This window comes from Micromonospora sp. NPDC004551, assembly GCF_040609975.1.
Classification (GTDB): Bacteria; Actinomycetota; Actinomycetes; order Mycobacteriales; family Micromonosporaceae; genus Micromonospora.
On record NZ_JBEXLM010000001.1, the window covers coordinates 680,831 to 792,929 of the forward strand.

General features: G+C 73.4%; 108 protein-coding genes and 1 tRNA gene (2 of these 109 cut by a window edge). 65 read left to right on the forward strand and 44 right to left on the reverse strand.

Annotation, left to right across the window (positions count from 1 at the left end):
* A protein-coding gene (locus tag ABZW14_RS03430; RefSeq protein WP_355338987.1) for a LysR family transcriptional regulator ArgP crosses the window boundary here: on the forward strand, positions 1-100 show its 3' end. 791 nt of this gene lie to the left of the window's left edge; only the last 100 of its 891 coding nucleotides appear in the window; the start codon falls outside the window, past its left edge; it ends in the stop codon at positions 98-100.
* Positions 101-125: 25 nt separating this feature from the next.
* Here ABZW14_RS03430 and ABZW14_RS03435 read toward each other — a convergent pair whose 3' ends face one another.
* Positions 126-1,877 carry a biotin carboxylase N-terminal domain-containing protein gene (locus tag ABZW14_RS03435; protein WP_355338990.1) on the reverse strand — a complete coding sequence of 584 codons (1,752 nt, stop codon included), beginning with the start codon at positions 1,875-1,877 and terminating at the stop codon, positions 126-128.
* Between the two features lie 131 nt (positions 1,878-2,008).
* Here ABZW14_RS03435 and ABZW14_RS03440 point away from each other — a divergent pair, with 131 nt between their 5' ends.
* From ABZW14_RS03440 to ABZW14_RS03455, 4 genes are all read left to right on the forward strand, one after another.
* The gene (locus tag ABZW14_RS03440) at positions 2,009-2,608 is read left to right on the forward strand and encodes a PadR family transcriptional regulator (protein ID WP_355339420.1); all 600 of its coding nucleotides are present in this window, start codon (positions 2,009-2,011) and stop codon (positions 2,606-2,608) included.
* 121 nt (positions 2,609-2,729) lie between these two features.
* Positions 2,730-3,689 carry an ATP-binding cassette domain-containing protein gene (locus ABZW14_RS03445; RefSeq protein ID WP_355338993.1) on the forward strand — a complete coding sequence of 320 codons (960 nt, stop codon included), beginning with the start codon at positions 2,730-2,732 and terminating at the stop codon, positions 3,687-3,689.
* A 17-nt stretch (positions 3,690-3,706) separates the two neighbouring features.
* Positions 3,707-4,462: an ABC transporter permease gene (locus ABZW14_RS03450; protein WP_355338996.1), complete on the forward strand. Its 756-nt coding sequence runs from the start codon at positions 3,707-3,709 to the stop codon at positions 4,460-4,462.
* 63 nt (positions 4,463-4,525) lie between these two features.
* Entirely contained in the window at positions 4,526-5,791 is a 1,266-nt protein-coding gene (locus ABZW14_RS03455) for an MFS transporter (protein WP_355338999.1), read from the forward strand.
* A gap of 94 nt (positions 5,792-5,885) precedes the next feature.
* On the opposite strand, the gene ABZW14_RS03460 is transcribed toward ABZW14_RS03455, so the two are convergent.
* The 5 genes from ABZW14_RS03460 to ABZW14_RS03480 form a co-directional block, all read right to left on the reverse strand.
* Entirely contained in the window at positions 5,886-6,539 is a 654-nt protein-coding gene (locus ABZW14_RS03460; protein WP_355339002.1) for an O-methyltransferase, read from the reverse strand.
* A 9-nt stretch (positions 6,540-6,548) separates the two neighbouring features.
* On the reverse strand, positions 6,549-7,199 hold the full coding sequence (locus ABZW14_RS03465; protein WP_355339005.1) for a Maf family protein: 651 nt from the start codon (positions 7,197-7,199) through the stop codon (positions 6,549-6,551).
* Between the two features lie 10 nt (positions 7,200-7,209).
* Positions 7,210-8,274, reverse strand: coding sequence for a S8 family serine peptidase (locus tag ABZW14_RS03470; protein ID WP_355339008.1), 1,065 nt, complete (start codon positions 8,272-8,274; stop codon positions 7,210-7,212).
* A gap of 1,444 nt (positions 8,275-9,718) precedes the next feature.
* Positions 9,719-10,171 carry a hypothetical protein gene (locus tag ABZW14_RS03475; protein WP_355339011.1) on the reverse strand — a complete coding sequence of 151 codons (453 nt, stop codon included), beginning with the start codon at positions 10,169-10,171 and terminating at the stop codon, positions 9,719-9,721.
* Between the two features lie 101 nt (positions 10,172-10,272).
* Positions 10,273-10,485, reverse strand: a complete 213-nt coding sequence (locus ABZW14_RS03480) for an acyl-CoA carboxylase subunit epsilon (protein ID WP_355339014.1) — start codon at positions 10,483-10,485, stop codon at positions 10,273-10,275.
* A gap of 91 nt (positions 10,486-10,576) precedes the next feature.
* Between ABZW14_RS03480 and ABZW14_RS03485 the strand changes: the two genes are divergently transcribed.
* Both ABZW14_RS03485 and ABZW14_RS03490 read left to right on the forward strand, forming a co-directional pair.
* Positions 10,577-12,559, forward strand: a complete 1,983-nt coding sequence (locus ABZW14_RS03485) for a serine/threonine-protein kinase (RefSeq protein WP_355339017.1) — start codon at positions 10,577-10,579, stop codon at positions 12,557-12,559.
* A gap of 89 nt (positions 12,560-12,648) precedes the next feature.
* A complete protein-coding gene (locus ABZW14_RS03490; RefSeq protein WP_355339020.1) occupies positions 12,649-12,879 on the forward strand; it encodes a hypothetical protein in 231 nt (76 codons plus the stop codon).
* 97 nt (positions 12,880-12,976) lie between these two features.
* On the opposite strand, the gene ABZW14_RS03495 is transcribed toward ABZW14_RS03490, so the two are convergent.
* The gene (locus ABZW14_RS03495; protein WP_355339023.1) at positions 12,977-13,729 is read right to left on the reverse strand and encodes a GH25 family lysozyme; all 753 of its coding nucleotides are present in this window, start codon (positions 13,727-13,729) and stop codon (positions 12,977-12,979) included.
* Between the two features lie 165 nt (positions 13,730-13,894).
* Here ABZW14_RS03495 and ABZW14_RS03500 point away from each other — a divergent pair, with 165 nt between their 5' ends.
* The 4 genes from ABZW14_RS03500 to ABZW14_RS03515 all read left to right on the forward strand — a co-directional run bounded on the left by ABZW14_RS03500 (position 13,895) and on the right by ABZW14_RS03515 (position 17,149).
* Positions 13,895-14,638, forward strand: coding sequence for a M50 family metallopeptidase (locus tag ABZW14_RS03500; protein WP_355339026.1), 744 nt, complete (start codon positions 13,895-13,897; stop codon positions 14,636-14,638).
* Between the two features lie 86 nt (positions 14,639-14,724).
* The gene (locus tag ABZW14_RS03505) at positions 14,725-15,708 is read left to right on the forward strand and encodes a 2-dehydropantoate 2-reductase N-terminal domain-containing protein (protein WP_355339029.1); all 984 of its coding nucleotides are present in this window, start codon (positions 14,725-14,727) and stop codon (positions 15,706-15,708) included.
* Between the two features lie 63 nt (positions 15,709-15,771).
* A complete protein-coding gene (locus tag ABZW14_RS03510; protein WP_355339032.1) occupies positions 15,772-16,272 on the forward strand; it encodes a SigE family RNA polymerase sigma factor in 501 nt (166 codons plus the stop codon).
* On the forward strand, positions 16,265-17,149 hold the full coding sequence (locus ABZW14_RS03515; protein ID WP_355339035.1) for a hypothetical protein: 885 nt from the start codon (positions 16,265-16,267) through the stop codon (positions 17,147-17,149). Before ABZW14_RS03510 ends, ABZW14_RS03515 begins: the two co-directional genes overlap by 8 nt.
* 46 nt (positions 17,150-17,195) lie before the next feature.
* Here the strand turns inward: ABZW14_RS03515 and ABZW14_RS03520 are convergent, their stop codons facing one another.
* Positions 17,196-18,779, reverse strand: coding sequence for an acyl-CoA carboxylase subunit beta (locus ABZW14_RS03520; RefSeq protein ID WP_355339038.1), 1,584 nt, complete (start codon positions 18,777-18,779; stop codon positions 17,196-17,198).
* 96 nt (positions 18,780-18,875) lie between these two features.
* Between ABZW14_RS03520 and ABZW14_RS03525 the strand changes: the two genes are divergently transcribed.
* Together ABZW14_RS03525 and ABZW14_RS03530 are read left to right on the forward strand one after the other, a co-directional pair.
* The gene (locus ABZW14_RS03525; RefSeq protein ID WP_355339041.1) at positions 18,876-19,751 is read left to right on the forward strand and encodes a biotin--[acetyl-CoA-carboxylase] ligase; all 876 of its coding nucleotides are present in this window, start codon (positions 18,876-18,878) and stop codon (positions 19,749-19,751) included.
* Between the two features lie 78 nt (positions 19,752-19,829).
* Positions 19,830-20,402 (forward strand): PH domain-containing protein, encoded by a 573-nt coding sequence (locus tag ABZW14_RS03530; protein WP_355339044.1) that lies wholly within the window; start codon positions 19,830-19,832, stop codon positions 20,400-20,402.
* A gap of 51 nt (positions 20,403-20,453) precedes the next feature.
* Here ABZW14_RS03530 and ABZW14_RS03535 read toward each other — a convergent pair whose 3' ends face one another.
* Together ABZW14_RS03535 and ABZW14_RS03540 are read right to left on the reverse strand one after the other, a co-directional pair.
* The gene (locus ABZW14_RS03535; protein WP_355339047.1) at positions 20,454-21,158 is read right to left on the reverse strand and encodes a GtrA family protein; all 705 of its coding nucleotides are present in this window, start codon (positions 21,156-21,158) and stop codon (positions 20,454-20,456) included.
* A 63-nt stretch (positions 21,159-21,221) separates the two neighbouring features.
* The gene (locus ABZW14_RS03540; RefSeq protein ID WP_355339423.1) at positions 21,222-21,758 is read right to left on the reverse strand and encodes a GtrA family protein; all 537 of its coding nucleotides are present in this window, start codon (positions 21,756-21,758) and stop codon (positions 21,222-21,224) included.
* 447 nt (positions 21,759-22,205) lie between these two features.
* Between ABZW14_RS03540 and ABZW14_RS03545 the strand changes: the two genes are divergently transcribed.
* From ABZW14_RS03545 to ABZW14_RS03560, 4 genes are all read left to right on the forward strand, one after another.
* Positions 22,206-24,047 carry a phosphoenolpyruvate carboxykinase (GTP) gene (locus ABZW14_RS03545; protein WP_355339049.1) on the forward strand — a complete coding sequence of 614 codons (1,842 nt, stop codon included), beginning with the start codon at positions 22,206-22,208 and terminating at the stop codon, positions 24,045-24,047.
* Positions 24,048-24,086: 39 nt separating this feature from the next.
* On the forward strand, positions 24,087-24,953 hold the full coding sequence (locus tag ABZW14_RS03550) for a hypothetical protein (RefSeq protein ID WP_355339052.1): 867 nt from the start codon (positions 24,087-24,089) through the stop codon (positions 24,951-24,953).
* A 90-nt stretch (positions 24,954-25,043) separates the two neighbouring features.
* On the forward strand, positions 25,044-26,180 hold the full coding sequence (locus ABZW14_RS03555; RefSeq protein ID WP_355339055.1) for a geranylgeranyl reductase family protein: 1,137 nt from the start codon (positions 25,044-25,046) through the stop codon (positions 26,178-26,180).
* A gap of 31 nt (positions 26,181-26,211) precedes the next feature.
* Entirely contained in the window at positions 26,212-26,982 is a 771-nt protein-coding gene (locus ABZW14_RS03560; RefSeq protein WP_355339058.1) for an isoprenyl transferase, read from the forward strand.
* Between the two features lie 23 nt (positions 26,983-27,005).
* Here ABZW14_RS03560 and otsB read toward each other — a convergent pair whose 3' ends face one another.
* The 3 genes from otsB to ABZW14_RS03575 form a co-directional block, all read right to left on the reverse strand.
* Entirely contained in the window at positions 27,006-27,830 is an 825-nt protein-coding gene (gene otsB, locus ABZW14_RS03565) for a trehalose-phosphatase (RefSeq protein ID WP_355339061.1), read from the reverse strand.
* Between the two features lie 70 nt (positions 27,831-27,900).
* Positions 27,901-28,254, reverse strand: coding sequence for a hypothetical protein (locus tag ABZW14_RS03570; RefSeq protein ID WP_355339064.1), 354 nt, complete (start codon positions 28,252-28,254; stop codon positions 27,901-27,903).
* Positions 28,255-28,417: 163 nt separating this feature from the next.
* Positions 28,418-28,858 (reverse strand): helix-turn-helix transcriptional regulator, encoded by a 441-nt coding sequence (locus ABZW14_RS03575; RefSeq protein ID WP_355339067.1) that lies wholly within the window; start codon positions 28,856-28,858, stop codon positions 28,418-28,420.
* 264 nt (positions 28,859-29,122) lie between these two features.
* Between ABZW14_RS03575 and ABZW14_RS03580 the strand changes: the two genes are divergently transcribed.
* The 6 genes from ABZW14_RS03580 (at position 29,123) to ABZW14_RS03605 (ending at position 34,442) form a co-directional block, all read left to right on the forward strand.
* Positions 29,123-29,464 carry a hypothetical protein gene (locus ABZW14_RS03580; protein WP_091260344.1) on the forward strand — a complete coding sequence of 114 codons (342 nt, stop codon included), beginning with the start codon at positions 29,123-29,125 and terminating at the stop codon, positions 29,462-29,464.
* Positions 29,461-29,889: a hypothetical protein gene (locus ABZW14_RS03585; protein WP_355339070.1), complete on the forward strand. Its 429-nt coding sequence runs from the start codon at positions 29,461-29,463 to the stop codon at positions 29,887-29,889. The genes ABZW14_RS03580 and ABZW14_RS03585 overlap by 4 nt, the downstream gene beginning before the upstream one ends.
* Positions 29,890-30,234: 345 nt before the next feature.
* Positions 30,235-31,647 (forward strand): PhoH family protein, encoded by a 1,413-nt coding sequence (locus ABZW14_RS03590; protein ID WP_355339073.1) that lies wholly within the window; start codon positions 30,235-30,237, stop codon positions 31,645-31,647.
* A 278-nt stretch (positions 31,648-31,925) separates the two neighbouring features.
* A complete protein-coding gene (locus ABZW14_RS03595; protein ID WP_355339076.1) occupies positions 31,926-32,606 on the forward strand; it encodes a lytic transglycosylase domain-containing protein in 681 nt (226 codons plus the stop codon).
* A gap of 101 nt (positions 32,607-32,707) precedes the next feature.
* Positions 32,708-33,367, forward strand: a complete 660-nt coding sequence (locus ABZW14_RS03600; protein ID WP_355339079.1) for a rhomboid family intramembrane serine protease — start codon at positions 32,708-32,710, stop codon at positions 33,365-33,367.
* 88 nt (positions 33,368-33,455) lie between these two features.
* Positions 33,456-34,442 carry an NAD(P)/FAD-dependent oxidoreductase gene (locus ABZW14_RS03605; RefSeq protein WP_355339082.1) on the forward strand — a complete coding sequence of 329 codons (987 nt, stop codon included), beginning with the start codon at positions 33,456-33,458 and terminating at the stop codon, positions 34,440-34,442.
* 20 nt (positions 34,443-34,462) lie between these two features.
* Here ABZW14_RS03605 and ABZW14_RS03610 read toward each other — a convergent pair whose 3' ends face one another.
* A complete protein-coding gene (locus ABZW14_RS03610) occupies positions 34,463-35,155 on the reverse strand; it encodes a TetR/AcrR family transcriptional regulator (RefSeq protein WP_355339085.1) in 693 nt (230 codons plus the stop codon).
* Positions 35,156-35,291: 136 nt separating this feature from the next.
* Here ABZW14_RS03610 and ABZW14_RS03615 point away from each other — a divergent pair, with 136 nt between their 5' ends.
* Positions 35,292-36,209: an NAD-dependent epimerase/dehydratase family protein gene (locus tag ABZW14_RS03615; RefSeq protein ID WP_355339088.1), complete on the forward strand. Its 918-nt coding sequence runs from the start codon at positions 35,292-35,294 to the stop codon at positions 36,207-36,209.
* Here the strand turns inward: ABZW14_RS03615 and ABZW14_RS03620 are convergent.
* Complete coding sequence (locus ABZW14_RS03620; protein WP_355339426.1) at positions 36,178-37,146, reverse strand: DMT family transporter; 969 nt, start codon at positions 37,144-37,146, stop codon at positions 36,178-36,180. The genes ABZW14_RS03615 and ABZW14_RS03620 overlap by 32 nt on opposite strands.
* Before the next feature lie 29 nt (positions 37,147-37,175).
* The gene (glpX, locus tag ABZW14_RS03625) at positions 37,176-38,207 is read right to left on the reverse strand and encodes a class II fructose-bisphosphatase (RefSeq protein WP_355339091.1); all 1,032 of its coding nucleotides are present in this window, start codon (positions 38,205-38,207) and stop codon (positions 37,176-37,178) included.
* Positions 38,208-38,366: 159 nt separating this feature from the next.
* Between glpX and ABZW14_RS03630 the strand changes: the two genes are divergently transcribed.
* Together ABZW14_RS03630 and ABZW14_RS03635 are read left to right on the forward strand one after the other, a co-directional pair.
* Positions 38,367-39,059: a DUF4245 family protein gene (locus ABZW14_RS03630; protein WP_355339094.1), complete on the forward strand. Its 693-nt coding sequence runs from the start codon at positions 38,367-38,369 to the stop codon at positions 39,057-39,059.
* A gap of 179 nt (positions 39,060-39,238) precedes the next feature.
* Positions 39,239-40,093 carry a hypothetical protein gene (locus ABZW14_RS03635; protein WP_355339097.1) on the forward strand — a complete coding sequence of 285 codons (855 nt, stop codon included), beginning with the start codon at positions 39,239-39,241 and terminating at the stop codon, positions 40,091-40,093.
* A 36-nt stretch (positions 40,094-40,129) separates the two neighbouring features.
* Here the strand turns inward: ABZW14_RS03635 and ABZW14_RS03640 are convergent, their stop codons facing one another.
* Complete coding sequence (locus tag ABZW14_RS03640) at positions 40,130-40,342, reverse strand: exodeoxyribonuclease VII small subunit (protein WP_355339099.1); 213 nt, start codon at positions 40,340-40,342, stop codon at positions 40,130-40,132.
* Between the two features lie 14 nt (positions 40,343-40,356).
* Positions 40,357-41,571, reverse strand: coding sequence for an exodeoxyribonuclease VII large subunit (gene xseA / locus ABZW14_RS03645; protein ID WP_355339102.1), 1,215 nt, complete (start codon positions 41,569-41,571; stop codon positions 40,357-40,359).
* A 96-nt stretch (positions 41,572-41,667) separates the two neighbouring features.
* Between xseA and ABZW14_RS03650 the strand changes: the two genes are divergently transcribed.
* Both ABZW14_RS03650 and ABZW14_RS03655 read left to right on the forward strand, forming a co-directional pair.
* A complete protein-coding gene (locus tag ABZW14_RS03650) occupies positions 41,668-42,654 on the forward strand; it encodes a 4-hydroxy-3-methylbut-2-enyl diphosphate reductase (protein WP_355339105.1) in 987 nt (328 codons plus the stop codon).
* A gap of 42 nt (positions 42,655-42,696) precedes the next feature.
* A complete protein-coding gene (locus ABZW14_RS03655) occupies positions 42,697-43,101 on the forward strand; it encodes a hypothetical protein (RefSeq protein ID WP_355339108.1) in 405 nt (134 codons plus the stop codon).
* Positions 43,102-43,173: 72 nt separating this feature from the next.
* On the opposite strand, the gene ABZW14_RS03660 is transcribed toward ABZW14_RS03655, so the two are convergent.
* Together ABZW14_RS03660 and ABZW14_RS03665 are read right to left on the reverse strand one after the other, a co-directional pair.
* Complete coding sequence (locus ABZW14_RS03660; RefSeq protein ID WP_355339111.1) at positions 43,174-46,476, reverse strand: S8 family serine peptidase; 3,303 nt, start codon at positions 46,474-46,476, stop codon at positions 43,174-43,176.
* A gap of 146 nt (positions 46,477-46,622) precedes the next feature.
* Complete coding sequence (locus tag ABZW14_RS03665; RefSeq protein WP_355339113.1) at positions 46,623-47,801, reverse strand: DNA recombination protein RmuC; 1,179 nt, start codon at positions 47,799-47,801, stop codon at positions 46,623-46,625.
* Between the two features lie 55 nt (positions 47,802-47,856).
* Between ABZW14_RS03665 and ABZW14_RS03670 the strand changes: the two genes are divergently transcribed.
* The gene (locus ABZW14_RS03670; RefSeq protein WP_355339116.1) at positions 47,857-48,681 is read left to right on the forward strand and encodes a hypothetical protein; all 825 of its coding nucleotides are present in this window, start codon (positions 47,857-47,859) and stop codon (positions 48,679-48,681) included.
* A gap of 63 nt (positions 48,682-48,744) precedes the next feature.
* Here the strand turns inward: ABZW14_RS03670 and ppc are convergent, their stop codons facing one another.
* Positions 48,745-51,531: a phosphoenolpyruvate carboxylase gene (gene ppc, locus ABZW14_RS03675; protein WP_355339119.1), complete on the reverse strand. Its 2,787-nt coding sequence runs from the start codon at positions 51,529-51,531 to the stop codon at positions 48,745-48,747.
* Between the two features lie 123 nt (positions 51,532-51,654).
* Positions 51,655-52,701 carry a hypothetical protein gene (locus tag ABZW14_RS03680; protein ID WP_355339122.1) on the reverse strand — a complete coding sequence of 349 codons (1,047 nt, stop codon included), beginning with the start codon at positions 52,699-52,701 and terminating at the stop codon, positions 51,655-51,657.
* Positions 52,702-52,785: 84 nt separating this feature from the next.
* On the opposite strand from ABZW14_RS03680, the gene ABZW14_RS03685 reads away from it, so the two are divergent.
* On the forward strand, positions 52,786-53,826 hold the full coding sequence (locus ABZW14_RS03685; protein ID WP_355339125.1) for a S66 peptidase family protein: 1,041 nt from the start codon (positions 52,786-52,788) through the stop codon (positions 53,824-53,826).
* Here the strand turns inward: ABZW14_RS03685 and ABZW14_RS03690 are convergent.
* Complete coding sequence (locus tag ABZW14_RS03690) at positions 53,820-54,989, reverse strand: FAD-dependent monooxygenase (RefSeq protein ID WP_355339128.1); 1,170 nt, start codon at positions 54,987-54,989, stop codon at positions 53,820-53,822. The two genes, ABZW14_RS03685 and ABZW14_RS03690, sit on opposite strands and share 7 nt — an antisense overlap.
* 91 nt (positions 54,990-55,080) lie before the next feature.
* Here ABZW14_RS03690 and ABZW14_RS03695 point away from each other — a divergent pair, with 91 nt between their 5' ends.
* Complete coding sequence (locus tag ABZW14_RS03695) at positions 55,081-55,668, forward strand: PadR family transcriptional regulator (protein ID WP_355339131.1); 588 nt, start codon at positions 55,081-55,083, stop codon at positions 55,666-55,668.
* A gap of 42 nt (positions 55,669-55,710) precedes the next feature.
* Here the strand turns inward: ABZW14_RS03695 and ABZW14_RS03700 are convergent, their stop codons facing one another.
* Positions 55,711-56,622 carry a cyclase family protein gene (locus ABZW14_RS03700; RefSeq protein ID WP_355339134.1) on the reverse strand — a complete coding sequence of 304 codons (912 nt, stop codon included), beginning with the start codon at positions 56,620-56,622 and terminating at the stop codon, positions 55,711-55,713.
* 164 nt (positions 56,623-56,786) lie between these two features.
* On the opposite strand from ABZW14_RS03700, the gene mfd reads away from it, so the two are divergent.
* From mfd to ABZW14_RS03720, 4 genes are all read left to right on the forward strand, one after another.
* Positions 56,787-60,431 carry a transcription-repair coupling factor gene (gene mfd / locus ABZW14_RS03705; RefSeq protein ID WP_355339137.1) on the forward strand — a complete coding sequence of 1,215 codons (3,645 nt, stop codon included), beginning with the start codon at positions 56,787-56,789 and terminating at the stop codon, positions 60,429-60,431.
* 47 nt (positions 60,432-60,478) lie between these two features.
* Positions 60,479-61,231, forward strand: a complete 753-nt coding sequence (locus tag ABZW14_RS03710) for a hypothetical protein (RefSeq protein ID WP_355339140.1) — start codon at positions 60,479-60,481, stop codon at positions 61,229-61,231.
* A gap of 2 nt (positions 61,232-61,233) precedes the next feature.
* Positions 61,234-62,217, forward strand: a complete 984-nt coding sequence (locus tag ABZW14_RS03715; RefSeq protein WP_355339143.1) for a nucleoside triphosphate pyrophosphohydrolase — start codon at positions 61,234-61,236, stop codon at positions 62,215-62,217.
* 96 nt (positions 62,218-62,313) lie between these two features.
* The gene (locus tag ABZW14_RS03720) at positions 62,314-63,933 is read left to right on the forward strand and encodes a DUF885 domain-containing protein (RefSeq protein ID WP_355339146.1); all 1,620 of its coding nucleotides are present in this window, start codon (positions 62,314-62,316) and stop codon (positions 63,931-63,933) included.
* A gap of 2 nt (positions 63,934-63,935) precedes the next feature.
* Here the strand turns inward: ABZW14_RS03720 and ABZW14_RS03725 are convergent, their stop codons facing one another.
* Both ABZW14_RS03725 and ABZW14_RS03730 read right to left on the reverse strand, forming a co-directional pair.
* Positions 63,936-64,841 (reverse strand): NUDIX domain-containing protein, encoded by a 906-nt coding sequence (locus tag ABZW14_RS03725; RefSeq protein ID WP_355339149.1) that lies wholly within the window; start codon positions 64,839-64,841, stop codon positions 63,936-63,938.
* Complete coding sequence (locus ABZW14_RS03730) at positions 64,838-65,530, reverse strand: hypothetical protein (RefSeq protein ID WP_355339152.1); 693 nt, start codon at positions 65,528-65,530, stop codon at positions 64,838-64,840. The genes ABZW14_RS03725 and ABZW14_RS03730 overlap by 4 nt, the downstream gene beginning before the upstream one ends.
* Positions 65,531-65,742: 212 nt before the next feature.
* On the opposite strand from ABZW14_RS03730, the gene eno reads away from it, so the two are divergent.
* The 6 genes from eno (at position 65,743) to ABZW14_RS03760 (ending at position 70,156) form a co-directional block, all read left to right on the forward strand.
* A complete protein-coding gene (gene eno / locus ABZW14_RS03735) occupies positions 65,743-67,026 on the forward strand; it encodes a phosphopyruvate hydratase (RefSeq protein ID WP_355339155.1) in 1,284 nt (427 codons plus the stop codon).
* Positions 67,027-67,055: 29 nt separating this feature from the next.
* A complete protein-coding gene (locus ABZW14_RS03740; RefSeq protein ID WP_355339158.1) occupies positions 67,056-67,691 on the forward strand; it encodes a septum formation initiator family protein in 636 nt (211 codons plus the stop codon).
* A gap of 23 nt (positions 67,692-67,714) precedes the next feature.
* On the forward strand, positions 67,715-68,272 hold the full coding sequence (locus ABZW14_RS03745; protein ID WP_154230005.1) for a DUF501 domain-containing protein: 558 nt from the start codon (positions 67,715-67,717) through the stop codon (positions 68,270-68,272).
* Between the two features lies 1 nt (position 68,273).
* The gene (locus ABZW14_RS03750; protein WP_355339161.1) at positions 68,274-68,786 is read left to right on the forward strand and encodes an amino-acid N-acetyltransferase; all 513 of its coding nucleotides are present in this window, start codon (positions 68,274-68,276) and stop codon (positions 68,784-68,786) included.
* A 70-nt stretch (positions 68,787-68,856) separates the two neighbouring features.
* Positions 68,857-69,786: a Ppx/GppA phosphatase family protein gene (locus tag ABZW14_RS03755; RefSeq protein ID WP_355339429.1), complete on the forward strand. Its 930-nt coding sequence runs from the start codon at positions 68,857-68,859 to the stop codon at positions 69,784-69,786.
* Between the two features lie 19 nt (positions 69,787-69,805).
* A complete protein-coding gene (locus ABZW14_RS03760) occupies positions 69,806-70,156 on the forward strand; it encodes a VOC family protein (protein ID WP_355339164.1) in 351 nt (116 codons plus the stop codon).
* Positions 70,157-70,164: 8 nt separating this feature from the next.
* On the opposite strand, the gene ABZW14_RS03765 is transcribed toward ABZW14_RS03760, so the two are convergent.
* Complete coding sequence (locus tag ABZW14_RS03765) at positions 70,165-70,857, reverse strand: hypothetical protein (protein ID WP_355339167.1); 693 nt, start codon at positions 70,855-70,857, stop codon at positions 70,165-70,167.
* 84 nt (positions 70,858-70,941) lie between these two features.
* Positions 70,942-71,571: a LysE family translocator gene (locus ABZW14_RS03770; protein WP_355339170.1), complete on the reverse strand. Its 630-nt coding sequence runs from the start codon at positions 71,569-71,571 to the stop codon at positions 70,942-70,944.
* A 61-nt stretch (positions 71,572-71,632) separates the two neighbouring features.
* Here ABZW14_RS03770 and ABZW14_RS03775 point away from each other — a divergent pair, with 61 nt between their 5' ends.
* From ABZW14_RS03775 to ABZW14_RS03820, 10 genes are all read left to right on the forward strand, one after another.
* Positions 71,633-71,965 (forward strand): PadR family transcriptional regulator, encoded by a 333-nt coding sequence (locus ABZW14_RS03775; protein WP_254332588.1) that lies wholly within the window; start codon positions 71,633-71,635, stop codon positions 71,963-71,965.
* Positions 71,962-72,963 carry a hypothetical protein gene (locus ABZW14_RS03780; protein ID WP_355339173.1) on the forward strand — a complete coding sequence of 334 codons (1,002 nt, stop codon included), beginning with the start codon at positions 71,962-71,964 and terminating at the stop codon, positions 72,961-72,963. The genes ABZW14_RS03775 and ABZW14_RS03780 overlap by 4 nt, the downstream gene beginning before the upstream one ends.
* 270 nt (positions 72,964-73,233) lie before the next feature.
* Positions 73,234-73,947: a dienelactone hydrolase family protein gene (locus tag ABZW14_RS03785; protein WP_355339176.1), complete on the forward strand. Its 714-nt coding sequence runs from the start codon at positions 73,234-73,236 to the stop codon at positions 73,945-73,947.
* Positions 73,940-74,680 carry a uracil-DNA glycosylase gene (locus ABZW14_RS03790; protein WP_355339179.1) on the forward strand — a complete coding sequence of 247 codons (741 nt, stop codon included), beginning with the start codon at positions 73,940-73,942 and terminating at the stop codon, positions 74,678-74,680. The genes ABZW14_RS03785 and ABZW14_RS03790 overlap by 8 nt, the downstream gene beginning before the upstream one ends.
* 20 nt (positions 74,681-74,700) lie before the next feature.
* Positions 74,701-75,438: a DUF4129 domain-containing protein gene (locus ABZW14_RS03795; RefSeq protein ID WP_355339182.1), complete on the forward strand. Its 738-nt coding sequence runs from the start codon at positions 74,701-74,703 to the stop codon at positions 75,436-75,438.
* Positions 75,435-76,016 (forward strand): hypothetical protein, encoded by a 582-nt coding sequence (locus ABZW14_RS03800; protein ID WP_355339185.1) that lies wholly within the window; start codon positions 75,435-75,437, stop codon positions 76,014-76,016. The genes ABZW14_RS03795 and ABZW14_RS03800 overlap by 4 nt, the downstream gene beginning before the upstream one ends.
* Positions 76,016-77,023: a MoxR family ATPase gene (locus tag ABZW14_RS03805; protein WP_355339188.1), complete on the forward strand. Its 1,008-nt coding sequence runs from the start codon at positions 76,016-76,018 to the stop codon at positions 77,021-77,023. The genes ABZW14_RS03800 and ABZW14_RS03805 overlap by 1 nt, the downstream gene beginning before the upstream one ends.
* Positions 77,023-78,387, forward strand: a complete 1,365-nt coding sequence (locus ABZW14_RS03810) for a DUF58 domain-containing protein (protein ID WP_355339191.1) — start codon at positions 77,023-77,025, stop codon at positions 78,385-78,387. The genes ABZW14_RS03805 and ABZW14_RS03810 overlap by 1 nt, the downstream gene beginning before the upstream one ends.
* A 55-nt stretch (positions 78,388-78,442) precedes the next feature.
* Positions 78,443-79,015, forward strand: a complete 573-nt coding sequence (locus ABZW14_RS03815) for a hypothetical protein (protein WP_355339194.1) — start codon at positions 78,443-78,445, stop codon at positions 79,013-79,015.
* 102 nt (positions 79,016-79,117) lie between these two features.
* On the forward strand, positions 79,118-80,449 hold the full coding sequence (locus tag ABZW14_RS03820) for an NAD(P)/FAD-dependent oxidoreductase (protein WP_355339197.1): 1,332 nt from the start codon (positions 79,118-79,120) through the stop codon (positions 80,447-80,449).
* A 67-nt stretch (positions 80,450-80,516) separates the two neighbouring features.
* On the opposite strand, the gene ABZW14_RS03825 is transcribed toward ABZW14_RS03820, so the two are convergent.
* Positions 80,517-82,346 (reverse strand): hypothetical protein, encoded by a 1,830-nt coding sequence (locus ABZW14_RS03825; RefSeq protein ID WP_355339200.1) that lies wholly within the window; start codon positions 82,344-82,346, stop codon positions 80,517-80,519.
* 101 nt (positions 82,347-82,447) lie between these two features.
* Here ABZW14_RS03825 and ABZW14_RS03830 point away from each other — a divergent pair.
* The 4 genes from ABZW14_RS03830 to ABZW14_RS03845 all read left to right on the forward strand — a co-directional run bounded on the left by ABZW14_RS03830 (position 82,448) and on the right by ABZW14_RS03845 (position 84,744).
* A tRNA-Leu gene (locus ABZW14_RS03830) sits at positions 82,448-82,531 on the forward strand.
* Between the two features lie 104 nt (positions 82,532-82,635).
* Complete coding sequence (locus ABZW14_RS03835; RefSeq protein ID WP_355339203.1) at positions 82,636-83,478, forward strand: Bax inhibitor-1/YccA family protein; 843 nt, start codon at positions 82,636-82,638, stop codon at positions 83,476-83,478.
* Positions 83,479-83,605: 127 nt separating this feature from the next.
* Positions 83,606-84,364, forward strand: a complete 759-nt coding sequence (locus ABZW14_RS03840; RefSeq protein WP_355339206.1) for a Bax inhibitor-1/YccA family protein — start codon at positions 83,606-83,608, stop codon at positions 84,362-84,364.
* Between the two features lie 59 nt (positions 84,365-84,423).
* Positions 84,424-84,744, forward strand: coding sequence for a hypothetical protein (locus tag ABZW14_RS03845; RefSeq protein ID WP_355339209.1), 321 nt, complete (start codon positions 84,424-84,426; stop codon positions 84,742-84,744).
* A gap of 7 nt (positions 84,745-84,751) precedes the next feature.
* Here the strand turns inward: ABZW14_RS03845 and ABZW14_RS03850 are convergent, their stop codons facing one another.
* From ABZW14_RS03850 to ABZW14_RS03865, 4 genes are all read right to left on the reverse strand, one after another.
* Positions 84,752-86,215 carry a CYTH and CHAD domain-containing protein gene (locus ABZW14_RS03850; protein ID WP_355339212.1) on the reverse strand — a complete coding sequence of 488 codons (1,464 nt, stop codon included), beginning with the start codon at positions 86,213-86,215 and terminating at the stop codon, positions 84,752-84,754.
* 40 nt (positions 86,216-86,255) lie between these two features.
* Positions 86,256-87,518: an acetyl-CoA C-acetyltransferase gene (locus ABZW14_RS03855; RefSeq protein WP_355339215.1), complete on the reverse strand. Its 1,263-nt coding sequence runs from the start codon at positions 87,516-87,518 to the stop codon at positions 86,256-86,258.
* A 74-nt stretch (positions 87,519-87,592) separates the two neighbouring features.
* Entirely contained in the window at positions 87,593-88,393 is an 801-nt protein-coding gene (locus ABZW14_RS03860; protein ID WP_355339218.1) for an SGNH/GDSL hydrolase family protein, read from the reverse strand.
* A gap of 111 nt (positions 88,394-88,504) precedes the next feature.
* Positions 88,505-89,551, reverse strand: a complete 1,047-nt coding sequence (locus ABZW14_RS03865; protein ID WP_355339221.1) for an SGNH/GDSL hydrolase family protein — start codon at positions 89,549-89,551, stop codon at positions 88,505-88,507.
* 140 nt (positions 89,552-89,691) lie between these two features.
* Between ABZW14_RS03865 and ABZW14_RS03870 the strand changes: the two genes are divergently transcribed.
* Together ABZW14_RS03870 and ABZW14_RS03875 are read left to right on the forward strand one after the other, a co-directional pair.
* Positions 89,692-90,048 carry a YkvA family protein gene (locus tag ABZW14_RS03870; protein WP_091260214.1) on the forward strand — a complete coding sequence of 119 codons (357 nt, stop codon included), beginning with the start codon at positions 89,692-89,694 and terminating at the stop codon, positions 90,046-90,048.
* 76 nt (positions 90,049-90,124) lie between these two features.
* Complete coding sequence (locus tag ABZW14_RS03875; protein WP_355339224.1) at positions 90,125-91,495, forward strand: cystathionine beta-synthase; 1,371 nt, start codon at positions 90,125-90,127, stop codon at positions 91,493-91,495.
* A gap of 48 nt (positions 91,496-91,543) precedes the next feature.
* Here ABZW14_RS03875 and ABZW14_RS03880 read toward each other — a convergent pair whose 3' ends face one another.
* The 8 genes from ABZW14_RS03880 to ABZW14_RS03915 all read right to left on the reverse strand — a co-directional run bounded on the left by ABZW14_RS03880 (position 91,544) and on the right by ABZW14_RS03915 (position 100,452).
* Positions 91,544-92,494: a trypsin-like peptidase domain-containing protein gene (locus tag ABZW14_RS03880; RefSeq protein WP_355339227.1), complete on the reverse strand. Its 951-nt coding sequence runs from the start codon at positions 92,492-92,494 to the stop codon at positions 91,544-91,546.
* A gap of 44 nt (positions 92,495-92,538) precedes the next feature.
* Positions 92,539-93,048 carry a GNAT family N-acetyltransferase gene (locus ABZW14_RS03885; RefSeq protein WP_355339232.1) on the reverse strand — a complete coding sequence of 170 codons (510 nt, stop codon included), beginning with the start codon at positions 93,046-93,048 and terminating at the stop codon, positions 92,539-92,541.
* Positions 93,045-93,974, reverse strand: coding sequence for a ribonuclease Z (locus ABZW14_RS03890; RefSeq protein ID WP_355339235.1), 930 nt, complete (start codon positions 93,972-93,974; stop codon positions 93,045-93,047). Before ABZW14_RS03890 ends, ABZW14_RS03885 begins: the two co-directional genes overlap by 4 nt.
* A gap of 336 nt (positions 93,975-94,310) precedes the next feature.
* Positions 94,311-95,486, reverse strand: a complete 1,176-nt coding sequence (locus tag ABZW14_RS03895) for an osmoprotectant NAGGN system M42 family peptidase (RefSeq protein WP_355339242.1) — start codon at positions 95,484-95,486, stop codon at positions 94,311-94,313.
* The gene (gene ngg, locus ABZW14_RS03900; protein WP_355339245.1) at positions 95,483-97,309 is read right to left on the reverse strand and encodes an N-acetylglutaminylglutamine synthetase; all 1,827 of its coding nucleotides are present in this window, start codon (positions 97,307-97,309) and stop codon (positions 95,483-95,485) included. Before ngg ends, ABZW14_RS03895 begins: the two co-directional genes overlap by 4 nt.
* Positions 97,310-97,311: 2 nt before the next feature.
* Positions 97,312-99,096, reverse strand: coding sequence for an N-acetylglutaminylglutamine amidotransferase (locus ABZW14_RS03905; RefSeq protein ID WP_355339248.1), 1,785 nt, complete (start codon positions 99,094-99,096; stop codon positions 97,312-97,314).
* A gap of 203 nt (positions 99,097-99,299) precedes the next feature.
* Positions 99,300-99,962 carry a peptide-methionine (S)-S-oxide reductase MsrA gene (gene msrA / locus ABZW14_RS03910; protein ID WP_355339251.1) on the reverse strand — a complete coding sequence of 221 codons (663 nt, stop codon included), beginning with the start codon at positions 99,960-99,962 and terminating at the stop codon, positions 99,300-99,302.
* 76 nt (positions 99,963-100,038) lie between these two features.
* Complete coding sequence (locus tag ABZW14_RS03915; RefSeq protein WP_355339254.1) at positions 100,039-100,452, reverse strand: HIT family protein; 414 nt, start codon at positions 100,450-100,452, stop codon at positions 100,039-100,041.
* Between the two features lie 132 nt (positions 100,453-100,584).
* On the opposite strand from ABZW14_RS03915, the gene ABZW14_RS03920 reads away from it, so the two are divergent.
* From ABZW14_RS03920 to ilvA, 4 genes are read left to right on the forward strand one after another with little or no spacing between them, the layout of a single operon-like run.
* Positions 100,585-101,727 (forward strand): cystathionine gamma-synthase, encoded by a 1,143-nt coding sequence (locus ABZW14_RS03920; protein WP_355339257.1) that lies wholly within the window; start codon positions 100,585-100,587, stop codon positions 101,725-101,727.
* 16 nt (positions 101,728-101,743) lie between these two features.
* Complete coding sequence (locus ABZW14_RS03925; RefSeq protein ID WP_355339260.1) at positions 101,744-103,156, forward strand: amidase family protein; 1,413 nt, start codon at positions 101,744-101,746, stop codon at positions 103,154-103,156.
* A 48-nt stretch (positions 103,157-103,204) separates the two neighbouring features.
* Positions 103,205-104,065, forward strand: a complete 861-nt coding sequence (locus ABZW14_RS03930; RefSeq protein WP_355339263.1) for a DUF4328 domain-containing protein — start codon at positions 103,205-103,207, stop codon at positions 104,063-104,065.
* Entirely contained in the window at positions 104,062-105,282 is a 1,221-nt protein-coding gene (ilvA, locus tag ABZW14_RS03935) for a threonine ammonia-lyase (RefSeq protein ID WP_355339266.1), read from the forward strand. Before ABZW14_RS03930 ends, ilvA begins: the two co-directional genes overlap by 4 nt.
* A 129-nt stretch (positions 105,283-105,411) precedes the next feature.
* Here ilvA and greA read toward each other — a convergent pair whose 3' ends face one another.
* Positions 105,412-105,912, reverse strand: coding sequence for a transcription elongation factor GreA (gene greA, locus ABZW14_RS03940; RefSeq protein ID WP_091260184.1), 501 nt, complete (start codon positions 105,910-105,912; stop codon positions 105,412-105,414).
* 146 nt (positions 105,913-106,058) lie between these two features.
* Complete coding sequence (locus ABZW14_RS03945; RefSeq protein WP_355339269.1) at positions 106,059-106,493, reverse strand: DUF4307 domain-containing protein; 435 nt, start codon at positions 106,491-106,493, stop codon at positions 106,059-106,061.
* Between the two features lie 213 nt (positions 106,494-106,706).
* Between ABZW14_RS03945 and mca the strand changes: the two genes are divergently transcribed.
* From mca to ABZW14_RS03960, 3 genes are all read left to right on the forward strand, one after another.
* Entirely contained in the window at positions 106,707-107,588 is an 882-nt protein-coding gene (gene mca, locus ABZW14_RS03950; protein ID WP_355339272.1) for a mycothiol conjugate amidase Mca, read from the forward strand.
* Positions 107,589-107,636: 48 nt separating this feature from the next.
* The gene (locus ABZW14_RS03955; RefSeq protein WP_355339275.1) at positions 107,637-107,930 is read left to right on the forward strand and encodes a hypothetical protein; all 294 of its coding nucleotides are present in this window, start codon (positions 107,637-107,639) and stop codon (positions 107,928-107,930) included.
* A gap of 216 nt (positions 107,931-108,146) precedes the next feature.
* On the forward strand, positions 108,147-110,642 hold the full coding sequence (locus tag ABZW14_RS03960) for a bifunctional diguanylate cyclase/phosphodiesterase (RefSeq protein ID WP_355339432.1): 2,496 nt from the start codon (positions 108,147-108,149) through the stop codon (positions 110,640-110,642).
* 57 nt (positions 110,643-110,699) lie between these two features.
* Here the strand turns inward: ABZW14_RS03960 and ABZW14_RS03965 are convergent, their stop codons facing one another.
* Positions 110,700-111,725, reverse strand: a complete 1,026-nt coding sequence (locus ABZW14_RS03965; protein ID WP_355339278.1) for a phosphatidylinositol-specific phospholipase C domain-containing protein — start codon at positions 111,723-111,725, stop codon at positions 110,700-110,702.
* A 212-nt stretch (positions 111,726-111,937) separates the two neighbouring features.
* Between ABZW14_RS03965 and ABZW14_RS03970 the strand changes: the two genes are divergently transcribed.
* On the forward strand, positions 111,938-112,099 hold the 5' portion of the coding sequence (locus ABZW14_RS03970; RefSeq protein ID WP_355339281.1) for a hypothetical protein. 732 nt of this gene lie beyond the right edge of the window; 162 of the gene's 894 nt are visible here — the first part of the coding sequence; the start codon lies at positions 111,938-111,940; its stop codon lies beyond the right edge, outside the window.

Sequence of the window (112,099 nt, forward strand, 5' to 3'; positions counted from 1 at the left end):
CGACGTTCCGCTGTACTGGCAGCACTGGCGCCTGGACTCGACGGTGCTGGCCGCCCTGACGGCGGCGGTCCACGCCACGGCCGGCGAAACCCTGCACTGAGGGCTGCGGGCGGCGGCGGACCTGCTCAGGAGATGGTGCAGATGGCGGCGCCGGCGGTGATCACCGCGCCGACCTCGGCGGCCAGGCCGCTGACCGTGCCCGCCTTGTGGGCGTGCAGGGGCTGCTCCATCTTCATGGCCTCCAGGACCACCACCAGGTCGCCCTCGGCCACGGTGTCCCCGTCCGCCACGGCGATCTTGACGATGGTGCCCTGCATCGGCGAGGTGAGCGCGTCGCCGCTGGCCGCCGCGCCGGCCTTGGCGCCGCCACCCCGGCGGGCCGGCTTCTTCGCGGTGGGCGCGGCGGCCGCCGTACCCGCGCCGAGGCCGGCGGGGAGGGTGACCTCCAGCCGCTTGCCACCCACCTCGACCACGACGGTCTCGCGCTCGGCCGGGCCCTCGACGGCGCCGGCGGGGGCGGTGAACGCCGGGACCGTGTTGTTCCACCCGGTCTCGATCCACCGTGTGTGCACGGTGAACGGCTCGGCGGTGAACGCCTCGTCGCGCACCACCAGGCGGTGGAAGGGCAGTGCGGTGGCCATGCCCTCGACGACCATCTCGTCCAGCGCGCGGCGGGCCCGCTCCAGGGCCTCGGTACGCGTCTCGCCGCTGATGATCACCTTGGCCAGCAGCGAGTCGAAGTTGCCGCCGATCACGTCGCCGGCCGAGATGCCGGTGTCCACCCGCACGCCGGGGCCGGTGGGCAGCCGCAGCGCCGTGATGGTGCCCGGGGCGGGCAGGAAGTTGCGGCCCGGGTCCTCGCCGTTGATCCGGAACTCGATCGAGTGGCCGCGCGGGGTCGGGTCCTCGGTGAACCGCAGCTTCTCACCGTCGGCGATGCGGAACTGCTCGCGGACCAGGTCGATTCCGGCGGTCTCCTCGGTCACCGGGTGCTCCACCTGGAGCCGGGTGTTGACCTCCAGGAAGGAGATGGTGCCGTCGGCACCGACCAGGTATTCCACCGTGCCGGCGCCGTGGTAGCCGGCCTCCCGGCAGATGGCCTTGGCGCTGTCGTGGATCTGCCGGCGCTGCGCGTCGGTGAGGAACGGCGCCGGGGCCTCCTCGACCAGCTTCTGGTGCCGGCGCTGGAGCGAGCAGTCGCGGGTGCCCACCACGATGACGTTGCCGTGCTGGTCGGCCAGCACCTGCGCCTCGACGTGGCGGGGCTGGTCCAGGTAGCGCTCGACGAAGCACTCGCCCCGGCCGAACGCGGCGACCGCCTCGCGGGTGGCCGACTCGAACAGGTGCGGGATCTCCTCCATGGTGCGGGCCACCTTGAGGCCGCGCCCGCCGCCGCCGAAGGCCGCCTTGATGGCGACCGGCAGGCCGTGGTCGACGGCGAAGGCCATCACCTCGTCGGCGTTGCCGACCGGGTCCGGGGTGCCGGGGACCAGCGGCGCGCCGGCCCGCTGGGCGATGTGCCGGGCGGTCACCTTGTCGCCGAGGTCGCGGATCGCCTGCGGGGTCGGGCCGATCCAGGTCAGCCCGGCGTCGATGACGGCCTGGGCGAAGTCAGCGTTCTCGGAGAGGAAGCCGTAGCCGGGGTGCACCGCGTCGGCGCCGGCCTTGGCGGCCACGTCGATCAGCTTGTCGATCCGCAGGTAGCTGTCGGCCGCGGTGTCGCCGCCCAGGGCGTACGCCTCGTCGGCGAGGGTGGCGTGCAGGGCGTCCCGGTCGGAGTCCGCGTAGACGGCGACGCTCGCCAGGCCGGCGTCGCGGCAGGCGCGGATGACGCGGACGGCGATCTCGCCGCGGTTGGCGATGAGTACCTTGCGCACCTTGGTGGCTCCTCCCGAGGTCGTTGCCGGGAGTGTATCGGCCGGGGATTCGGCCCTAACGATCGCTCAGTGTGGGATGCCGCACTGTAGTCAAATTTGGCTATTACGCTTGTCCGGTGTCGGCAACACGGATGATGATTCTGGGCCTGGTGCGGTGGATGCAGCCGGTGCACGGCTACGACGTGCGCCGTGAGCTGCTGAGCTGGAGCGCGGACAAGTGGGCCAACGTGCAGCCCGGTTCGATCTACCACGCCCTGCGCAAGCTCACCGACGAGGGGCTGCTCCGGACGGTCTCCGTCGAGCAGGTCGGCGCCCGTCCCGCCCGCACCACCTACGAGGTGACGGCGAAGGGCGACGAGGAGTTCGAGACCCTGCTGCGGGCCCAGTGGTGGCAGCTCCACGAGCCGCCGGACCCGTTCGTGGCGGCCTTCTCGTTCCTGCCGGCCATGCCGCGCGAGGAGGCGGCGGCCGCGCTGCGCAACCGGGCGAACCTGATCCGCGCCGGCGTCGAGTCGATGCGCGCCTCGTTGGACTCGGACTGGGTTCGCAACCGCAAGCCGGTGCACGTCGGCTGGATGTTCGAACTCTGGCTGGCCCGGGCGGAGGCGGAGATGGGCTGGTGCGAGCGGATCGCCGAGCGGATCGAGTCGGGAGTGTCGTACCTGCCTGCTGGGCTGGAGCAGGCCGAGGGGTGGTCGGGCTGGCCGGACGGCGCTCCCAACGCGGAATAATCAACGTTGACCACAAGAGTTATATCGCGTTAGTCTCTGCGCGAGCCGTGGGGAAGCCGTGTGTCCTCCTCGCGGACCATCGGCGGCCGGCCGTGTCCGGCCCGGAGGACCAGGAGCAGACATGATCGAGACCAGGGGGCTGCGGAAGTCGTTCCGCTCCCGCGCGCGTCGCGAGACGAAGACCGTGGACGCGGTCCGTGGCGTCAACCTGGAGGTGGCCGAGGGGGAGATCTTCGGCTTCCTCGGCCCCAACGGCGCCGGCAAGACCACCACCCTGCGGATGCTCGCCACCCTCATCGAGCCCGACGGCGGCGAGGCCACCATCGCCGGGGCCGACCTGCGCAAGGACCCGGCCGAGGTGCGCCGGCGCATCGGCTACGTGGCCCAGGGCGGCAGCACCTGGGACGAGTCCACCGCCCGCGAGGAGCTGGTGCTCCAGGCCCGGCTCTACGGCATCGGCAAGGCCGAGGCGCACCGCCGCGCCACCCGCGCCCTGGACGCCTTCCAGCTCAGCGAGTACGCCGACCGCAAGTGCAAGACCTACTCCGGCGGCCAGCGCCGGCGGGTCGAGATCGCGCTCGGCATCATCCACGAGCCGAAGATCGTCTTCCTGGACGAGCCGACCACCGGCCTCGACCCGCAGAGCCGGGCGCACATGTGGGACGAGATCCGCCGGCTGCGCAGCGAGGGCATGACCGTCTTCATCACCACGCACTACCTCGACGAGGCCGACGCGCTCTGCGACCGGATCGCGATCATGGATCACGGCGAGGTGGTCGCGGAGGGCACCCCGGCCGAGCTGAAGCGTGAGATCTCCGGCGAGGTGGTGCTGGTCGGCCTCGACGCGGCCACCACCCCGCGCGCCGCCGAACTGCTCGACACCGAGACGTACGTCAGCAAGCTGGAGACCGTCGACGAGGGCGGCCTGCGCCTCTACGTCGACGAGGGCGCGACCGCCATCCCGCAGGTGCTGCGCCGCCTCGACCACGCCGGGCTGGAGCTGCGCTCGATCGAGCTGCACCGCCCCAGCCTCGACGACGTCTTCCTCACCAAGACCGGCCGCTCGCTGCGCGAGTCCTGAGCATCGGGAGCACTGTCATGAAACTCGCCCGCGACACCTGGCTGATCTTCCAGCGCCAGATCCAGCTGCTGCTGCGCAACCCTGTGTGGGTCTTCGTCGGCGTCTTCCAGCCGGTGATGTACCTGCTCCTCTTCGCCCCGCTGCTCAAGCCCGCGCTGAACGCGCCGACCCAGGCCGCCGCGTACAAGATCTTCGTGCCCGGCCTGCTGGTGCTGCTGGCCATCTTCGGCGGCCTGTTCCAGGGCTTCGGCCTGATCGCCGAGCTGCGTGCCGGGGTCATCGAGCGGTCCCGGGTCACCCCGGTCAGCCGCCTCGCCCTGCTGCTCGGCCGCTCCCTGCGCGACGTGGTCTCGCTGATCGCGCAGGCGGTCATCATCACCCTGCTGGCGCTGCTGTTCGACCTGCGCGTCTTCATCGGCTACCTGCTGCTGGCCTACCTGATGCTCGCCCTCATCGCGCTCATGACCTCGGCCGTCTCCTACGGCGTCGCGCTCAAGGTCAAGAGCGAGGACGCGCTGGCCCCGCTCATGAACACCGTGGCCCAGCCGGTGCTGCTGCTCTCCGGCATCCTGCTGCCGCTGACCTTCGCCCCCGGCTGGCTCCAGGGCGTCGCCAAGTGGAACCCGTTCTCCTGGTCGGTCGACGGCGTGCGGGCGCTGTTCGCCGGTGATCTGAGCAACGACAAGGTCTGGCAGGGCCTCACGATCGTCGCGGTGCTCGCCGTCGCCGGAGTGGTCTGGGCCGCCCGGCAGTTCGCCCGCAGCGTCCGCTGATCCGACGAGAGTTGCCTCTCATCAGGGGCGGGGTGCCGGCCGTACGCAAGTAGCGTGAGGCCAGTGCCCCGCCTCACCCGTGACCGGACGACCTGGCTGACCTACGCCCAGCTGGGGTTGTGGGGCTTCTTCCTCTACGGGTTCGGTCCCGTCGTGCCGCTGCTCCGCGACGAACAGGGCACCAGCGCCGCTGTCGCCGGCCTGCACAGCACCGGCATCGCGGTCGGCGCGCTGGCCGGCGGCGCCCTCTTCGCACCGGCCGCCCGCCGCCTCGGCCGCGGCCCGGCCATCTGGCTCGGCCTCGCCGGCGTGGCCGCCGGCGTCACCGCGCTCGGCCTGCTCCACCCGCTGCCCGCCACCATCGCCGCCGTCGCGGTGATCGCCACCTTCGGCATGATGCTGATCAGCGGGGTCAACGTGGTGCTCACCGCCCACCACGGGCGTGGCGCCCCCGCCGCACTGAGCGAGGCCAACGCGGCCTGCGCCGGCATGGGCATCCTCGCGCCGCTGGTCATCGGCGCGACCGTGGACGCCGGCCTCGGCTGGCGACCGGTGATGGCCGTCGAGGTCGGGCTGATCACCCTGGTCGCCCTCGCCGCCGTGACCTTCCGGGTACGCACCCCTCAGGCCCCGACCACCTCCCCGCCCGCCGGCTCCTCCCCGATCTTGGACACTTACCGTTCGCCCCGAACGGAAACTGTCCACGATCTCGGACAGCGCGCCGTGTCGGGGCGGTTGCCCCGGGCGTACTGGATCGCCTGGGTGCTCATGTCGGTCACCGGCTCGATCGAGGTCTGCCTGTCGCTCTGGACCGCCGACGTGCTCCGCACCCACGCCGGACTCAGCGCCGGCGGGGCGTCGGCGGCCGTCGCGGCGATCGTCTGCGGCATGTTCGCCGGCCGGCTGGCCGGCGGCCGGCTCGCGCTGCGCTGGCGGCCGGTGCCGCTGCTGCTCGCCGCGCTGACCGTCTCCCTGGCCGGGTTCGCGCTGTTCTGGTCGGCTCCCGTGGGCTGGCTGGCCGTGACCGGCCTGGTCGTGCTGGGCCTGGGCAACGCCCTGCACTACCCCCTGGCGATCGCCATCGCCCTCGCCGCCGCCGGGCCGGCCGCGGACAAGGCGGCCGGCTGGGCGTCGTACTCGATGGGGGTGGGTTTCGGCATCGCGCCCGTCGCGCTCGGCTGGGTGGCCGACGGCGTCGGCCCGCACCTGGCCTTCCTGCTCCTGCCCGGCTTCATCGCCGCAGCCATGCTGCTCACCGTGCGGCTCGGGCGGGCCCTGCGCGCGCCGGCCCACACCGAGGACCGCACCCCGGTCTCCGCCGCCGCCTGATCGACTCCCGCCGGCACGCTCGATCCGCAGCCGCTCACCGGCTCGACTCCAGACTCGTGGTCGCGGTGTCCGGCACCCCACCTCGGCGCAGTCTTCAGCGCACCCGGGCCAGGGTCACGCCGTCGGCGATGGGGAGCATGACGGCCTCGACGCGGACGTCGGCGAGGATCTCGTCGTTGAAGGCGGCGATCGCGCGGTCGTCGGCGTTCTGCGGGGCGAGCACCCGCCCGCCGCGCAGCGTGTTGTCCACCGCGATCACCGCGCCCGGACGCATCCGGGGCACCAGCTCGTCCCAGTAGACCGGGTAGCCGACCTTGTCGGCGTCGATGAAGGCGAAGTCCAGGTAGCGCTCGCGCGGCAACTCGCGGAGCGTGTCCGCGGCCGGACCGATACGCAGCTCGATGCGGTCCTGCACGCCGGCCCGGGTCCAGTACCGCCGGGCCACCCCGGTGTACTCCTCGGAGATGTCGAAGCAGGTCAGGCGGCCGCCCTCGGCGAGGCCCCGCGCGATGGCGAGCGAGGAGAGCCCGGTGAACGTGCCCACCTCCACGGCCTGCCGGACACCGAGCAGCCGGGTCAGGAAGGTGAGGAACGCGGCCTGCTCGGGCGCGACCTGCATGTCCGCCTGGGCGGGAAGGGCGGCCCGGGTCTCCTCGGCCAGCTCACGGACGATCTCATCCGGGGCGGACCCGTGCGCCACCAGGTACGCGTGCAGTTCCGGGGTCAGCGGCAACGGCTTCGTGCTCATGATCGGACGTTAGCCGAGATGTTCGATCTCCTGGCCCCCGGGCGCGACCTTCGTCCACAGGTCGGTGATGTTCAGCCCCAACTCGGCGAGAAGATTGCGCAGCAGCGGCAGGGAGAGCCCCACCACCGTCCCCGGGTCGCCCTCGATGCCGGTCAGGAACGCCCCGCCCAACCCGTCGATGGTGAACGCCCCGGCAACGGCCAGCGGCTCACCCGTCGCCACGTACGCGGCGATCTCCGCGTCGCTGATGTCGGCGAAGTGCACAGTGGTTGAGGCGACCGCCTCCGCCCGGGATTCGTGCACCACGTCGAGCAGGCAGTGACCGGTGTGCAGCACCCCGCTGCGCCCGCGCATCCGCTGCCAGCGCCGGGTGGCGTCCGCCGCGTCCGCGGGCTTGCCGAGAATCTCCCCGTCGAACGCCAGCACCGAGTCGCAGCCGAGCACGAGCGTCCGCTCGTCCGGGTCGGGACGCAGCCGGCCCAGCACGGCCTGCGCCTTCAACCGGGCCAGTTCCAGGCACAGATCCTCGGCGCGGTCGCTGACCACCTGCGACTCGTCGACGCCGCTGACCAGCACGTCGGGTTCGATCCCGGCGGCTTGGAGCAGCTTGCGGCGGGCGGGACTCTGCGAGGCGAGCACGAGGCGGAGCGGAGTAGACACCCGACCGACGCTACCGGCTGATCCGCGGCGGCGGGTCGCCGCCACGTCGACGCCGGCGCCAGTACAGGTAACCGCCGCCGGCTGCCAGCAGTACGCCCAGCGTCGCCAAGCCGCGTGCGGTGGGGTTGTCGTTGCTGCTGTCGCGGGCCGCCGTCGAGGCGGGTGCGGTGACCGAGGGGGTTTGGAAGCCGAGTGGAGGGACGTCGGCGGTGAGGGCGGCGACCAGGTCGATGACCCCGTAGCCGTACTCGTCGTCGCGGCCGGGCGGGCCCTTGTCGATCGCGGTGGCGGTCAGGCGATGTGCGACCTCCTGGGCGGGGAGGTTGGGATACTTCGAGCGGATCAAGGCAGCAGCACCAGCCACGATCGCGGTCGCGCCGGAGGTGCCGGTTCCCTTCGAGTACTTGCCCCCGTAGCTGGTGCTGTAGATGTCTACCGCTGGCGCGGCCACATCAACCTCAGGTCCGGTCACCGAGATTGCGGCGTGCTCTCCGGTGCGGTCGATTCCTGCGACGGCGACGACGCCGTCTTCTGACGCTGGGTAGCCGACCGAAATTGCTTCGGGTCGGTTGCCCACGCCTGCGACGACGACGATATCTGCAGCCAACGCGACCTTTATTGCTCGAATTAGTCGAACGCTAGCCGTGCCTGAGCTGGAGATGCTAATTACTTCAGCGTGGTGCGAAGTGGCGTATTCGACGGCGGCGGCCAAATCGTCGGCCTCGCCCCGATTATCGGCCGCCGATGAGATGATGGGGAGGATTTTCGCCTCCGGGGCGATGCCAAGGGCCCCGACATCCCCGGTTGTTCCGTGCGCTGCAATTAATCCCGCCATTGCTGTTCCGTGACTGTTGGTGTCTCGGCGGCCATCGCCGTCCTTGCCAGGCATGACGTTCGTTCCTGTAAGGAGGTTCCCGGTCAGATCGGGGTGGGAGTCAACGCCCGTATCTGGGACGGCTACGACGACGCCTGCGCCCCGAGTGATTGTATGTGCCTCGCTTACTTGGAGATAATTCAGATGCCATTGGTCATGGCGGACCCGCTCTGAGTTGTCCCCGGTTCCCCGAGTGGCCACGGCAGCGGGCGTTGGCTGTACAAGAGCGAGGGAAGCTGCGAAAGCGCCGATTGTTCGAGCGAGTCCAGTTCTCACCGGTCCAGGCCAATGGTTGGCCCTGGGTCGGTCGGCCCCGGATCGTCTGGCGGGAGTACTACAGGGCTGACACCTTCAATCGTTTTCCAAGGGTTGTCCGGGTCCCATGGGCGTAGTTCGTCTTCTCGCCTTGGCCCAACGTTGCGGCTTGGACCAACGGCATTGCCTGCATTCAGGGATCCCCCTGCAGTTGGGGAACCTCCGAATGGCGGTACGGCGTGGACGCCGCTCGACTGGCCCCTGCCACCTCCTGGACGCGATCCGGCCGCCCCGCCTGGGGCAGTGCCTGCGCCGCCTCCTCCTATAACGCCACCCACCGGATTGACGCGACGAGGCGGGCTGGCCTTGGAACCCGGCTGACCTAAACCCATTCCCGGCGTGTTACCAATCAACCCGCCTGGTTGCATAGGGCGGGCCAGAGGCGATGGACGACGGCCCTCGCCAGTAATCCTCTGGACCGGGCCGAGCCGCTCATCGATTGGGGGGCTTGCTCTTCCCGGATTCAAAGGTGCGACCGGCGCCTGACCGATCGCACCGCCGGAGGGTGGCGTGGGCGCTAGAGGCGCCGTGACGTTCGGCGGGCTGTTTACGGCGGCAGGGGCTACTACGGAGGGAGCGCTGCCGAGAATTGGGCCGACTCCGGGAGCGGGTGGCGAAGTAGCGGCTCGCTTGGTTGGCGAGTCTGAAGTAAGAGGCCGTGGGGCTCGTGAGGCCACGGGCACTGGCACAACTGGCGGGATGGCGGGCAACTGGGCACCGCCGTAGACGTCGGGATCATTGGTTTCAATACCGGGGCGGCGGACTGCTGGCGGGCGTTGGAGCATGACTTGGGCTTGTTGGAGTTCGCCGCTCAATCCCGTCATCAACCCTCGTGCCCGCACGTTCAGCTCTTCGAGGTCCGCGTCCGTCACCGGCGGCTTCTCCGGCAGCCGGCTTCCCGCCACCGCCTTCGGGTCGGCGAGCACCGTCTCGTACGCCTGCTTCTGCCGCATCTTCTCCGCGTACTCGTCGAAGAGCGGTTCGAGCTCAGCGCGGGTGCTGCCGATGGCGCGGGTGGCGGCGGCGAGCGCGTCGTAGTTCGCGGCGGCGGCGTCGTGGGTGCGTTGCACCTGGTCGATGAGCTGGTCGAGTTCGCCGAGGTACGCCCGGGCGGCGGCGTTGGTCTCCGGTGGCCACGCCTCGGCGAGCCCGCGCCGGTATTCGCGCAGCCGGCTCACGTGGGCCAGGGCCAGGTCGCAGACCTTGCGCCAGCCGGCGACCTGCTTCCACTGGCCGGTGGTGTCCTGGTCCTGGAGGCACGCCCACATGCTGAGCACGTCCATGAGGCGCCAGTCGGTGAGCCCGGAGGTGCGTCCGCTGCCCCGTTCGATCACGGCAGGACCACCTGTCCCGGATCGGCTGCGGTGGGATCGGTCAGCGGCGGCACCGGCCGGGCGGTCGCCACCGACGGTGCGGCCAACGCCCGTTCGACGTCGCCGACCCGGGCCGAGGAGAAGGCGTCGGAGTCGCCGTAGGCCGCCGCGATGTGCCCGGCGGCGCCGGCCAGCCGGCCGGTGGCGGGGGCCAGGTCCCAGACCATCGTGACCGTGGCCTTCTGGGTCTCGTGGTGGGCCTGGAGGAACTGGACCAGCTCGACGAACGCGTCGGCCGGGTTGGGGATCGGGGCCCGCATGTCGTCGGCGATGTAGGACAGGTGGGGGGCGTAGTTGCGGGCGACCTCGTCCTGGAGCCGGTCGGCGAACTCCCGCATCCGTCGGATGTCGGCCTCGATGCCGCCGTAGTCACGCAGCCAGCCGGCCGGCTGGTTGTCCTCCGGGATCATCGACCCTCCCTGCCCGTCACCGCACGGTTTCCCTGAGTGAGGTTAATGGCTCCGCGCGGATCCCGGCAGTCCCGATGCGCGGGCGCGTACCCGGGGAAGGGTCAGCGGGGGAGGCCGGAGGCGCGCCACGCGCCGGGGCCGGCGACGGGCGCCGCGCCCGCCGGACGGGCGCTGCGCGCCCACTGCGACACGGCGGCCGGCGCGGTGGCCGCGGCCGGCCGGGTCCGCACCACGATCGCGCCGACCAGGGCGGCCAGTTCCTCGGCGGTGGGCACGCCGCGGACGACCCGGAACAGCGGCTCTTCGGCAGACATGCCGACAGGGTACGCGTCCAGAACTTGACCTTCACCGCACAGTGGCGTGCCGCCGGTGTAGCCGTCCGTGCTCCCGGGTACGGTTTCCGGGATGTCTGACGCGCTTCCCCAACTCGTCGCCGACCGGTACCGGCTCATCTCGCCGCTCGGCCAGGGCGGCATGGGTCGGGTGTGGAAGGCGCGCGACGAGGTGCTGCACCGCGACGTGGCGATCAAGGAACTCGTCCCGCCGCCCAGCCTCACTCCGGAGGAGCGCCGCGAGATGCGGGAACGCTCGCTGCGGGAGGCCCGGGCCATCGCCCGGCTCAACAACATCAACGTGGTCCGCATCTTCGACGTGCTGCGCACCGACGGCGATCCATGGATCGTCATGGAATACGTGCCGTCGAAGTCGTTGCAGGACACCATCGCCGAGGACGGCCCGGTCTCCCCGGCGAAGGCCGTCGAGATCGGCCTGGGCGTGCTGGGCGCGCTGAAGGCCGCGCACAAGGCCGGCATCATGCACCGCGACGTGAAGCCCGGCAACGTGCTGCTCGGCAATGACGGGCGGGTGGTGCTCACCGACTTCGGCCTGGCCACCATCCCGGGCGACCCCAACGTGACGCGCACCGGCATGGTGCTCGGCTCGCCCGCGTACATCGCGCCGGAGCGGGCGAAGGACGGCACCGCCGGGCCGGAGGCCGACCTCTGGTCGCTGGGCGCCACGCTCTACGCCGCCGTGGAAGGCAAGTCGCCCTACGCGCGGCCGTCGGCGATCGCCACCCTGGCCGCGCTCGCCACCGAGCCGCTGCCGCCGCCGAAGAACGCCGGGCCCCTGAAGCCGGTGCTCCAGGGCCTGCTGCGCAAGGACCCGGAGGACCGGATCACCGCCGAGGTCGCGGAGCGCATGCTCCGCAAGGCCGCGGGGCGGCGGGCCAAGGGCATCTCACTGCTGGACGGCGTACGCCGGCCGGGGCCGAACGGTCCCCGCGGTCCGCGTCCCCCGCTGGTGCCGGCCCCGCGCCCGGCGGACGGCCAGGCCGAGCGGCCGGTGAGCCCGGCGCCGGGCAGGTCCGACGGGGCCGCGTCCGCGGCCGCCGTCGCTGGTGCGACGGCGGCCGCCGCCACCGCGAAGGTGCCGGCCGGGCCCGACGCCGCGCCCACCGCCAAGGTGGCTCCGCCGGTCGCCGAGCCGACCACGAGGCTCGACGCCGCGCCGGCCGTCGACGAGACCCGGGTGGACGGTCCCGATCCGGCGCTCGACGAGACCCGGCTGGACGGCGAGCCCGTGGTGGAGCCGCCGGCTCCGCCGAAGAACCCGACGTCCGTGTTGGCCGAGCCGGTCAGCCCGGCGCCGTCGACCGGCCGCGCGGCGGTGATCCCGGGTACGAAGCCGGAGCGCAACAGGCGCAACCTGCTGATCGGCGCGCTGGTGCTGGTGCTGCTGGTCGGCCTCGCGGTGGCCGTGCCGCTGCTGAACAGCGGTGACGACGCGGACAAGGGCGGGCAGGCCACGGCCACCTCGGCCGCGCCGGCCCCGCCCCCGCCGGCGACCAGCGCCGGGCCTTCCTCGGCCGCGCCGACCAGCGCCGCAGCCAGCCCGACCCCGTCGGCGTCGGTGACTCCCTCGGCATCGGCCGACACCTTGCCCGCCGGCTGGCACTATTACAAGGGCTCGAACGGCTTCCAGGTACCGATTCCCAACGGCTGGCAGGCTCGGGTCCGGTCCGACAACGTCGTGCTGTATGAGAACGGCGGGGCGCGCCGGGTGCTGTTCATCCAGTGGACCGACTCGCCGAAGAAGGATGCCTACGCCGACTGGCAGGCGCAGGAGTCGAGCCGCCGGAACTACGTCGACAACTACAAGCTGGTCGGGATCACCCGCTGCGACGGCTACTTCCGCACCTGCGCCGACTGGGACTGGCTGGAGACGCGGAACGGCGGCACCCGCTTCCACGTGCGCAACCGGGGTGTGGCCACCGCCAGCAACCGGGGCTTCGCCCTGCGCTGGGAGGTCCCGGCGAGCGCCTGGGACGCCAACCTGGCCAACTGGGAGATCATCACCAAGGGCTTCAAGCCCGATCGGGTGAACTGACCCAGGGAATTCCGCCGTTGCGAAACCGACTCGCATGGCCTTCCGTTCTCGGGGGTATTGAGACCCGCGACGACGGAAGGAGGAACGACATGGGTTACCGACACAAGGACACCGGGCCCCGGCTGGCACTGTGGATGCTTGTCGCGCTCGGGGACGTGGTCCTGCTGCTGATCAGCGCCGGCCTCTCCGCCCCGGTCGCGGCGCTCGGTGTCGTCGCCCTCACCGTCGCGGGGGTGGCGACGTGGCGGCTGGCCCGCCGGACCACCCTGGCCGGGCGGGGTGCGGTCCCCGTGCCGGTCGGCTCGCGACGCAGGGCGTGACCCGGGCGGTCAACACGGCAGTGGCGGCAGCCGGACCAGCTATCGACCCCGGGTCGTAGCCGATCCCGCTGCCGCCGACTGGCGGCCGTGGGGCTGGTCAGGTGTTGTTGGCCAGGGCGATCAGCCGGGTCCGGTCACCGTTCCAGTAATTGCGGTCGACGTTGCCGCTGATGCCGGAGACGGCGCCGGTGCTGGTGTACTGCCAGAAGCTCCAGAACGGGGCGCCGGCCGGGAGGGTGCCGGGCGTGCTCGCCCAGCGGGCGAGCCAGAGCGGGTGGTTGGCCCAGGGGCCGGTCCAGCTGCCGGTGCACTGGTTCCACCAGCTGGTGGTCGTGTAGATGACCGCGTACCGGCCGGTGCGGGACCGGTAGGTGTTCAGGAAGTCCTGGATCCAGTTGCGCATGCCGGTGGTGCTCAGGCCGTAGCAGTAGCCGCCGGAGTAGGGGTTGCCCTCGATGTCCAGGGCGGCGGGCAGCGTGCGGCTGTCGGCGGACCAGGCGCCACCGTTGCTGGCCAGGTAGTTGGCCTGGATGGCGCCGGAGGAGATGTTCGGCCGGGCGAAGTGGTAGGCCCCGCGGATCACGCCGGCGTTGTAGGCGGCGACGTAGTTGGTGTTGAACCGCGGGTCCTTGTAGCTGGTGCCCTCGGTGGCCTTGATGAAGGCGAACTGGATGCCGGCGTTCCGGACGCTGGTCCAGTTGATGCTGCCCTGGTAGTTGGAGACGTCGATGCCGGGGGTGGTGGCCGCGGCGGCCGGTCCGGCGGTCGCGAAGAGGGCCGCCGCCGCGGTGGCGGCGACGGTCAGGCCGGCGGCGAGCAACCGGCGCACGGAGAATCTGGTACGGGCCATTGATGCCTCCAGGGACGTTCAACGATTGACGCCCATCTTTGGAGTTAAGTGCCCTAGATCGCAAGGGGACTTAAAGAATTTTTCATTGATGATTGTCGTCGCCCTGGTGGTCCTTTGGGAACGATCTCTCGAACGACACAGCTCGGGCCGGTAGGCTCCCCGCCCATGCCCCTGATCGACGGCCTCACCACCCTCTGGGACAAGCTGCTCGGCGCCCAGCCGGATCCGCCGCCGCTGCTGGTGCTGCTCACCGCCGTCGTCGCGGTGGTGGTGGTCGCCACCCGGCTGCCCTGGCGGATCGCCCGCAACGCGGTGACCATCGCCCACGAGGGCGGCCACGCGCTCATGGCGCTGCTGACCGGTCGGCGGTTGCGCGGCATCCGGCTGCACTCGGACACTTCCGGGCTCACCCTCTCCGCCGGCCGCCCCAGCGGTCCGGGGATGATCCTCACCCTGCTGGCCGGGTACGTCGCCCCGTCCCTGATCGGCCTCGCCGGGGCGTGGCTGCTCGCCGGCAACCGGATCACCCTGCTGCTCTGGGTCGCGGTGGTGCTGCTGCTGGCCATGCTGGTGATGATCCGCAACGTCTTCGGCGTGCTGTCGCTGCTGGTCACCGGCGGCGTGGTGCTCGCCGTCTCCTGGTACACCTCGCCCGAGGTTCAGGCCGCGTTCGCCTGGACCTCGGTCTGGTTTCTGCTGTTCGGCGGCGTCCGCCCGGTGTTCGAGCTGCAACGGCTGCGCAGCCGGGGGCGGATGCCCGAGTCGGACGCGGACCAGCTCGCCCGGCTCACCCCCTTCCCGCCGCTGTTCTGGGTGACCGTGTTCCTGCTGGTCACCCTGGCCGCGCTGGGTGCCGGCGCGCTGCTGCTTGCGGGCCCGATCCTCACCGACGCCGGGTTGACGATCTGAGCGGTCCCCGTCAGGAACACCGCCGGCGCCCCAATGTGGAGTGGATCACCCGGCGCACCGGGGCGGGGGAGGGCAGAATCGGACGGGTGCGATACGTGATCATCGGGGCGGGCGCGGTCGGCGGCACCATCGGCGTACGGCTGGGGGAGGCCGGCCGCGACGTGACGCTGGTGGCCCGCGGCGCGCACCTGGACGCGCTCCGGGAGCGGGGCCTGACCCTGCGCACGCCGGACGGCACGGTGACCAGCCGGCTGCCGGCGGTGGCCGGGCCGGACGGCCGTCCGCTGCCGGCGGACACGGTTCTGGTGCTCACGGTCAAGTCGCAGGACACCGCGGCGGCCCTGGGGACCTGGGTGGACGCCCCGGTCGAGGGCGGCGGGACGGCGGGCGAGCGGCTGCCGATCGTGCTGGCCCAGAACGGCGTCGCCAACGAGCCGGCCGCGCTGCGGCTGTTCGCCCGGGTGCACCCGGTCTGCGTCTGGCTGCCCGCCACCCACCTGGAACCGGGTGTGGTGGTGGCCAACGGGCACCCGCACCCGGGCATGCTGCACATCGGCCGCTACCCGTCCGGTGCGGACGACACCAGCCGCGCGGTCGCCGCCGACCTGACCGACGCCGGGTTCGTCGCCCCGGTCCGGGACGACGTGATGCGCTGGAAGTACGGCAAGCTCCTCGGCAACCTGGGCAACGGCCTCCAGGCGCTGCTCGGCCCGGAGGTGCCCGATCCGCTGGCCGCCCGGGTACGCGCCGAGGGCGAGGCCGCCCTGGCCGCGGCCGGCATCGCGCACACCACCCGCGAGGAGGAGGCGGCCGAGCGGGGCGACCGGGTGCGGCACCGGCCGGTCGACGGCGCGGAGCGGGCCGGCGGCTCCACCTGGCAGAGCCTGGCCCGGGGCGCCGGCTCCGCCGAGGCGGACCACCTCAACGGCGAGATCGTGCTGCTCGGCCGGCTGCACGGGTTGCCCACCCCGGCCAACGCCGCGGTGCAGGCCGCCGTGCGCCGGGCGGTCCGCGAGCGTATCCCGGCCGGCGGCTTCCCCCTGGCCGAGCTGGAGAAAATGGTCGGCTGACCGCGCAACCTGAGCCCCGGCGCCAGGCGTCTCCCCTGCGACCGCCACGGGGGAGGTAGCAGGGTGCCGGACGTCGACGGGTTCGACGAGTTCTACCGGGGCAGCCGACAACGGCTGCTCGGCTTCGTCTACGTGCTCACCGGCAACCTCGCCGAGGCCCAGGACGCCGTGCAGGAGGCGTACATCCGGGCCTGGCAGCGGTGGTCGACGGTGCGCGGGTACGACGACCCGGAGGCGTGGGTGCGCGTGGTGGCCAGCCGGATCGCGGTGAGCCGCTGGCGCAGCCTGCGCAGCCGGGCCCGGGCCTACCTGCGGCACGGTGCCGAGGAGAGCATCCCCGCCCCGAGCACCGACACGGTCGAGGTGGTGGCCGCGCTGCGCCGGCTCCCCGAGGAGCAGCGCACCGCCATCGCGCTCTACTACCTGCTCGGCATGCCGGTCGCCGAGGTGGCCCGGGAGACCGAGGCCCCGGTCGGCACGGTCAAGGCGCGGCTCTCCCGGGGGCGCGCGGCGCTCGCCGGGCTGCTCGCCGTCGTGGATGTGGAGGAGCCCGCCGATGCGTGACGATGACCTGACGTTCGTCGAACTGGTGCAGCGGGAGCTGCACAGCGTCCGGTGGGCGGAGCCGGCCGAGCTCCGGTCCCGCGCCCGGCGCCGCAGCCGGCGCACCGTGGTGGCCGCGGCGCTCGCCGTGCTGGTGGTGGCCTCGGGCACCGCTCTGGTGGAGGCCGGGCGGGCCGCTCCCCACACGGCGCTGCCGGCCGGCGCGCCGGCCTCGGCGTCGCCCACCGCGACCGCCTGGACCGCCACGGAGGTTCCCGCCGAGGTGCTGCTGAAGCCGACGGATCTGCGGACGAAGACGGGGGTCCCGTTGACCGAGACCGGCCTCGGCGAGGCCGTACGGCTCGATGACCTGCTGCTGTTCTGCCGGAAGCACCAGAGTCTGCCGGCGGAATGGGAGGCGTCCCGGTACTCCCGTTCGGTGACGATCCTGCGAGAGCGTCCGGCGGCCGACGAGCAGCGGCCGGGCCAGGTGCTGGCCATGCAGGAGGTCTACCGGGTCACGCCGGAGGTGGCCGACCGGGTCTTCGCCGGTATGGGCGAGCTGCTCGCGCCGTGCCGCGAGTGGCGGTCCAGCGGCCCGACCCAGTGGCAGGGAAAGACGATCAACGCGCAGGTCGTCCACTCCTGGCGGGAGGTTGACAGCGACTTCGCCGGGGACGACTCGGTGCTGCTGCGGCACACGGTCGGCCAGGCCCGGAACCTGGACACCGGCAAGCCGTTGGGTGCCGTGAGCAAGCCGATCAGCAGGGTGGTCGTCCGGGTCGGCGACCTCGTCAGCGTGATCCAGGTCGGTCGGGACGGCACCGAGGCCGACCTGCGGAAGCTGGCCGTCACGGCGGCCGGCCGGATGTGTCCCGCCGCCCACCCGCGCTGCTGACGCGCCGGCCCCCACCGGTTGACGGTGGGGGCCGGCGACAGGACGGTCAGAGCGGGATGTTGCCGTGCTTCTTCGGCGGCAGGGTCTCGCGCTTGGTGCGCAGCACCCGCAGCGCCCGCACGATCTGGGTACGCGTCTCGTGCGGCGGGATCACCCCGTCGACGTACCCGCGCTCGGCGGCGATGTACGGGTTGGCCAGGGTGTCCTCGTACTCGGCGATCTTCTCGGCCCGGACGGCGGCCGGGTCCTCGGCGTTGGCGAGCTCGGAGCGGTAGAGGATGTTCACGGCGCCCTGCGCGCCCATCACCGCGATCTGCGCGGTCGGCCAGGCGAAGTTCAGGTCCGCGCCGAGGTGCTTGGAGCCCATCACGTCGTACGCCCCGCCGTACGCCTTCCGGGTGATGACGGTGACCTTCGGGACGGTGGCCTCGGCGTACGCGTAGATGAGCTTCGCGCCGCGGCGGATGATGCCGTCCCACTCCTGCCCGGTGCCGGGGAGGAAGCCGGGGACGTCCACGAAGGTCAGCACCGGGATGTTGAACGCGTCGCAGGTGCGCACGAACCGGGCCGCCTTTTCCGAGGCGGCGATGTCCAGCGTGCCGGCGAACTGCATCGGCTGGTTGGCGACCACGCCGACCGGGCGGCCCTCGACCCGGCCGAAACCGACCACGATGTTCTGCGCGTAGAGCGGCTGGACCTCGAGGAACTCGCCGTCGTCGAGGACGTGCTCGATGACCCGGTGCATGTCGTACGGCTGGTTGGCCGAGTCGGGGATCAGCGTGTCCAGCTCGCGGTCCTCATCGGTGATGTCGAGGTCCGCGGCGGCGGAGAAGACCACCGGCTCGTCCAGGTTGTTGGACGGCAGGTACGACAGCAGCGCCTTGACGTACTCGATCGCGTCCTCCTCGTCGGTGCCGAGGTAGTGCGCGTTGCCGCTGCGGGCGTTGTGGGTGCGGGCGCCGCCCAGCTCCTCCATGCCCACGTCCTCGCCGGTGACCGTCTTGATGACGTCGGGGCCGGTGATGAACATGTGCGAGGTCTGGTCGACCATCACGGTGAAGTCGGTGACCGCCGGGGAGTAGACCGCGCCGCCCGCGCACGGTCCCATGATCAGCGAGATCTGCGGGATGACACCGCTGGCCCGCACGTTGCGGAAGAAGATCTCGCCGTAGAGGCCCAGCGAGGCGACGCCCTCCTGGATCCGCGCGCCACCCGAGTCGTTGATGCCGACGACCGGGCAGCCGATCTTCATGGCCAGGTCCATCAGCTTGACGATCTTCTCGCCGAAGACCTCACCGAGGGAACCGCCGAAGACGGTGAAGTCCTGCGCGAAGACGCAGACCTGGCGGCCGTCCACCGTGCCGTAGCCGGTCACCACGCCGTCCCCGTACGGGCGGGTCTTCTCCAGCCCGAAGTTGGTCGAGCGGTGCCGGGCGAATTCGTCCAGCTCGACGAAGGAACCCTCGTCGAGGAGCATCTCGATCCGCTCCCGAGCGGTCTTCTTGCCCCGCGCGTGCTGCTTCTCGACCGCGCGCGCCGACCCGGCGTGCACCGCCTCGTCGAGCCGTCGCTCCAGGTCCGCCAGCTTGCCGGCGGTCGTGTGGATGTTGATCCCGGTCTCGGTAGTCACCCAGGGAATATAACGATGGTTCAGGTGGGCGACGCTGTGCAGTGCGCCTCACCGCTTCCCGCGGGCCGGCCGGCGTGCGGGCCGTAGGCTGGCGGGATGCCCGGCTCGCCGTACACCGATCTGGACCGCCCGCCACTGTCCGCGGCCCGGCTGCGACGCGCGCTGGTCGCGCCGCACGGGCCCTGGCGCCGGCTGGAGCTGCGGGCCGAGACCGGCTCGACCAACGCCGACGTGGCCGAGGCCGCCCGGGCCGGCGAACCGGAGGGCCTCGTGGTGGTCGCCGAGCGGCAGAATGCCGGCCGGGGCCGGCGCGGTCGGGTCTGGCAGTCGCCGCCGCGGGCCGGCCTCGCCACCAGCGTCCTGCTCCGGCCGGGCGAGGCCGTCCCGGAGCGCGGCTGGTCGCCCGTGCCACCCCAGGGGTACGGCTGGCTGCCGCTGCTGGCCGGTGTCGCGCTGGTCGAGGCGGTGGCCCTGCTGGCCGAGCTGGACGCCCGGCTCAAGTGGCCGAACGACCTGCTGCTGGACGGCGCGAAGTGCGCCGGCGTGCTCGCCGAGGCGGTGCCCGGCACGGCCCCGGACCAGCCGCCCGCGATCGTGGTCGGCATCGGCCTGAACGTGACCCTGCGCGCCGACGAGCTGCCGGAGAACCCCACCGGGCTGCCGGCCACCTCGCTCCAGCTCGCCGGTGCCGCCGCCACCGACCGGGACCCGCTGCTGCGCGCCCTGCTCCGCTCGCTGGCCGACTGGTACGAGCGCTGGCGGGACGCCGGGGGCGACGCGGTCGCCAGCGGCCTGCGGGACGCCTATCTGGCGGGTTGCGCCACGGTGGGCCGGCAGGTCCGGGTGCTGCTCCCGGACGGCCGGGAGGTGCGCGGCACCGCCACCGGTGTGGACCCGGACGGGCAGTTGCTGGTCGACGGCCCGGAGGGGGAGCTGCGCCTCGCCGCGGGCGACGTGCTGCACCTGCGCTGAGCACCCTCCGCGCGGCCGATCCCGGAGGATGCGCCGACCGGTTACGGTCAGCCCGTCCTGTTCTGCGAGGAGGTTCCCGTGGCGTTCCCCGAAGACGTGCTCACCGAGGACGAGCACGTCGTGCTGCATCTCCACCCGCACTGGAAGGCCCTGATCCGGCCGATCCTGGTGCTGGTGCTCGCCGTCGCGGCGGTGGTCGCGGGCTGGGTCCTGCTGCCCGAGGGCGACGGCGGCACGATCGCGCTCTACGTGATCGCCGCGCTCGGCCTGGTGCTGGTGTTCTGGCTGGGGCTGTGGCCGTTCCTGGTCTGGCGCACCACCCACTACCTCTTCACCAACGAGCGGGTGCTGCTCCAGGAGGGCGTGTTCTCCCGCAACCGGCGGGACCTGCCGCTGACCCGGATCAACGACCACGCCATGCACCAGAAGTTCCTGGAGCGGCTGCTCGGCTGCGGCACGCTGACCATCGAGTCCGCCGGTGAGCGCGGCCAGTCGGTGCTCAGCGACGTGCCACACGTCGACAAGGTCCAGACCAAGCTCTACGAGCTGGTCGAGGCCCACCACGACCGGCACAGCCTGGGCGACGGTGAGATGCGCGAGATCCTGGCCGACATGGCCGAGGGCAAGCCGCTGCGCGACCCCTCCGCCTGACCCCCGGGCCTCCGGCGCCCCTCGTGCGGGCGCCGGAGAGCCGGGCCGGAGTCAGCGGCGCGGAGCGCGGCGCGGGGTGGGCTGGAGTTCGGCGGCCAGCTCGGCGTCGAGGTCGGCGCCGAGGGCGCGGCCCAGGCCGGCGTCCGCCGGTGCGGGGCGGGCCTGCGGTGGTGGGTAGTCGCCGGCGCGGCGCTTGCCGAGCGGCGGTTCGGTCTCCTCCAGCTCGCTGACCGACTCGGCCAGCTCGGCCACCGGATCCATCTCGCCCACGTTGTCCCACTCGTCACGCGGAATGGCGTGCCAGGTCTCCTGGGCGTGCTTCGGCACCGGCTGGAACACGAACGTCCGGTAGGACCAGAAACGGAACAGGGTGGCCAGCAGCACGCCGCCGGTCTTCGCCACGTTCAACGCGAGCAGGCTGTTCACGCCGAGGCCGTACTTCGCCAGCGCCAGGACGCCCAGTTCGATGACGAGGCCGGCGCCGTTGAACAGGAAGAACAGGGCGTATTCGCGGCGAAGGGCCGCCTTCGGCCGATCCCGGTACGTCCAGTGCCGATTCATCAGATACGACGTGATCGTCGCGACGATGGTCGCGATGACGGTCGCCTTGAGCTGGCCGTCGCGGAAAACCGTGAGTGCCAGCGCATTGAACACCGCGTAATTGATGACGGTGTTGATGCCGCCGACGATGCCGAATTTGAGCGCCTCGTGGATGAACTTCTGCCAGCGCTCGGGCAGCAGACGGACAAGAGGCATGCGGAACACCTTAAGACAGTGGGCAGGGCCGGCTGGGCCCGGCAGGACGGGATGGGCGGTGGGTCACGCCCCGGACTCTCGGTCGCGGCTCGTCGCCGGAACGGGGGGAGTTCCCGCCTCGACGAAAACGAACCGTCGGTACGACCAGAACCGGAACAGCGTCCCCAGGCCGGTGCCGACGATGAAGCTGGCGATGTTGTCGGCCAGCGGGGTCTGGAACACCTCGGGCCACACGGCGCCGAGCCCGTAGCGGCTGATGGCGAGGCAGGCCACCGCGATGCCGAGGCCCACCCCGTTGAAGAAGAAGAACAGCGCGTACTCGCGGGCGGGGTGGGAGCGCTGGCGGTGCCGCCAGGTCCAGAACCGGTTGCCGAGGAACGCCAGGGTGGCCGCGATCACGGTGGAGATGGTCTTGGCCGCCACCGGCGGCATGTGCCGCACGCTCGCGAGGTAGTTGAAGAGGGCGAAGTCGACGAGGAAGGCGAAGCCGCCGACGGTGGCGAACTTGCTCATCTCGCGGATCAGGTGACCGAAACGGTCGATCAGGGCCCCGATCAGACCTCGACGGGTCTGCGGAGCCCCCGGTTGGTCCCCGGTCATCGTCGCGGCCACCCGCCGAGAGTACCGGGTACATGCTTCCGGGACCCGCCGCAACGGCGAGTCCGCGACAACCGCCCGCCGGTTCCGGTGTCCGTGAGCGGAGCGTAACCGCGCGTGGCGGAATTGTGGAGCAGATCACGGAATCGTCGTTCGTGTCATGCCGGTCCCCTTCGGCGCATCCGGCACCGTCGCGGGGTTGGTCGCGTACCGGGCCGTCGAAGGTTCTCCGCAAGATTTGCGTGAAACTGCGCGCGAAAGCGGGTAAGAGATCGCGATGCCGCAGCGTGGCCGTACCTTGTGCAGTTCTTCACAACCAGTCCCACTGACTGGGGAGGCAGCCCGGTTTACGCTGAGCCCAATCCCAGGTTTCCACGAAGGCGACGCACCGGCTCGCCAGAACTCGTGCATCCCATACATCGGTCAGCGTCGACCACAAGGAGATGTGACATGGTTGCTCCGGCTACTGTTCGGGGTATCGATCAGGCCCCGACGTCCCACCCCAAACTGCTCGCCTGGGTACGTGAGGTCGCGGAACTGACCACCCCCGACCGGGTGGTCTGGGTGAACGGGTCCGATGAGGAGTGGCGCCGCCTCACCGACGAGCTCGTCGACAAGGGCACCCTGATCCGGCTGAACCCCGAGAAGAAGCCCAACTCGTTCTACGCGCGGACGGACCCGACGGACGTCGCGCGGGTCGAGGAGCGCACCTTCATCTGCTCCGTCGACGAGGCGGACGCCGGCCCCACCAACAACTGGATGGCGCCGGCCGAGATGAAGCGGACGATGACGGAGCTGTACCGCGGGTGCATGCGCGGCCGCACCATGTACGTCATCCCGTTCTGCATGGGGCCGGTCGAGGCGAAGAGCCCGATGTTCGGCGTCGAGATCACCGACAGCCCGTACGTGGTCGCCTCCATGCGCATCATGACCCGGATGGGCGAGAAGATCCTCGAGGCGATGGGCGACGAGGCCGACTTCGTGCACGCGCTGCACTCGATCGGCGCCCCGCTCGAGCCGGGCCAGCAGGACGTGGCCTGGCCGTGCAACGACACCAAGTACATCTCGCACTTCCCGGAGACCCGGGAGATCTGGTCCTTCGGCTCCGGCTACGGCGGCAACTCGCTGCTCGGCAAGAAGTGCTACTCGCTGCGCATCGCCAGCGTCATGGGCCGCGACGAGGGCTGGCTGGCCGAGCACATGCTGATCCTCAAGATCACCTCGCCGGAGGGCAAGGTCTACCACATCGCGGGCGCGTTCCCGTCCGCCTGCGGCAAGACCAACCTGGCCATGCTGGAGCCGACCATCCCGGGCTGGAAGGTCGAGACCATCGGCGACGACATCGCCTGGATGCGGTTCGGCCCGGACGGCCGCCTCTACGCGATCAACCCGGAGTACGGCCTGTTCGGCGTCGCGCCCGGCACCGACTGGAAGACCAACGCCAACGCCATGCGGACGCTGGACCGCGGCAACTCCGTCTTCACCAACGTGGCCCTCACCGACGACGGTGACATCTGGTGGGAGGGCATGGGTGAGCCGCCGGCGCACCTGATTGACTGGAAGGGCAACGACTGGACGCCGGAGAGCGACAGCCTCTCCTCGCACGCGAACAGCCGGTTCTGCACCCCGATCACGCAGTGCCCGATCCTGGCCGACGACTACTACGACCCGAACGGCGTGCCGATCGACGCGATCCTGTTCGGCGGCCGGCGCCGGGACACCGTCCCGCTGATCACCGAGGCCCGCGACTGGGTCCACGGCGTCTACATGGGCGCCACGCTCTCCTCGGAGACCACCGCCGCCGCCTCCGGCGCGGTCGGCGTGGTGCGCCGCGACCCGATGGCCATGCTGCCGTTCATCGGCTACCACGCCGGCGACTACTTCCGGCACTGGATCGAGATGGGCAAGGGCGCCGACGGCGACGAGGCCAAGCTGCCGAAGATCTACTACGTCAACTGGTTCCGCAAGGACGCCGAGGGCAACTTCCTCTGGCCGGGCTTCGGCGAGAACTCCCGGGTGCTCAAGTGGGTCATCGAGCGCCTGGAGGGCCGGGCCGAGGCGGTCGAGACCCCGATCGGCATGGTGCCGGCCCAGGACGCGCTCGACGTCGAGGGCCTGGACATGACCCCGGAGGACGTCCGGATCGCCCTCAAGGTCGACCCGGAGGAGTGGCGCAACGAGCTGCCGCTGGTCACCGAGTGGTTCGAGAAGTTCGGTGACAAGCTCCCCGGCGTCCTCTGGGCCGAGCTGGACGCGCTGCGCGCCCGGCTCGACGCGGAGCCGCAGAAGTAGAGGTGTGACGGAAGCCCGCACCGGGCAACACCGGATGCCATGAGGACGGCCGCCGAACCTGTCGAGGTCCGGCGGCCGTCCGCCGTCCGGGCGCTGACCACCCTGCTCGCCGTCACGGCGGCGGCCACCATCGTGGTCGAGCTGCTCAACTACTGGTACGCCCCGGAGCAGGAGTTCGGGCTCGCCGTGCGTACCGGCTGGGCCATGCTGCGGTCGCTGGGCTTCCTGGTGCTGATCGGGCACGTCAAGCGGGGCCGGGCGGTGGCGAAGCCGTTCGGGCTGATCCTGTCGGTGACCACGGTCTTCGCGGTGGGGCGGCTGGTCGTACCCCGGGCGGGGGTGCCGCCGCTGCCCGGCCTGCTCGGCTTCGCGGTGCTCACGGCGCTCTGCGTCGCGGTGGTGGTGCTGCTCTACCGCTCCGAGTCGGTCGGTGGGCACCTGGTCCGGCACCGCAAGGGCCTGGTCGTCGAGGGCGGGGTGATCTCCTGGCGGGAGGTGGCCCCGAAGCGCCCGCCGGTCACCGGCTGGCTGCTCACCGCCCGGGTCGCCGCGTTCACCTACAGCCCGCTGATGCTGGTCCCGGCCCTGGTCGCGACCGGCTCCATCCTGGACGGGCGGATCAGCGCGGTGCCGGCCGTGCTGTTCTGGTTCGCCGCCGGCATCACGGTCAGCTACGCCGTGCTCTTCTGCACCGCCTTCCTGATGCGCGACCGCCCCTGGGCCCGCAGGTTCCTGATCGCCATCACCCTGGCCACCCTCGCGGTGGACCTGCCCCTGTGTTGGTGGCTCCTGGGCACCGACGGCCTGATCCGAGACGGCGCCCCCCTCCTGACCGCGGCCCTGCTGACCCTCTACTCCCTGCACCGCGCCCGGCACGCCCTCACCCCGCCCCCCTCGTCGCGTTGATCAAGAGGTTTGCGTCAGGGAGCGGCCGATTCCGGACGCAAACTTCTTGATCAACGCCGATGGGCGGGGCGCGGCGGGGAGGATGGGGGTGTGTGGGACGTCATCGTCGTTGGGGCCGGGCCGGCCGGGGCCGCGGCGGCGCTCGGGGCGCGGCGGGCGGGCGCGGAGCGCGTGCTGCTGCTGGACCGGTACGACTTCCCGCGGGACAAGGCGTGCGGGGACGGTATCGCCGCGCACGCGCTGGACGTCCTGGCCGAGCTGGGGGTGAGCGGGGCGGTCGACGGGTACGCGCCGCTGCCCGCGCTGCGCCTGGTCGGCCCCGGTGGCGGCACGGTGGCCCGGGCGTTGCCCCGGCCCGCGTACACGGTGCCCCGGCAGGTGTTCGACGCGCGGCTGGTGGCGGCGGCGACCGCGGCCGGGGCCGAGCTGCGGCGGCACACCGTACGCACCGTGGAGGTGCGCGGGGACCGGGTGGTGCTCGACGGGGACCTGGCCGCCCGGGCGGTGGTCGGGGCCGACGGGGCCGGTTCGGTGCTGCGCCGGACGCTCGGCCACCCGGTGAACCCGGACCGGCACCTCGCGCTCGCCATCCGGGGCTACGCGCCGGCCCGCCCCGGCCCGCCCGAGCAGCTCATCGTCACCTCGTCGCCGCGCTGGCCGGCGTACGCCTGGTCCTTCCCGATCGGCGACGGGCGGGCGAACGTCGGGTACGGGGAGGTGCTGCGCGGCGAGCCGCTGACCCGCGCCCACCTGCTGGACCGGCTGGCCGCCCTGCTGCCCGGTACCGACCCGGCGACGGTGACCGACCTGCGGGCGCACCACCTGCCGCTCTCCACCCACCGGCCGGCGCCCGGACGGGGTCGGGTGGTGCTGGCCGGCGACGCGCTCTCGTTGATCAACCCGTTCACCGGCGAGGGCATCTTCTACGCGCTGCGCTCCGGGGCGCTGGCCGGCGCCGCCGCGGCCGACACACCGGCCCTCGCCGCCCGCCGGTACGCCGACGCGCTGCGCCGCCGGCTCGGCGCCCACCTGCGGCACAGCTCGATGGCGGCCTGGCTGGCCCGGCACCGGCGGGTGGTGGACGCGGCGGTGCGCGCGGCCCGGCGCGACGAGCGGGTCTACCGGACCGTGGTGGAGCTGGGGCTGGGTGACGGGCGTCTCGACGCCCGTACCCTCGCCATGATCGGTTCCGGCCTCGCCTCGCGTGTTACGCCACCGAGACGCTGATCGTCGGCACGGGTCGCTACCCTGCAAGGTGATGACTCTGCGGAAACTCCTCTACTCCGTATACGAGCGCCGGCTCACCGCGAAGCTCGCGGGCAAGCCGGTGCCCCGGCACGTCGGCGTGATGTGCGACGGCAACCGCAGGTGGGCCCGGGAGATGGGCTTCGTCGACCCGAACGACGGCCACCGGATGGGCGCCGAGCGGATCAAGGAGCTGCTGCGCTGGTGCGACGCCGCCGGTGTCGGGCACGTCACCCTCTGGCTGCTGTCCACCGACAATCTGGCCCGGCCGGCCGCCGAGCTGGACCCGCTGCTCCAGATCATCGAGGACCTCACCACCGAGCTGGCCGAGGAGGGCAACCCCTGGCGGCTGCGGATGGTGGGCGCCCTCGACGTGCTGCCCGCGCACCACGCCGCCGCCCTCAAGGCGGCCGAGGAGCGCACCCGGGAGCGCAGCGGCGGCGCCCAGGTCAACATCGCCGTCGGCTACGGCGGCCGGCGCGAGATCGCCGACGCGGTCCGCTCGCTGCTGCTGGAGCACGCCGCTACCGGCGGCACCGTCGAGGAGCTGGCCAACTCGATCGACGTCGACCACATCTCCGAGCACCTCTACACCAAGGGCCTGCCCGACCCGGATCTGATCATCCGGACCAGCGGCGAGCAGCGTCTCTCCGGCTTCATGCTCTGGCAGAGCGCGCACTCGGAGTTCTACTTCTGTGAACTCAACTGGCCCGACTTCCGCCGGGTGGACTTCCTCCGCGCCCTGCGCTCCTACGCCACCCGGCAGCGCCGCTACGGCGCCTGACCCGCCCTCACCAGCCGGCGCGCTCAGCGCAGGTGGGGAAGCGCCTCGGTGAGGAAGTCGCCGAGGGCGGCGGGGGAGTCCAGGGTGAGGTCTGCGGCGTCGGCGACCTCGTGACCGGTCTCCGGGTTCGCCACCGCGACGCAGACGCCGAGGAACTGCGGGTCGGCGGCGGCCCGGGCGCGCAGCGCCGAGAAGGCCTTGATGTCGGAGACGTCGTCGCCGAAGTACCAGGCGCCGCCGGCGTCCCGGACCACCTCGCCGATGACCATGCCCTTGTCCCGGTCGACCGGGGGCTTCAGCTCCAGCACCATGCGCCCGGCCTGGCAGCGCAGCCCCAGGGCCTCGGCCCGGGCGCGCCCCCACTCCTGCACCAGGTCGCCGAGCTGCGGCGCGGTGCGCCAGTGCAGCGCGACGGAGAGCCGCTTGAACTCGACCAGGGCGCCGGGCGGCAGCTCGGTGCGGGCCTGCTCGGCCAGCTCGGCCATGGTGGGCACCCAGGGCAGGGCGGCCGGCTCGGTGACCGTCTCGCCGCCGGAGTGGCTGTGCTCCAGGCCGTAGAGGCCGTAGAGGTCGATGCCGGACAGACCGCCGAGGTGGTCACGGAGGAATTCCACCGGGCGCGCGGAGACGATCGCGATCCGGCGTACGTGCGGCGCGAGCGCCTCCAACGCGGTGAGCACCTTGGGCGCCGGCTGGACCGCGGTGGGGTCGTCGTCGACCGGCGCGAGGGTGCCGTCGAAGTCGAAGAAGAGCACCACGTCGGCGGCGCGGGCGGCGGTGGCGCGCCACGCATGCTCGGCGTCCAACGGGGTTTTCGGCTGCTGGTTGCCCAGATTCAACGGCGGCACGCGCGACAGCGTACCCCGGTCACGGCGGCGTATTCGTGGCCGAGATGTGACGTCGGAACGACGCGGGCGGTCAGCGTTCGGCGGCTCCCCGTCCCCGGCGCCCGAACGGCACCACGGCCGCGTCCTGCCCGTGGCTCAGCAGGTAGCCCTCCACGAAACCGGTGTTCCGGTCGCCGGTGTGCGCCTCGATCTCGTTGAGCCGCGCCACCAGGAACTCGGTGAGCGCGCTGACCCGGTCGTTGAGCCGGTCGTGCAGTTCGGCGACGACGGCGAGGACCACCGCGGTGCCGGCCGTGATGAGCGCGAAAAGGTTGACGACCAGGGGAAGCTGCCCGCCGTTCATTACGCCGACCACCACGTTGCCGGTCACGCACGATGTCACCGACACCACCGCGACCACGACTGCCAACCATTTCAGGGTCATGGACAGACCCCTCCTTCTGTCCCGCAGGGCTGGGTTCGGCTGTGTCCCGTCCCCCCGCCGATGACGAGCCCTTAGCAGTACAAACGTGGACGCTAGCCGTTCCGATCCGGCCCCGAGGCGAAACAATCGGGTCTGACCTTCCGTTCTTTCGCCATCTGAGGAACTACCCGGCCTGTTTACCTCTATTTCGGGCATCGACCGGGAGGGTTGGGCGATAAGCGAGATAGCGAATGGTTTCTCGAATGTGGAACTTCTCCGCCTCGGAGACGTTCGGGTCGACCAGCCGGCGCAGCAGCGCCTCGACGTCCGGGTCCATCGGCGGCGGGGTGGGGGTGGCGCGAGGGGCCGCCGCCCGGTCCCAGCCGAGGGCCGCGAACGCCGCCGCGGGGTTGAGCCCAAGCCCCTCGCAGAAGGCGACCACCCGCTCGGCCTCGGGGTCGCTGGCCCAGTCGCCCCGGACCCAGCGGTTGATGGTCTGCCGGGAGACGCCGGTGCGCCGGGAGACCTCGGTGCCGCTCCAGGCCCGCATGGCGCGCGCGTCCTCCAGCGCGCGGCGGACGAAGGTGGCGAAGGCGATCTTCCGTGCGTTCGCGGTCTCGGTCACCCCGTGACGGTACGACCAGTCGGTCTCCGAGGCACCGCCCGGCACGCTGCTGTCACGCCCACGTGACGATGATCCACGGTTGCCGGTAAACGATCCAGAGCTGTTCCTGAGGGGTGTCACCCGGGCAGAATAGATGGACGCCAGTACGGCGGTAAACGGACGAAAAGCTGATACTGTCACGCTCATGAGACAACTTACGGTGTGTCACGTGCATGAGACGACGAGTGCTCACATGCGTCACTCCGCGGGTGTCGAGGGGGTCTCGTGACCGAGCTCGCGACCCGTGCGCAGGCCTTCGGCCTGATCGCCGAGGGGGTGACCGCCGGCCTGAGCGCCCCCTGGCGCCTCTACCTGGCGCGGGGCTGCCGCTATCTCTCCCTCAGCGTGGGTGACCGGGACGAGTGGGACGCCTGGCGGACCCATCTCGGCTGTCCCGAGCTGAGCGTCCGGGTCTACGAGGCCGGCGGGGAGATCCGCCGGGCCTCGGTGGCCGAGGTGATCGTCGACGGCTGCCGGATCAGCGTCGAGCTGGTCGAGGAGGTCAGCACCGCCGATCTGGAGCGGCTGCTGGTCGTCGACCCCCTGCCCGGGGCGGACGAGCGATGAGCCCTTTTCTCGCCGTCGTACTGGTCCTCGTGCTCGGTTCGACCTGCTACGCGGCCGGTCGGCTGCACGGCCAGCTCAGTTACCGGATCGGCTACCGGTTCGGTTACCGCCAGGGCTACTTCGACGGCGACCGGGGCGCCTGGAACCGGCGGCGCCGGGACGCCCAGGCCGCGATCGCCTCGGCGTTCACCGGCCCGGCCCCGGCCGTGGTGACCGCCCCGGCCGGGCGCACCACGCCGTTCGCGGGCACCGCCGTCCCCGCCGCGGTCACCGCCCGCACCTCCTCCGGCCCGGCACTGCGGGCCACCGCCACCGCCCAGTTCGGTGGGCTGGCCACCCGGCAGGGCACCACCTACACCGGCTCCTCGTTCGGCGCGGCCGGCGGCGGGCCGCGGACCGGGACCCTGGTCCGGCGGCAGGGCTGACGCCCGCCCAGACGCGGTGTGCCGTCCGCGGCGGACGCGCACCGTCGGAGCCGCCCTCAGACCGGTGACGGCGGCTCCGCCGGCCGGGATGCGCGCAGGGGGCATGCATCCCGGCCGGTTCCGCCGCGCGCCGTTCATCTCCCGCTCGTGTGTGATCCACTCGCACCACTAGCCGACCGGGCGTCCGGCGATTAGCGTCTAGGCATGGCACGGGGTTTTCCCGAGCCAGCCGGACAGCCCGGACCTGCGACCTCGCGCACGGGGCCCGCATCCGACCCCGTGTCCCACCGGGCACCGGAAGAGGCGGAACTCGGGTGGCCGGGTGCCCATCCGCGGAGCAGGCCTGTGACCACTCGCCGTACGCCCGCCGGTGCCGACCAGACCCCGGCCGCGACCGCCACGACCCGCCGGACCACCCGCAGCCGCCGCGCGGCCTCCGCGCCCGCCGGCACCGAGGAGCCCCGACCAGCCGGCCAGGCCTTCGTCCTGGACACCTCGGTCCTCCTCTCCGATCCGGCCGCGTTCCACCGCTTCGCCGAGCACGAGGTGGTGTTGCCGCTGGTGGTGATCTCCGAACTGGAGGGCAAGCGCCACCATCCCGAGCTGGGCTGGTTCGCCCGGCAGTCGCTGCGCATGCTGGACGAGCTGCGGGTGAAGCACGGCCGGCTGGACCGGCCGGTGCCCGCGAACGACCAGGGCGGCACCCTCCGGGTGGAGCTGAACCACACCGACGACGGCGTGCTGCCGCCCGGGTTCCGGAACGAGTCGAACGACGCGCGGATCCTCTCGGTGGCGCTCAACCTGGCCGCTGAGGGGCGCGAGGTCACGCTCGTCAGCAAGGACATGCCGCTGCGGGTGAAGGCGGCCTCGGTCGGCCTGCGGGCCGACGAGTATCGGCACGGCCAGGCCAGCGATCCGACCTGGACCGGGATGGCCGAGCTGGAGCTGGCCGAGGAGGAGATCGGCCAGCTCTACGCGGGCGAGACGCTCGACCTCGACGCGGCGGCCGGCCTGCCCTGCCACACCGGCCTGGTGCTGCACTCGGCGCGGGGCTCGGCGCTCGGCCGGGTGCTGCCCGACAAGACGGTCCGGCTGGTGCGTGGCGATCGGGAGGCGTTCGGCGTCCACGGCCGCTCGGCCGAGCAACGGGTGGCGCTCGACCTGCTGCTGGACGAGTCGATCGGCATCGTCTCGCTCGGCGGCCGGGCGGGCACCGGCAAGTCCGCGCTGGCCCTCTGCGCCGGCCTGGAGGCGGTGATGGAACGCCGCCGGCACAAGAAGGTCGTCGTGTTCCGCCCGCTGTACGCCGTCGGCGGCCAGGAGCTGGGCTACCTGCCGGGCTCGGAGTCGGAGAAGATGTCGCCCTGGGCGCAGGCCGTCTTCGACACGCTCGGCTCGGTGGTGCACGAGAACGTGCTGGAGGAGGTCACCTCGCGGGGCCTGCTGGAGGTCCTGCCGCTGACCCACATCCGCGGCCGGAGCCTGCACGACGCCTTCGTCATCGTCGACGAGGCGCAGTCGCTGGAGCGGGGGGTCCTGCTCACCGTGCTGTCCCGGATCGGCCAGGGGTCCCGGGTGGTGCTCACCCACGACGTGGCCCAGCGGGACAATCTGCGGGTCGGCCGGCACGACGGGGTGACCGCGGTGATCGAGGCGCTGAAGGGCCATCAGCTCTTCGCGCACGTCACTCTCAGCCGTTCGGAGCGATCTCCCATCGCCGCGATGGTCACCGATCTGCTGGAGGACATTCCGCTCTGAGGCTTACCTTTGCCCTGGTTTGAGGACATTCTCTTTGTGGCGCAGATCACAATTCGCGTCCTTGGTTTCCCATCGGCCTCACTGTGCGCAATGGTGTCCATCGAGCGCCTCAGCACCACCGAGATCGTCGAGCATCGTTCGCCACGAGACGGCGGGGGAGTCACGAGCACCGGTGGAGTCGGCTGCGACCGCGAGGGTCGGGGCGCTCACGGCGCCGTCGTGGCCGCTCCAGGGCCGCACGTCGCGCCGTGTCCTTGCCCCCGACGAAGGGACACTTCGTGAGTCGGCTGTGGAGCCGGTTCGGTGCCCGTACGGCCGCCGTCGCACTGCTCTCCGTGGGCGTTGCCGGCGGCTTCTATCTGGGCGAAGACCGACAGACCCAGCAACAGGGCCTGACCGCGCAGGTCGGCCTGCAGGTCGACCGGACGGAGTACGCGTACCAGCGCGACCGTCAGGCCGACCACCGCATGGCGTCGGCCAAGCAGCGGGCCGCCGAGTACCAGGCGAAGCTGCGCGCCGCTGCGGCGGCCAAGGAGGCCGCCGAGCGGGCCAAGGAGGCCGAGGCGGCGGCCGCGTCCCGCAAGAAGGAGCGGGAGGCCGCGGAGAAGGCGGCGTCCAAGCCGTACGACGGGCCGATCCCGGCCTCCTGCGAGGAGTTCAGCGGCAACCGCAAGATCGGTTGCGCGATCATGCTCGACGAGGGCTTCGGCATCGACCAGTTCCCCTGTCTGGACAAGCTCTGGACCAAGGAGAGCGGCTGGAACCACAAGGCCTACAACGAGGGGTCCGGCGCGTACGGGATTCCGCAGGCCCTGCCGGGCAGCAAGATGGGCTCGGTGGCGGACGACTGGAAGACCAACCCGGCCACCCAGATCAAGTGGGGCCTCGGCTACATCGAGGGCCGCTACGACAACCCCTGCGGTGCCTGGGCGCACTCGCAGAGCTCCGGCTGGTACTGAGCGGACACCGACGGCGGGGCGTGCGACGATTCGCACGCCCCGCCGTCGTCGTGTCGCCGCTCGGGTGGCGGTACGCCCCGATAGCTGATAGCACTTGACGGATGACCTGGCGAGACGGCCCGACGGGCGGCGACCCTCACCGGTTCGGCACCGAGGCGTTCTACGCCTCGCTCGGCCGGGCCTTCGTCGCCATGTGCGCGGTCGTGCCGGTGCTGTTCCTCATCGAGGCCGTCGACGTCGGCCTGCGCGCCGACCTCGACGTCACCGCCGGCATCATCCCGCACCGCATCCAGGGGCTCGACGGCGTGTTCTTCTCGCCGTTCCTGCACGCCGGCTGGAACCACCTCTACAGCAACAGCATTCCGCTGATCCTGCTCGGCACCTTCGTGCTGGCCGCCGGCACCCGCCGGTTCCTCTGGTCCACGCTGGTCATCATCCTGGTCAGCGGCCTGGGCGTCTGGTTCACCGGCTCGCCCAACTCGGTGGTGGTCGGCGCGAGCGGGGTGATCTTCGGCTACCTCGGCATCCTGCTCACCCGCGGCATCGTCGAGCGGAGCTGGTGGAACTTCGCCGTGGTGCTCCTCGTCGGCCTGCTCTACGGCTGGCAGCTGCTCGGCATCCTCCCCACCGACGAGCGCATCTCGTGGCAGGGGCACCTGTTCGGGCTGCTCGGCGGGGCCGTCGCGGCGGTGCTGTTCCGCCGCCGGCCGGAGACGGCGGACCGGGACCGGCTCGGGTCACCGCCGGTCACGCTGCCCTGACGGCACGTCCACCCGCCGGCGGGACGTGCTTGCCCACGGCCACCGCCCCGCCTACCGTCGGGATCAGCACGCGTTGATCCCCTGGCGAGTGACGGGATGGTACGCCATGCGCGAGGTCGATGTCGCCGTGATCGGAGCCGGCCCCGCCGGGCTGTTCGCCGCCTACTATGCCGGGTTCCGCGGGCTCTCCGTGGCCGTGATCGACGCGCTGCCCGAGCCGGGTGGCCAGGTCACCGCCATGTACCCGGAGAAGCTGATCCTCGACGTCGCCGGGTTCCCCGCCATCAAGGGGCGCGAGCTGGTGGCCAACCTGGTCGCCCAGGCCGCGCCCTTCCGCCCGGAGTACCTGCTCGGCGTACGCGCCGAGAAGCTGTCGTACCTGGACGGGCGGCCGGTGCTCGGGCTGGCCGGCGGTGACCAGCTGCACTGCGGCGCGGTGCTGGTCACCGGCGGGCTGGGCAGCTTCACGCCCCGGCCGCTGCCGGTGGCGGACAGCTTCGTGGGCGCCGGGATCGTCTACTTCGTACCGCAGCCGACCGAGCTGACCGGCCGGGACGTGCTCATCGTGGGCGGCGGCGACTCGGCGTTCGACTGGGCCGTGACGCTGGCCCCGATCGCCCGCTCGGTGACCCTGGTGCACCGGCGGGACCGGTTCCGCGCGCACGCCTCGACCGTCGACCGGGTGCGGGCCCTGCCGGTACGGATCGTGGTCAACGCCGAGGTGAGCCGGCTGCACGGGGAGGACCGGGTCACCGGCGCCGAGCTAACGGTGCGCGGCGGCGCGGTGGAGACCCTGCCGGTGGACACCGTGGTCGCCGCGCTCGGGTTCACCGCCGACCTGGGTCCGCTCGCCGAGTGGGGACTGCGCCTGGACCGGCGGCACATCGTGGTCGACAGCGCCATGGCCACGAACCTGCCCCGCATCTTCGCGGCCGGCGACATCACCGACTACCCGGGCAAGGTCCGGCTGATCGCCACCGGCTTCGGTGAGGCGGCGACGGCCGTCAACAACGCGGCCGTCGTCATCGACCCGACCGCGCACCTCTTCCCCGGCCACTCGTCCGACGGCACCTGAGCCCGGACGGCCCGCCGGGCTCAGGTCGCGGGCAGACCGATCAGGTCGGCCATCAGCCCGGTCTGGTGGTCGAAGTACTCGTCGCGGTGCGGCAGCGTGCGGTTGATCCGGCCGAACAGCTCGAAGCTGATCAGCCCGAAGAGCTGCGTCCAGCCGGCCATGCCCCGGGCCAGCAGGGCGGGTGGCAGGTCGACGGCGAGCAGCGCCGCCAGCTCGGCCACGTCGGACCGCAACGGCTCGGGCAGATCCTCACCGGGCGGGTCGATCCGGCCGGCGGCCACCCCGTCGCGGAGGATGCCCACCAGGGTCTCCGGGGGGCGCTGGGCGGGCGCCACGGTGTCGTCCGGTGCCGCGTAGCCGGGAACGGGGCTGCCGTAGAGCAGGGCGTACTCGGCGGGGTGGGCCAGTGCCCAGGTCCGGGCGGCCCGGCATGCGGCGTGCCACCGGCCGCGCAGGTCGGCCTGGTCGACGCCGGCGTCGGCGGCCTCGACCGCGTCACCGAGCGCGTTGTAGGCCTCCAGGATCAGCGCGGTGAGCAGGTCGTCGCGGCTGGGGAAGTAGCGGTAGATCGCCGACGAGACCATGCCCATGTCGCGGGCGACCGCCCGGAGCGAGAGGTTCGCGCCGTCGGTGGCCAGGTGGCGGCGGGCGACCGCCTTGATCTCTTCGATCATGCCGGCGCGGACCCGGGCGCGGAGCGAGGGAGCGAGCATGCCCCCACTCTGCCACGGATGAGAGCGGCATTCAAAACCGAGAGCACTGCTCTTGACGAAGCGGTCCCGCGTCGGTCATGCTCTGTAGCGAGAGCGCTGCTCTCGGATCGGACCCCTGCTTCGAAGGATGGCCCCCATGGCCCTGCACGTGATCGTCGGCGCCGGACCCGTCGGCACCGCCACCGCCCGACTCCTCGCCGAGCGCGGGGACCGGGTGCGGGTGGTGACCCGCCGCGGCACCGGCCCCGACCACCCCGCTGTCGAGCGGATCGCCGCCGACGCCGCCGACGCGGACCGGCTGACTGCGCTGACCGAAGGCGCCGTGGCGCTGCACAACTGCGCCAACCCGGCGTACCACCGCTGGCCGCTGGACTGGCCGCCGCTGGCCGCCGCGCTGCTCACCACCGCCGAGCGGACCGGCGCGGTGCTCGCCACGGTCGGCAACCTCTACGGGTACGGCCCGGTCGACGCCCCGATGACCGAGGCGACCCCGCTCGCCTCGACGGGCACCAAGGGCCGGGTCCGCAACCGGATGTGGGCCGACGCGCTGGCCGCGCACCGGGCCGGCCGGGCGCGGATCACCGAGGTACGCGGCTCCGACTACCTCGGCGCCGACGGTACCTCGCTGGCCATGATGGTGCTGCCGCGGGTACTCGCCGGCCAGCGCGTTTTCCTGCCGGTCGACTGGGACGCCCCGCACACCTGGACGTACATTCCGGACGTCGCCCGTACCCTGGTCGCTGCCGCGACCGACGAGCGGGCCTGGGGACGGGCCTGGCACGTGCCCAGCGCGCCCGCCGTCTCGATGCGGGACCTGGCCGTCCGCGCGGCGGCCCTGGTCGGTGCGCCCGCGCCGCGACTGACCCGGATGCCGTACCCGGTGCTCTGGCTCGGCGGGGTGGCCAACCCGTTCGTCCGGGAACTGCGGGAGACCGCCTACCAGTTCGCCCGCCCGTACGTGCTGGACTCGACCGCCGCCACCGCCACACTCGGCGTCGAGGCGACGCCGCTGGACCGGGCGGTCAAGGAGACGGTGGCGGCGCTGCGCGGATGACCGGCCGCGGCGGCGGCCCGAGCGCGGCGACCAGCACCGCGACCAGGGTCAGCGCCGCACCCAGCAGGGTGGTCGCCGTGGGGTGCGAGGCGGCGGTGGGCAGCAGCAGGTCCAGCAGGACAGCGCCGACGACCTGCCCGGCGATGGTCGCCAGGCCGAGCAGCAGCACCCCGGTGAACCGGACGATGGCGGCGGCCAGCGCGATGAAAACGATGCCGATGGGGCCGCCCAGGTAGAGCCACGGCTCGGCCGGGAAACCGCCGGCCGGGCGGCCCCGGACCGCCACCTCCACCGCGAAGGTGGCGAGCAGCGCCACCGTGCCGACGGTGAAGTTGACCAGCGTGGCGGTCATGGCGCTGCCGGTGGCCCCCCGGACCCGGCCGTTCACCGCCTGCTGCCAGGCGATGCCCACCCCGGCGGCGAGCGGCAGCAGCGCCAGCGCCAGGGCGCCCGGGTCGCCGAGCCGGTCGCCCACCGCCAGCAGCACGGCCACCACCGTGAGCACCGCGCCGACCAGCCGGTTCGGGGTGACCGGCTGCCGACCGGTCGGGCCGATCCCGGCCCGGTCGACCAGCAGGCTGCTGCCGGACTGCCCGGCCACCACGGCGACGGTGAACACGGCCACGCCGAGGGTGCCGATGGTCAGCCCCTGGGTGGCCACCAGGAAGGCGCCGCAGACGCCGCCGAGGCACTGCCACGGCCGCAGCGAGCCGTCCCGGAGCGCGGCCCGCAGGGCGGCCAACCCCCGTCGGCCGCCAGGGGAGGCGGGGACCAGCACCAGCAGGATCAGCAGGCCGAAGCCGAACGAGACCACCGCGGCGGCGATCCCGTCGGCCAGCCGTACGCCGAGTTCGCCGTTGATCCGGGACTGGACGGCCACCGCAACCCCCGAGGCGGTGGCCAGCCCGGTGCCGGCGATCCGCCGCGTGGTCGACAGCGTCGGGGGCGCCGCCGTCCCGGTCGCGGTCACTCCTGCTCGGCCAGGGGGCGCCCGTCGAAGTCGACCGCCGAGTAGAGAGCCAGCTTCTCCAGCCGGTGGTAGGAGTCGATCACCCGGATCGTGCCGCTCTTGGAGCGCATCACGATCGACTGGGTGTACGCCCCGCCCGCCCGGTAGCGCACCCCGCGCAGCAGGTCGCCCGAGGTGACGCCGGTGGCCACGAAGAAGCAGTTGTCGCCGGTCACCAGGTCGTCGGTGAACAGCACCCGGTCCAGGTCGTGCCCGGCGGCCAGCGCCTTCTCCCGCTCCTGCGCGTCCTTGGGCCAGAGCTTGGCCTGCATCATGCCGCCCATGCACTTCAGGGCGCACGCCGCGGTGATGCCCTCCGGGGTGCCGCCGATGCCCATGAGCACGTCGACGTCCGACTCGCCCCGGGCCGCCGCGATGGCGCCGGCGATGTCGCCGTCGGAGATGAACCGGATGCCGGCCCCGGTACGCCGGATCTGCTTCACCAGGTCGTCGTGACGCGACCGGTCCAGCACGCAGACCGTCACCTCGGCGGCGTCGGTGCCCTTCACCTTGGCGATCCGGCGGATGTTCTCGGCCACCCCGGCGTTGATGTCGACCACGTCGGCGTACATCGGGCCGACCGCGAGCTTCTCCATGTAGAAGACCGCGCTCGGGTCGAACATCGCGCCCCGCTCGGCCACCGCGAGCACGGCCAGCGCGTTCGGCATGCCCTTGCTCATCAGCGTGGTGCCGTCGATCGGGTCGACCGCCACGTCCACCTCGGGCCCGGTCCCGTCACCGACCTCCTCGCCGTTGAAGAGCATCGGGGCGTTGTCCTTCTCGCCCTCGCCGATCACCACGACACCGCGCATCGGGATCGAGTTGATGAGCTTGCGCATGGCGTCGACGGCGGCTCCGTCGCCGCCCTCCTTGTCGCCCCGGCCGACCCAGCGGCCGGCGGCCATGGCCGCGGCCTCGGTCACCCGGACCAGGTCGAGGGCGAGGTTACGGTCGAGATCCTGGGGCGTCCGCGTCCTGGTGGTTGTCATGACGGCTTCCTCCTCGCGACGTTGCGGGGTGGACCGGCGGGATGCGGCCGTCGCCGCCGCCGGTTTTGTCGCTGATCCTCACACGATCTCAGGTTCGACGCCGGAGCGGGGCGGAGGAGGCCAGGATCACGTCACCCGGACGGCTGCGAGAATGGCCGGGTGGAACCCGCACAGCCTGCCGACCGCGCACCGACCGACACCCCGCCCGACGGTCAGCCGCCGGTGCGTCCGACCGCCGGCGCGACCCCGCCGGCCGGGGAACCGGCCCTGGTCGAGTCGACCGGCCCGACGCCGCCGGCCGCCGCCGGGGAGTATTCCGCGCCGCCCCCGCGGAAGGAGAAGGCCCGGTCCGAGCGGTCGCCGAAGGACATGGCGCTGTCGCTGCTGGTGCTGCTGGTCCCCATCGCCCTGCTGCTCGCGTTCTACCGGGGGTTTCTCGGCGGCGACGAGCCGGTCAAAGTCGACCCGGCGCCCGCCGTCGAGCAGGCCCGCGCGGCCAACGCCTTCCCCGTCGCCGAGCCGCAGGGGCTGGGCTCCGACTGGCGTACGGTCAGCGCCCGCTACCAGACCGAGTCGGGTAGCGGGACGCTGCGCATCGGTTATGTGACCCCGGAGGGCCGGGGCGCGCAACTGGTCGAGAGCAACGTGCCGGCCGAGAGGCTGCTGCCGGCCGAGCTGAGCGGCGGCCAGCCGCAGGGCCCGGCCGACCTGCCCGGCGGGACGAGTTGGCAGCGGTACACCGCCCGGGGCAACGAGCAGGCCTTCGTCCTGCTGGAGCCCAACCGCACGGTGATCGTGGTCGGCGACGCGGGGGAGGCGGAACTGCGCGAGCTGGCCACCGCGCTGCGCTGACCGTCCCGCACCCGGACAGGGATTGCGGAACACCGCTTCAGGGAACAGAAGGGGGCACGAGCCCGCCGGAGCCGACCACACCGGCCGGACCGGGCTCGTGCGCCGGAGCCGGCGTCCGGGCTGCGGCGCCCCGACTCCGGCACCTCCGTGGGCCGGACGACCCACCTGGAGAGGTTGACGTGAAGATTCGACGCTTCAGCGCCACCGCGTTCGCCGCGGCGCTGCTCATCCCCGGCCTGGCCGCGTGCAACGACAACGGGACCGTCGGCGCGGGTGCCTCCGCGACCCCGGCCGCCTCCGGCAGCGCCGCCTCCGGCAGCATCGCGCCGAGCGGCACGCCCGGCGGCGACGCCAAGCAGGCACTGCTCGACTCCACCAACGCGATCCGCGACGGGAACTTCCGGTTCACCATGTCCGGCGCGGGCTCCACCGCCGAGGGCCAGGTGCACGAGCCCACCCAGAGCGCCGAGATGCGCATGACGATCGGCGACCCGTCGTCGGACCTGATGATGAAGCTGGACCTGGTCCACTACAAGCCGGACAGCTGGGTCAAGCTGGAGCTGGGCGGCAAGGCCGCCGCCAGCGTGCCCGGCCTGAAGAACCTCAACCTGGGCAAGTACCAGCACCTCGACCAGACCCGGATCCAGGGCAACCGGGCGCTCGGGTTCGACTTCGACAAGCTCGACCCGGCCGGCAGCGCCGTGCTGACCCAGGGCGTCACCGAGGTCCGGCAGACCGGCGAGGGCGCGTACGCGGGCACCGTCGACGTGTCGAAGGCGGCCGAGGCGGGCTCGCTCGACCCGGCCGTGATCACCGCGCTCGGCGCGCAGGCCCAGTCCGTGCCGTTCACCGCCAAGGTCGACCCGCAGGGCCGGCTCAGCGAACTGGTGCTCCAGATCCCGGCCGCCGGGCAGAGCGCCGCGCAGGACGTGAAGATCACCTACACGGACTACGGCAATGCCGCCGCCGCGCAGAAGCCGCCGGCCGACCAGGTCGTCGAGGCGCCGGCGGAGTTCTACAACCTGTTCAAGTGACCCGTTGCGGCGGGACGGCTCCGGCCGTCCCGCCGCTCAGTCCTCGGCGCGTTGCCGGGCCGCGTCGATGCGCTCCCGGGCGCCGTCCAGCCAGCGCTGGCAGATGCCGGCGAGCTGCTCGCCGCGCTCCCAGAGCGCCAGCGACTCCTCCAGCGAGGTGCCGCCCGCCTCCAGCCGCTCCACCACCGAGGCCAGCTCGGCGCGGGCCTGCTCGTAGCTGAGCCGCTCGTCCTTCGTCGTGTCAGTCATCGCGTCCCATTCCATCAGCCGTCCACGGTGGCGGTCAGCTCGCCCTCGGCGAGGCGGACCCGCAGCGGGTCGCCCTTGGTCACCTCGGACGCGGCGCGGACCACGTGCCCGTCGCCGCGCTGGACGATGGCGTAGCCCCGGTCGAGGGTGGCCGCGGGGGAGAGGGCGCGCAGCCGCGCCAGGGTGTGCCGCAGGTCGTCGCCGGCGGCGCCAAGCCGGTGATCCAGGCAGCGGCCGGCCCGGTCCCGCAGCGCCGTGACGTCGGTGGCCCGCTGGTCGACCATCACCTGCGGGCGCGCCAGCACCGGCCGGGACCGCAGTAGGTCGAGCCGGTGCTGCTCCCGGTCGACCAGGTTGCGCACCGCCCGCTCCAGCCGGGACCGGGCCTGGCCGATGAGGCGGACCTCCTCGGCCAGGTCGGGCACGATGCGCTTGGCCGCGTCGGTCGGCGTGGAGGCGCGTACGTCGGCCACGTAGTCGAGCAGCGGCGTGTCGGTCTCGTGGCCGATCGCGCTGACCACCGGCGTGCGGCAGGCGAAGACCGCCCGGCAGAGCGCCTCGTCGGAGAAGGGGAGCAGGTCCTCGATGCCGCCGCCGCCCCGGGCGATGATGATCACGTCGACCGCCGGGTCGGCGTCGAGCACCTTGAGCGCGCCGATGATGTCGGGCACCGCGCTCGGCCCCTGCACGGCCACGTTGACCGTGCGGAACTCCACGGCCGGCCAGCGGCGGCGGGCGTTGGTCAGCACGTCCCGCTCGGCGGCCGAGGCGCGGCCGGTGATCAGCCCGATCCGGCCGGGCAGGAACGGCGGCCGGCGCTTGCGGGCCCGGTCGAAGAGCCCCTCGGCGGCCAGCAGCTTCTTGAGCTTCTCCAGCCGGGCCAGCAGCTCGCCCAGCCCGACCTGGCGGATCTCGTCGGCGCGCAGGCTGAGCGTGCCCCGGGCGGCGTAGAACTCGGGCTTGGCGTGCAGCACCACCCGGGCGCCCTCGCGCAGCTCCGGTGCGCCCGCGTCGAGCACGTCGCGGTTGGTGGTGACGGTCAGGCTGAGATCCGCCGACGGGTCACGCAGGGTGAGGAAGACCGTGCTCGCCCCGGGCCGCCGGCTGATCTGCGCGACCTGCCCGTCGACCCACACCCACCCCAGGCGGGCGATCCAGGCGCCGATCTTCTGGCTCACCACCCGGACCGGCCACGGCTCCTCGGACGTGCTCCGCTCCACCTCGCTCACCCGCCCACCCTACGGCCCACCTCCGACGATCCCGTGCCCCGGACGTGGTACCGCTCGCCGTCCGGCCGGGAAGGAGAGGGCACGTACGATGGTCGGGTGACTGATGCTGAGACGACTCCCCGGACCGGCAAGCGCGTGCTCCTGGCCAAGCCCCGCGGCTACTGCGCGGGCGTGGACCGGGCGGTGCAGACCGTCGAGGAGGCGCTGAAGCTCTACGGCGCGCCGATCTACGTCCGCAAGCAGATTGTGCACAACAAGCACGTGGTGCAGACGCTGGAGGCCAAGGGCGCGATCTTCGTGGAGGAGAACGAGGAGGTGCCGGAGGGCGCCACCGTCATCTTCTCCGCGCACGGCGTGGCCCCCGAGGTCTACGAGCAGGCCCGGACCCGCTCGCTCAAGGCCATCGACGCGACCTGCCCGCTGGTCACCAAGGTGCACCAGGAGGCCCGGCGGTTCGCCGCCGAGGACTACGACATCCTGCTGATCGGCCACGAGGGGCACGAGGAGGTCGTCGGCACCGCCGGTGAGGCCCCCGCCCACATCCAGCTGGTGGACGGCCCGGACGGCGTCGACAAGGTCACCGTGCGCGACCCGAACAAGGTCGTCTGGCTCTCCCAGACCACCCTGTCGGTCGACGAGACCCTGGAGACCGTGGCCCGGCTCAAGCAGCGGCTGCCGCTGCTCCAGTCGCCGCCCAGCGACGACATCTGCTATGCCACCTCCAACCGCCAGCACGTGGTGAAGGAGATCGCCCCGGACTGCGACGTGGTGATCGTCGTGGGCTCGCGGAACTCCTCCAACTCCGTCCGCCTCGTCGAGGTGGCGGTGGACGCCGGCGCCCGGGCCGGGCACCTGGTCGACTTCGCGCACGAGATCGACGACGCCTGGCTGGAGGGGGCCCGCACCGTGGGGCTCACCTCGGGGGCCAGCGTGCCGGACGAGCTGGTCCAGCAGGTGCTCGCGCACCTGGCCGAGCGGGGCTTCGCCGACGTCGAGGAGATCACGACCGCCAACGAGCGGCTGACCTTCTCGCTGCCGCAGGAGCTCAAGCGGGACCTGAAGGCCGCGGCGGCCCGCGGCTGACGCGGCCGGAACGAAAGCCGTGCCGGCCGCGTCCAATCCGTCATGAAGACTCCTCGGACGGTTCTCGTCGCCCTGCTGGCCGGCGCGGCGCTGACCGCCTGCGCCGGCCCGGGCAGCGAGCCCGCCGGCCCCAGCCCGACGGGAGCCGCCCCGGTGACCAGCCAGCCCGACCCCGGACCCAGCGTCGGCCCCAGCCGCCCGGATCCCACCTGGAAGGGCGGCCCGTCGAAGCCGCCCGGCCCCGGCGCCACCACGCTCAGCGGGACGATCCGCGCCGGTGTCGAGCCGAACTGCCTGCTGCTCGACGACCACCTGCTGATCGGCGGCCCGCGCGACCTGCTCAAGCCCGGCGCCCGCGTGGAGGTCACCGGCCGCTCGGAGCCGGGCATGATGACCACCTGCCAGCAGGGCACCCCCTTCGTCGTCGAATCCGCCCGCCGCGCCTGACCGGGCCCGGCGCCCGGAAACGGCAGGAGCCCCGCCCCCACTGTGGGGGCGGGGCTCCTGGTTCTCAGCGGGTCAGTTGACCGCGCCGACCTCCACCGAGCCGCGGCCGACGACCGCGCCCTCGACGGTGGTGACGGCGAGGTCACCGTAGAGCTCCCGGCCGGCGGCCGGGGTGGACTTGGCGGTCACCGTGCCGGTCAGGGTGGCGGTGGCGCCGTTGGCCAGGGCCAGCGGGGTGCTGGGGGCGGTGAGCGAACCCAGCGCCGGGGCGGCGAAGGAGTCGCGGTAGTCGTACGCGGTGGTCGGGTCGCTCATCGCGTAGCCGTCGACGACCACCCGGTAGGTGCCGGCGGCCGGGTTGGTCAGCGTGACGGCCTCCTCCGAGTCACCGTCGGCCGACTGGCCCACCCGGGTCGCGCCGAGGAAGACCGACAGGTCCAGGTCGGCGCTCAGGTCGGACGGGTTGCCGATCCGGGCGGTGAACGAGGTGGCCCCGGCCGGGACGTCCACCGTGTATTCCTGGCGAGCGCCCTGGGCGATGCTCGGCCGCTCGGCGTGGACGCTGGCCAGCGGGCCGCCGACGCCGGTCACCTGGACCGGGCCGAAGGTGTTGGTCAGGCCCCAGCTCACCTCGGTCGGGGTGCCGGCGGTCACCGACGGCAGCTCGACCACGGCCGGCTCGACCTTGACGCCCTGCACCCGCGCCTGGAGCTGGAACGGGTTGTCCAGCGCCGGCGAGGTACGCCGGGCCTCGACCTCGATCTCCCAGACGCCCGGGATCGGGTTCTGGTAGTCCCGCTCCTGCGGCTTACAGGCGGCGGCGTCGGAGAAGTTGGTGTAGCAGGCGGTGCTCGCCGTGCTCTCGACCGGCACGCCGTACGGGTTGAAGGCGAGGAACCGGGTCTGCGAGCCGGTGGCGATGCCGGAGAGGTTGACCTGGAGCGCGCCCGCGCCCTCCGGAACCGTCACGAAGTAGGAGGTGAAGTCGTTGCGCTCGACCGAGCCACCCGCGGAGAACGAGTAGGCCGGCGCGGCGACCGCGGTCGGTGCGACGACGACGGTGGCGACCTCGAAATCGATCACCGAGGTCGCCGGGTCGTCGACGGTCATGATCGCGCCGTGCGCACCGGCGGTCAGCGGCTTGGCCTTCACCTTGACCGTGACGGTCTTGTTCAGCGGCAGCCACACGACCGCGGGGGCCGAGAAGGTGCCGTCGTTGCCGCGGAACGCGACGGTGTGCTTGAGACCCTTGTTCGGGCCGCTGGTGCGGGTCAGCTTGACCTCGTAGTAGCGGCTCTCCTTGACCTTCTGCCCGCCCTTGCCGGCCGCGCAGCGGTTGTAGATGCCGGTGCCCACGTTCGGGTTCGGCTCGAACACGCCGCTGTCCCTGTTGTACTTCGTCAGGTTGCCCGACAGCTCCGTGCAGACCGGGGCCGCGGAGGTGTAGGTCCGGGTCTGCACGCCGCCGGCGAGCAGGTCCCACGCGCCCGCCACGTTGAACATGCCGTAGCCCTGCGCGTACGTCGGGACGCCCGCGATCGGCTTGGCGGAGGTGTAGATGGCCCGGCGCAGCGCGGCCGGGGTGACGCCCTTGTCGGTCGCCTTGGCCGCCGAGAGCAGCAGCGCCGCGGCGCCGGTGGCCTGCGGCGAGGCCATCGAGGTGCCGTTCAGCATCTGGTAGCCCGGGGGCAGCGGGTAGCCGGCCTCGGGGACCGGGTTGCCGGGCTGCCAGGTCGGCGCGGTGGAGATGGCCGAGCCGGGGGCGGTGACGTTGGGCTTGAAGCCGCCGTCCTCACGCGGGCCGCGGGAGGAGAAGTTGAACAGCCAGTTGTCCTTGCGGACCACTGAGCCGTAGTTGGCCAGCCAGGTGTCCTTGCTGACGTTCGCGGCCACGCTGACCACGTTGCTGGCGACGGAGGGGTCGCCGACGGTGTTCAGGCCCGGGCCGGAGTTGCCGGCCGAGATGAACATCTGCACGCCGTAGGTGGTGATCAGCTCGTCGTAGAGGTTGGCGCGCGCGTTGGCGCCGTCGTTGAGCGCCGGCAGGCCGCCGATCGACATGTTGACCACGTCGACCTTGCGGTTGACCACGAGGTCGACCATGCCGGTGGTGAGCGCCGCGGCCGTGCAGCCACCGCCCCACGAGCAGGCCCGGGCGGAGACCAGCTTGGCGCCCGGGGCGGCGCCGTCGAAGGCGCTGTTGCCGAGCATGTCGTTGGCGGCGGTGATGCCGGCGACGTGGGTGCCGTGGGTCGCCTCGATGATGCCGATGTTGACGTAGTCGTAGTACGGGCCGGCCTGGCCGTCGGCCGGCGTGATGTCCACGTTCCGGCGGTACTCGACGACGAACGGGATCTGCTCGCGCACCGCGGTGGCCGGGTTGTCCGTGCCGAAGTGGCCGACCTGGAACTTCTCCTTGTACGGCCGCATGATCTCGTCGTCGGTGAAGTCGTTGTTCTGGTTGGCGTCGACCCGGATGTCGCCGTTCACCGGGTTGTAGAGGATGCCCCAGAAGTCGGTGGTGTCACCGTCGCGGTTGACGTCGCCCCGCGCGTCGTCCAGCGCGGTGATGTTCTCCCGGAAGACGTTGAACTTGTAGGAGCCGGCCGGCGCGGTCCAGGTGCCCAGCGTGTTGGTGAACGAGGGGCCCGTCACGTCGCTGGCCATGGCGCGCCAGGAGGCGTCCTCGAGCGGGTCGGTCGCGGTGACCCAGTCGACGATCTTGCGCTCGCCCGTGGTGGTCTTCTGCAGCGCCGGCTGGTCCAGGTCGACCCCGGAGTCCATGATGCCGATGGTGACGCCGCGGCCGTCCCAGGTCGGGTGCGCGGCCTTGAAGGCCTCCGCGCCGGTCTCGTTGGTCGGCATGTACGGGTTGACCGCGCCGGTGTCGGCGCCCGGGCCGGCCAGGGTCTCGCCCTGTTCGGCGGTCTTCGCGCCCGTGGGGGCGGCCTCGGGGGCCGGGTTCGGGAGCTTGATGGTCTCGTCGAGGTCGACGGCGGAGACGCCGGGGAGCGTCGCGGCCTTGAGGACCTTCGCGGTCGGGACCTTGGCCAGCACGTAGCCGACCTGGTCGTAGCGCTGGCTCACCGAGGCGCCCAGGCCGGCCAGACCGTCGGCGACCTTCTTGGCCGAGCCCTTCTTGGCGGCGATGATCAGGGTGACGGTCGGAGCGTGCTTCGCCTCCGCCTCGTCCAGCAGCTTGGCGTCGTGGGCGCCCAGGGTCTCGGCGGCGGTCGGCTGCGAGGCGTCGGGGGCGGCGGCGGGGGCTGCGCTCGCGGTCGCGGCGCCACCCCCGACGGTCATGGCGCCGGCCGCCAGGACCGAGGCGAAGAGCGCGGCGGAGGTACGCCGGCTCCGGTTGCGGGGTTGACTCACGTTCTCTTCCTCCAGAGAACAGGGCCCTACAGGAACAGGGCACACGTGACCGTGATCCTTCGGCCTGGCCCTGCCGGTGTCACTACTCCGAAGTGGGTTGTGACCACTCCGTGACGAGATGGGTCGTCATCGTCACGGCCGATGTGTCAACCGTCGATGCCTGCCGGCCGATCGGCCGATGTGGACACGCCCTCCACCAGCTCCGGGGCCTGCGGCTGGCGGGGGGCCAGCTCGACCTGTGCCGGGGCGGCCAGCTCCTGGTCGGACACGCCCAGCTCGGCCAGCTTGCGGGCGCTGACCAGCACCCGCGCCTCCAGCGAGCCGACCGCCCGGTTGTAGGCGGTGACCGCCCCGCTCAGCGCGCCGCCGAGCTTGCCCACGTGATCGCCCAGGGTGGACAGCCGCCCGTAGAGCTCGCGGGCCAGCGAGTGCACGGTCGCCGCGTTGCGGGCCAGCGCCTCCTGCCGCCACGAGTAGGCCACCGTGCGCAGCAGCGCCACGAGGGTGGCCGGGGTGGCCAGCACCACGTTGCGGGCGAACGCGTGCTCCAGCAGCGACGGGTCGCGCTGCAGGGCCACGTCGAGGAACGGGTCGGCCGGCACGAACAGCACCACGAACTCCGGCGTCTGGTCGAACGCCGCCCAGTAGGTCTTGGCGGCCAGCCCGTCGACGTGTGCCCGCAGGTGCCGGGCGTGCGCGTCGAGGTGGGTGTCCCGCCCTCGCTCGTCGCGCGCCTCCATGGCGGTCAGGTAGGCCTCGAAGGGCGCCTTGGCGTCGACCACCACGGTGCGGCCGCCGTGCAGCCGGACCACCAGGTCGGGGCGGACGCCCTGGTGGTCGGTGGCTGCCGTGACCTGCTCGTTGAAGTCGCAGTGCTCCAGCATGCCGGCCGCCTCGACGATCCGCCGGAGCTGGTGCTCGCCCCAGCGGCCGCGCACCTGCGGGGCGCGCAGCGCCGCGACGAGCTGCTTGGTCTCGGTGCGCAGCTCGCCGGAGACCGTGCTCATCGACCGCACCTGTTCGCGCAGCTCGGCGTAGGCGTCGACCCGGTCGCGCTCCAGCTCGGCGACCCGCTGCTCGTAGCGGCGGAGGGTGTCGTGCAGCGGCGCCACCGCCCGGGCCACCGCCTCCTGGGACTGCGCGGTCGCCTCGTAGCTGAGCGCCCGCATGGACTGCTCCAGCCGCCCCTCGCCCTCGCGGGTGGCGGCCAGGGTCGCCTCCAGCCGGGCGATCTCGGTGGCCGAGCGGGACCGGGCGGCCAGCCACCCCACGGCACCGCCCGCGGCGAGGCAGAGCACCACCACGGCCAGCGTCGAGAAGCTCATGCCGAAGAGCTTGCCAAACGGGTACGACGTGCGCCCGCTGGGTACGTTCGAGGTCATGGAGGTTGCCCTGTGGGTGGTCCTGATCCTGATGCTCGGAGGTGCCCTGGTGTTCTGGCGGTGGGGAAGCAGGTCCCGGCGGGCCACCGAGCTGGCCGACGCCCGCGCCGAGGCGCAGCGCTGGTACGAGCGGCTCGGCGGGCAGCTGATGAACCTGCACGGTGACGCCCCCGCGGTCCGCCAGGCGCTGGCCGACGCGGGCGAGCGCTACAACGCGGCCGGCTCCCAGCTCGAGCAGGCGGGCACCACGCACCAGTTCGCGCTGGCCCGGGAGACCGCGCTGGAGGGGCTGGCGTACATCCGGGCGGCCCGGACCGCCATGGGCATCGACCCGGGTCCGGAGCTGCCGCCGCTGGCCGCCGCGCGCGGCGCGGGCATGCTCACCAAGGAGCGCGAGGTCAACGTGCAGGGGCAGACCTACCGGGCCGGCCCCCAGCCGGGAAACCGGACGCCCTACTACTACCCGGGCGGAAACTGGCAGGGCCGCCCGGTGCCGGCCGGCTGGTACTCGACGCCCTGGTGGAAGACCGCGCTGGGCACCGGCGCCGGCGTGCTCGGCGGCATCCTGATCGCCGACGCGCTCTTCTCGCCCGCGTTCGCCGACCCGGGCTACGGCTACGAGGCCGGCTACCAGGAGGGCTTCAACGACGGCTTCGACGACGGCCAGGGCCAGGGCGGCGACTTCGGGGACCAGGGCCAGGACTACGGCGACCAGGGCCAGGACTTCGCCGGCCAGGGTGACTACGCGGGCGGGGACTTCGGCGGCGGTGACTTCGGCGGGGGCGACTTCGGCGGCGGTGACTTCGGCGGCGGCGACTGGTAGGCGCGCCGCACGGACGAGGAAGGCCCCGGTCGGCGGGACCGGGGCCTTCCTCGTCGTCCGGAGTCAGCCGGTGTTGCGCATGCCGGCGGCGATGCCGTTGACCGTGGTGAGCAGCGCCCGCTCCAGCGCCGTGCCGTCGTTGGGAGCCCGGCGCCCGCCCGGCGCGGTGGCCACCGCCCGGCCCGCGGCGCCGGAGTCCCGGTACTGCCGCAGCAGCGCCACCTGGAGGTGGTGCAGCGGCTCCAGGTAGGTGTCCCGCACGGCGAGGGTGCGCTGGAGCACGGGCGAGTTGTCCAGCAGGGCCGGCGCGGCGGTGACCGCCAGCACCTCCTGCTTGGTCAGCTCGTATTCCTGCTCGATCTTCTCGAAGATCGGGTGCAGCTTCTTCGGGACCAGGGTCTCCACGTAGCGCCGGGCGATGGTGAGGTCGGTCTTGGTCAGCATCATCTCGACGTTGGACAGGAACGTGCGGAAGAAGTGCCAGTTCCGGTTCATCTCGGCGAGCACGTCCTCCAGCCCGGCCGCGCGCGCGGCGGCCAGCCCGGAGCCCACGCCGAACCAGCCGGGCACGATCTGCCGGGTCTGCGTCCAGCCGAACACCCAGGGGATCGCCCGCAGGCCGGCTAGCCCGGCCCCGGTGTTCGGCCGCTTCGCCGGCCGCGAGCCGATGTTGAGCGCGCCGAGCAGCTCGGTCGGGGTGGAGGCCCAGAAGTAGGCCGGGAGGTCCGGGTCCTCGACCAGCGACCGGTAGGACCGGAACGCCGACTCGGAGACCACATCCATGGTCGCGTCCCAGCGTTCCAGCATCTCGGCCGGCTGCCGGGGCGCGGTGTGCAGCAGCGTCGCCTGGAGCACCGCCGCCACGGTCAGCTCCAGGTTCTCCCGGGCCAGCGCGGGCAGCGTGTACTTGTCGGAGATGACCTCGCCCTGCTCGGTCACCTTGATCGCGCCGTCGAGCGTGCCGTAGGGCTGGGCCAGGATCGCCTCGTGGGTGGGGCCACCGCCCCGGCCGACCGTGCCGCCCCGGCCGTGGAAGAGCCGCAGGTGTACGCCGTGCCGCGCGGCCACGTCCCGCAGCGCCCGCTGGGCGCGGTGGATGGACCACTGGCTGGTGGTGATGCCGGCCTCCTTGTTGGAGTCGGAGTAACCCAGCATCACCTCCTGCACGTCGCCGCGGGCCGCCACCAGCGCCCGGTAGGCCGGCAGGGACAGCAGCTCGTCCAGCAGCTCACCGCCGGCGTTCAGCTCGGTCGGCGTCTCCAGCAGCGGCACGATCCCGATGCGGGCCCGGCCGCTGTGCACGTCGACCAGGCCGGCCTCGCGGGCCAGCACGACCGCGGCGAGCACGTCGTCGACGCCGAGGGTCATCGAGATGATGTACGACTCGATCACCTCGGTGCCGAACCGGTCCTGCGCCTCGCGGATCGCCCCGAACACGTCGAACGTCTTCTGCGCCGACTCGGTGAGCGGGCTGTCCTGGGTGGAGAGCGGCCTACGGCCGGCCAGCTCGTCGGCGAGCAGCTTCGTGCGCTCCAGCCGGGTCAGCGACGGGTAGTCGGACACCTCGCCGACCGCCGCGTAGAGCTGGGTGAGCACCTCGTGGTGCTTCTCGGCGTGCTCCCGGACGTCCATGGTGGCCAGGTGCAGCCCGAACGCGGAGACCGTACGGATGGTCGAGGCGAGCCGGCCCACGGCGGTGAGCTGCCCGGAGTTGCGGGCCAGCGAGGCGCGCAGCAGCTCCAAATCGGCGATCAGCTCGGCCGAGCCGCGGTAGTCCCGCCCGGGCACGTGCGGCGTGCCGGTGCGCAGCCGCTCCCGGGTGTTGGCCAGCTTCGCCTTCACGCACCGCGCCTTGAGGCGGTAGGGCTCCTCGGCGTTGACCCGGCGGAACCGGGGCGCCACCTCGGGCAGCGCGTCCAGGTCGGTGGCGAGGCTGGCGGAGAGGTCGAGGGAGACCGCCCGCAGCCGGCGGGAGACGCTGACCTCGTTGATCAGCTGGTCCATGGCCTTCTCGGTGGCCTCGATGCCGTGCTCGTGCTGGATGCGCAGCACCTCGCGGGTGACCGTCGGGGTGACGAACGGGTTGCCGTCCCGGTCGCCGCCGATCCAGGTGCCGAAGGTCAGCGGGCGGGCGGTCGGCGAGGTCTCCACGCCGAGGGTGCGCAGCGTGTCGGCGAGGTCGTCGAGCACCTGCGGGGCGGCCTCGGCATGCAGGTCGCGCAGGTAGTAGATGGCGTTGCGGGCCTCGTCGGTCGGGTCCGGCCGGTCCAGCCGCAGCTCGTCGGTCTGCCACATGAGATCGAGCAGCTCGGCCAGGCGCCGGTTGGCCGGCCCCTCGTCGCTGGCGCCGTAGAGGATCGCGTTGGCGGTCTCGGTGTCCAGTTCGTCGGCGACCGCGCGCAGCTTGGACAGGATGGACCGGCGGGCCGCCTCGGTGGGGTGGGCGGTGAAGACCGGGCGTACCGCGAGCCGGCGGGCCGCGGCCGCGATCTCCTCGGCCGGCACGCCGCGCTCGGCGATCATCTTGGCCGCCTGGTCCAGCCAGCCGCCGTGGGTCGCCCGCCGGCGGCGCAGGTCGCGGGCCCGGTGCACCTGCTCGGTGATGTTGGCCAGGTGGAAGTAGGTGGAGAAGGCCCGGGCCAGCTTGGTGCCGGTGGTGACGTCGAGCCCGGCGAGGCGCTGGGCGGCGGCCGGCGGATCGGAGCGGACCTGGGCGCGGATCTCCTCGACCAGGTCGAGCAGGGGGCGGCCCTCCTGCCGGGCGAGGGTCTGCCCGAGCAGCGTGCCGAGGCGGCGGATGTCGGCCCGGAGAGCGGCGTCGGGGCCGTCGTGGTCGTGCTGGTCGGTCACGGTGCGCTCCTTACGCGAGGACGAAGGACAGCGCTGTCCGACTCTCTGGATGGTATCCGCGCGAGCCCCGGCGGAAGGAGGGGGACCGCGTGACGATCTGCACTCTGGGACACGCCGGCCGGCTCAGCCATGGGCGGTCGGCGCGTCGCGGGCGCCGGTGCGGGCGCGGGCCGCGCGCCGGTGGGTCCGGAAGATCGTCGCGGTGAGCAGGCCGGCGACCCCGAGCAGGGCCCAGAGGGTGAGCCCGGACAGCGTCCAGCCCGTCGAGCGGCGGTCGAAGTAGACCGCCGACTTGATCAAGTCGGTGGTCAGGCCGGGCACGTTCCACCGGTGCATCCCGCGCAGCCAGGCCGGCAGGAACTCGGGGGCGTAGATGCCGCCCGATCCGGGATTGCCGAGGACCACCAGCAGCAGGATCACGAGACCGGTGCCGAGCAGCCCGAGCCACGCCTGCACGGCGCTGGCGACCATCGCGGCGGCGAAGGCGGCCAGCGCGCCGACCGCGGCGACCGCCGGGAGGTCGTGGTGCCACACGTCGAGCACCGGGCCGACGATGGTGGCCCCGACGGTGCCCAGCACGACGGAGTAGACCGCCAGGGCGGCGATCCGGAGCCCGGCCCGGGGCAGGCTGACCGGTGCGGTGCCGGTGCTCAGGCCCAGTGCGGTGGACGCCAGGTAGCCGCCCAGCACGAGGCCGACCGCCAGGTAGAAGGGGACCAGCCCGCGCGGGTCGGTCGACTCCACGGGCACCTCGTCGGTGACCTGGATGGGCAGGTTCGCCTGCTGGGCGGCCTGACCGAGCACCTGGGTCACCAGCTCGGTGGCGGCCGGGGCGGAGGCGCTGGCGGTGGCCAGGTGCAGGCCGTTGTCCGGCCCGGAGGTGAGCACGGCGTACACCTCGCGGGTCGTGAGGCCGTCGTCGGCGGCGGCCCGGTCGTCGTACTCGACGGCTTTGATCTTGTCGGTGCGCTGGCGGACGGCGGCCAGCACGGCCTGGGCACGCTGGTCGCCGAGGACCACCCCGACGGGCACGTCGTGGGGCCGGGGTTGGTGCAGGGCGCCGACGTAGGCGGCGATGAACGCGGTGGCCAGGGCGAGCGTGCCGAGCAGCAGCGCCGCCGCGCGGGGCAGCCAGTCGCGTACCGGAAGGTTCCGCTGCGCCTCGTTCACGCGCTCAGCCTATTGCCCCCATATGCCCGGCTCGGGGGGTTTCCTCCGGCGGAATTCGCTGGCCCGGCCCGATAGCTTCGGATCATGTCGCTGCCCAGCTACCCCCCGAAGCCGAAGCCGGGCGACCGGGTCGCGGTCGTCTCGCCCTCCGCCGGCCTGCCCGGCCTCTTCCCGCACGTCCACGAGCTGGGCCTGCGCCGGCTCCGGGAGGAGTTCGGGCTGGAGCCGGTGGAGTATCCGACCACCCGGCAGATGGGCGCCGACCCGCGGGACCGGGCGCGCGACCTGACCGCCGCGTTCGCCGATCCGAGCGTGACCGCGGTGCTCGCCACGGTCGGCGGCGACGACCTGGTCACGGTCACCCCGTTCCTGGACGACGCGGTGCTGCGGGCCAACCCGAAGCCCTACTACGGCTACTCGGACAACACCAACGTCCTCAATCACCTCTACCGGCTGGGCATCGTGGCCTACCACGGCGGCTCGGTGCTCGTGCACCTCGGCCGGTCCGGCGCACCGCACCCGCTGACCTTCGACTCGCTGCGGGCGGCGCTGTTCACCTCCGGCTGGTACGAGCTGACCCCGGCGCCCGAGTGGGGCGACGAGCCCCGCGACTGGCGGGACCCGGCGACGCTCGCCGACGAGCCGGTGATGTTCCCCGGCGAGGGCTGGCGCTGGCACGGTCCGGCCCGGGCGGTGCAGGGCCGGACCTGGGGCGGCAACCTGGAGATCATGCACTGGTTGATGGCGACCGACCGGGTCCCCTCGGCGGCCGCGCTCGCCGGCTCGGTGCTGATCTTCGAGACCTCCGAGGAACTGCCCGACGCGCAGGAGGTCTTCCGGATCGTGCGCAACATGGGCGAGCGCGGGCTGCTCGCCGCCTTCCCGGCGATCGTGGTCGGCCGGCCCAAGGCGTGGGACTTCGACCGGCCGCACACCCTGGACGAGCGGCGGGCCTGGGGCGAGGCGCAGCGGGAGGCGATCCTCCGGGCCCTCGCGCCGTACGCCGACGACCCGGTGGTGGTCTTCGACGTCGACCTCGGCCACACCGACCCGCAGCTGGTCATCCCGTACGGCGGGGAGATCCGGGTCGACGCGGTCGAGCGCCGGATCGCGGTGCGCTACTGACCGTCGGCCGACACCCTCGCGTCCCAGTCGATCAGGTGGCGGTGGACGGGCCCGAACATCTGCTCCGGGTTGGGCAGGGCGGGCGGCCCGGCCTGCCCGGCCTTGGCCCGGTTGGTGGCGGCCGCGTTGCCCCCGATCAGCTCCACCCGGGTCCGGCGCAGCCGCTCGTACGCCCCGAACGCGGCGGCGTGATCGGGTAGGTCGCGCAGGCAGCGGGCCAGCTCGACGGCGCTCTCGATGGCGAGCGAGGCGCCCTGGCCGGAGCTGGACGACGGTGCGTGGACCGCGTCGCCGACGAGGACCAGGCGACCCCGGTGCCAGTGCGGTACGGACGGCATCCTCTCCATCGGCCCGGTGGCCATCAGCGTGTCGGGCGTGGTGTGGGCCAGCAACCGTTCCCCGGGAACGTGGCCCGCGTAGCGCTCGCGCAGCCGCGCCAGCCACTGCTCCGCCGGGACCCGCTGGACCTCTGCCCAGGTCAGCGGCTCGGTACGGGGGAGGCTGGCGAACCAGCAGACCCGGCCGTCGGGCAGCCGCCACCAGCCGATGAACGAGCTGCCGAAGGCGAAGTACATGGTGCCGGGCTCGGCGGCCGCCGCGTCCTCGGTGACCAGCCCGCCGAAGCCGAGCACGCCGGCGTACTCGGGCCCCGGTGCGGCCGAATCGATCAGCGTCCGGACGGTGGAACGGATGCCGTCGGCGCCGATCAGCACGTCCGCGTGGGCGGTGCCGCCGTCGGCGAAGAGGGCGGTGACCCCGTCCCGGCCCTCCTCGGCCCCGACCAGGCGCCGGCCGTATTCGATCTTCACGCCCTGGGCGAGCGCCTGTGCGGTCAGCGCCCCGTGCAGGTCGGCGCGGGCCATCGCGTGGGTGGCGGGCAGTCCGGGGAAGCCGTGGAACTCGGCGAGGCGGTTTCCCGCTCCGTCGGCCATGACCACGCCCGGGACCGCGTGGCCGGCCGCCCGCACCGCCTCCTCGGCCCCGACGATCCGCAGCGCCGCCAGCCCGTTCGGGGCGAGGCTCAGCATGGCTCCGACGCCGTCTGCCCCGCCCGGGTACGCCTCGTGCACCGTCGCCTCGATGCCCGCCCGGGCCAGCGCCATGGCGGTGACCGTGCCACCGATGCCGCCGCCGATCACCGTCGCCGTCCGTACCGTGCCCATCTGCCTACTCCCCTCGGTCGCGTAACAATGGGAATAGTTTCACTGAGACTAGTCCGTGTCAACTAGTTCCGATGGCTCTACGATCGCTGGCATGGACACCCTCGCCCGGAGCTCGCCGCTCGCTCTCACCGTGCTGGCCCTGCTGCACCACGAGCCGCTGCACCCGTACGGCGTGCAGCGGCTCATCAAGCAGTGGGGCAAGGACCAGGTGGTCAACGTGGGGCAGCGGGCGAGCCTCTACCGGACCATCGAGCGGCTGCACGCCGACGGCCTGATCGCGGTGCGGGAGACCGGCCGGGAGCAGGCCTATCCGGAACGCACCGTCTACGAGCTGACCGACGCCGGCCGGCGGGTCGCCCGCACGTGGCTGAGGGCGATGCTGGTCGAGCCCAAGCAGGAGTTCCCGCAGTTCCCGGCGGCCCTGTCGCACCTCGCGATGATCAGTCCGGCCGAGGCGGCGGAGCTGCTGGAGCGGCGCGCCGACCAGATCGGGCGGGCCCGGCAGGAGCGGGCCGCGGCTCTGGCGGCGCACGCCGACCTGCCCCGGGTGTTCCACCTGGAGGATGAGCACCTGGACGCGGTCACCGCCGCCGAGGAACGGTGGTTGCGCTCGGTCGTCGAGGACCTGCGTGCCGGCCGGCTCACGTGGTCGGCGCCCGCCGGCACGGATCCGGCCTGACCGCCGGGTGCGCTCCGGCGGCGCGGCCCCGACCGGCCGGGGTCAGCCGGCGACGACGGCGAACGCGCGGACCGGGAAGGTGCCCATGCCGGCCACACGCGGGGGCGCGGCGGTGAACCGGAACCCCTCCGGCGGCAGGGCGGCCAGGTTGGTCAGGTGCTCGACGATCGGCACCCCGGCGGCGAGCAGGGCGCTGTGCGCCGGGCGCTCCCCGGCCGCAGCCGGGGTCATGTCGTCGATGTTGATCGAGTCGATGCCGACGAGCGCGGCGCCCGCCTCGACCAGCCACTCCGTGCCGTCGGCGGTCAGGTAGGGCGCCTCGGGTCCGGCGTAACGGTCGGTGCCGAAGTGCCGGTCCCAGCCGGTGTGCAGCAGCACCGCCCGGCCGGCCACCTCGTACGGGGCGAGCAGCAGCCGGTCCACCGCCCGGGTGGCCTCGGGCACGCGGACCACCACGCCGGGCAGGTCGGCGAGGCGGTCCAGCGGGACGCCGGTCAGATCCGCGCCGTCCGCCCAGCGGTGTGCCGGCGCGTCCACGTAGGTGCCGGTGTTGGCGATCATGTCGATCCGGGCCACGTGGAACTCGACGCCCGGCGCGTACCGCTCCCGGGACGCCTCGCGGGTCAGCCAGTCGGTGATCCGGGGCGGCTGCCAGCCGGGCAGGGTGACCATGCCGTCGGTGACCACGTGGCTGAGCTCGACGAGCCGCCGCCCGCCGGGCGCCGGGGCGGCCACCCCGCGGCCGCCCTTGTGCGGCTCCTCCACGACCGTCCGGTTGGTGATCCGCACCTCGCCGACCATCAGCAGGCCGAGGTGCCGGACCAGGAGCGCGGCCAGCTCCTCGTCGGTGACCGTCGGGCCCGGGACGTCCAGCCGGAACCCGTCGGTGCGCAGCCCGCCGCCGTTCGCGAAGATCACCTCGGCGTCGAACACCGCCCGGTACTCACCCGTCATGCGCCCACCGCACCACGTCGGCCGGGAACCCGTCAAGATCGATCTCGCGAGCCCCGGCTGCGGCCCGGAATGTCCGGGGAGCGGGATAGTCTCGAACGGTGCCACCCCCGTCCGGCCGGACGCGGGGTCGTCGCCGTGCGCCGACCTCCTGGAAGTGATCGCAGATGCTCACCGGACTCTTCTCCGCCGCCCTGGCCGACCCCGGGCTGGCCCGGGCGCGTGACCTGGCGCGCTCCGGTGCCGCCCAGGTCGACGGCCTCGATCTCACCGCCCCCGCCGCGCTGCGCCCGTTCGCCGTCGCCGCGGTGGCCGCCGACGAGCCGGCCGGCGGCGCGGGCCGTCCCGTGCTCGCCGTGACGGCCACCACCCGCGAGGCCGACGACCTGGCCGCCGCGCTGGGCAGCCTGCTGCCGCCCGAGCAGGTGGCGGTCTTCCCGTCCTGGGAGACACTGCCGCACGAGCGGCTCTCGCCCCGCTCCGACACCGTCGGGCGCCGGCTGGCCGTGCTGCGCCGGCTGGCCCATCCCGGCTCGGCCGACGCGCACGGGCGCACCGGCCCGCTGCGGGTCGTCGTGGCGCCCGTCCGCTCACTGCTCCAGCCGCAGCTCAAGGGGCTCGGCGACCTGGAGCCGGTGCAGCTCGCGGCCGGTGACGAGGCGGACCTGGAGGAGGTCGCCCGCCGGCTCACCGACATGGCGTACGCCCGGGTCGACCTGGTCACCAAGCGCGGCGAGTTCGCCGTGCGCGGCGGCATCCTGGACGTCTTCCCGCCCACCGACGAGCACCCGTCCCGCGTCGAGTTCTGGGGCGACGAGGTCGAGGAGATCCGCACCTTCGCCGTCGCCGACCAGCGCACCATCGAAGGCGTCCCGCAGCTCTGGGCGCCGCCCTGCCGCGAGCTGCTGCTCACCCCGTCCGTGCGGGAGCGGGCCGCCGCGCTCGGCCAGGAGCACCCCGAGCTGGCCGAGATCCTCGACAAGCTGGCCGAGGGCATCCCGGTCGAGGGCATGGAGTCCCTCGCGCCGGCGCTGATCGGCGCCGACTCGATGGAGCTGCTGGTCGACTGCATGCCGGCCGGCACCCACGTGCTGCTCTGCGACCCGGAGCGGATCCGCACCCGGGCGCACGACCTGGTGCGTACCTCCGAGGAGTTCCTCCAGGCCAGCTGGGCCGCGGCGGCGGTCGGCGGCCAGGCCCCGGTCGACCTCGGCGCCGCCGCCTTCCGGACCCTGGCCGACGTGCGCACGGCGGCCCGCGCCCTGCGCCAGCCGTGGTGGACGCTGGCCCCGTTCGGTCTCGTCGAGGCCGACGCCGCGCCCGCCCGCCAGCCCTGGGAGGACGAGCCGACCGAGGTCGACGTCACCCCGGACGACGCCATCGCGGTGACCCTGGCCGCCCAGCCCGCCCCGCTCTACCACGGCGAGACCTCCCGGGTGGTCGACGACCTCAAGCGCTGGGCCGGCGAGGGCTGGTCGATCGCGCTGGTCTTCGAGGGCCACGGCCCCGCCCAGCGGGCCGTCGAGGTGCTCCGGGACGCCGGCCTCGGCGCCCGGCTCACCGAGGAGGTGCCGGCCGCGCCCACGCCCGGCGACCTGCTGGTCTCCTGCGGCTGCCTGACCGCCGGCTTCGTCGACGAGGCGTCGCGGTTCGTGCTGCTCACCGGCAACGACGTCACCGGCGGCCGGGGCACCTCGACCCGGGACATGCGCAAGATGCCGAGCCGGCGCCGCAACACCATCGACCCGCTGGAGCTGAAGGCCGGCGACCACGTGGTGCACGAGCAGCACGGCATCGGCCGCTACGTCGAGCTGGTGCAGCGCACGGTCAACGGCGCGAGCCGGGAGTACCTGGTCATCGAGTACGCGCCGAGCAAGCGTGGCCAGCCCGGCGACCGGCTCTTCGTCCCCACCGACCAGCTCGACCAGCTCTCCCGCTATGTGGGCGGCGAGCAGCCCACCCTGCACAAGATGGGCGGCTCGGATTGGCAGAAGTCCAAGGCCCGGGCCCGCAAGGCGGTCCGCGAGATCGCCGCGCAGCTGATCCAGCTCTACGCCGCCCGCAAGGCGTCCAAGGGGCACTCGTTCGGCCCGGACACCCCGTGGCAGCGCGAGCTGGAGGACGCCTTCCCCTGGCAGGAGACGCCCGACCAGCTCGCCGCCATCGAGGAGGTCAAGCGGGACATGGAGCAGACCGTCCCGATGGACCGGCTGATCTGCGGCGACGTCGGCTACGGCAAGACCGAGATCGCGGTCCGGGCGGCGTTCAAGGCGGTGCAGGACGGCAAGCAGGTGGCCGTGCTGGTGCCCACCACCCTGCTGGTGCAGCAGCACTACAACACCTTCGCCGAGCGGATGAGCCAGTTCCCGATCACCATCCGGCAGCTCTCCCGGTTCCAGACGCCGAAGGAGACCGAGCGGACGCTGGAGATGGTCGCCGACGGCACCGTCGACATCGTCATCGGCACCCACCGGCTGCTCCAGTCGGCCACCCGGTTCAAGCAGCTCGGGCTGGTCATCATCGACGAGGAGCAGCGCTTCGGCGTCGAGCACAAGGAGCACCTGAAGACGCTGCGCGCCTCGGTCGACGTGCTGGCCATGTCGGCCACGCCGATCCCGCGCACCCTGGAGATGGCGATCACCGGCATCCGGGAGATGTCCACCATCGCCACTCCGCCGGAGGAGCGGCACCCGGTGCTGACCTTCGTGGGGGCGTACGACGACCGGCAGGTGGCCGCCTCGATCCACCGCGAGCTGCTCCGCGACGGCCAGGTCTTCTACCTGCACAACCGGGTCGAGTCGATCGACAAGGCGGCCCGCCGCATCCGCGAGCTGGTGCCCGAGGCCCGGGTCGCGGTGGCGCACGGCCAGATGGGCGAGGAAGCGCTCGAGAAGGTGATGGTCGGCTTCTGGGAGAAGGAGTTCGACGTCCTGGTCTGCACGACGATCGTCGAGTCCGGCATCGACATCCCGAACGCCAACACCCTCATCGTCGAGCGCGCCGACCTGCTCGGCCTGGCCCAGCTGCACCAGATCCGCGGCCGGGTGGGCCGGGGGCGGGAGCGGGCGTACGCCTACTTCCTCTACCCGTCGGACAAGCCGCTCACCGAGAACGCGCACGAGCGCCTGGCCACGATCGCCCAGCACACCGAGCTGGGCGCCGGCATGTACGTGGCCATGAAGGACCTGGAGATCCGGGGCGCCGGCAACCTGCTCGGCGGCGAGCAGTCCGGGCACATCGAGGGCGTGGGCTTCGACCTCTACGTCCGGATGGTCGGCGAGGCGGTCTCCGCGTTCAAGGGTGAGCACGCGGAGGAGGAGACCGAGGTCAAGGTCGACCTCCCGATCGACGCGCACCTGCCGCACGACTACGTCGGTGTGGAGCGGCTGCGCCTGGAGATGTACCGCAAGCTGGCCGAGGCCCGCGACGAGGAGCGGCTGCGCGAGGTGGTCGCCGAGATGACCGACCGCTACGGCGAGCCGCCGGCACCGGTGCAGAACCTGGTCGCGGTGGCCCGGTTCCGGCTGCTGGCCCGGCGCTACGGCCTCACCGACGTGTCGATGCAGGGCAAGCACATCCGGTTCGGCCCGCTGCCGCTGCCCGACTCGAAGCAGCTCCGGCTCAAGCGCTACCACCCGGACTCGGTCTACAAGCAGGCGCTCGACCAGGTCAGCGTGCCCCGGCCGAGCACCCGCCGGGTCGGCGGCGAGCCGCTGCGCGACCAGGCGCTGCTGGAGTGGTGCGCCCAGCTCCTCTCCGATGTCCTCGGCGAGCCGGTGGCGGCGCAGCCGGCGGGGGCGGGGGCGCGGTGAGGTGGGCGGCGTCACAGCCGCACACCGGCCGTGAGAGAGTGACCGGCATGCGTGCTCGCCGTCTTGTCGCCGTCGCCAGCGTGGCGGTCGGCCTCGTCGCCCTCACCGGTTGCCGTACCGAGCCCGGGGTCGCCGCCTACATCGGTGACCACCGGGTCACCGAGGACCAGGTCACCTCGATCCTCGACGAGATGCGGGACGGGCTCTCCGCCTCGCCGGCCACGGCCGGGCAGGCCACCGCCCTGCTGCCGGGCCGCGACCAGGTGGTGGCCACCCTGGTGTTGCGGGACGTCTGCCGGAACCTCTCGGCCGACAAGGGCTACCAGCCGCAGGGCGAGGTCAGCGCGGCGCAGGTCGCCCAGCAGACGGGCCTGCCGGCCGACGCCGTCTACCCGCAGCGGGTGGCCGAGTTCTACACCTGCCTGTCGGGTGTGCCGGCCGGGGAGCAGGTCGCCCCCACCGAGAAGGAGCTGGCCGGCGTGATCGCGGCGGGCCGCACCGCCGGCGCCATCCCGGCCAACGTGACCGACCAGGAGGCCGCCAGCCAGCTCGACGGCAGCCAGCTCCGGTCCGCGCTGGCCACCCGCAAGGTGCTCGCCGACGCCATCGGCGGCTACGACGTGTCGGTGAACCCGCGCTACCGCCCGCTGCTCTTCCCGCTGCTCAGCTTCAAGGGCGACGTGCCGGCGGTCTCCGTGCCGCTGGGCGAGGCCGGCTCGGCGGTCACCGAGATCTCCACCCCAGAGCCGGAGTCGACCGAGCCGGGGTCGGCCGAGCCGAGCGCCTCGGTGGCGCCCTGAGCATGACCGCCCGCATCGTCCTGCTGGTCACCTCGCCCCGGCTGCCGGCCGGCCTGCTGACCGCGCCCGCCTGGGACGCCGTCCGTTCCGCGCCGGTGCTGGCCGGCGCCGAGAGCGAGCTGGCCCGGGCGGTCCGGTCGACGGGCGCCGAGGTCACGGTGGTGACCGAGGGCGCCACGCAGGCGCTGCTCGACGCGGTGGCCGCGCACGGCAACGCCGTGTGGCTGGCCGGCCCGGCCGGTGACGAGGCGCTCGCCCGTGAGCTGGGGCTGCGGCTGGCCCGCCAGCCCGGCCTCGCCGAGCTGGAGCTGATGTACGGCTCGTGGGACCCGCCCGGTGCCCGGCTGCTCGACGCGGTCGAGGTGATGGACCGGCTCGCCTCGCCCGGCGGTGATCCGTGGAAGCGGGCGCAGACCCATCGCAGCCTGGCCGGCTTCCTCCTGGAGGAGTGCTACGAGGCGTACGACGCGATCAGCGCCGACGACACCGACGCGCTGCGCGAGGAACTGGGCGACGTGCTGCTCCAGGTGCTGCTGCACGCCCGGCTGGCCGAGGACCTGCCGGAGGGGAAGCGCTGGACGGTCGACGACGTGGCCGGCGGCCTGGTCGACAAGATGGTCCGGCGCAACCCGCACGTCTTCTCCGGTGAGCAGGCCGGCTCGATCGAGGAGATCGAGGCGAACTGGGAGCGGATTAAGCGGGCCGAGAAGACCCGCGAGTCGGTGCTGGACGGCATCGCGCTGAGCCAGCCCGCGCTCGCCCTGGCCGCGAAGATCCTGGACCGCGCCGGCCGCGTCGGCCTGGCCGTCCCCCCACCGCTGGCGGAGTCGCAGGTCGACCCCGAGGCGCGTCTCGGCGCCGGCCTGCTGGCCACGGTGGCCGCCGCACGGCAGGCCGGCATCGACCCCGAGGCCGCCCTCCGCCGCGCCACCCTGGCGTACGCCGACGCCGTCCGCGCCGCCGAACGGGCCGCCGAGTCGAGTTGACCAAGAGGTTCGCGTCAGCCGGAGCGGTTTTCCCGACGCAAACTTCTTGATCAACCCAAGCGACGGCTGTGGGTGGTGGTCGGTAGGGTTTCGCGCATGGAGTCGTTTGTGCCGCTTGCCGAGCGGATCGTCGAGGCGTTGCTGGAGAGCCGGCCCGGGCTGGCCACGTCGGCCGGGGACCACCGGTACGACGACCGGCTGCCCGACCTCTCCGCCGACGCCCTCGCCGCCGACCAGGCGATGCTCAAGGACGCGGCCGACGCGCTCTCCGAGATCGACCCCGACTCGCTCGACGTCGAGGAGCGGGTCGACCACGCGCTGCTCAGCAGCATGGTCGACCGGGGGCTGTTCGAGGCCACCGAGATCCGCAGCCACGAGTGGGACCCGCTGCAGCACAATCCCGGCCCACTGCTGCACGCCCTCCTGGCCCGTCCGTACGCGCCGGTCGAGGAGCGGCTGACGCACCTGGCCGGGCGGCTGGCGGCCGTACCCGACGCCCTGGCGACCGCGCGCGCGACGCTGCGCGACATGCCGCGGATCCACGCCGAGACGGCGGTGGGGCAGTTCACCGGCACGGCGGCGCTGATCCGCGACGAGGTGCCCGCGCTGCTCGCGCAGGCGCCCGCGCTGCACGACCGCGTTGAGCCGGCCGCCACCGCGGCGATCGCCGCACTGGAGGAGTTCGTGGCCTGGCTGCGCATCGGCCTGGCCGCCGACGCGGGCCCGGGGCGCGACCCCCGGCTGGGCCGGCGGCGCTGGGAGGCGCGGCTCTGGCACACCCTCGACACCGAGCTGAGCGCCGCCGAGGTCCAGCGCCGTGCCTGGGCCAACCTCGACCGGATCACCGACGAGATCCGGGCGGCGGCCGTCGAGCTGGTCGGCGGCCCGGCCGACGACGAGACCGTCCGCCGGGCGCTGGACCTGCTCGCCGCCGAGCACCCGGATGACGCCACCATCGTCGACCTCGCCTCGGTCACGCTCGACGAGGCGACCGACTTCGTCCGGGCCCACGACCTGGTCAGCCTGGTCGACGACCCGTGCGTGATCCAGGAGATGCCGGAGTTCGCCCGGGGCGTGGCGGTGGCCTACTGCGACTCGCCGGGCCCGCTGGAGACGGCCGACGTGCCGACCTTCTACTGCATCGCGCCCACCCCCGCGGACTGGCCGGCACAGCGGGTCGAGTCGTTCTACCGCGAATACAACGACCACATGATCCGCAACCTGACCGTGCACGAGGCGATGCCCGGCCACTTCCTGCAGCTCGCCCACTCCCGCCGCCACGCCGGCCCGACCCGGGTGCGCGCGCTCACCGAGTCCGGGGTGTTCATCGAGGGCTGGGCGGTCTACACCGAGGAGCTGATGGCCGGGCTGGGCTTCGGCGGGCTCCCGGTCCGGCTCCAGCAGCTCAAGATGCAGCTCCGGATGACCATCAACGCGCTGCTCGACCAGCTCGTGCACTGCGAGGACCTGCCCGAGTCGGAGGCCATGGCGCTGATGACCGGGCGCGGCTTCCAGGAGGAGGGTGAGGCGGGCGGCAAGTGGCGGCGGGCGCTGCTCACCTCCACCCAGCTGTCCACCTACTTCGTCGGCTACAGCGAGATGGCCGACATCGCCCGGGCCCGGCCCGACGGGGTGTCGCCGCGCGACTGGCACGACGCCATGCTGGCGCACGACTGCCCGCCGCCGCGGCACCTGCGGACGCTGCTGGGGATCTGACCTCAGCGCCGCCCGCGGGCGGCGACCGCGTCGACCAGCCAGCGCGACAGGGAGTACGCCGGGGGCAGCTCCGCGGGCAGCGCGTCCACCGGGAACCAGCGGGCCTCGGTCAGCTCCCTCGGGTCCACCGCCGGTTCGGCGGACGGGTCGGTGACGACGGCGGTGAAGCCGGCGAGCAGGGTGCCCGGGCCGGACATCGCCCAGGGCTGGCTGTCCACGTAGGTGGGTCGCCCGATGGTCAGGCCGACCTCCTCGGCGACCTCCCGGTGGGCGGCCGCCTCCAGCGACTCGCCCGCCTCGACGAACCCGGCGACCAGCGCCCACAGGTCGGTCGGCCCGTACGCGTGCCGGACCAGCAGCAGCTCCTCGGGGCCGCCGGACCGGCCGGGGCGGGTGATCGCCACGAGCACCGCGACGGAGAGCGGCAGGAACACGGTCAGCTCGCAGGCCGGGCAGCGCCGTGCGGTCTCGCCCGGCACGTCGGCCAGCTCGGCCCGGCAGGCCCCGCACCACCGGTGCGTACGCCGCCAGGTGGCCACGGCGAGCGCCCGCCCGGCCAGGTCGGCCTGTGCCGCGGGCAGCTCGGCGGCGAGGCCCCGCCAGCCGCGCCAGCGGCCGGTCAGCGCCTCGGGGTCGGCGGCCTCGGCCGCCCAGGCCGGCACCCCGTCCAGCGTGCCGACCGGCACCCAGTCGAGCCCGGCGGGCAGCTCGCCGATCCGGGGGAACCGCCCGTCCGGGCCGGTCAGCAGCCGGCGCCCGGCCACCGGCAGGGCCAGGTCGTCCGGATGCGGGGACCGGCCGTGGTCGGCGGTGGGCCGGAAGCCGGCGGGCGCGGGCGGTGTGCGACCGGGCCCGCCTGTCCCGGCCGCGTCGGCGTCGCCCGGCGCGCGGGTGCCGCCGAGGCTCACGACGTGGCGGTGCGGCGGTCGACCACGCCCGCCCCGGCCGGCACGTCGAAGGCGGCCGACTCGACCGTGTCGGTGTAGCGGCTCAGGGTGACCTCCGCCGGCTTGCCGTCGAGGGTGCCGGTGAAGCTGCCCAGCACGCCCTCGCTGGTCACGCAGGCGCTGAAGCGGTCGCCGGCCCGGGTGACGTCGACGCAGGTGGCGTGGTGTCCGGCCAGCGTGGTGTCGCTCTGTTCGATGTCGGCGTCGGGGTCGAGGGCCGCGTCGGTGAGCAACCGGATCACCGCCGGTGGGGTGACGAGCCCGTGCTTGCGCGCCTCGCCGTAGACGATCACCGAGGGCTTGCCGGCGGTCAGCACCGGCGGCGACACGGTGCACGCGGTGCGCCCGGCCGTGTTGGCGCACCGGGTCACCGCCTCCTGGGTCACGGTGATCTTGCCGTCCGGCCAGGTGTACGAGGAGCGCAGCGGCTCCTTGGTCTGCGCGATCGACGCGGTCCGGCCGCCGCTGAGCTGGTAGTCGGCGGCCCAGGTCTGCTCCAGTGCCCGGTCCATCCGGGCGGTCAGGTCGTTGACGAGATCGGCCCGCCCGAGGGCGACCCCGGTGTCGTCGAGAGCCTGGCAGCCGGTGACCGAGAGCGACACGATGGCCGAGGCGGCGAGCACGCGGAGAGTCGTCGAGGCGGCGGGCATGCCGCCCAGCCTTGTCGATCGACGCAACCTCTCGCAAACCCGTTGTCGGTTGAGGCCGGAGAATCCGGGAATGTCCGTGTCACCCGCTCGCCGGGGTGCGGCCCCGAAGGGCATACGCGAGGGCGGGGACCGATACGCTGCGTTCAACACCTGCCTCAGCCGCACCGTCGCGGCCCATACCGGACCGGAACACACAAACGAGGAGCGACTCAGTGGCAACCATCGAGGGAATCGTCGCCCGGGAGATCCTGGACTCGCGGGGCAACCCGACGGTCGAGGTCGAGGTCGGGCTCGACGACGGCACGATCGCCCGCGCCGCGGTGCCGTCCGGCGCCTCCACCGGCGCCTTCGAGGCGGTCGAGCTGCGCGACGGTGACAAGGACCGCTACCTGGGCAAGGGTGTCGAGAAGGCCGTCGCCAACATCGAGGACAAGATCGTCGATCAGCTCATCGGCTACGAGGCCAGCGAGCAGCGGCTGATCGACCAGAAGATGATCGACATCGACGGCTCCGACAACAAGGGCGAGCTGGGCGCCAACGCCATCCTGGGCGTCTCGCTGGCCGTGGCGAAGGCCGCCGCGGGCAGCGCCGAGCTGAGCCTCTTCCGCTACCTGGGCGGCCCGAACGCGCACCTGCTCCCGGTGCCGATGATGAACATCCTCAACGGCGGCGCGCACGCCGACTCGAACGTCGACATCCAGGAGTTCATGATCGCGCCGATCGGCGCGCCCACCTTCCGCGACGCGCTGCGCTCCGGCGCCGAGGTCTACCACGCGCTGAAGTCGGTGCTGAAGAAGAAGGACCTGTCGACCGGCCTCGGCGACGAGGGCGGCTTCGCCCCGAACCTGCCCACCAACGCCGCCGCGCTCGACCTGATCGCCGAAGCCGTCGAGAAGGCCGGCTACCGGCTCGGCACCGACATCGTCTTCGCCCTCGACGTGGCCGCCACCGAGTTCTTCGACAACGGCAGTTACACCTTCGAGGGCACCGCGAAGACCGCCGAGGAGATGAGCAACTACTACACCAAGCTCGTCGGCGACTACCCGATCGTCTCCATCGAGGACCCGCTGTCCGAGGACGACTGGAGCGGCTGGGCCACCCTCACGGCGGCGCTCGGCGACCGGATCCAGATCGTCGGCGACGACCTGTTCGTCACCAACCCGCAGCGCATCGCCCGGGGCATCACCGAGCGGGCCGCCAACGCGGTCCTCGTGAAGGTCAACCAGATCGGCTCGCTGACCGAGACCCTGGACGCGGTCGACCTGGCCCACCGGGCGGGCTTCAAGTGCATGATGAGCCACCGCTCCGGCGAGACCGAGGACACCACCATCGCCGACCTGGCGGTCGCCACCGGCTGCGGTCAGATCAAGACCGGGGCCCCGGCCCGCTCCGACCGGGTCGCGAAGTACAACCAGCTCCTGCGGATCGAGGAGGAGCTGGCCGACGCGGCGCGGTACGCCGGCGCCGGCGCGTTCCCGCGCTACCGTTCGGCCTGAGCCGAGAGCTCCGGGGGAGGGGTGTGACGATGCAGCAGCGCCGCACACCGGGTGGCCAGCGGCCCGCCCGTCGGCCGGGTCAGGCCGGCCGGCCGGGCGCGGCCCGGGTCCGGTCGTCGGTCCGCGACTCCGGCGTCCGCGCCGAGCCGCGCGCCGCCGGCCGGTCGCCCGGCGCCGGCCGCGCCACCGAGGGGGTACGCTCCGCGAGCCGCCCCGCGGCGGCCCGGCGTGCCGCGGCCGGTGGCACGGTCAAGCGGCTCACCGCACCCCAACCCCGGCGCTTCACCGGGCGCGCCACCGTGCTCTTCGCGGTGCTGATCGCGCTCGCCCTGGCCTACACCTATCCGGTCCGGGTCTACCTGGACCAGCAGGCCGACATCGAGCGCATGGAGGCGTCCCAGGCGCGCCAGCGGGAGCTGATCCAGGACCTCTCCGCTGAGGCGGAGAAGTGGCAGGACCCGGCGTACATCGAGACGCAGGCCCGGGAGCGGTTCTTCATGGGCCGCCCCGGCGAGACGCTGCTCGTGGTGCTCTCCGACCCGGAGGGCGCCGCCAAGGACGCCGGCAAGGGGGCGAAGCCGGGGCCGCCGAAGCCGCCGGACCCCTGGTACGGCACCCTGTGGTCGAGCGTGCAGGCGGCCAACGCCGAGCGCCCGGACAAGTGAGCACCGAGGAGAGACAGGCACCCGTGAGCGTCGTACCACCGCAGGATCCGGCGGCGGAATCCGTACCCCCGCCGGAGCGCCAGCCGGCCACCGAGGCCGACCTGGCCGCGGTGGCCGCGCAGCTCGGACGCCCGCCCCGCGGCACCCGGGCGGTGGCCCACCGGTGCCCGTGCGGCCTGCCCGACGTGGTGGAGACGACGCCCCGGCTGGCCGACGGCACGCCCTTCCCGACGCTGTTCTACCTGACCTGCCCGCGGGCCACCGCGGCGTGCAGCCGGCTGGAGTCGGCCGGGCTCATGAAGGAGATGGCCGAGCGGCTCGCCGAGGACCCGGAGCTGGCCGCCCGCTACCGGGCGGCGCACGAGGACTACCTGGCCCGCCGCGAGGCGATCGGCCAGGTGCCGGAGATCGCCGGCATCTCGGCCGGCGGCATGCCGGGGCGGGTGAAGTGCCTGCACGTGCACCTCGGGCACGCGCTCGCCGCCGGGCCGGGGGTCAACCCGTTCGGCGACGAGACCCTCGCCCTGGTGGAGAAGTGGTGGGCCGCGGGCCCCTGCGTGGACGTGCCCGCGGCGGAGTGAGATGACCGCCACCGACGAGATCGTGGTCCGCCGCGCCCGCACCGGCGACGTGCGCGGCATCCGGCGGCTGGTGGACACCTACACCGATGACCGGCGGCTGCTCAGCAAGGCCACCGTCACCCTCTACGAGGACGTGCAGGAGTTCCGGGTGGCGGTGACGCCCGACGGCACGGTGGTCGGCTGCGGCGCGCTGCACGTGATGTGGGAGGACCTCGCCGAGATCCGCACGGTCGCGGTCGACCCGTCCTGCCGGGGCCACAAGATCGGGCACCGGATCGTCGGCGAGCTGATCGACGCGGCCCGCGAGCTGGGCGTCGCCCGGATCTTCGTGCTCACCTTCGAGACCGGGTTCTTCGGCTCGTTCGGCTTCCGCGAGATCGACGGCGCCCCGGTGCCGCAGCCGGTCTACGAGCAGCTCCTGCGCTCCTACGACGAGGGTGTCGCCGAGTTCCTCGACCTGGAGCGGGTCAAGCCGAACACCCTCGGCAACAGCCGCATGCTGCTGCGCCTCTGAGCGCCGGCCGTCGCCACATCGCGGACCGAGCCGAGTCGGCTGCCGTAGGGTGGCAGCCGTGACGACGCGTGTGGCCGCCATCGACTGCGGGACCAACTCGATCCGACTGCTGGTCGCCGACCTGCCCGACCCGTCCGCCGGGCCGCAGGCGCCGCTGGTCGACCGGAGCCGCCGGATGGAGATCGTCCGGCTGGGCCAGGGCGTCGACAAGACCGGGCGGCTGGCGCCCGAGGCGATCGAACGCACCCGCGTGGCGCTCGCCGAGTACGCGGCGGAGATCGAGAAGCTGGGCGCCGAGCGGGTGCGGATGTGCGCCACCTCCGCCTCCCGCGACGCCTCGAACGCCGCCGACTTCCGGGCGATGGTCGAGCAGACCCTCGGCGTCGCGCCCGAGGTGGTCACCGGCGACGAGGAGGCCCGGCTCTCCTTCACCGGCGCCGTCCGGGGCCTGCCCGCCGACGCCGAGCCGCCCTACCTGGTGGTCGACATCGGCGGCGGCTCCACCGAGTTCGTGGTGGGCACCCGCGAGGGCGGCGTCCAGGCGGCCATCTCGATGGACATCGGCTGCGTCCGGATGACCGAGCGCCACCTGCACGGCGACCCGCCCGGCCTGGACGAGATCGCCGCCGCGCAGGCCGACATCGCGGTCGCGGTGGACCGGGCGCTGGCGGCCGTGCCGGGCCGGGAGGCCGCCACGCTGGTCGGGCTGGCCGGGTCCGTCACCACCGTGGTCGCGATCGCCCAAGGCCTCCAGGAGTACGACCCGGAGCGCATCCACCACGCCCGGGTGTCGTACGAGCAGGTCGCCGACGTCACCGCCGACCTGCTGGGCAAGACCCGCGAGCAGCGGCTGGCGATCCCCGTGATGCACCCGGGCCGGGCCGACGTGATCGGGGCGGGCGCGCTGGTGCTGCGGGTCATCATGGAGCGCGCCGGGATGCCCTCGGTCGTCGCCTCCGAACACGACATCCTCGACGGCATCGCCTGGTCCCTGGCCTGAGGCGGTCTAGGGTCGGCGGATGGCAGTCAGGCGAATCACGCCGAACATCCTCTCGGCCGACTTCGAGGCGAGCGGCCGCTTCTACCGCGACCTGATCGGGCTCGGCGGCGGTGACGGGCTCGACTGGATCCGGTTCTTCGGCGGCGAGGTCCGTGAGGTCCAGCTCTCGGTGATGAAGCTGGACGTCAAGGCCGGGATCCACGCCGACGTGTCGATCGAGGTGGACGACCTCGACGACGTGTACGCCCGGTGTGTGGAGGCCGGGGCCGACATCGCCTACCCGTTGACGGACGAGCCGTGGGGGCTACGCCGGTTTTTCGTCCGGGACCCGGACGGCACGGTGGTCAACGTGACCCAGCACCACGGGTAGCCGGCTGGTCAGGGCAAGTCACGTCGCCGGCGCGGCCAGTCCGACGACCGCCGGGGCCCGTCCGCGGAGCCGCCCGACAGCAACCCGGCCCAGTCCGAACGGCCGGCCCAGTCCGAACCGCCGGCTCCGGCGGTGGCGCCGACCCGGACCCGTTCCGGCTCGGGCGTGCTGCGCGGCGTGGCCAGCCCGAGGCCGTCCGCGCCCAGTGGACGGTTCCGCTCGTCGGCGGGCGGGATCTCGTCCGCCAGCGCCGGCGCGGGGGTGGCCTCGGCGGGCTGCGGCCACCGCTGCCAGCGGCGGATGCTCACGACCCCGACGAGGAGCAGCGCGCCGACCAGCAGTGTCGTCCCGTTCCGGAGCGGGGCCGCGAGGTCGACCTGGTGGCCGCTCAGGGTCAGCGTGTGGTCGAACAGCTTCGTCACTGCGGTCGGGCTGACCAGCAGGCCCAGGTAGCTGGCCGAGTAGGCCAGGCCGGTCAGCGCCGCGCCCAGGGGCGAGAACCGGAGCGTGGCGATGAGCCCGAGCACGATCCCGGCGGCGGCCAGCACCAGAGCGGGCCGAACGAAATCAGCGCTGTCGAGCGCGCCGCCGTTCTGTGCGGCGGCGAACGCCTGCTCCGACCGGTCCTGTCCGAGGGCGAAGAGAATCCAGGCCAGCGGGCCGACGACGGCCGCGGCGAGCACGGTTCCGAGATGTCGCATCCGGGCAACTTACCGATGTTCCGTGCTCAGGAGCAGGCCCCATAAGCGAAATTTAAGGGCGATCCGCAGCCACGGCGGCCGGGGTCAGGTGCGTTCGGTGGCGAGGCGGGCGCCGAAGCCGAGCAGCGCCGTTCCGGTGAGCCCGTCCAGCCAGCGCCGGACCCGTCGCCGGGACAGCAGGTCCCGCGCCCGGTTGAGCGCCGAGACCAGGACCAGCAGGTACGCGAGGCTGAGCACCGCGTGGCTGAGCGCGAAGGCGAGCAGTACCCCGACCGGTGCCCCACCGCCGACGAACTGCGGCAGCACGGCCAGGTAGAACGCCAGCACCTTCGGGTTGGTGATGTTGGACAGGAAGCCCTGCCGGAACCCGGTCAGCGCCTGCCCGGGCGCGGCGGTGGCGTCACCGGCGAGCGGGGGATGGTCGCCTTGCCAGGCCGACCGCCAGGCCTGTACTCCGAGGTACGCCAGGTAGGCCACGCCGGCCCAGCGGATCGCCTCGAAGAGCGGCTGGGAGCGCACGATGAGCGCGCCGAGCCCGGCGGCGGCGACCAACCCCTGCACCGCGTTGGAGGCCGTCACGCCGATCGCGCTCCACCTGCCGCGGCGCCGGCCGGCGGCCAGGGTGTTGCGGGTGACCACGGCGAAGTCCGGCCCCGGGATGAGGATCAGCACGGTGGCGAAGACGAGGAAGGACGCGTAGCTGCTCCACGACACGCCCCGAGCCTAGCTACCATGTTCTTGACGGTACTCCGCAATCCGCACTAGTGTGCGGAGCGTGGATACGACGCAGCTCCTCAAGGGCGTGCTCGACCTGGCCGTTCTCGCCGTGCTCAAGGACGAGGACGGCTACGGTTACGACATCCTCCGCCGGCTGCGCGAGGCCGGCCTGGAGGAGGTCGGCGACGCCTCGGTCTACGGCACCCTGCGCCGGCTCTTCGCCGCCGGGCTGCTGACCACCTACGTGGTGCCGAGCGAGTCCGGCCCGCACCGCAAGTACTACTCACTCAACGCCGCCGGCCGGGACCAGCTCACCCGCTCCGGCAAGACCTGGCGCTCCTTCGCCACCACCATGGACGCACTGCTGGACGATCGGGGGATGGCGGCATGACCGTCACTGGGCAGGAGATCGCGGGCTACGTCGACCGGGTGCGGGCCGCCCTGGCCGACCTGCCGCCCGCCGTCCGCGACGAGCTGACCGAGGACCTGCCGGAGCACCTCGCCGAGGTGGCCGCCGAGGCCGACGGCACACTTGTCGACCGGCTCGGCGAGCCGGAGGCGTACGCGGCCGAGCTGCGGGCCGCCGCCGGCGCCGAGGCGGGCGCCGGCTCCGGGCGGCGGGGTCGCCGGCTGGCCGCCGCCCAGGCACGCGCCGGCACCCAGCTCCGGGCCCTCGACGCCCAGCTCGGCCCGCTGCTCGGGCAGTCCTCGGTGAGCGAGTTCCTCCGCCCGCTGCGCCCCGCCTGGTGGCTGCTGCGCGGCTGGCTCGCGGCGCTGGTGATCTCCGTGGTGCTCCAGGAGCCCTCGGGGCTGCTCCCGCGGCTCGACGGCAGCGTGCTGGCCGGCCTGTTCCTGCTCGCCGGCACGGTCCTCGCGTCGGTCTGGCTGGGCCGGCGCGCACCCGGCCTCCGGGGCTGGCCGCGGCGGCTGATGCGGCTCGGCACCGCGGCGCTGCTGATCTTCTCCTTCGCCATGCTGGTCAACGTCGACCAGCACGCCAGCTCCGACCAGTTCGGCAGCTACCGGGAGGTCTCGGTCGGCGACCGGTACGACTCGGTCGAGGACGTCTTCGTCTACGACCAGGAGGGGCGGCTGATCCGCAACGCCCAGCTCTTCGACCAGAACGGCGTGCCGATCCGGCTCGGCTGGCCGACCTGCCTGGACGGGACCGGCAACATGCCCCCGCCGCGCAACGCGTACCCGTACTGCCCCGACCGGGCGCCCTTCGGGCCACCGGCACCGGCCGCGCCCGCGCCGACCGTGAGTGCCACCGCGCCGGCGGGCGGAAGCCCCACCCCCGCCCCGAGCGAAAGCCTCACGCCCGCGCCGACCGTGAGCCCGTCGGCCGCGCCCGGTGCGAGCACACCGGCGCCGGCACCGACCCGCTGACGCCGATCCCGAGGGGCGCCCGCCGACCGGCGGGCGCCCCTCGTCACGTCCACCGTGGAGGCGTCCCACCGGGGCCGGTCCCCGGAACGCGCCACAGCAGCCGGCCGGACACGGACCGCCGCCCGCGCCGCCCGGTCCGGCAGGCGAACGGGAGGTGAATGCCACTGTTCTTTCGTCTTCCCCGGGCCGGTGAGCGCGTGGCACGCTACCCGCACGTAACACCCACTGTGCGACCAGCCAACGATGACTGACCGCTAGGAGGACGGGACCATGGGCGAGATGGTGAGCTTCACCGGCAACGGGGGGACGAGCGAGGGGTATCTCGCGATACCCTCCGGCGGTGCGGCCAGCCCGGCGGTCATCGTCATCCAGGACTGGTGGGGCCTGGTGCCCCACGTCCGGGCGGTCGTGGACCGTTTCGCGGACGCCGGCTTCGTCGCGCTGGCGCCCGACTTCCGGCACGGCGGCCCGGCGAGCAAGCCGAGTGAGCCCCGGCAGATGCTGAACAGCACCCAGATGGACGAGGCGGCGAGCGACATCGCGGCCGCCGCCGAATACCTGGCCGACCGGCCCGAGGTCGCCGGCAAGGTGGGCTGCGCCGGGTTCTGCGCCGGCGCGAGCCTGGCCCTCTGGTCCGGCACCTTCTCCGAGCGGATCGTCGCCACCGCCGGCTTCTACCCGCGGCTGCCCTGGGACGGCATGCGCGCCGGAGCGGCGGACGACGCGGGCCGCACCGGCTGGGCCGGCTACGCCGGCAAAGCCGCGCTCATCCACTGCTCCGAGGCGGACGGCCTCTCCGCCGCCGACGGGGTGCAGAGCGTCCGCCGGGCCATCGAGACGGCCGGCGGGACCTGCCAGACCTACGACTACCCGGGCACCGCGCACGCGTTCTTCAACGAGGACCGGCCGGAGCACTTCGACCAGCGGGCCGCCGCCACGGCCTGGGCCCGCACGCTGGAACTCTTCCGGGCCAAGCTTGGCTGAGCCGCGTACCCCCGCCGAGGTGGTCGCCCGCGCCGCGCGGGCGACCGACCTGGCCGACCTCGACGGTGCGGTGAGCAACTGCTTCGCCTGTCCCCGGCTGGTCGCCTGGCGGGAGGATGTGGCCCGGGTCAAGCGGGCCGCCTTCCGCGACCAGACCTACTGGGGCCGGCCGGTGCCCGGCTTCGGCCCGCCCGACGCGCGGATCGGCGTCCTCGGCCTGGCGCCCGCCGCGCACGGCGGCAACCGCACCGGCCGGATCTTCACGGGGGACCGCTCCGGCGACGTGCTCTTCGCCGCGCTGCACCGGGCCGGGCTGGCCAACCAGGCGACCAGTGTGTCCGCCGACGACGGCCTGGCCCTGCGGCACACCCGCATCTTCGCCGCCGTGCGCTGCGCCCCGCCGGACAACAAGCCCACCCCGGTCGAGCGGGACACCTGCGCGCCGTGGCTGCACCGCGAGGTCGCGCTGATCCGGCCCACCCTGCGTGTCGTGGTCGCGCTGGGCGCGTTCGCCTGGGCCGCGTGGTGGCCGGTGTTGCGCGATGTCTACGGACAGCGCCCGCCCACTCCGCGCCCGGCCTTCGGCCATGGGGCACACTGGTCCGGCACATCCGCACCGGCACTGCTCGGCTGCTATCACGTCAGCCAGCAGAACACCTTCACGGGGCGGCTGACACCAGCGATGTTGGACGACGTGTTCGCGCGGGCCAAGGACCTGGCCGGGGTGGACTGAGGAATGCGTGGGGCGGTGGGATGGACCTCGGCGTGCTGCGCAGGTGGTGGCCGGTCGCGGCGGTGATCCTGCTGCTCGCCGTCGGCGCGCTCGCCGCCGGGCACTCCGCCATCGGGGCGAGCCGCATCCCGCCCGCCGCCGACAACCTCCCGTACGTGCCGGACTACCCCTCCCCAGAAGCCCTGCCCTCGATCACGGTCGAGCCCCGGGACCTCGGCGAGCCCACCTCCGGCGGCATTCCGGGCTGGCTCGCGACCGCCGCCGTCGTGGTGCTCGGTGCGGCCGTGCTGGCCGCGGTCGGGTACGTGCTGTGGACCGTGTTCGGCGGGGCGCTGCGCCGGACCACCCGTGCGGTGCCCGCCCAGCGGGCCCGGCGCACCGCCGAGGGCACCGCCCGCGAGGTGGTGGCCGCGCTGGACGCCGGCCTGGAGGAGCTGGACGACCGGTCCACCGACCCGCGCACCGCGGTGATCGCCTGCTGGGTCCGGCTGGAGGAGGCCGCCGGCGAGGCCGGGGTGCCCCGGCGGGCCGGGGACACCCCCACCGATCTGGTCAGCCGGCTGCTGCGCGGCGACCCGGCGGCCGGTGTCCCGGCGATCGTCAGCGCCGACGTGCTGGACGGTTTCGCGCACGTCTACCGCGAGGCCCGCTACGCCACCCACACCGTGGACGAGCGGATGCGTGACCAGGCCCGAGCCGCCCTGCGCCGGCTGCGCGGCGAGCTGACCTCGGCGGCCCCCGATGAGGCGACGGCATGAGCACGAGCATCGACGACCTGCTCTCGTTCGGCGAGGAGCCCGCCGAGGAGGCGCGGCGGCCCGGCGGCGGGCGGACGCGCTGGGTGCTGCGCAGCCTCGCGGTCACCGCCGCGATCACGGTGGTGGTCGTCGTCGGGCTGCGCGCGGTCGGCCTCCAGGTGTCCCTGTGGATCGTCGTGGCGGGCGTGCTCGCCGTGCTCGCCGTCCGCCGGGTCACCGCCGAGCTGTCGCCCCCGCCGCCGTCCCGGGCCGGCGCCCGCGCGCCGGCCGGTGAGGAACCCGACACCTGGAACTGGGCCTCCCGGGACGCTTTGCGCGCCGCGATCAACGGGTGGGAACGCCCGCTGGACTGGTGCTCCGACAACCGGGAGCGGTTCACCGGGCGGGTGCTGCCCCGCCTCGGCGAGCTGGCCGACGAGCGGTTGCGCCAGAAGCACGGCGTCACCCGCGAGTCCGACCCGGCCCGCGCCCGCGCCCTGCTGGGCGAGCCGCTGTGGACGTTCCTCGGCACCCCCGCCCGCCGCCCCCCGTCGCCGCGCGACCTCGCGGTGATCGTCGCCGAACTGGAGAAGCTGTGATGAACGACGTGGACCGGAGCATGCCCCCCGCCGAGGTCGGCCGGCTGGCCCGCGCGGTGCTGGACGCGGTCGGCACGGTCGTGGTCGGCAAGCGGGAGGCGCTGGAGCTGGTCCTGGCCGGCATCCTGGCCGGCGGCCACGTGCTGCTGGAGGATCTGCCCGGCCTCGGGAAGACGCTCACCGCGCGCTCGTTCGCCCAGGCCCTCGGGCTGGACTTCCGCCGTCTCCAGTTCACCCCGGACCTGCTCCCCGCCGACGTCACCGGCTCCTTCCTCTACGACCAGCGCAGCGGGGACTTCTCGTTCCGGGCCGGCCCGGTCTTCACCAACCTGCTGCTCGCCGACGAGATCAACCGGACCCCGCCGAAGACCCAGTCGGCGCTGCTGGAGGCCATGCAGGAGAAGCAGGTCTCGGTCGAGGGCGTCACCTACCGGCTGGACGAGCCGTTCCACGTGCTCGCCACCGCCAACCCGATCGAGTACGAGGGCACGTACCCGCTGCCCGAGGCGCAGCTCGACCGGTTCCTGCTCCGGGTCTCGTTCGGCTACCCGAACCACGACGAGGAGTGGGAGGTGCTGCAACGGCGGATCGCCCGCCGCCGCGAGGAGGCCGAGATCAAGCCGGTGGTGGACGCCGCCACGCTGCGTGCCATGCAGGCCGCGCTGGAGGACGTGGTGGTCGAGGACTCGATCGGCCGGTACATCGTGGCGCTGACCGCGGCCACCCGGGAGCACCCGTCCGCGCTGGTCGGCGCCTCGCCACGCGGCTCGCTCGCGCTGCTGCTGCTGTCCCGGGTCCGCGCCGTGCTCGCCAACCGCGACTACGTGGTGCCGGAGGACGTCAAGGCGGTGGCCGCGCCCGCGCTGGCACACCGGATCACCCTGCGGCCGGAGATGTGGCTGCGCCGGGTGGATCCGTCCTTCGTGGTCGGTGAGGTGCTGGAGTCCACTCCCGCCCCGGCCAGCGGCGCGCTGCCCAGCTACGCGGCCGGACCGTCCGGGCGCTGATGGCCGACCGTCAGGAACCGGCCAGCGGCTGGGCGCCCACCCGGGCGCTCGGCCGGGCCGTGCTGCTCACCGGTCTGCTGCTGGTCGCCGCCGTGCTGCTCGGCCGGATCGACCTCGTCGTGCTGGCCACCCCGTTCGCGCTGGGCACCGCGTACGCGCTGCACCGCCGGCCCACCGCGCTGCCCGACCTGGAGATCGGCGTCCAGGACGCGCACCTGGTGGAGGGCGCGCCGATGACCGCCACGGTGGGGGTGGCGAACCCGGACACCGTCTCCTACGACGTGGCGGTGGTGCGGACCCGGATGTCGCGCTGGCTGCGGGTGGAGAAGGTCGGCTTCGGCGGGACCGGGGTGGACGTGAGCCGTTCCGGCGGCGCCGACCGGCCCTTCGTCACCTCGGTGCCGTCCGGCTCGGCCGTCGACCTGGAGCTGACCGGGACGGCGCTGCGCTGGGGGCGGCACCCGATCGGGCCGGCCGGCGCGCGGGTCGCCGCCGCGGACGGGCTGCTGGTGTCGCGGGCCGTGATCACCGACGCGGTCCGGATGCGGGTCTACCCGATGACCGAGCCGTTCGAGGCGGTCGAGGCGATGCCCCGGGCGGCGGGTCTGGTCGGCGCGCACCACTCGCGCCGGCCGGGGGAGGGCGGCGAGCTGGCCGGGGTACGCGTCTTCGCGCCGGGGGACCGGCTGCGCCGGATCGACTGGCGGGTCTCGCTGCGGGCCCGTCAACTGCACGTGGCGGCCACCCTCTCCGACCGGGACGCCGAGGTGGTGGTGCTGCTCGACGTGCTGGCCGAGGCGGGCCGCTCCGGCGGCGTACGCGGGGCGGCGTCCGTGCTGGACACCACCGTCCGGGCGGCCGCCGCGATCGCCGAGCACTACCTGCACCGGGGCGACCGGGTGGCGCTGCTGGAATACGGTCCCGGCGCCCGCCGGCTGCGCCCGGCCACCGGCCGCCGGCAGTACCTGACCGTGCTGGAGTGGCTGCTCGACGTCAAGGCCGAGTCCTCCCCGCATGAGCCGTACGACCAGGTCTTCGGCGGGCAGCTGCTCTCCTCGGACGCGCTGGTGGTGGTGCTCACCCCGCTGCTCGACGAGCGGTCGGCGCAGATGCTGGCCCGGATGGCCCAGGGTGGACGGTTCGTGGTCGCCGTGGACACCCTGCCGGCCGAGTTGCCGGTGCCGAAGGACCGCGGCTGGGCCGAGGTGGCGTACCGGCTGTGGCGGCTGGACCGGGACACGATGATCGGCCAACTGCGCGAGCACGGCGTGCCGGTGGTGCGCTGGGCCGGCGCCGGCAGCCTCGACCAGGTGCTGCGCGACGTGGCCCGCCTGGCCACCGCGCCGAGGGCGGGTATGCGGTGAGCGCGAGGAACGCGGCGCGGCGGAGTCCCGCAGTCGCGAACGAAGAGTGGTTCAGATGAACGATGTCGTCGAGGGGCTGACCGAGCGGGTACGCACCCTCCAGTACCGGGTGCGGCGGATCGGCCCGACGCCGCTGCTGGTGCGGGCCGGCATCTTCCTCAGCGTGCTGGTCGGCTTCCTGGTCGCGTACCCCGCGCAGGCCCTCATCCCGCGGTCGCTGCTGGCCCTCACGGTGGTGGCGGTGCTGCCGGCGGTCGGCCCGCGCCGGGTCTGGCCGACCTTCGCGGCGCTGGTGACCGTCGGCGGCTGGCTGCTCGCCACGCTCGGCTTCGACCGGCCGCCGGCGCTGTGGCGGCTGCTCGCCGTGGCCACGCTGCTCTACCTGGCGCACACGCTGTGCGCGCTGGCCGCGCTGCTGCCCTACGACGCGGTGGTCGACCCGGACCTGGTGCTGCGCTGGCTGGCTCGGGCCGGCGCGGTGGTGCTGGCGTCCGCCGTGCTCGGCATCGTGCTGGCCGCACTCGGCGGGGCCGGCGGGGACCGGGGTTCCCAGGCGGCGACAGTGGCGGGGCTGCTGGTGGCGGTGGGTCTCAGCGGCCTCCTGGCCTGGCTCCTGCGTCGCAGATAACGGGACGCGACGGGAAGTTGCGCAGGTCACAGGGGTTGTGCTCCGTCACAGAAGAGGGTCTCGATCGGGATTAGCCGAGCCGCCCGGGGAAAGATAGATGGCGTGAATCCGAAGCGGATCCTTGTCGTGGGTGCCGGGCACGTGGGCCTGTACGCCGCTCTGCGCCTGTCCAAGAAGCTGAGCTCCCGTGAGGCCGAGGTCATCGTCGTCGACCCGCAGCCGCACATGACCTACCAGCCGTTCCTCCCGGAGGCTTCGGCGGGCAACATCTCCCCGCGGCACGCTGTGGTGCCGCTGCGGCGGGAGTTGCGCAAGTGCAAGGTCGTGGCCGGCACGGTCACCCGGATCGACCACGACCGCAGGACCGCCGTGGTACAGCCGATCAGCGGCCCGACCCGGGAGATCCAGTACGACCACGTGGTGGTCGCCCCCGGTTCGGTCTCCCGGACCCTGCCGATCCCCGGCCTGCACGAGCACGGCATCGGGTTCAAGACCATCGGTGAGGCCATCTTCCTGCGCAACCACGTGCTGGACCGGCTCGACGTGGCGGCCGCCACCACCGACCCGGAGGTGCGCAGCCGCGCGCTGACGTTCGTCTTCGTCGGCGGTGGTTACGCCGGCATCGAGGCACTCGCCGAGATGGAGGACATGGCCCGGGACGCGCTGCGCTACTACCCGGAGCTGAAGCCCGAGGACATGCGCTGGGTACTGGTCGAAGCCACCCAGCGGGTGCTGCCCGAGGTCGACCGGGACATGGGCGCCTACACGGTGCAGGAGCTGCTCAAGCGGAACATGGACATCCGCCTGGACACCCGGCTGGAGTCCTGCGTCGACGGGGTCGCGAAGCTCTCCGACGGGGCCAGCTTCCCGTCCGACACGATCGTCTGGACGGCCGGCGTGAAGCCGTCGCCGATGCTGGACGCGACCGACTTCCCGCGCGACGAGCGGCGCCGCGTCACCTGCCTGCCGACCCTCCAGATCGTGGACGGCGACCGGGTGGTCGAGGGTGCGTGGAGCGCCGGCGACTGCGCTGCGGTGCCGGACCTGACCAAGGAGCCGGGCAACTTCTGCTCGCCCAGCGCCCAGCACGCGGTGCGGCAGGCCGCCCGGATGGCCGACAACATCGCGAACGTGATCCGCGGGCGCGAGCCGGTCGACTACAAGCACAAGCACGCGGGCAGCGTCGCCAGCCTCGGCCTGCACAAGGGCGTGGCGCAGGTCTACGGCGTGAAGATGACCGGCTGGCCGGCCTGGTTCATGCACCGCACGTACCACATGTCGCGGATCCCCTCGTTCAACCGCAAGGTCCGCGTCGTGGTCGACTGGACGCTGGCGTTCTTCCTCAAGCGTGAGGTGGTCGCCCTGGGCCAGCTGCACGACCCGCGCGAGGAGTTCGCCGAGGCGTCCGCCCCGCCGGTCGGCGCGCGGGGCTGAGCGGAGCGCGACCGAGCAGACGGAGAGGGCCCTTCCCGCACGGGAGGGGCCCTTCGCCGTGTCCGGGTCAGAACCGCCAGGTCCAGGCGTCGGCGATCCGGGTGCCCGGCCCGAAGAGCTGTTCCAGGGTCCCGCGCAGGGTCTCCGCGTGCGGCGCGTCGTCGGTCAGCGCGACGCAGGACGCGCCCCAGAACTCGATGTCCCGGGCGGCCTGCCGGCGTTGGCGGTCGCCCACCGCCGGCGCCACCCCGCGCCGGGCCACCTCGGCCAGCAGCGCGGAGGTCGGCCGCTGGTATGTGCCCATGGTGGCCGAGCCGTTGCGCCCGTACGGGCCGATGAAGAAGCCCTCCGGCATGCCGAAGGCGGCGTCGGCGGCGGTGCCCCAGCGCATCGGCCACGGGTCCGTCGGGGTGGCCGTCGGCACCGGCACCAGCACCCCGCCGGGGCGTACGCACTGCCGCCAGTGCCCACCGGTGACGAACTCGGGCAGCGGCGGCCGGTCGGTGGTGGGCAGGGGCGTGGGGAAGACGCTGAGCAGGGCCGCGCCGACCGCGAGGGGGACCAGCTGCCGCGCCCGCCCCCGCTCGCCGAGGGCCCGGTGCACGGCCAGGGTGAGCACCGTCCCGATCAGCGGCAGCACCACCAGGCCGAACCGCATGGGCAGCGCGCCGTCCACCACCGGCAGGCCGACCAGCAGGGCGTAGGGGCCGGGCACGCCGGTGCGCTCCCCGCCGACCACCACCTCGGGGCCGAGCGAGAGCGCCGCCATGACGAGCGCCCCGGTGACGCAGGCGACGACCAGGGCGCGCCGGCCCAGCCAGACCGCGCAGCCGGCGGCCACCAGCAGCAGCGGCCAGCCCAGGAAGGTGTTGAACTCGGCCGGCCCGGTGGTCAGGCGGGCGGCGTCGGGGCGGCCCAGCACGGACAGCGGGGCGAGCCGGGTCCAGCTGGTCAGGTCGGCCGAGAAGTAGTGCGGGCTGAACATCCCGTCGGAGACGCCCTGCGGCCCGGCGAACTGGAGCCACAGCGGGTACGCGAGCACGAGCAGCGCCAGACCGGCGGCGCACATCAGCCCACCGGCGAAGCCGGGCAGCGCCCGGCGCAGCAGCGACCGGTCGGCCAGCCCGTGGGCGACGGCCATGACCAGCAGGGTGAGCGCGGTGAGGAAGAGCACCTCCTCGCCGACGAAGACCTGGACGATGACGGCCGCGGCCAGCCCGAGCACCGAGCTGGCCAGGCGGCGGCGGTCCGGGCCGTCCGGGCGACCCGCCGGGTCGGCGGCCCGGAGCAGCCGGACCACCAGCCAGACGATCACCGGGACCAGCCACTGGGCCGTCATGTGCAGGTGGGCGTTGCTCTGCGAGACCATGCCCGGACCGAACCCGCAGAGTGCCGCGCCGAGCCCCGCGGCGAGCCGGCGGGCCCGCAGCGTCCGGGTGAACAGCAGGTACCAGGCGAGCGCCGTGCCGGCCAGGTTGGCCGCGGCCAGCAGGGCGAAGGTGACCGGCGCCCCGAGGGCGAGGGTGACCGGGGCGAGCAGCACGCCGAGCGCGATGACCGTGGTGTTCGTCATGAGGTTGACCCCGTCCGGCGCGTTCAACCGGTCGGTGATCAGGCCGAAGTCGCCGAGCAGGGCGCGGGCGTCGGCGGCCAGGAACCACTCGTAGAGGGTCTGGTCGGCCGGGTTGAGGGCCAGCATCCGCTGCCCCGGCGACGGCCACAGCCCGTGGGTGAGCCAGCCGGCGAGCGCCGCGAAGAGCAGGCCGGCCAGCAGGTCCGCGCGGTGCCGGCGGCCGGCGGCCAGCAGCCGGACCGCCCGGCCCGGGCGGACGGCCGGGTCGAGGCGGAGTGCCTCGTCGGGGTCGGGCCCGGGGGCCGTGCGGGCGGCGCTGGTCACGGCCTCGACCATATCGGCCGGGCCCCACGGGGTACGCCAGGCCGCGGCGCAGCCGCTACGGTGAGATCTGCATCGCGCGTGTCGGCGCGCCGGTGTCACCCGCCCGGGTGGTGGAACGGCAGACACGGCCGCCTTAAAAGCGGCTGCCGCAAGGCGTGCGGGTTCGACCCCCGCCCCGGGCACCAACTCTCAGCTTTCCCACAGCTTCGCGCCACGCACGGCGTTGCCACCCCGTTTACCCTGGAGAGGCACGTTCACGTGCATCGACCCCCTGAGGGAGGCCTGAGAAGTGAAGTCCACGAACCCGGTGCTCGCCCGGCTCGGCCAGGCGGCTGAGCGGGAGCGGGCGGCCGGGTACGCCCAGCCCGGGCCGTACGGTCAGCCCGGATTTCCGCAGCAGTACCAGCCGTACCCGCAGCAGCAGCCGTACCCGACCGGTCAGGGCTACCCGGCGGCCCCGCCCACCGTGACCCCGATGACCCTCGACGACGTGGTCGTCAAGACGGTGCTGATGCTCGGCATCCTCGGCGCCTCGGCTGCCGTGGCCTGGGTGCTCGTGCCGGACGCCCTGACCGGCGCCGCCTGGATCGGCGCGGCCGTGGTCGGCCTCGTCCTCGGCCTGGTCATCTCGTTCTCCCGGATGGCCAACCCGGCGCTCGTCGTGGCGTACTCGATCGTCGAGGGCGTCTTCGTCGGCATGGTCAGCAAGACGTTCAACACGTTCTACGACGGCATCGTGCTCCAGGCCGTGGTCGCCACCTTCGGCGTCTTCTTCCTGATGGCGATGATCTACAAGGCGCGGATCATCCGGGCCACCCCGAAGTTCGCCCGGATCATGGTGGCGATCATCGCGGGTCTCTTCGGCGTCATGCTGATCAACCTGGTGCTCGCGCTCTTCGGCGTCAACACCCACCTCCGCGACGGCAGCCCGCTGGCCATCGGCTTCAGCCTGGTCTGCATCGTGGTCGCCGCGCTGAGCTTCGTGCTCAACTTCGCGGAGATCGAGGAGGGCGTCCGGATGGGGCTCCCGCAGCGCTACTCCTGGACGGCCGCGTTCGGCATCGTGGTCGGCCTGGTCTGGCTCTACCTGGAGATCCTCCGGCTGCTGAGCTACTTCCAGGGCGACGACTGACCGACCCCGCCCCACCTGCGACGCCCGCCTGCCGCGCCCGCGGCGGCGGGCGTCGTCGTTTGCCCGCCGCCGCCGGGCCGCCGGGGGCAGAGTGAGAGCCGGGGTACGTCGGCGCGAGGAGGTCGCGGTGCGCAGTGCCAACCCGGTGCTGGACCGGCTGGACGACGTCGGCCGGACCGAGCGGCAGGTGCTCGGTGTCGGGGCCGCCGAGACGATGACGGTGGCCGACGTGGTCAGCCGGACGGCTGGGTTGCTGCTGCTCACCGGCGTCACCGCGGCGGTGGCCTGGGTGGTCGTGCCACAGGCGGTGTGGATCTCGGCGGCGCTGGCGGGCAGCGCCCTGGCCAGCCTGGTGCTCGTGCTGTTCATCTCCCTGAAGCAGGTCACCAACCCGCCGCTGATCGCCGGGTACGCGGTGCTCCAGGGGCTGCTGCTCGGCGTGGCCAGTCGCGCCTTCGAGCTGGTCTACCCGGGCATCGTGGTGCAGGCGGTGATCGGTACGTTCGCGGTCTTCCTCGGCATGGCGCTGCTCTACCGGGCCCGGCTGGTCCGGGCCACCCCGCGGCTGGCCCGGCTGGTCGTCGGCACGCTCATCGGCATCGTGGCGATCGGCCTGGTCAACCTGGTCACCTACCTGTTCACCGGGAAACAGGGCGTCGAGGTCTACAGCCTCTCCGCGCGGGTGGGCTGGCTGCCGTACGTCTTCTCGGTGGTCGCGATCATCGCCGGGGCGCTCAGCTTCATCCTCGACTTCGACCTGGTCGAGCGCTCCGCCCGCAACGGCCTGCCCCGCCGGTACGCGTGGTACTGCGCCTTCGGCCTGCTGGTCGGGCTGATCTTCCTGTACTGGCAGATCCTGCGCCTGCTCAGCTACGTCCGCCGCTGACCGTACGACAACTCCGGCTCGCCGCGCCGCGACCTGCGGCCGCCGTAGACTCGGCCGCGATGAGCGCAGCGGAACTGGACCGGGCCGTGGCCCTGCTGGTCCGACAGGTCGGGCACTGGGAGCAGCCGCGCTGGTCGGCGGCGGCCGAGGGCGGCAACGTGTCCCGCGCCGACCTCGTGCACAAGCTGGTCCAGGAGATCGCCAACCTGGCGGCCGACGCCGAGGGCGAGCCGCGCCGCGAGGTGCCCCGGCTCCCCAGCGACCTGGCCCTGCCCGATCAGCTCCGGGTGGTCGCCGCCGACCTGGTGGCGGCCGGTGCGCCGGAGCCGGTGCTGGCCGGGGCGACCGCCGCGGTGGCGCGGACCCGTTCGGCGCTGTAGCCGGCGGTCAGCCCGTCAGCCAGCGCCGCACCTTCCGGCGGCGGGCCCGGTCGCGCGCCCTGGCCAGCGCCGGGCCGGCCCGGTCGGCCACGGCGGCCTGCCGGGCGTGCAGGAGACCGTAGGTGAAGGTGTTCTCGCCGTCGGCGTACGCCCGCAGCGCCTGCTCGCGCAGCACCTCGCGGGTCACCACCGAGTCCTGGTGCGCGCCGAGCACGTCCTGGAGGTCCTTGAACCGGTCGACCAGCTTCGCGCCGGGCCGGCGCACCTCGACGGCGTACCGGGCCCGCTTGCCGGCCTTGCGGGCCTCGTGCAGGGCGGTGTCGTCCCCGCCGGCCAGCGCCCGGTCCAGCCGCTCGTCGAAGCGGGTCACCGCCCTGCGCACCCGCCGGGTCACCCAGCGGGGCCGTACGGCGCGCGCGGCCGGCCCCTCCACCAGCGCGTCCAGCCGGCGCAGCAGGTCGGTGTAGCGCTCCGAGCCGAGCGCGGCCCGCAGCCCGTCGAGGGCGGTGGCCAGGTCGGCGGCGAACCGCTCGGCGAAGCGGGCCGGCACCGGGCCGAGCACCAGCTCGTCGGGTTCCGCGTGGACCGCGTCGGCCAGCCGGGCGGCCATCACCTGGACGTCCCGGACCGGCCCGAGCTGCCCGCCCAGCCAGCGCAGCTCCGCCCGTACCGCCTCGCTCTCGGCCCGGTCCCACAGGCCCCGGAAGGTCCGCAGCGTGGAGCGGAGCCGGCGGACCGCCACCCGCATGTCGTGCACGGCGTCCTCGTCGCCGCCGAGCGCGCCGGCGTGGTGGCCGATCAGCGTGTCGCGCTGGGCGGTGAGGTAGTCGACCACGGGCGCGGCCGCCGGGTCGGCGGGCGCCGGGCGGGTGGCGGCGAGCCGGCCGCCCAGGGCGCGGTGTGACTTCGAGACCGGGACCGTCCGGGCGCCGGCCGCGCGCAGCCGCTCGTCCACGGCGTCGAGCAGCGCCTCGTCGCCCTCGACCAGCTCGACCTCCAGCTCGTGCCAGGCCTGCCGCTCGCCGCTCACCAGGTCCTCGGCCTGCACGTCGTCCTCGGCCACCTCGGCCAGCGGGCGGCCCGCCGCGTCCAGCAGGCGGCGTTCCCGGCGGTGGGTGACGACCCGCGCGGCCGGGGCGACTGGCCGGCCACGGGACGCGCCACGGAAGAGCGCGACCAGTTCGGGCGGGGGAGCGGCGTCGCCCGGTCCGGCCGGGAACTGGTGTTCGGTGCGCGCGCCGCCGACCGCGCCCACCTTGAGGTGCCAGCCCGCGTCGTGCCCGCCGGTCCGCCGCCGCAGCGCGTAGCCGCTGCGGGCCAGCCGGAGATCGTCGGTGTCCCAATAGACCGCGTCCAGTTCCAGGGCGGTGGCGTCGGACGTCGTCGCGACGCCACCGCACCCGGTCAGGTCGGGCAGCCGGAATCCCTCGTCGCCGGAGTACTTGCGTTCGCGTTCCACGACGGTCGCCATGGCGCCTCCCGTACCCGGCCCCGGCATCGGGGAATCGGCCTCAGTTCAGGCGTTCGAGCACCATGGCCATGCCCTGGCCACCGCCGACGCACATGGTCTCCAGACCGATGGTCTTGTCGTGCCACTCCAGGGCGTTGAGCAGGGTGCCGGTGATCCGGGCGCCGGTCATGCCGAACGGGTGGCCGACGGCGATCGCGCCGCCCATCACGTTCAGCTTCTCCTCGGGGATGCCGAGCTGCCGGTACGACGGGATCACCTGGGCGGCGAACGCCTCGTTGATCTCGACCAGGTCGACGTCGTCGATGGTCATGCCGGCCCGCTTCAGCGCCTGCTTGGACGCCTCGACCGGGCCCAGGCCCATGATCTCCGGGGAGAGCGCGGTGACGCCGGTGGAGACGATCCGGGCCAGCGGGGTGAGCCCGAGGTCGCGGGCCCGCTCGGCGCTCATGATCACCACGGCGGCCGCGCCGTCGTTGAGCGGGCAGCAGTTGCCGGCGGTGATCCGGCCGTCCGGGCGGAAGACCGGCTTCAGGCCGGCCACGGCCTCCAGGGTCACCCCGGGGCGCGGGCCGTCGTCGGTGCTCACCACGGTGCCGTCCGGCGTGGTCACCGGGGTGATCTCGCGGGCCCAGAAGCCGTCCGCGATCGCCTTCTCGGCCAGGTTCTGGCTGCGGACGCCGAACGCGTCCATGTCCTCGCGGGTGATGTCGTGAACCTGGGCGAGGTTCTCCGCGGTCTGGCCCATGGCCAGGTAGATGTCGGGAAGCAGGCCGCCCTCACGCGGGTCGGTCCACACCTCGGAGCCGCCCTGGGCCCGGGCCTTCGAGCGCTCGCGCGCCTCCGCGAAGCGCGGGTTCTCCCAGCCGCCGCCGACCAGCGCCTGCGCCTCCGGCGGGAGGGTGTCCGAGTTGCCCCGGGCGTACCGGGAGACGGTCTCGACGCCGGCGGAGATGAAGACGTCGCCCTCACCGGCCCGGATCGCGTGCATCGCCATCCGCGTGGTCTGCAATGAGGAGGCGCAGTAGCGGGTCAGCGTGGCGCCGGGCAGGCCGTCCAGGCCCAGCAGGGTGGCGACCACCCGGGCCATGTTGAAGCCCTGCTCGCCGCCGGGCAGGCCACAGCCCAGGTAGAGGTCGTCGATGGTGGTGGGATCGAGCGCCGGGACCTTGTCGAGGGCGGCCTGGACGATCGTGGCGGCGAGGTCGTCCGGGCGGACCTCCCGCAGGGAACCCTTGAACGCGCGGCCGATGGGGGACCGGGCGGTGGCGACGATGACGGCGTCGCGGGGCGACTCAATCGGCATGAACCAACGTTAACCCGCCGGTAACTTGTGGCGGAAGCCGCGCGGCGGGCGGGAAATGTCACCCCGCCGGAGGCTCAGTGGTGGTGCCGGTACGCGACCGCGGCGGCCGCCTCCACGGCCGGGAGCAGGGCGTGCGCCCATACCCGGTAGCCGTCGGCGGAGGGGTGGAAGCCGTCGTGGCAGAGGGTGCCCGCGTCCGCCCGGAACACCGGGCCGGTCTCGGTGCCCAGGTCGACGACACTGCCCCCGGCGTCGAGCACGGCGGTCGTCTGGGCGCGCGCCACGCGCCGCCCCGCCCAGCCGAGCACCTGCCGCAGCGGGGACGCCACCGCACGGACCGCGCCGAGGTCGGGGCAGGTGCCCACGACCACCTCGACGTGCGCCTCGCGCAGCCGGCGTACCGCCGAGCCGAGGTAGGCCGCCGCGTCGGCCGGGCGGGCCAGCCCGGTGGCGTCGTTCGCCCCGATCAGGATCACCGCCACGTCGGGCCGCTCGCCGAGCAGCGCCCGGGCCACCTGGGTGGCCAGGTCGGTGGAGCGGGAGCCGGAGACCCCCACGCTGGACAGGTGCACCCGCCGGCCGGTGGGCGCCTCGGCCAGCAGTTGGGCGAGCTGGCCGCCGATGGTCTCCTCGAAGCGTTCGACGCCGACGCCGAGCGCCGACGAGTCGCCGAGCAGCACCAGCCGCAGCGGCGGGGCGTCCGCCCGGCCGACCGTGGCGCGCAGCGCCAGGCCCAGCTCGGGCTGGGCGTATTCCCGGCCGCGGGCGGCGATGGCCTGGCCGGCGAGGACGACCGCCCCGCCCACCGTGCCGGCGAGCAGGGAGAGCGCGGCGGCCCGACCGAGCCGGACCGCGAACTCGTTACGTCCGGTCATGACGACACCTCCCCAGCTCCCCCGACCCGCGGGTCGGACTGCTCGTGGCGAACGGCGTCGACATGAGCATGGCACACGTTGTGCCTGCTGATGATGCCCCTGCCGCGGCCCTCATGCCAGCCCCTCCACCTGGGCCGGGTCGGCGGCGGTACCGGGCTGCGGCACCGCACCGACGCCGAAGAACGCCCGCCGCCGGAGCTGCGCCCAGCGCCCGCCGGGCCCGCGCTCGCGACCCCGGACCTCGGTGGCGCTGACCTCGGTGCCGGCGTGCCGGGCCGCCTCCTGGGCCGCCTCCGGGAGCGACCGCACGCCTTCCGCGCCCGCGAGCGCGGGGCGGCGTTCCTGGCCGGCGCCCAGCGCCGAGAGCACGGTGGGCAGCAACGCCGCCGCGGCCACCGCGTACCCCTCGGCGGACGGGTGGAACCGGTCCCAGGCGAACATCCGGGTCGGCTCGGCGGCGAACCGCGGGCCGAGCAGGTCACCGAGGGAGACCGTCCAGCCGCCCGCCTCGACCACCGCCATCGTCTGGGCGGCGGCGAGCTGGCGGCTCCAGCGGCGGGCCAGCCAGCGCAGCGGCGGCTGGATGGGCCGGATCGCCCCCAGGTCGGGGCAGGTGCCCACGACCACCTCGCAGCCGGCGGCGCGCAGCGTGCGGACCGCGTCGACCAGGTAGCGCACGGCCACCGGGGGCGGTGTGCGGTTGGTGACGTCGTTGCCGCCGACCAGGACGACCGCGATGTCCGGTTCGACCTCCAGGGCCGACTCGACCTGCGGCTTCAGCCCGGCCGACAGGGCGCCCACCACGGCGAACCGGTGCACCCGGACCGGCCGGTGCAGTCGGCGGGACAACCCGGTGGCCAGCAGCGCCCCCGGGGTCTCGCGGCGGCGGTGCACGCCGTAGCCGGCGGCCGAGGAGTCACCGAGGATCACCATGGTGACCGGCGGGCCGGGAAGCTTCGCGCCGTAGACGCCGTCGCAGCGCGGCGGGGGCGCCTCGGCCATGGGGATGGTGCGCCGGGCCTGCCGGGCCTGACCGAGCAGCACCCCGCCCGTGGCGACGGTGGCCGCCACCGTGGCACCCGTGCCGATCGCCGTCAGGCGGGCGATCCGCCGGGCGCGCTGCCAGCCGACCGGCGCGACGGAACCAGCGTCCCCCATGCACCGACATTATCGCGCCACCACGACACCCGCTCTCCCCGTGATCGCCATGGCTGGGACGCGACAGTTCCGGGTACCGGTAGGGCAGGGGCGGGCTTGCGCCGGGACCGCACCCTGGTCGAGCGGAGAGGGGCGAGGAGATGGGGAAGACGTTGAAACGGAGCGCGGCCTTCACCGCGCTGGCCCGGGCGCTGGCGGCCGGCGCGCGGGGTGGCCCGTCGCTGGGCGCCCGGCTGGCGGCGCTGCCGCGGATGATCCGGGCCACCGCCCGGGGCGAGTACGACGGCGGCCTGCGGCTGGCCCTCATGGCCGGCGCGACGGCGTACATCGTCTCGCCGATCGACCTGCTGCCGGAGATCCCGCTGGCGATCTTCGGCCTGGCCGACGACGCGGTGATGGTCACCTGGCTGGCCGGCAGCGTGCTCGCCGAGACCGAGCGCTTCCTGGAGTGGGAGGCACGCCGCAGGTCCGTCATCCCGGGGCATGTGGTGCCCTGACGGCACGTACCCTGGGCGACGAACTGACGACTTACCGGCCGCCCCACGACGGCGGCGCGACGAAGGGCACAACGAGGTGCAGTACTACGACAACGTGGTCGAGCTGATCGGCAACACCCCGCTGGTCCGCCTGCGCAACGTCACCGAGGGCATCCAGGCGACCGTGCTGGCGAAGGTGGAGTACGTCAACCCGGGCGGTTCGGTGAAGGACCGGATCGCCCTGCGGATGGTCGAGGACGCCGAGAAGGCCGGCCTGCTCCAGCCGGGCGGCACGATCGTCGAGCCGACCAGCGGCAACACCGGCGTCGGGCTGGCCCTCGTCGCCCAGCTCAAGGGCTACAAGTGCGTCTTCGTCTGCCCCGACAAGGTCAGCCAGGACAAGCAGGACGTGCTGCGGGCGTACGGCGCCGAGGTGGTGGTCTGCCCGACCGCCGTGGCGCCGGAGGACCCGCGCTCCTACTACAACGTCTCCGACCGGCTGACCCGGGAGATCCCCGGCGCCTGGAAGCCCGACCAGTACAGCAACCCGGCCAACCCGCGCTCGCACTACGAGACCACCGGGCCGGAGATCTGGCAGCAGACCGAGGGGCGGCTCACCCACTTCGTGGCGGGCGTCGGCACCGGCGGCACCATCTCCGGCATCGGCCGCTACCTGAAGGAGGCGTCGGAGGGGCGGGTCCGGGTGATCGGTGCGGACCCGGAGGGTTCGGTCTACTCCGGCGGCACCGGCCGGCCCTACCTCGTCGAGGGCGTCGGCGAGGACTTCTGGCCGGAGACCTACGACCGCTCGGTGGCCGACGAGATCGTCGAGGTGTCGGACAAGCAGTCCTTCGAGATGACCCGGCGGCTGGCCCGCGAGGAGGGGCTGCTGGTCGGCGGCTCCTGCGGCATGGCCGTGGTGGCCGCCCTGGAGGTGGCCCGCAAGGCCGGCCCGGACGACGTGGTCGTGGTGCTGCTGCCGGACAGCGGCAAGGGCTACCTGTCGAAGATCTTCAACGACACCTGGATGGCCCGCTACGGCTTCCTCGACAACTCGGGCACCGAGCCGACCGTGGCCGAGGCGCTCGCCGGCAAGCCGGGCGGCCTGCCCGAGCTGGTGCACGTCCACCCGACCGAGACGGTCCGCGACGCGATCGACTACATGCGGGAATACGGGGTCTCCCAGCTCCCGGTGCTCAAGGCCGAGCCGCCCGTGGTGACCGGCGAGGTGGCCGGCTCGATCGCCGAGAAGGACCTGCTCGACGCGCTCTTCACCGGCCAGGCCCACCTGCACGACACGATCGAGCGGCACATGGCCGACCCGCTGCCGATGATCGGTGGCGGCCAGCCGGTGAGCGAGGCGGTCTCGCTGCTGGAGAAGGCCGACGCCGCCCTGGTGCTGGTCGACGGCAAGCCCAAGGGCGTGCTGACCCGGCAGGACCTGCTGGCTCACCTCGGCGCGCGCTGACCGTTCGACCGAGGGCCGCACCCCCGGCGGGGTGCGGCCCTCGTCGTGTCAGCGGCCCAGCTCGGTGGGCACGGCGACGACGTCGACGAAGGCGCCGCGCCGCAGCACGGTGACCGGCAGGCGGACGCCGATCGCCGGGCCGAGCATCAGCCGTTGCAGGCCCTGGCCGTCCTGCACGGACCGGCCGCCGGCCGCCACGATCACGTCGCCGAGATAGAGCCCGGCCATCCCGGCCGGGCTGCCCGGCACCACCTCGACCACCCGCAGCCCGCGCCGCTGCCCGGTCCGGGCGGTGATCTCCGGCGGCAGCGGTACGGGCACCCCGGCCACGCCCAGCCAGGCCCGGCGGACCCGGCCGTCGCTGGTGAGGTCGGCGATGATCTGCCGGGTGGTGGCGTTGACCGGCACGGCCAGGCCGAGGCCGTAGCCGGCGACCGCCGTGTTGACCCCGACCACGCGGCCGGCCGAGTCGGCCAGCGCGCCACCGGAGTTGCCCGGGTTGAGTGCCGCGTCGGTCTGGATGACGTCCTCGATGAGCCGGGTGACCCGCCCGTCCCGGGCCGGAAGCGACCGGCCCAGCCCGGAGACCACCCCGGCGGTGACCGAGCCGGCCAGGCCCATGGGATTGCCGACCGCGACCACCAGCTGGCCGATCCGCAGCCGGTCGGCGTCGCCCAGCTCCACCGGCGGCACGGTCGTCCGCTCCGCGCGGAGCACGGCCAGGTCGGAGAGCGGGTCGGCGCCCACCACCCGGAACCCGGTCTCGGTGCCGTCGCCGAAGGCGGCCGACCCGTCCCGGGCGCCCTGCACGACGTGGGCGCTGGTGAGCAGCAGCCCGTCCGGGCCGATCACCACGGCCGATCCGGCGCCCGCGCCGCGCGGGGTCCGCACCGACAGGGCGGCCACGCTGGGCAGCACCCGGGCGGCCACGCCGGTCACCACCCGGGAGTACGCGTCGAGCGCGGCGTCCTCCGCCCGCTCGGTGTGCTCGGTGTCCATGCCGGTGCCAACGCGCTGGCATCGACGCCCATGCCCCGATCCGCTCAGAGCGAACGGGCGTAGCGCAGCTGCGGGACGGCGACGGTGCCGATGACGTCCTCGCGCTGCTCGCCGGTGGCGGTCCAGCCGCCCCGCTCGTAGAAGCGGCGGGCGGTCGCGTTGTCCCGGAGCACCCAGAGCACCGCCCGGGACCAGCCGCGGGCCCGCATGGCGTCGAGGGCGTCCACCATGAGCGCCCGCCCGGTGCCCCGGCCCCGCTCGGCCGGCTCCAGGTGGATGGCGTTGAGCAGGCCGGTGGCCGGGTCGCCCGCGTCGTCCGGCCCCAGGTAGCTGAAGCCGACGAGCCGGCCGTCCCGCTCGGCCACGGTCATCCGGTGGTCGGCGCGCTCCCAGGTCACCCGCTCGGCCCAGTACCGGCCCATCGCCTCCGGTGTCGGCTCCGCCAACGCCTCGGCGGGCAGGAACGACGAGTACGCCGCGACCCGGGACCGCTGGTGCAGGGCGCCGACCGCCATGAGGTCGCCCTCGGTGGCGGGGCGCAGGGAGACCGTCACCCGGCCGAGGCTACCCGCCGGGGTGGCACGTGCACGGTCATCAGGTCCTCGGCGATCACCAGATCTCCGGCGAAGTGGGCGCGGGCCTCGTCGGCGAAGCGGCGCGGGTCCGCGTACCGCTGGGAGAAGTGGGTGAGCACCAGCGTGCGTACCCCCGACTCGGCCGCCACCCGCGCGGCCTGGCCGGCGGTGAGATGGCCGACCTCGGCGGCGAGGGCGGCCTCCGACTCCAGGAACGTCGACTCGATGACCAGCAGGTCGGCGTGTTCGGCCAGGGCCCACACGCCGTCGCAGAGCCCGGTGTCCATGACGAACGCGAACCGCTGCCCCGGCCGGGTCACGCTCACCTCGTCCCGCGTGACGCGGCGTCCGTCCACGTCCAGGTGGCCGTCGCGGAGGAGCTGCCCGACCGCCGGGCCGGCGATGCCGTACGCGGACAGCTTCTCCGGCAGCATCCGGCAGCCGTCCGGCTCGACCAGCCGGTAGCCGTACGTCTCGATGGGGTGCTGGAGCCGGCGGGCCTCCAGGGTGCCGATGCCCAGCGTGATCCGCTGGCCGTCGGCCTCGATCGGCTCGACGGCCAGCTCGGCGGTCTCGTAGAAGCTCGACGCGTGGCGCAGCCGGGCGAAGTACTCGGCGCCGCCGGCGGGGAAGTGCACGGCCACCGGGTGCGGGACCCGGTCCAGGGAGAGCCGCTGGATCATGCCGGGCAGGCCCAGGCAGTGGTCGCCGTGGAAGTGGGTGACGCAGATCCGGGTCAGGTCGGTGGCGGAGATCCCGGTGTGCAGCATCTGCCGCTGGCTGCCCTCGCCGGGGTCGAAGAGCAGCATCTCGTCGTCCCAGCGCAGCAGGTAGCCGTTGTGGTTGCGCTGCCGGGTGGGTGCCTGGCTCGCCGTACCGAGGATCACCAGCTCGCGCATGGACACGCGGGGCCTCCTGCCGCAGACATGAAGCGACCCCCGGGGCTTCCGCGCTCGCGCGCGGGCCGGCTGGACTGGGCCGGCACCCCGGGGGTCGGGTGGCTGTCGTGGTTTCGCCGCACCGCTGCCACACGGTCTCGACGATGGTGCCTGATGCCCGCCTCCCGGCGGACGGTGTTTCACTGTCGAGGACAGCGGCTAGCGGACAGCCACCTCACGAGTCCGATTGCTATACAAGTCTGGACCACCTCCTTTCCCGTGTACCGCCACGCTATCGACTCTCCGGTGGGCCCGGCAACGGATTTGGATCACAGGCGGAACGGGAATCCGTCCCGCCCCGGCTCAGTCCAGGCCGATCGGGCCCTCGCGCGGGCCCTCCTCGGAGGCCGGCTGGACGGCCAGCGACGGGAAGTCGGCCAGGTCGCCCTCGGGTTCGGCGTCCCACTCGGGGAAGACCAGCGGCTTCTGGAGGTAGAGGCAGAGCAGCTGGGCGAGGTGCCGCAGCCCGTCCAGGTGGGTGCGCTCGTGGCCGTGGGTGGCGTCCACGCCGAAGCCGAGCAGCGCCACCCGGGCGTGCGCGCCCGCCTCGACCGCCGCCGCCACGTCCGAGCGGTAGTAGTCGAAGACGTCCCGGACCAGGTGGACGCCGTGCTCCCGGGCGATGGCGGCCAGGTGCCGGGTGAGGTGGTAGTCGAACGGGCCCACCCCGTCGCCCATGGCCAGCGTGGCGGCGTCCTCCCGAGACTGCTGGCCGGGCGCGACCACCGCGGCGTCCACCGAGACGATCTCCGCGACGTCGGGGTCGAGGCCGTGGCTGGCGCCGTGCCCGATCTCCTCGGTGACCGTGACCAGCAGGTGCGCGGTGACCGCCGGCGTGACGCCCGCGTCGACCAGCGCCTTAAAGGCGGTCAGCACCGCGGCGACGCCGGCCTTGTCGTCCAGGTGCCGGGCCTTCACGTACCCGCTCGCGGTGATCGTCGGGTGGGCGAGCAGCGCCACGAAGTCCCCGGCGTCGACGCCGAGCGCCCGGAGCCCGGCCTCGTCGGTGACCGGCTCGTCGACCCGGACCTCGACCAGCTCCCAGCCGACGCCCTGGAGGTCGACGCCCTCGTTGTAGCGGTGCCCGCTGGCCTTCAGCGGCAGCACCTGGCCGGTGATCACCCGGTCCAGGTCGTCGGTGAAGATCCGCACGTGGGCGCCCTCGGCGAAGCGGGCGCTGTGCGTGCCGATCGGCTTCACCTCCAGCCGCCCGTTGTCCTTGAGCCGCTTCACCATGCCGCCGATGGTGTCGGTGTGCACCACGATGGCCCGGTCCGCGCCGGTCTGCCGGGGCCCGGGCAGGCTGGCGCTCAGCGCCCCGCGCCGGGTCAGCGTCGAGCCGATTCCGAGCGCTGACAGCCGCTCGCCCACGTACTGCTGCACGTGGTCGGTACGCCCCGACGGGCTGGGGATCTCCAGCAGCTCGACCAGCACCTGTTGCAGGTAGTCGAGGTCGAGCTCCAGCGGCTTCGGGCTCACGCGGCACCTCCCGCGCCGGCCGGCGACCAGAGCCGCTGCGGGGCCCGGGTGCCGGGGAAGAGCAGGTCGACGAAGCGCTCGGCGGTCGGCTGCGGCTCGTGGTTGGCCAGGCCGGGCCGCTCGTTCGCCTCGATGAACACGTGCTCGGGCCGGTCGGCGGCGGGGACCAGCAGGTCCAGCCCGGTTACCGGGATGTCCAGGGCCCGGCTGGCCGTCACGCACGCCTCGGCGATGGCCGGGTGCAGCTCGGCGGTCACGTCGTGGATGGTCCCGCCGGTGTGCAGGTTGGCGGTCCGGCGTACGGCCAGCACCTGCCCCTCGGGGAGCACGTCGTGCATGCGGTGGCCGGCCTCGGCCACCACCTCGCGGGTCATGTCGTCGATGGGGATCCGGGACTCGCCGCCCGTGGCGGCCGCCCGGCGGCGGCTCTGCCGCTCGATCAGCTCGGTGACGTCGTGTACCCCGTCCCCGGTGATCTGCGCGGGCCGGCGGACCGCGGCGGCCACCACCTCGTGGTCGATGACGACCACCCGCAGGTCCTCGCCCTCCCGCAGCTCCTCGATCAGCACGTCGGGGCAGAAGCGGCGGGCCAGCCCGACCGCGGCGGTCAGCGCCTCCGCCGTGCGGACCCCGACCGTGATGCCGTTGCCCTGCTCACCCCGGGCCGGCTTCACCACGACCGGGCCGACGTCGGCCAGGAAGGCCAGGTCCTCGGCGTCGCCGGTGGCGGTGCGGCCCCGCGGCACGGACAGCCCCGCCTCGGCGAGGATGCGCCGGGTGACCCGCTTGTCGTCGCAGCGGCTCATCGCCACCGCCGAGGTCAGCTCCGACAGCGACTCACGGGTGTGGACGGTCCGCCCACCGCTGGTCAGCCGCAGCTCGCCCCAGCGCGGGTCGGTCACCTCGACCCGGATGCCGCGCCGCATCGCCTCGTCCGCGACGATCTTCGCGTACGGGTTCAGCTCGTCGTACCCGTCGGGCATGGCGGGCAGGAAGAGCCGCTCGTTGATCGGGTTCTTCCGCTTCACGCAGAGCGTCCCGGTGCGGTGGAAGCCGAGCCGCTCGTAGAGCCGGATCGCCCCCGAGTTCTCGGCCAGCACCGACAGGTCCACGTACGCCCGGCCCCGCGCGTCCAGCCGGTCCGCCAGCGCGGTGAGCAGCGCCTGACCGGTGCCCGGCGGCGCGGTGTTGAAGTCCACGGTCAGGCACCAGAGGCTGGCGCCGTTCTCCGGGTCGCCGAAGACCGCGACGTGGTCCACGCCGGTGATGGTGCCGACCACCTCACCGGTGGCGTCCTCGGCGACCAGGTGCAGGAACCGGTCGGTGCCAGCGTTGTCGACCAGCACCTCCACGGGCGCGGTGACCATGCCGTTGCGGGCGTAGATGCGGTTCACCGCGTCCGCGTCGCCGGCGTCGCGCAGCGGCCGGACGCTCAGGCCGGGGATCTCACCGCCCTCGGTGGCGGCCGGCCGGTGCTCGCCCAGCGGCAGCCGGTAGGTCAGCGACGGGTCGATGAACAGCTCGTCGGGGAGGCGGGAGACCAGCACGTGCGGGTCGCGCAGGTAGATGCAGATGTCCCGGGCGCCGACGGCCTCGGAACGCAGCACGTCGGCGACCTCGACCTGTTCGGCGAAGGTCTGCCCGAAGACCAGCCGGCCCCAGCCGCAGTCCAGCACCACGGCGGACGCGTCGCCGGAGCGGCGGTCGGGTTCGGGGGCGCCGGGTGCCACCGGATCGCCGCCGGGGCCGACCCGTTCCCGGCGCCGGCCCAGCACCCGTTCCCGGTCGGTCGGTGCGGTTCCGGTCGCGAGGGTGTCGGTCACGGTCAGTCGATTCCGTGGCTCTGGAGCCACATTTCCAGGAGTCCCAGCTGCCACAGCTTGTTTCCGTTCAACGGGGTCAGTTCGGCGTTCGGGTCGGCGAGCAGCGCGTCGACGTAGTCGGCGCGGAACAGGTCGCGGCGTCGCGCCTCGGGCGCGGTGAGCGCGTCGCGTACCCGGTCGAGGAGCTTGTCCTCCAGATGCGTGAGGCCCGGGACGGGGAAGTAGCCCTTCGGCCGGTCGATGACCTCGTGCGGCAGGACCCGCCGGCCGATCTCCTTGAGCACGCCCTTGCCGCCCTGGGCCAGCTTCAGCTCCGGCGGGCAGCTCGCGGCCAGCTCGACGAACTCGTGGTCGAGGAACGGCACCCGGGCCTCCAGCCCGTGCGCCATCGTCATGTTGTCGACCCGCTTGACCGGGTCGTCGGTCAGCATGACCTGGGTGTCGATGCGCAGGCCGGCGTCCACCGCGGTCTGCGCCCCGGGCCGGCCCAGGTGGGCGGCCACGAACTCCCGCGCCGGGTCGCCGTCGGCCAGCCACGCGGGGTTGAGCACCCGGGCCACGCCGGCCGCGTCGCGGTCGAAGAACGCGCTCGCGTACGTCTCCAGCGCCCGCTCCCGGTCGACGCCGGCCAGCGGGGGGTACCAGTGGTAGCCGCCCAGGATCTCGTCCGCGCCCTGACCGGACTGGACGACCTTGACGTGCCGGGCGACCTCCTGGCTGAGCAGCCAGAACGCCACGCAGTCGTGGCTGACCATGGGCTCGCTCATGGCGGCGACGGCGGACTCCAGCGGCGGCAGCAGGTCGCCGGTGGGCACCCGGATCTGGTGGTGGTCGGTGCCGAAGGTCTTCGCGACCAGGTCGGAGTAGACGAACTCGTCGCCCTCCCGGCCGCCCACCGCGTCGAAGCCGATGGAGAACGTGGCCAGCCCGGACTGCCCCTCGCCGGCCAGCAGCGCGACCACGAGGCTGGAGTCGAGCCCGCCGGAGAGCAGCACGCCCACCGGCACGTCGGCCACCATCCGGCGGCGGACGGCGGTGGTCAGCGACTCCAGCAGCGCGTCCTGCCAGTCCCGCTCGGACCAGCCGGCCCGCTCTGCGGCGCGCGTGAAGGCCGGGTCCCAGTAGACCCGGTCGCGGCTGGTGCCGTCCGGCTCGTACACCCGGACCGTGGCCGGGGGGAGCTTGGCGACGCCGCGCAGGATGGTCCGCGGCGGCGGCACGATGCTGTGGAAGCTCAGGTAGTGGGCGAGCGCCACGGAGTCGATGCCGGTGTCGACGCCGCCGCCGGCGAGCAGCGCCGGCAGGGTCGAGGCGAAGCGCACCACGCCGGGACTCTCGGCCAGGTAGAGCGGCTTGATGCCGAGCCGGTCCCGGGCCAGCACGAGGCGGCCGGTGTCCCGCTCGCTGATCGCCACCGCGAACATGCCGACCAGGTGGTCGACGAAGTCGAGCCCCCACTCGGCGTACGCCTTGACCACGACCTCGCTGTCGCCCGCCGAGAAGAAGCGGTGCCCCCTGGCCTGCAACTCCTCGCGCAGCTCGCGGTAGTTGTAGATGCAGCCGTTGAAGACGCCGGTGAGCCCGGCGGCCGGGTCGACCAGCGGCTGGCCGCTGGCGGCCGAGAGGTCGATGATCTTCAGGCGGCGGTGGCCGAGGGCGACCGGCCCCTGGGACCAGACCCCGCTGTCGTCCGGGCCCCGGTCGCTCATGGTGGCCGCCATCCGCTCCACCGCCGCGACGTCGGCCCGCGATCCGTCCCTTCGGAACTCTCCTGCCAGTCCGCACATGCCAGGCAATGCTGCCAGAGGAGGTTGCGGTTCGCCTGTTGAGCTGATGTCCCGAGCGTTACGTCTTTGCTAGGATGCGCGCCCACGCCGAACGGGCGGCTGGCCTGGGTGAAGATCCGGTAGGCGGGCGGGCCGGGTGCCCGAATCGGGCCGGGCCCACGGTGTGACAAACACCGCAGGCCCGGAAACGGACACCGGGTCGCTCAGCCGGCGGTACGGGCCACCCCCACCGGGCAGCTCAGGCCGTTGGGGCCGTGGTTGCAGTACCCGTTCGGGTTCTTGGTCGGCGCCAGGTACTGCTGGTGGTAGTCCTCGGCGAAGTAGTAGTCGCCGAGGCGGGCGATCTCCGTGGTGATCTCACCCTTGCCGGCCCGCGCCACGATCGGCGCGAAGGCGTCCCGCGAGGCCTGCGCGGTCGCCAGTTGCTCGTCGGTGGTGGCATAGACGGCCGACCGGTACTGCGTGCCGACGTCGTTGCCCTGGCGCATGCCCTGGGTCGGGTCGTGGTTCTCCCAGAAGACCTTGAGCAGGTCCTCGTAGCTGATCCTCGACGGGTCGTAGACCACCTGGACGACCTCGGCGTGCCCGGTCATGCCGGAGCAGACCTCCTCGTACGTCGGGTTCGCGGTGTAGCCACCCGCGTAGCCGGCCGACGTGGTGAGCACGCCCGGGAGGGTCCAGAACAGCCGCTCGGCACCCCAGAAACAGCCCATCCCGAAGACTGCGACCTGCGCGCCCTCGGGGAAGGGACCCTTCAGCGAGGACGGCAGCACCTCGTGCCGGTCGGCGATCGGCATCGCGATCGGGCGGCCCGGCAGGGCCTGGTCGGGAGAGATCATCTCGGCCTTGATGCGGCGAAGGAACACGGTGGGACTCCTCTCTTGGCTTTCCCAGCGTGTGCAACAGCGCCGGTCCCCGGTTCCTTACCCGGGGGTCCCCGCCTCAGGCCAGCGCGGCGGCGACCCGGCCCGCGAAGTCCTCGGCCTCGGCGTCGTCCGCGTAGCGGGTTCGCGGCCAGAAGAAGCCGCGCAGCCCGTCGCCCTTCGTCCGCGGCACGACATGGGTGTGCAGGTGGGGGACCGACTGGGACACCTTGTTGTTCATGGCCACGAACGTCCCGCCGGAACCCAGCCCGGCCTCCACGGCCACGGCGAGCCGCTGCACCAGCCGGAAGTAGCCGGGCAGCGCGTCGGCCGGCAGGTCGGCCAGGGTGACCAGGTGCGTGCGCGGCACCACCAGCACGTGCCCCTTGAACACCGGCCGGGTGTCCAGGAAGGCCACCCCGTCCGCCTCGTCGGCGACCCGGAACGCGGGCACCTCGCCCGCCACGATCCCGCAGAACACGCACCCACTCACCCCGCCAGGCTAGGCGCTGCCCCGCGATCCTGCCGGTCCCCGCGCCGATCTTGGACAGTTGCCGTCCGCCTGGAACAGCAAGCCGGGCGGGTTCCACGCGGTGGGACGGGCGGGCGGACTAACGTCTCGGGAATGAGTCACGGCTTCGAGACGCTCGCCATCCACGCCGGTCAGGACCCGGAGGCCCGCACCGGCGCGGTGATCCCGCCGATCTATCAGACCAGCACCTACGCCCAGGACGCCGTCGGCGCGCCCCGGGAGGGCTACGAGTACAGCCGCTCCGGCAACCCGACCCGCGACGCGCTCCAGGAGTGCCTGGCGGCGCTGGAGGGCGGACCGGTGGGGCTCGCCTTCGCAAGCGGCCTGGCCGCCGAGGACACCCTGCTGCGCACCGTCTGCAAGCCGGGCGACCACGTGGTGATCCCGGACGACGCGTACGGCGGCACCTACCGCCTGTTCGCCAAGGTGGCCGAGCGCTGGGGGCTGGACTACACCCCGGCCCGGGTCTCCGACCCGGACGCGGTGCGGGCCGCCATCCGTCCCGGCGCCACGAGGATCGTCTGGGTGGAGACCCCGACCAACCCGCTGCTCGGCATCGCCGACATCGCCGCGCTGGCCGCCGTCGCGCACGACGCCGGCGCGCTGCTGGTGGTCGACAACACCTTCGCCTCGCCGTACCTCCAGCAGCCGATCGCGTTCGGCGCGGACGTGGTGGTGCACTCCACCACCAAGTACATCGGCGGACACTCCGACGTGGTCGGCGGCGCCCTGATCGCGGCCGACCGGGCGCTCGGGGAGGAGCTGCGTTACCACCAGAACGCGATGGGCGCCGTGAACGGCCCTTTCGACGCCTGGCTCACCCTGCGCGGCATCAAGACCCTCGGGGTACGGATGGACCGTCACTGCGACAACGCCGAGCGGATCGCGGCCTACCTGGACGGTCACGCCAAGGTCGCGCAGGTCATCTACCCCGGCCTGCCGGCGCACCCGGGTCACGAGGTGGCCGCCAAGCAGATGCGCCGATTCGGCGGGATGATCTCCTTCCGCGCGGCGGGCGGCGAGGAGCACGCCGTGGAGATCTGCAACCGGGCGAAGCTCTTCGTGCTCGCCGAGTCGCTCGGCGGGGTCGAATCCCTGATCGAGCACCCGGGACGGATGACACACGCGAGCGCTGCCGGCTCGCCGCTTGAAGTTCCCGGCGATCTCGTGCGACTGTCTGTCGGCATCGAGACGGTCGACGACCTGCTCGCCGATCTGGAGCAGGCGCTGGGCTGACCGCTGGCTGGGGAGGATGGCCGTGCAGGACATCATGCCGACGACCTGGGTGGGGGCGACCGCCAAGCAGATCGCCCGGGGCGTACGCCGGGGTGACGTCTCCGCCACCCAGGTCGTGGCCGACCACCTCGACCACATCGCCCGGGCCGACGCCGAGCTGGCCGCGTTCCGCAGCGTGCGCGCCGGCGAGGCGATCACCGAGGCGGAGAAGGTCGACGAGCAGGAGGACCTGGCCAACCTCCCCCTGGCGGGCGTGCCGGTCGCGGTCAAGGAGAACACCCCGGTGGCCGGCCTGCCGACGTGGAACGGGTCGGCCGCCGTGCGTACGCCGGTGGCGGAGGCCGACCACGAGGTGGTCCGCCGGCTGCGCGGCGCGGGCGCGGTGATCCTCGGCGTGACGCGGATGCCGGAGCTGGGCCTCTGGGCCCTCACCGACGACGAGACCGGGGTGACCCGCAACCCCTGGGACCCGGCGCGGACCCCCGGCGGCTCCTCGGGCGGGGCGGCCGCCGCGGTGGCCGCCGGGCTGGTGCCGATCGCCCACGGCAACGACGGCCTCGGCTCGATCCGCATCCCGGCCGCCTGCTGCGGGCTCGTCGGGCTCAAGCCGGGCCGGGGCGTGGTGCCCTGCCAGCTCGGCGCGGACGACTGGTTCGGCCTCACCGAGCACGGCATGCTCACCGGCACGGTGGCCGACGCGGTGGTCGGCTTCTCCGTGCTGGCCGGGCGCCGCCCGGACAAGCTGGTCCCGCCGTCGCGGCTGCGGGTCGGCGTCTCGCTGCGCTCCCCGGTGCGCGGCGTCTCGCCGGACGCGCCGAACCGCGACGCGGTCGCCGCCGCCGGCCGGCTGCTCGCCGCCGCCGGGCACGACACCGTTCCCGCCGACCCGGTCTACCCGACCCGGCTCGGCCTTCAGGGCATCGCCACCTGGTTCGCCGCGGCCGCCACGGAGGTGCAGGCCGCGGGCGTGGAGCGGCGCGGCCTCCAGCGGCGCAGCCGCCGGCACGTCGCGCTCGGCGAATGGGCGCAGCGCCGGGGGTACGTGCGCGAGGCCGACCGGGCCGCCTGGCGCGAGCGGTCGGTGAACTTCTTCGCCGACCACTCGGTCGACCTGCTGCTCACCCCGGCGCTGGCCGGCCCGCCGCCGGAGGCCGCCGGCTGGTCCGGCCGGTCCTGGGTGGCGAACATGAAGGCCAACATCCGGTACGCCCCGTACGCCGCGCCCTGGAACATCGCCGGGCTGCCGGCGATCGTGGTGCCGGTCGGCCGTCGTCCGGACGGCCTGCCGGTGGCCGTGCAGTTCGTGGGCCCGCCCGGCTCGGAGCTGCTGCTGCTGGGCGTCGCGGGGCAGTTCGAGATGCAGGCGCCGTGGCAGCGGCACGCCCCCGGCTACCCCCGGGTCGGGACGGGGTCGCCGGCCCACGCATGATCGTCTAGCGTGTGCGGGTTCCGCACGCCGATCACGGGGACGACGCCGATGCACTGCCAGACCTGCGGGGCCGACAGCTCGACCGTCGGTGCCTGCCCGCGCTGCGGCGTCTCTCCGGACCGGCCGGCCCTGTCGCCGGGGATGCCGACGTTCGCGGTGCACGGGATCGGCCTGGCCGCGGCAGTCGGGGTCGGTCTGACCGCACTGCTGTACACCCTGGTGGCGCTCGCGCCGGCCCTGTACGTCCTGCTCACTCCGCCGGGCGGCGGCCCGGACCGGGAGCAGACGCCGCTCGTCACCGAGGGGCTGCTCTCCCTGCTGTACACCGTGGTCTTCCTGGTCACGGCGGTCCTGGTGATGGTCTGGATGTTCCGGGCCCGGAAGAACACCGACGCGTTCCCCGGCGGCCGGAAGGTCCTGGCCCCGCACTGGGCCATCACGGGCTGGTGGGTGCCGGTGGCCAGCCTCGCCGTGCCGTGCGTGGTGATGGTCGGCATCGTCCGGGACAGCCTCGACCGGGTGTGGCTGCGTGTCCTGGTCGCCGTCTGGTGGGTGGCCTGGCTGGCGTTCGGCGTCGCCGATCTGGTCACCAGCCTGACCGAGGTGGGTGACCGGGTACGCCGCGCCGAGCAGGGGCTGGCACCGGATCTCGACCACTACCGGGATGCCGCGCTGCGCAACAGCCTCCCGGCACTGGCCTGCCTCGTCGCCGCGGCCGCACTGGTCGCGGTCGTGCTGCGGATCTCCGCCGCGCAGCAGGCCCGGATCGACGGGGCGGCATGGCGCGTCGCGCTGCTGTCATCATCGGGTCCGGCGCAGCTGGTGACCGGGCCGCCGCCGCGAGTGGCTGACCCGACCGTGGCGTCGCCGCAGGTTCCCCCGGGCCCGGGTGGCACGATCGGGGCATGACGGAACTGGTCGGTCTCGCCGACGTACAGGCCGCGCGGGAACTGCTCGCCGGCGTCACCCGCACCACCCCGCTGGAGCCGTCCCGGCCGCTCAGCGCCGCGCTCGGGGGGCCGGCCTGGCTCAAGTGCGAGAACGTGCAGCGCGCCGGGTCGTACAAGGTGCGCGGCGCGTACGTGCGGATCTCCCGGCTCTCGGCGCAGGAGCGGGAACGCGGGGTGGTCGCGGCGAGCGCCGGTAACCACGCCCAGGGGGTGGCGCTCGCCGCCGGCCTGGTCGGCGCACACGCCACGGTCTTCATGCCGGTCAACGCGCCGCTGCCGAAGGTCGCTGCCACGAAGGGGTACGGCGCCCAGGTCGAGCTGGTCGGCAACACGGTGGACGAGTCGCTGGTCGCGGCGCAGACCTTCGCCGAGCGGACCGGGGCGGTGTTCATCCACCCGTTCGACCATCCGGACGTCATCGCCGGCCAGGGCACGGTGGCCCTGGAGATCCTCGAACAGTGCCCGGACGTGAAGACCATCGTGACCGGGGTGGGCGGCGGCGGGCTGATCTCCGGCCTCGCGGTGGTCGCCCGGGCGCTGCGTCCCGACGTACGCGTGGTCGGGGTGCAGGCGGCCAGCGCCGCCGCCTTCCCGCCCTCGCTCAAGGCCGGCGAGCCGGTCCGGCTGCCCTTCTTCTCGACGATCGCCGACGGCATCGCGGTCGGCCGTCCCGGCGAGCTGACCTTCACCCACGTCCGCGAGCTGGTCGACGAGATCGTCACGGTCTCCGAGGAGGACATCTCCCGGGCGCTGCTGATGCTGCTGGAGCGCGGCAAGCAGGTGGTGGAGCCGGCCGGCGCGGTCGGAGTGGCGGCGCTGCTGGCCGGTGCGGTGGAGGTGCAGGCACCCGTGGTGGCGGTGCTCTCCGGCGGCAACATCGACCCGCTGCTGATGCTGCGGGTCATCGAGCACGGCCTGGCGGCGGCCGGTCGCTACCTGCGGGTCACCGTCCGCTGCACGGACCGGCCGGGCCAGCTCGCCTCGCTGCTCGGCGAGATCGCCGAGCACCGGGCCAACGTGGTCGACGTGGTGCACCAGCGGGCCAACCCGCACCTGCGGCTCGGCGAGGTGGAGGTGGCGCTCTCGGTGGAGACCCGCGGCGTGGAGCATTCGGACACCCTCATCAGCGCCCTGCGGGCCAGCGGCTACCAGGTGGTCTTCGCCGGCGAGGGGTGAGCCCCCGCGAGACGCGACCGCCCCGGCCGGACGGTGCCGGTCGGGGCGGTCGGGGTGTGGCTCGGGGCCGAGGAGCCTGTCAGCCTCGGTCGGGTCGGACCCGAGCCGTCCGGCGCGGGTCCGGAGCGGTCAGCCGGAGAACGGCTCGAACTTGACCACCGTCACCTTGATGTCGGCGCCGCTGGGCGCCGTGTAGGTGCAGGTCTGGCCCGCCTTGCCGCCCAGGATCGCCTTGCCGAGCGCGGACTCGGGGCTGTAGACGGTGAGGTCGGTGGTGGAGGCGATCTCGCGGGAGCCGAGCAGGAAGGTCTCCGTGTCGTCGGCGTCGTCGTCGAAGTAGATCGTCACGACCATGCCGGGCGACACCGCGTCGGCGGTCGGGGCCTCGCCGACCTTGGCCGTGCGGAGCAGCTCCTTCAGGTAGAGGATGCGACCCTCCGCCTTGCCCTGCTCCTCGCGGGCGGCGTGGTAGCCACCGTTCTCCCGCAGGTCGCCCTCCTCGCGCCGGGCGTTGATCTCGGCGGCGATGACCGGCCGGTTGGCGATGTGCTCGTCGAGCTCGGCCTTCAGACGGTCGTATGCGTCCTGGGACAGCCAGGTGGCGGGCGCCTCGTTGTCATTGGTGGACACAGGCGAACTCCTTGTTGGTGCGGACTGGCTGACAGGTGAACTACCAAGTTACCAGTGCCGGGCACCTCAGGGTGTCGCCGATCACCCCGGGTGCCGGCGGCGGGACCCGGGGTGCGTACGTCCCGGCGGCTCGCCGGGCCTCCGGCTCAGCCGGTCGGTCGGCAGCGCAGCACCTCGCCGATGAAGGGCCGGGCGGTGGTGGGCACCTCCTGCCGGGCCCGGACGTGCCGCTCGCCCGGCGCGGCGGTCACCGTGGTCTCGACGTGGCCCACCTCGGCGCCGTCGTGGGAGCGGGCCCGCAGCAGGCAGGTGGCCGAGCCGCCCTCGGGGACGGTGACCCGGAAGTCGACCGTCACGCCGGAGTCGGTGATCCCGGTGTAGGTGATCACCTCGGCGCGGTAGTCCGGATCCCCGTACTGGTTGTAGAGCCGCATGGCGACCAGCCCCAGGAGCGCCAACAGGACGGCGGCCACCAGGACGAGCAGGATCGGACGGCGGCGCCCCGGCTCCCGGCGGCGGCCGTACCGGCCGGGCGGGAAAATCGGTGCACCCGGTGCGACTGTGGCGTGCGTCTCGCTCACCGGCGGGTATCTCCTGGCGTTGTTGTCGGCGGCATCGGCAAGAATGGCAGAGTCCATCTTCCCAGCCCGGCGCTGAGTCAAGGATGGCAGGTCGGCCCCGCCGCCGATCGGCCACCACGGGGGCTTTCGCGGGCGCGGGGGGAGATTCCGGCAGGTCAGCCGGGCGGGCCCGGGCGGGCCGGGCCCGGTGGGCACAGACGAGGAGCGCCGAAGGTGGCAGAACAGCTGCGGCTCATGGCGGTGCACGCCCATCCCGACGACGAGTCGAGCAAGGGCGCGGCCACCATGGCGAAATACGTCGCCGAGGGAGTGGATGTCCTGGTCGTCACCTGCACCGGTGGCGAGCGGGGCAGCGTGCTCAACCCCAAGATGGACCGGCCCGACGTGTGGGCCAACATCGGCGACATCCGCCGCGCCGAGATGGACGCGGCCCGGGCCATCCTCGGCATCGAGCAGGCCTGGCTCGGCTTCGTCGACTCCGGCCTGCCCGAGGGCGACCCGCTGCCGCCGCTGCCGGAGGGCTGCTTCGCCCTGGAGGACGTCGAGGTCGCGGCCGCCCCGCTGGTGCGGCTCATGCGCCAGTTCCGCCCGCACGTCGTCACGACGTACGACGAGGAGGGTGGCTACCCGCACCCCGACCACATCATGACCCACAAGGTGACGGTGGCCGCGTTCGAGGCCGCCGGCGACCCGGAGCGCCACCCCGAGCTGGGCGAGCCGTGGCAGCCGCTCAAGCTCTACTACGACGTGGGCTTCTCGCGTGCCAAGATCATGGCGCTGCACGAGGGGATGCTCGCCGCCGGCCTGGAGTCGCCGTACGGGGACTGGATGAAGCGCTGGGAGGATCGCGCCGACAAGGGCGAGCGGATCACCACCCGGGTCGACTGCGCCGAATACTTTCCGGTCCGCGACGACGCGCTGCGCGCCCACGCCACGCAGATCGACCCGGACGGCTTCTGGTTCCAGGTGCCGATGGACCTCCAGCAGCGTGCCTGGCCGACCGAGGACTTCCAGCTCGCCCGCTCGCTGGTCGACAGCCCGCTGCCCGAGTCCGACCTCTTCGCCGGGGTGCGCGAGACGTGCCGTGCCCGCTGATTCCCCGGCGGGCTACGCTGGTGGTCAGCCGCACATCGGAGGAACACCATGCTGACCACCGCCCAGGTGCTCGCGGAGAACAACTTCGGTGACACCCGCACGGGTGGTCTGGCCGGCCCGATGGGCCTCTTCCTCATCGTGCTGCTGGCCATCGTCACCGTCCTGCTGATCCGCAACATGAACGCCCGGCTGCGCCGGCTGCCCGACCGGTTCCCGCAGCAGGGCGGCTCGGCCGAGCCGGGCCGGACCGATGCGACCGTCGCCGATCCGACAGACGGGACCGTCGCGCAGGATTCACCGACGAACGCCCCCAACGGCTCCCAGCAGCGCCGGAACGGCTGAACAGCACGTGAATCACGTCGAAGCCGGTCGTCAACCCCTGTTGCGACCACCGGCTTTGGCTTAGCCTTCCGCCGGGGGGCCCGATAGGCCCCGAGCCGTGCGCGGAAGGGGGGCGCCGATGTCGTTGGCAGCAACGGCCCCCGATCGTGCCCTGAGGCCGCCGCCGGACGGGGTGGGTCAGTGACCTCCGGCCGGGCCGGCGACCCCCCCGATCGGCTGGGCCTGCGGGGCACGCCGGTCAGCGTCCTCCTGCTGACCTCGGCCGTCGCGGTCACCGCCGTGGTGGCCGCCGTCGTCGGCCTCACCGTCCCCGCGCACCTGCCGTCGCACGACGCGCTGCCCGATGTCGTCCGGTTCGGCGTCGCCGTCGTGGCGTTCGCCGTGGCCCAGCTCGCCCGGCTGCGCTTCCGCACCGCCTCGGGCATGGTCAGCATCACCTGGGGCGAGGCGGCCCTCATCGTCTGCCTCTACCTGGTGCCGGCCGGCTGGCTGCCCGCCGCGGCCCTGCTCGGCGTCGCGGCCGCGTGGACCACGATGTCCCTGCTCGCCGACCGCCGGCCCGCGCTGGAGCTGGTCCGGATCGCCGGGTCGCTCGCCGCCGCCACCGCGCTCGCCGCCGCGATCACCAGCGCGCTGGGCCGTCCGCTGCTCGCCGCGCCCACCCCCGAGCTGGCCCTCGCCCTGACCGCCGGCGCGGTCGTCTACCTGCTCACCAGCGCCTGGCTGGGCGGCGCCGCCCTCGCCCTGCGGCACGGCATCCCCATCGGGCCGCCGCTGCTCGCCGCGCTGCGCGGCAAGCTGCTCATGTTCGTCGGCAACGTGGCGGTCGGCCTGCTCGTGGTCGCCCTGCTGGAGCTCGACCCGCGCTGGCTGCTGCTCCTGCCGCCGCCGCTCTGGCTGCTCCAGCAGACCTACCGGCACCGCCTCCGGGCCGACCAGGAGCGGCGCACCTGGCGGGCCTTCGCCGAGGCGACCGCCGCGCTCAACCAGCTCGACGAGCGGGGCGTGGCGACCGCCGCGGTGACCGGTGCGCTCGCCCTGTTCGGCGCCGAGCTGGTCGAGGTCGACGTTGCCCGGGGCGACGGCCGCTGGCGCCGCTACCGGGGGGACGCCGGCGCGCAGGTGCGCGACCGGGAGGTGGAGCCCCCGTCGGCCACCGGGTCGGGCGAGCAGGAGCTGGTCCGGCGGCTCGCCGTGGGCAGCGCCGAGGTCGGCCAGCTGCGGGTCCGCTTCCCCCGGTCCGCCCCGCCCAGCGCCCGCGAACAGGACGGCGTCGCGGCCTTCGGCGACGCGCTGGCCGCCGCCCTGCACGACGCCGCGACCCACCGCGAGCTGCGGCTGGTCACCGCCCGCTCGTCGTACGAGGCGGTGCACGACCAGCTCACCGGGCTGCTCAACCGGTCCGCCCTGCTGGCCAAGGGCGACCAGGCGTTGCGGCAGCGCGCCCACGACCACCCGGTGGCGCTGCTGCTGCTCGACATCAACCAGTTCAAAGAGGTCAACGACACGCTGGGGCACGCCGCCGGCGACCAGCTGCTGCGGCTGGCGGCGAGCCGGCTGAGCACCCTGGCCCGTCCCGGGGACCTGCTCGGGCGGCTCGGCGGTGACGAGTTCGCCCTGCTGCTGACCACGGTTCCGGTGGTCGACGACCGCGCCGCCCCGCTGGCGTACGCGCTGCGCCAGGCTCGGGAGATCGCCGAGCGGCTGGCCGCGCCGACCGAGGTGGCCGGGGTGCGCATGTCGGTAGAGGTGGCGGTCGGCGTGGTGGTCGCCGACGCGGGCACCGCCGACCTGACCGAGCTGCTGCGCCGGGCCGACATCGCCATGTACCAGGCGAAGGAGGGCGGCGGCAGCGTCGCCGCGTACGACAGCTCGCGCGATGCGGCGAGCACCGACCACCTGGCGCTGCTCGCGGAGCTGCGGGAGGCCCTGGAGGCCGACGACCAGCTGGTGCTGGCGTTGCAGCCCGCCGTGGACCTGGCCACCGGCGCCCCGACCGGGGTGGAGGCGCTGATCCGCTGGCGGCACCCGCGCCGGGGCTGGCTCGGCCCGGCGGACTTCATCCGGCCGGTGGAGAACAGCGAGCAGCTCGGCAGCTTCACCCGCTACGTGCTGGACAAGGCCCTCGCGGTGGCGGCCGGCTGGGCGCGCGAGGGGCTGGACATCCCGATCTCGGTGAACCTGTCGGCGCGCAGCCTGCTCGACCCGCGCCTGCCGGCCGAGATCGGCGAGGCGCTGCGCCGCCACCAGGTCCCGCCGCACCGGCTGGTCCTGGAGATCACCGAGACGGTGGTGATGAGCGAGCTCGAGGTCATCGACGAGGTGCTGGCCACCCTCCGCGCCATGGGCGTGCAGCTCGCCGTCGACGACTTCGGCACCGGGTTCTCCTCGCTGACCTTCCTGACCCGGATCGCGGTGGACGAGCTGAAGGTGGACCGCTCCTTCGTGATCCGGATGGCCGACTCCCCGGAGGCGGCGGCGATCGTGCGGACCACCGTCGGGCTCGCCCACGAGCTGGGCCTGCGGGTGGTGGCCGAGGGCGTGGAGACCGCCGAGCAGCGGAGCGCCCTCGCCGAGCTGGGCTGCACCGCCGCCCAGGGCTACCACTTCTTCAAGCCGATGCCGGCGGACAAGATCGGCGCGGTGCTCGGCTCCCTGCTGGACACCGCGCGCGGCAACGTCTTCCCCCTCCGGGCCGACGGCGCCTCCTGACCGGTCCGCGCCGCCGGGGCCGCTCGCCCCGACGGCGCGGACCGGCCGGTCACGGGCTCAGCCGCGGGGCAGCACGTCGTCGAGGACCGCGGGCAGCGCCGCCCAGTCCGCGGAGGCGATGCTGGCGTGCGCCCGGGCCAGCTCGGCGACCCGGGCCGCCGCCGCTCCCGCGTCGCCCGCCCCGACCGCCGGTGGGACGTTCTGCGCGTCGGTCATCACGAGCAGGTAGTGGTTGGCGTCGTACCAGGCGGTGTCGATGCCCCCGGTGACGTACGCCGTGGCGTCGCCGTCGAAGAGCACGAACCAGGGCCGCAGGCTCGCGTCGGCGTAGCGGGTGCGCGGGTCACCGGCCTGCGCCCGGTGCACGGCCGGGAAGGCGCGGGCGGTGCCCAGCGTGCCCGCCGCCGCGAGGCCGGCCAGGTGGCGGGCGTACTCGACGTCGGTCCAGAGCGTGTCGGTCGGGTTGCCCTCCTCGACGGTGCCGGGGATCAGCTCGACGATCACCTTGCCGGCGAGCTGCGCCCGGCTGGGCCAGGCGTCGGCGCGGGCCGCGGCGTCCAGGCCGGAGTGGCCGCCGAGCAGGTCGGCCGGGCGGAACACCCGGTCGCCGAGCCGCGCGGCGAGCAACGCGTCGAGCTGGGCGGGCCCCTGCCCGGTACGGCCGCTGAAGCCGGTCTTCAGCTCCAGCTTGAGGACCAGCGGGCCGGCGTCGGGGTGGGCGCCCAGCCAGAGCCGGATGTCGTCGAGGCAGTGCTCCAGGTTGCGGTTGCGGGTGCCGCTGTAGAGCTGGGCGGCGCTGGTGGCGGCCACGCAGTTGTTGTCGTTGCCGAGCGGGTTGGAGTGGCTGACCCGCCACTGCCGGGTCAGCACGTCCGGCCAGACGTCCAGCTCGATGAGCCCGGGCCGGGCGTCGAGCGCCTGCGCCAGGTAGGGGTAGGTGCCGCGCTCGTACGCGTTGTGGATCCCGACGCCGGTGGTGGCGGAGAACCGGGTCTCCGGCGGGACCGCGGCGGACGCGCTGCCGGGGACCAGCACGGATCCGGCGAGGGCGGCGAGGGCGAGCAGGGTGGGGAGTCTGCGCATGAACCGTCTCCTTCGGACGGCCCGGCGGCGCCGGGCATGCGCTGATTCAAATCAACAAAGATGAATATCGGAAGGACGGGCCGTGTCCCCTGGTCGCGTCACCGACACCGGCGCCGCACGGGGCAGCGCGATCGATGGGCGTTCCTTAACCTCTTGGCGTGGCGGCGCACGACCTGCGCCGCCGTTCATGTCCAACTACGGGGGAGGACAGCATGACCCGTTCCTGGCATCGATCCCTGCTCGCCGCAGCCCTGTCCCTGACCGCCGGAGCCGCCGGTCTGGCCGTCGCCACGCCGGCCCAGGCCGGCACGCCGGAGAGCTGGTCGTTCAGCGTGGTCGGCGAGCCGGGTGACCCGATCACCGGCGGCAACTCG

Bases quoted from the DNA above. Each gene is read 5' to 3' on its own strand.
- ABZW14_RS03440 (WP_355339420.1), top strand. From the start codon at position 2,009: ATGATGATTCTGGGCCTGGTGCGGTGGATGCAGCCGGTGCACGGCTAC.
- ABZW14_RS03445 (WP_355338993.1), top strand. From the start codon at position 2,730: ATGATCGAGACCAGGGGGCTGCGGAAGTCGTTCCGCTCCCGCGCGCGT.
- ABZW14_RS03450 (WP_355338996.1), top strand. From the start codon at position 3,707: ATGAAACTCGCCCGCGACACCTGGCTGATCTTCCAGCGCCAGATCCAG.
- ABZW14_RS03460 (WP_355339002.1), bottom strand. From the start codon at position 6,539: ATGAGCACGAAGCCGTTGCCGCTGACCCCGGAACTGCACGCGTACCTG.
- ABZW14_RS03475 (WP_355339011.1), bottom strand. From the start codon at position 10,171: ATGATCCCGGAGGACAACCAGCCGGCCGGCTGGCTGCGTGACTACGGC.
- ABZW14_RS03480 (WP_355339014.1), bottom strand. From the start codon at position 10,485: ATGTCTGCCGAAGAGCCGCTGTTCCGGGTCGTCCGCGGCGTGCCCACC.
- ABZW14_RS03485 (WP_355339017.1), top strand. From the start codon at position 10,577: ATGTCTGACGCGCTTCCCCAACTCGTCGCCGACCGGTACCGGCTCATC.
- ABZW14_RS03490 (WP_355339020.1), top strand. From the start codon at position 12,649: ATGGGTTACCGACACAAGGACACCGGGCCCCGGCTGGCACTGTGGATG.
- ABZW14_RS03495 (WP_355339023.1), bottom strand. From the start codon at position 13,729: ATGGCCCGTACCAGATTCTCCGTGCGCCGGTTGCTCGCCGCCGGCCTG.
- ABZW14_RS03500 (WP_355339026.1), top strand. From the start codon at position 13,895: ATGCCCCTGATCGACGGCCTCACCACCCTCTGGGACAAGCTGCTCGGC.
- ABZW14_RS03515 (WP_355339035.1), top strand. From the start codon at position 16,265: ATGCGTGACGATGACCTGACGTTCGTCGAACTGGTGCAGCGGGAGCTG.
- ABZW14_RS03525 (WP_355339041.1), top strand. From the start codon at position 18,876: ATGCCCGGCTCGCCGTACACCGATCTGGACCGCCCGCCACTGTCCGCG.
- ABZW14_RS03535 (WP_355339047.1), bottom strand. From the start codon at position 21,158: ATGCCTCTTGTCCGTCTGCTGCCCGAGCGCTGGCAGAAGTTCATCCAC.
- ABZW14_RS03540 (WP_355339423.1), bottom strand. From the start codon at position 21,758: ATGACCGGGGACCAACCGGGGGCTCCGCAGACCCGTCGAGGTCTGATC.
- ABZW14_RS03545 (WP_355339049.1), top strand. From the start codon at position 22,206: ATGGTTGCTCCGGCTACTGTTCGGGGTATCGATCAGGCCCCGACGTCC.
- ABZW14_RS03550 (WP_355339052.1), top strand. From the start codon at position 24,087: ATGAGGACGGCCGCCGAACCTGTCGAGGTCCGGCGGCCGTCCGCCGTC.
- ABZW14_RS03560 (WP_355339058.1), top strand. From the start codon at position 26,212: ATGACTCTGCGGAAACTCCTCTACTCCGTATACGAGCGCCGGCTCACC.
- ABZW14_RS03570 (WP_355339064.1), bottom strand. From the start codon at position 28,254: ATGACCCTGAAATGGTTGGCAGTCGTGGTCGCGGTGGTGTCGGTGACA.
- ABZW14_RS03585 (WP_355339070.1), top strand. From the start codon at position 29,461: ATGAGCCCTTTTCTCGCCGTCGTACTGGTCCTCGTGCTCGGTTCGACC.
- ABZW14_RS03600 (WP_355339079.1), top strand. From the start codon at position 32,708: ATGACCTGGCGAGACGGCCCGACGGGCGGCGACCCTCACCGGTTCGGC.
- ABZW14_RS03610 (WP_355339085.1), bottom strand. From the start codon at position 35,155: ATGCTCGCTCCCTCGCTCCGCGCCCGGGTCCGCGCCGGCATGATCGAA.
- ABZW14_RS03615 (WP_355339088.1), top strand. From the start codon at position 35,292: ATGGCCCTGCACGTGATCGTCGGCGCCGGACCCGTCGGCACCGCCACC.
- glpX (WP_355339091.1), bottom strand. From the start codon at position 38,207: ATGACAACCACCAGGACGCGGACGCCCCAGGATCTCGACCGTAACCTC.
- ABZW14_RS03640 (WP_355339099.1), bottom strand. From the start codon at position 40,342: ATGACTGACACGACGAAGGACGAGCGGCTCAGCTACGAGCAGGCCCGC.
- ABZW14_RS03655 (WP_355339108.1), top strand. From the start codon at position 42,697: ATGAAGACTCCTCGGACGGTTCTCGTCGCCCTGCTGGCCGGCGCGGCG.
- ABZW14_RS03665 (WP_355339113.1), bottom strand. From the start codon at position 47,801: ATGAGCTTCTCGACGCTGGCCGTGGTGGTGCTCTGCCTCGCCGCGGGC.
- ABZW14_RS03670 (WP_355339116.1), top strand. From the start codon at position 47,857: ATGGAGGTTGCCCTGTGGGTGGTCCTGATCCTGATGCTCGGAGGTGCC.
- ABZW14_RS03685 (WP_355339125.1), top strand. From the start codon at position 52,786: ATGTCGCTGCCCAGCTACCCCCCGAAGCCGAAGCCGGGCGACCGGGTC.
- ABZW14_RS03690 (WP_355339128.1), bottom strand. From the start codon at position 54,989: ATGGGCACGGTACGGACGGCGACGGTGATCGGCGGCGGCATCGGTGGC.
- ABZW14_RS03695 (WP_355339131.1), top strand. From the start codon at position 55,081: ATGGACACCCTCGCCCGGAGCTCGCCGCTCGCTCTCACCGTGCTGGCC.
- ABZW14_RS03700 (WP_355339134.1), bottom strand. From the start codon at position 56,622: ATGACGGGTGAGTACCGGGCGGTGTTCGACGCCGAGGTGATCTTCGCG.
- mfd (WP_355339137.1), top strand. From the start codon at position 56,787: ATGCTCACCGGACTCTTCTCCGCCGCCCTGGCCGACCCCGGGCTGGCC.
- ABZW14_RS03710 (WP_355339140.1), top strand. From the start codon at position 60,479: ATGCGTGCTCGCCGTCTTGTCGCCGTCGCCAGCGTGGCGGTCGGCCTC.
- ABZW14_RS03715 (WP_355339143.1), top strand. From the start codon at position 61,234: ATGACCGCCCGCATCGTCCTGCTGGTCACCTCGCCCCGGCTGCCGGCC.
- ABZW14_RS03720 (WP_355339146.1), top strand. From the start codon at position 62,314: ATGGAGTCGTTTGTGCCGCTTGCCGAGCGGATCGTCGAGGCGTTGCTG.
- ABZW14_RS03730 (WP_355339152.1), bottom strand. From the start codon at position 65,530: ATGCCCGCCGCCTCGACGACTCTCCGCGTGCTCGCCGCCTCGGCCATC.
- ABZW14_RS03740 (WP_355339158.1), top strand. From the start codon at position 67,056: ATGCAGCAGCGCCGCACACCGGGTGGCCAGCGGCCCGCCCGTCGGCCG.
- ABZW14_RS03750 (WP_355339161.1), top strand. From the start codon at position 68,274: ATGACCGCCACCGACGAGATCGTGGTCCGCCGCGCCCGCACCGGCGAC.
- ABZW14_RS03760 (WP_355339164.1), top strand. From the start codon at position 69,806: ATGGCAGTCAGGCGAATCACGCCGAACATCCTCTCGGCCGACTTCGAG.
- ABZW14_RS03765 (WP_355339167.1), bottom strand. From the start codon at position 70,857: ATGCGACATCTCGGAACCGTGCTCGCCGCGGCCGTCGTCGGCCCGCTG.
- ABZW14_RS03780 (WP_355339173.1), top strand. From the start codon at position 71,962: ATGACCGTCACTGGGCAGGAGATCGCGGGCTACGTCGACCGGGTGCGG.
- ABZW14_RS03785 (WP_355339176.1), top strand. From the start codon at position 73,234: ATGGGCGAGATGGTGAGCTTCACCGGCAACGGGGGGACGAGCGAGGGG.
- ABZW14_RS03795 (WP_355339182.1), top strand. From the start codon at position 74,701: ATGGACCTCGGCGTGCTGCGCAGGTGGTGGCCGGTCGCGGCGGTGATC.
- ABZW14_RS03800 (WP_355339185.1), top strand. From the start codon at position 75,435: ATGAGCACGAGCATCGACGACCTGCTCTCGTTCGGCGAGGAGCCCGCC.
- ABZW14_RS03805 (WP_355339188.1), top strand. From the start codon at position 76,016: ATGAACGACGTGGACCGGAGCATGCCCCCCGCCGAGGTCGGCCGGCTG.
- ABZW14_RS03810 (WP_355339191.1), top strand. From the start codon at position 77,023: ATGGCCGACCGTCAGGAACCGGCCAGCGGCTGGGCGCCCACCCGGGCG.
- ABZW14_RS03815 (WP_355339194.1), top strand. From the start codon at position 78,443: ATGAACGATGTCGTCGAGGGGCTGACCGAGCGGGTACGCACCCTCCAG.
- ABZW14_RS03845 (WP_355339209.1), top strand. From the start codon at position 84,424: ATGAGCGCAGCGGAACTGGACCGGGCCGTGGCCCTGCTGGTCCGACAG.
- ABZW14_RS03850 (WP_355339212.1), bottom strand. From the start codon at position 86,215: ATGGCGACCGTCGTGGAACGCGAACGCAAGTACTCCGGCGACGAGGGA.
- ABZW14_RS03855 (WP_355339215.1), bottom strand. From the start codon at position 87,518: ATGCCGATTGAGTCGCCCCGCGACGCCGTCATCGTCGCCACCGCCCGG.
- ABZW14_RS03860 (WP_355339218.1), bottom strand. From the start codon at position 88,393: ATGACCGGACGTAACGAGTTCGCGGTCCGGCTCGGTCGGGCCGCCGCG.
- ABZW14_RS03865 (WP_355339221.1), bottom strand. From the start codon at position 89,551: ATGGGGGACGCTGGTTCCGTCGCGCCGGTCGGCTGGCAGCGCGCCCGG.
- ABZW14_RS03870 (WP_091260214.1), top strand. From the start codon at position 89,692: ATGGGGAAGACGTTGAAACGGAGCGCGGCCTTCACCGCGCTGGCCCGG.
- ABZW14_RS03880 (WP_355339227.1), bottom strand. From the start codon at position 92,494: ATGGACACCGAGCACACCGAGCGGGCGGAGGACGCCGCGCTCGACGCG.
- ABZW14_RS03905 (WP_355339248.1), bottom strand. From the start codon at position 99,096: ATGTGCGGACTGGCAGGAGAGTTCCGAAGGGACGGATCGCGGGCCGAC.
- ABZW14_RS03920 (WP_355339257.1), top strand. From the start codon at position 100,585: ATGAGTCACGGCTTCGAGACGCTCGCCATCCACGCCGGTCAGGACCCG.
- ABZW14_RS03925 (WP_355339260.1), top strand. From the start codon at position 101,744: ATGGCCGTGCAGGACATCATGCCGACGACCTGGGTGGGGGCGACCGCC.
- ABZW14_RS03930 (WP_355339263.1), top strand. From the start codon at position 103,205: ATGCACTGCCAGACCTGCGGGGCCGACAGCTCGACCGTCGGTGCCTGC.
- ilvA (WP_355339266.1), top strand. From the start codon at position 104,062: ATGACGGAACTGGTCGGTCTCGCCGACGTACAGGCCGCGCGGGAACTG.
- ABZW14_RS03955 (WP_355339275.1), top strand. From the start codon at position 107,637: ATGCTGACCACCGCCCAGGTGCTCGCGGAGAACAACTTCGGTGACACC.
- ABZW14_RS03965 (WP_355339278.1), bottom strand. From the start codon at position 111,725: ATGCGCAGACTCCCCACCCTGCTCGCCCTCGCCGCCCTCGCCGGATCC.